Genomic DNA, 113,807 nt, shown 5'->3' with positions numbered 1-113,807 from the left:
CCGTGACTGTGGAGGGGTGCCATGACGGACGCCCCCGATGGGAGGCCGAGGCCTGCGGACCAGTGGCGGCACCGGGGCATTCGCGGGCTGACCATCGCCCGCGACGCGGGTGTCCACGGTTGGCGGTGGTGGGCGCGTACCTGGGATCGGCTGGTCGCCGCCCTACAGGACGAGGCGCCCGTCGGGCCCGGCGCCGCACCGTCGCCGTCCGGCCCCCTCGTCGAACAACGCGACGCGCCCCGGCTGATCGCGGTGCCCGCACGCGGTTACGTGTACTCGTTCTACATCCGCGCCACCTTCGCCTGGTCGTCACCGGCGACCCTGCGGGCCGAGGTGCTGAGCTGGTACGTGCACTACTTCCAGCCCAACGCGATACAGCGGCTGACGCGGATCGCCGCGGACGCCGCCCGAGACCTACCGCCGCACCGGGCCGGAGACCTGGAGGTGGCGTTGCAGCAGGCGCTCGCCGAGGACCCCGTGTGGCACTACGAGCGGGGTGACATCGCCATCACCTGCCGCCCCGACGCCGCCGTCCGCCTCGACGAGCGGATCTTGCCGGCGCTCCAGCCGCACGTGGACCGGCTTGTCGAGCTCGAATATCAGTTCGACGAGCAGCTTCGCAGAGCCCGGTACGCCGAGGAGCTGAGCCGCCAGTGGATGACGCTTCTCGGTGCCCATGCCGAAGACCAGGACGTCTCCGACGCCCGCGACGAGATGCTCACCGCGCACAAGGAAGCGACCCGCTGGATCACCGAACTCCTACGCCGCCACGCCGAACACCCGACCGACCCGGTAACCGCGCCGCCGATCCCGCCGCAGCCAACCCGCGAAACCCCAGCACCGCCGCAGTGAAACGTCAGCGGCGCAATGGAGAACGCAACTGTCAGCACCACCCGCCCCGACAAAAGCAGAGGTCGGCGGCTGTAGCGGCACGTTATGGTAGCAACGCCGCCAGTCTGAATAGCTCAGGCATGGAGCAGGTATTAGGCAGCCTTGTAGACAGTGTCGAGGTGCCATTCTAAGAATTCGGCGTGCGGCCGATCACTGCGTCGCTCGGGAAGGGCTATCTGCTCGCCTACCTTTGCATAGAACTGGTCGCCGTTGCCGAACTCGGTCCGAAGCCGCGGACTAACCAGAAGCCGATGCCTCGGGTCGACGCCCAGGTAACCCCGGTCGAAGAGTATGTGCACGTCGGACTTGAGTAGCAGGCCGTTGTCCAGCCGATGCTCCCCGCCCATCGGAAGCGGACGGATATGCGCAGCTTGCAGCACAGGCCGGACCTTGTTGCCGGTAATAGCGCAACGCCGGCCATAGGCCCCTAGGACCACCGCCTTGAATGACTGCTGCCCGAGCCGCTGCGGCACGAGTCGCGGATCACCATAGACGGGACCGGGGCGGTGCCACGGTCCGGTGAGGTCCACCTCCGCAGTGGTCCCGATCAATCGATGCATCAGTAGGTCGAAGTACGCAGCCGAATCAGCATCCGCCAGGTTGTAGGTCTTTCCCTGCACAACGTTCGACGCGAACGACGGCGGTGGGTCTGCAGTCGACTGCTCATGGAAGAAGGTGACGTCACGGACGAAGATGCAGCCGATGACGGGGTCTTCCCCGGGGCCGATCGCCTGCTTTCGATACCGCCCGACGCTCTGCCGCATCTCGTCGATGCTGGCAGCGCCATTGGCCTCCCCGAAGAGCTCCCACGCCTCCGAGATTCGGAGCTGCGTGAAACCGCTGAAGAAGCCGCCGCCAACCACCCGGTTGAGCGGAAAATGCGCCTTGAACAGAAATGGCTCTCCCGGGGTGAGAGCGCGGAAGGTACCGCCTGAAGGCCTCCAGAAGTTGACCTCACTCAGCTCGGGACGCTCCGCAAGGAAGCGATACCACCTCTCGTCCGTCACACCTACGAAGGCCTTCACACCGAACAGGGTGCGTGAAAGTTGATCTGCACGCCACTATCCGAACGGTCAACTGCACTCGCAACATGACACTGCTGCTCTCGATCTACGGGCCCGTCCAACGTCGCGGCGGACGGGCCGGCAGGGCCTGCCGCAGACTGCTCCACCCTCGACGCCGAGGCTCCCCCGGGCCACCCGGCAGAAGCCGCCGCACGCCTCATTGACCCGGCCAGCCTCGGTGATGGCCGGCGGCGCCTCCCAACCGATCGTGCACAAAGCGTCCGCCTCGGCCGGCCGGGCCAGCCCAGGCCAACACTGCGGTCGATCGCGTGGCTGTGCGACCCCGGCCGATGGTTTGGGTCGCCAGGCAGCTTCCTATGGCTCTCGCATCCAGGTCTTCGGGTCGGTCACGAAGACACCCTTGCCCTGCTGCCGTCGAATCACCCGCAGCGCTTCCAAGCGGGCGTATGCCATCTGCACCGTCCCGTGGCTGACGTCGTAGCGAGCACGCAGCTCAACGATCGAGGGCAGCTTGTCCCCGGGCTTCAACCTCTTCGACCTGACGTCGGCGATCACATCATCGGCGATGCGCCAGTAATCCGGCACTTCTCGCATGGCACTCCTCGCGTGGCAATCCGATTTGATCACACCGCGACGCGCCTAACAAGCAGCGTTGACTCATCTGACATGTCTAGCTATGTTGATTCCGGGCCGATCCTCGCGTGGCAACGAGTTCGGCTCATCCCCTGGTCGGGGCGGGTGAGTGTACCCGTCCCGACCCGCCGGACTGCTCTGCTGTCGTACCGCTGAATTGGGCTGCGCCGGCAGAGCGGGCGGGTCGTCCGCCGCCCCGAGCGGACGGATCGCCCTTCCAGACCCACCGCAAGGACCTTCCGCGCTCCCGCCTGCCCTCAGAGAGGATCGTCGTGGCTCAGGTGTATCGAGGTGGCCAGCCCTACCCCGCCGGCTACCCGGCCCGGTTGACGCCGCACGAGGTGCGGGCCCGCGAGTTCGCCACACGCCGGCGCGGCGTCGACCCCGATGAGGTACGCGAGTTTCAGGCCCGGGTGGCCGACGAGGTGGCCATGCTCAACGAGGCGGTACGGCTGCTCAGCCAGGAGAACGATCGGATCAAGCGGGCACTGCGCGACTGGCAGATCATGCACGCGCAGGAGTGCCGGCCGCCGCAGGAACACCATCGCAACTCCGGCCACTGGTGACCGCGCGCCCCTCCCCTGGCGACCTGCTCGTCATCGACGGCCGAGCCTCGGTGCAGTTCGCTGGTGACCGCGCCCTGACCTTCCGCCTCGTCTCAGTGTCCGACCAGCCGACATACCAAGGTTGGATCTGGCTGACCGGCTATGTCATCAACCGCCGAGGCGACGCGACCGCCAAAACGCGAGGTCTTCGTTCAACTCGCCGGCCTCCGACCCACAACCGCGCACGCCTCGCCGACCCGGCTCGGCCGAAGGCTTCGGCCCCGGGCCGCTCACCGAGCCATACGATCCCGACTGCTCGGCAGACGCCGCCGACTGGTGTCACAGGGCAGGTTCTGGGCCCGTGTGCTGCCACCACGCCGTGAAGAGGGTGACGAACACGGCCAGCATCCGGAGGACGCGCACGGTGTCGGCACCCATGAGGGGAAGTGAGCTTTCAGCAGCCGCGTCAGGGCCGCCCACACCTTGTCGACGACGATGTCGACGACAGCGTCCTTCACCACCCATCAACCGTCTCAGCCTCCTGGCCAGAACTCAGTCGTCGAATTCCTCGTCTTCCGGGACCATCAGCCACTCGCCAGGCAGCCGCTTCCGAACAGCTTGCACCGCTTCCGGGGTCCGGCCATGGACCCACAGCCACGTCTCACCGTCATTTCGCAGCAGCACATCAGGACCGGCGAACCAGCGGACTCCCGGCCCGCCCATCCCTGCCCAGAAGGGGAAAATCGGCAGCGGCAGGCGCTCGAACGCGGCAATCACCATCTCGACAAGCGCTACCGAGAGCCGATCCGAGTAGGGCGCCCAGCCGTCTCCGACGTTCACCACGACCGGCGGATCGTCCTGGCCGATCGCCCAGGCAGGAACGCCCCACGATGCGCAGCTCTGCGCCTCCACCCGAAACACCAGGACGCCATCAGGGTCGACGTCAAGACTCTGTGGCCATACCAAGTTGTCCTGAGTGGCGGTCAGGTCCCTTCGGCGACCGAACAATAGATAAGCCTCACGCAGTGCGGCCGGCAGCGCGAAGCCGATCCGGTCCTCGCCCACCTGCACCAGGGCCGGGTCGACACCATCGCCCTCGACGACTGGACGGCCAAACGCCACGGTTAGCGCTCGAACGAAGTCCTACCCTCGGTGGCGGCTGCCTGCGGCCAGTTCGTCGAGCCCCTCGAGCATGTCGATCACCATACAGACGCCCAGCTCACTCACCCAGAAGAGTCAATCTTCGGGGAGCGGGCAGGCCAATTCCACCTAACCTGCCCCTTCCAGCCATGCACCGAGCCACCACAGCCGGAGCATTTGCAGCCCGGCTTGTGGGCGTTGGCGCAGTTCAATCCAGCTCCTGCGGCGGCCGCCCTAGCAGCGAGGTGGATGCCGTGCAGGTGGCGCTCGGACAGCTCCACCCGCAGGCCGGGCTTGGACAGGAACACCGCCGCCTGCACGTGTGACATATTGCCCACGCCGAGAGGTCACCGGATCCGACTGCCGCTACCTACAGTCGGGCCATGAGCACTGACGAAGGCGTGCGGGTCTGGCTCCGCGATCATGGAGCTGAGCGGATCGCGCATCCCGGGGGCAACCTGTACGGCCACCTGTGTCGAGTCAGCGAACGGCTCGCCGTGCTCGGCTGCGGCAGTGAGGTGCAAGCCGCTGGCCTTACCCACGCCGTCTACGGCACCGACGGGTTCGACCTCGCCCTGCTTGATCGGGCCGATCGTGCTGTTCTGCGGGATCTCGTCGGTGCCGACGCCGAGGAGCTTGTCTATTTGTATGGCGCCTGCGACCGTGGACGCACCTGGCGGGAGCTGGCAGAGACCGGCCAGGTGTTCGACCGCTTCGAATGTCACGTGAGAACGCCAGATGCGGCTCAGCTTCGGTCGCTCATCGACCTGAGCATCGTCAACGAACTGGACGTCGTCGAGCACGATCCTGCGGTGGCTGGCCGGCACGGCGCGTACTTCCGGGAACTGTTCGCCTCCTGGGCCGCACTGGCCTCCGAGCAGGTCATCCGCGATGCGCGGCGGGTCCTGCGGCCGTGACACCCGCACCATCGGCAGGGCCACGTCCGACAGCACGCACCTCGGGTCGCGTACGCATGCGAGCCGTCTACCCCGGCAGCTTCGATCCCTTCACTCCCGGGCATTTCAATCTGGTGGAGCGGGCACGCGTCCTCTTCGACGAAGTGGTCGTGCTCGTCGCGGTCAACAGCGCCAAGCATCCGGGCACCGACGGAGAGGATCGAGCGGCCGCCGTTCGAGCCGTTCTGCCCGTCGAGTGGACCTCCGTCACCGTCGCGGCCTGGAGCGGTTTGACCTCCACCTACTGCCGTCGCCACGATGTGGCAGTGATCGTCCGCGGCCTGCGTAACACCACCGATCTTCAGGCCGAGTACCAACTCGCCGCGATGAACCAGTCGCTGGGTGTCCCCACGGTATTTCTGCCTGCGCAGCCCGAACTGGCCGCGGTGTCGTCGACCGCGGTGCGCACGCTGGCGCCGGAGCGCTGATGGCCGCTCTATCAGACCGCTGGGACACCGCCTGGGACCTGCGGGCAGAGGCGGACGGGGCCAGCCGGCGGACCGGCCCCGCCAGCGGCTTGCAGAGGTGGACATCCGCTCTACATATTCGGCGTCGCTCGAACACGCGGTGACTTTCGGCGGGGTTGTCCAGTGTGTCCGCGCACTGCGTCCGAGCGGCTGAGCAACGTGGAGCGGCAGCTTCGTCGCCCGCACCAGGGTCGCCTGACCAGGCCGACTCAAGCCGTCGTTGGTCAGATTCGGGGATGTGCGTCCTCGATGCGCTCCGCCCCCACATACGCGAGGAAGTGCGTCTGCTCGGTGCGATTCAGTGCCTCGAAAGCGGCGTAGGCCCTCGCCCGTGCCTGCGCGGTCTCGGCTGCCAATAGACCGATGATCGCCGCCCAGGCGAGGGAGACCAGGTGGAAGGCACGGTCTTCGCGCAAGGCCGGGAGCCGGCTCAGCTGATCAAGCTGACTGGCAGCGTCGTCGTCCGCTCGCGCCCGGTCGACCAACTCGAACACCGCCTTGCCTCGGTAGGGTCCTCCGCTGTTGGCCAGCTCTGCCAACTCCTGATTGGTCATCTGCCGCACGGGCGGGACCGGGAGGTTAGGCGGGGGCGGCGCGGTCATGGATCAACTCCGAAGATTCTCGAATATTCTTCGCGGATAGCCTGGTTCAGGCGCTCGACGGACTCGTGGTCACCAATCGACTTGGCGTAGTCAATCTCTTTCTGGTACGCCCGTACCTCGTTCTCGTACCGTACGACCGGGTCCTCGAACCAGCCTCTCATGCCCGCCCAGCCAGCAGCCTGGTCGTCGCGTAGGTGCTGCATCTCGTGCAACAGCGCCCCGTACGACGCCTCCGGGTCGAGGACGAGTTGACCCGGACGACCCGGCCCGGGAGCCGGGCCATAAGCCAGGGCATCCGAGCGGAAGGAGATGTCGACACCCAGGCCTTGTGCCTCCTGGATGGCTGCCTCCCACGCCTCGGGATGTGTCTGTCGCGCCGGACCCCACTTACGGAGCGGATCAGCGTCGGCGTGAAACAGATGAGTGCCGCGATCGAGCGCACTTGGCGATGCCGGCCCTCCGGGCGTGGTGCCGCGGACAAGAGCCTTCAGATCTCTGATGAGCTGTTCGAGGCGGCACAGGATGGGGGCCAGCCGGCGCAGGCTCTCAATCAGTCCGTGCATCAGGCGGGTGATCCGAGCTACCCACTTGCCAGCGAGAGCAGTTACCTGGGTGATCACCCATGGGGTCGCCAGGCCCAGTGTCACCCCTGCCTCGGCAAGCCACTCCCAGAGGCGCACCGCCAGCACCGACACGAACTCCGCGATGAGGTCACGGACCAGGCCACGAACCATCGCGACGAGCAGCCCAGCGCCAGTGGTGATCTCGGCCATGGCGTCGGCAGCCTTTGTGACTGCGTTCAGCGCGGCCACCTGTCGGTCGCTGTTCCGACGGTACGCATCGGCGGCTGCGCCGCTCCAACCTGCCACCTGCGTACCGACCATTCCACCGAAAGCGGTGCCTGCCTCGGCGGTGGCCTTGGCGACATTGCGCCAGGTCTGCGCGTACGCGGTGATCTGATCGGGATCGCCGGCCAACTCGTCCAGCGCATCGGACAAGGGCTTGACGTGCTCGATCAGCCAGCCCACTCCCCACGCGACCAGTTGACCGAGCGGGTCGGTAACGAAGGCGAGGGCGTCCATGGAGGCTGCGAAGCCGCCTATCGAGACATCGATCCAGCTACCGGAGGCGTAACCCGCCATCAGGGCGTCGATGTCCTCCGCGAGGAAGATGCCACTGAACGAGGTCGTGCTGTCCTGGCGGGTGGCAATCAAAGGGGACGGCTGGCTCACTGGGTGGCTCCATCGAACCGGGTCGCCACGTCCTGGTCACCCCGCTCGTACCGGTCAGAGACTGACCGCAACCCATCGGCCGCCTCCTGCAATGCGCGAGCCGTCTCACCGAAGCTGTCGACGGTGGCGTCTTGAAGCGAATGAAGGAGGTTGGGCATCAGCTGACACAACCGACCGTACGCATCACGACCCAGCGCGACCGAAGCCGCTGCGCGACGACACTCGTCGACCGTGTCGGCGGTGTCGTCGACGGCGCTAGCGTGGATTCGCAGCGTCTGGGGGTCCACCTCGAAGCCGCCGGTCACCAGCCGCCCTCCCCGCCACCCGTTGAATGCCCGGATCTGCCAACGTGCCGGCAGAGCGCCGCCCGTGGCCGTTGCGGCCAATCCAATGAGCGACGGCCTGGCGTGTCCGGGACGCACCGGACGCACCTGGGAAAGATGGTGTGCACGGCCAAGTCGACGCCGCAGGTCGTGCCCATGTCCGCCTTATTCGTCGAACAGCGGTGCAAGCTGTTTGAGCAGGAGCTTGGTGCTCACATTGCGCGGAAGATCGAGCTTGATATCGATGCCCGGTCCCTTGACCGTCAACAGGACAGATGGGCGCTGGTCGCGAAGTCGCCAGTTTCTGATCGCGGTAACCAAGGCACCTACCTGTGGTTGCAGCGTCGCCAGGGTGGCGAGATTCGCCATCACACCGATGCCTTCGATGGCGAGCGTGACGCTGGAGACATCTCGAACTCCCTCGTACGGCAAGGCCAGTTCGTCGAGCACATCCGCCGGAAGCAGCAACTTCACGCTTGTCATTTCTCGCCTCTCGTCGACGATGCGATCCGCTCCTGGACGGCTCGATCCAGGGGCCGCAAGGTTGTGGAGGCGACCGCGCCGCAGAAATAACCCTGCACGTGGTGGATGCCGAGATCATAGATCTGGCGCAAGCTCACCGGTGCCTCGTCGTCGTAGCCCTCAACGATGACCGCGCGTGGGTGCGGGGCGTGCCCCTGGTCGCTGGCATATCGCGCCACCCGCGCCACCAGTGCCAACTCGTCCACCGCCAGGGGATGGTGCAGCACGGCGCGATCCACCTTGATCTGGGTGAGCCGTAGCTCCGCCATGCGGGCCAGCGACGCGTGCCCTACCCCGAAGTCGTCCACCGCGAAGTTGATGCGCAGCTCTCGGGACAGCTCAGTCAGACGGCGGTGGAAGTACACCAAGGGCTCCTGCGGCCACAGTTCGCCCGGCCCAGGCGTGATCGGGTCTTGTTCGGAGATCTCCAACGTCAGTGTCCGTGGGTTGACCTCCGCGTCGACGAGCGCTTTGTGCACTTGGCTCAGGTATGCGTCGCTGAGCAGCGAACGGACGGCGACGTTGACCGATAACGGCTTGATGCCCTGCCACTCGGCCGCGGCATCGGCTTTGGCATACGAGTGGATCGCCTTGGACACGAGCAGCGCGTCACGTTCGATGATGAAACGGTCGCCCCAGTCGTACGCCATCCGCAGCGCCGCCAGCGGCGCGCGGGACTCCCGCTCGGTGCGGCGGGCCAGGGCCTCGAAGCTCTGGATACTCACCCCCGAGGCACGCAGGTCCAGTTCCACCACGGGTTGGAAGACCATGGTCATCGACTCGACGAGGTTCTGATAGACGCTGAAGGCGTACTCGTAAAGCTTCAACGGCAATCGTCCGAAAGCGATCCGCAGCGCGGTGAGCACGGCCATCTCCGCCTGGACCGGGTCATCGAACGGATCAGACTCCCAGACCGCCCGCAACATGACCGCCAACGGCTCCCCCATGTCGAGTTGAGCTAGGGCGGGGTCGACCACCGCGAGGGCGAGAGTCCGCTCGTCGGCGTACGAGAGGGGGACGCAGAGCATCCGGCGCCGGGCGCCGTGGGAAATCACATGCCCGGGCATGGACGTGCGGTGCTGCAGCGCCTCGACAGCGGCCGCTTCGAGCATCGGCCGGAGGGCCTCCTTGTCGAATCTGCTCGTCGGGCTCACCACGGCAAACTCCGTGCCGGCGAACTCCACGAGCGCGACGGAGTCCGCGTCGACGGCGTAGCGGACGAGATCGACCCGGTCGGCCTGGCCACCCTGCTGGCCGTGGTGCTGCGGCCGACTCTCCGCCCGGAAGATCCGGCCGAGCAACTGCGTGATCGAGTTGCTCTGATCCTCAAGCGGGTTCTTGCAGGGGCTGGTGGCGCCGGGGTTGGCCGGCGCGTTGAGCGCCTGTCGGTCGTGACGGGATGGCGGCGGCTGTGTCAGCACCGTACTGGGCCCGTACGTCCGCACCCACTGCACCGGTGGCGGATCGATGCCCTGGTTGGCCACGAACGCGGCCATCTGCGCGAACGACACCCGGCGGGCCTCGTCTGCCGCCTCACCCTGCAGCGCCCTGAGTACGTAATGGGTCAACACCCCGTGCCGGTGCTCGGCACTCTCTCGCGCCACGGCACCCCTGGGGCAGGCCAGCAGGGCGCTGTGCCGGTCGACCTGGGTGCGGTAGGTCTGCATCACTGCGGCATGCCGTCGGTCGGCGTCGGCGTAGATGCCCGCCTGGCAGCAGTCGAGCACCAGGAACGAGGTGCCCGCGAACGCCTCGAAGACGTCCCGCTGGAGGAACGACATCCGCAGCCCATTGTCGGGTTCTCGCGGGAGACGCTCGGGGTCGAGATCGGCGGTGACCAGGTAAGCATCGAGTTGTTCATTCCACTCGGGCACGACGGTGTGGCCGGCGAAGTAGACCAGCAGCACGTCCGAGGGCCCGGAGGTGAGGACGATGTCCCGCAGGAACGCCTTGATGGCGGCCGAGGTGGCGTCGGCACCGGGGAACACTTTGACGTCACCGTCGTCGAAGGTGCCGTAGTCAGGGTCGAGTAGCACGCCCCGGAGCGCCTGCACGTCGCTTTCTGCGTAGCGGAGGGCCGGCAGGTGCAGGTCGTAACCGCAATGGTTGACTCCGATGAGGACGGCCTGTCGCTTGCTCGGCGCCATCGCACCCCCCGAGTCGATCGGTCGCGCCGTCACTGCGCGAACCCACGTCAATGCATTAGGTGACATTACCGACTGACCGAGATCCGTCGATCTGAGCAGCGAGTCAGATATCCGTCACGCCGCCGCGTCTGGGACACGCCGCGCATGGCCCGGTCAGTCGGTCACGAAGACGCGCGATCCACTCGTTGTCGCCCACCCGCACCACCGCACCGTCCAGCTTGGGTAGCAGCGCTTGATCCTCCATGGGGCAGAGCAGCCACACGCCCCCACGCCACCACGGGCAGCGTCGACCAACTCGTCCTCGTACAGCGATTTCGGTGGCGACGACCGCCGCGCAGGGGTATCCGGTGGCCCGATCCCCCTGGCACATCAGCGTGGTCAGTGGTCCACGATGGATCCCAGCCCGAGCCTTCCCGTCCAGGCCCACATCTCCAGTGCGTTCCGGTCGACGAGCGTGATGTTGAGCTGCCGGGCTATCTGGATGCCATCGCCCGCGGTAAAGAAGCTGTTCGTCACGAGCATGCAGATATCGCCACCATGGATGTCCCGGCAGGTGCCGGCGAAGCGTTGGATCGCGGCACTGCCCACCCGGTTGCTGGAACTTTGCCGCTTGCACTGCACCACGACACGTCGGCCGTCGGGAGCGATCGCCGTGACGTCCGCTCCTCGGTCACCGGAGCCGCCGCACACCGTCACATTGCGAAACCCGGAGGCGACCAGGAGCCGCGCGAACCACTGCTCGAACTCGGGGCCGCTCATCGTGTCGGTCACCGCGATCAGCCTGTCCCGCTGGGCCTGGTCGGCCCGCTCGCGGGCACGCTGCCTCGACACCACAAGACCCACCGTGGTCGCACCCAGAACGACGAGGCTCACCAGGAAAGCGGTCCAGTATGGGTGCTGCTGCACGAAACCGATGACCAGGCGGAGGAGCACGAAACCGCCGACGGCACACAGCACCAGAGCCCAGCCGTTGGCCAGTCTGCCGCCACCGGACACGCGGCGAACCGTCGACCTCCGCCGAACACTGCCGGCGCGCCGCCTACGGTAATGCGCCCGAACCCGGGCTCCATTTTTCCTGGTGTGTGACCTGACATGCGGCACGAGGAACCTCCCGGATCGAGGAAGCCTCAGTCTCGCGGCCCGGTCCGACAAGCCGTACGCACAGACGCCTCCATTGTCAGGGAACCGTCACTTCTCGGCGTCAGCCGCCGTGCCACATCGGGGCGCTGCGGGTGACGGTCTGCGCAACGATGGCCGGCTCGGCGAGGACGGCGACCAACCGCCGGGACGCCGCCACCGCGAGCGGGCCCAACGTCTGGTGCTCGATCACCGCGTGGCACACCTGGAGTCCCACCTCGGCCAGCTCACGCCGGCCCAGCTCGATCCGCCGCGGGTGGTCTCGCCGCCCCGCAACCGCAACGCGGATACGACGGCGCAACTCGGCCCGTTCGTCGGTGTTCCGCCGCATCACCTCGACCGACCAGCGCCACGTCTCGGCGAGGAGCAACAGGTCGACCCGGTCGGGCGGTTGATCGGCAAGGAGCAACTCCTGATGGCACACGAGCAGAGCCTCAACCGGCTCACTGTCGTCCATGAGCAGCCCGGCGAGCAGGCCCGCGCCGATGGGTGCCGGCTCCCCGACGTCCTGCCTGGCAGCGCCGAGCAACCGGTCCAACCGGGTACGCGCCGCGATGGTGTCCGCACTGACCTGTTGCAGGACGGCCAGGAACTCCTCGACTCCGGGCGCGGCATGGCCTGCCGTGCTCGCGTCCGGACCCCGCCCCGCCAAACCCACGTCCGTCGCCGCACGGCTCAACTCTTCGGCGGCGGCGATGAGGTGTGTCACCGGCGCACCGTCTGCGATAAGCCGTGCGATCCGCTGCCGCTGCTCTGCCAACGGCGTCGGCTCTGTCGGAGGTGGGATGAGCGCCAGCAGGGTCGCCAGCCGGGTCCACTCCCCCGCAGCCGCCCCGGCCAGCAGCGCCCGGCGAAGCGCCGCCACGGTCAGATCGTCGGCGTGGCCGATGCTCGCAGCTCGCGCCTGCGTGACGTCGGCGAACACACCGAGTGCCTCAGGCCAGTAACCGGCCCGGGCGAGCTCGACACCGAACTCCTCGCGCAGCCGGCTGCCGCGCCGGGCGCTCACCGAACCTCCGGCTAGTCGGCTCTGCAGACGGCCGTGCCGGAACCGGTACGCGCCGGCGCCGTCGCGCAGCAGGCCGACAGTCTCGGCGTACGCCAGGAAGGCGAGCAGCCGATGCGGTGTGCGGCCGCGGAGGGCAAGGGCGGCACGGGTGAGGGCGAAGCGCATCCACGCCCCGCCGCCGCGCCTGTGCAGCCACCAGCCCAGCCCAAGCCCTACTCCGGCGTAGACCAGCGCCGGCAGCGGCGGTACGGCCGGCAACACCCCGATGAGTCGCAGCGCCGCGACGCCGACGAGCAGCCACAGGACGCCGCTAGCGGCGCTGGCCAGCGCTGAGGCCACGCTGGCTGCACGGTCGGCTTCGACTGTCTCGATCACGCTGGTCGCGCCGAGTTCGGCCGCGGGCGCGGCGACGTCCACCCCCAGTCCGGCCCGGGCCGCTCGGTACGCCCATGCCAGCACACCGACCACGACGGCGGCCCGGACCGAGTCGGGCCACGGCGGCAGCGCCGGGACACGGTTCAGCAGCGCCACCAGTTGCGGTGTGGGGGTGACCGCCGAGAAGACGGCGAGCGTGACCAGAGCCCAGAACGCACCGCTGATCAGCCCACTGAGCAACCCGAATCGAAAGGCCCGGACCCCGCCGACGAACGCCACCCGCCGGGGTTGCTCCCGACCGGCCCGGCCCGATCCGCGGACCAGCGCGACGACGGCGGCCAGCAGAAGGACCACCAGCGCCAGGGTGTCCGTCTCGCGGACCAGAACGTCGAGGAGATTCCGGGTCGGTGGGTGGGTCACCAGCTCGGCCGTCGCCGTGAGGGCGTCCGCGGAGAGCGTCAGTGTCAGCCACACCGCCGCGGCGGTACGCGCGCCAGCGACGAGCGCCCAGAACGGGCCGGGCTGCGCGGTCGGCAGCTGCCACCAGCGAAACTCCCGGACGTCAAGGGACTCCAGATGTGCGGCGAGGAAGGCGAGGTAGCGCCGGGCGGTCTCGGGTTCCCACCGCCGTAGGCCCTGGGTGCCACGACGGGACCTCAGCGCAGCGTCCACGGCCCTGGTCAGCAGATCGTCCTCGACGGAGCGCCGGCCCCTCTCGCGGGCCAGCGGCACGAGGTCCCGGGGATCGGTGCCCGGCTGGTCGAAGGCGCTGCGGGCCATCGCCACCATCAGTGGGGTGGAGAGCGCGGCGGTCAGTTGTGGGTCGTCCCCGAGCGTGGCGGCGACCGTGGACCAGTTGTCGACCTGATGCAGCGAGGCGGCGTCGACCAGGTAGTCGGCCACTTCACCGGGTGCCGGGGGTTCGAGCATCACCACGGCGGCGCCACGCAGCTTCTCCCCCTGCGTCAGGTATTGCTCGTAGACCGAGGTTCGGCAGGTGAGGACGAAACGTTGGGTGGGCAGTGCGTTGAGCTCGTCGAGGCAGGCGATCAGCCGATCTTCGGGCACCTCGTCCAGCCCGTCCAGGACGGGCACGACCAGGTTGGTCTCGACGAGGTCGCGCAGCACGGCGTCGCGGCGCGGGTGGCCGGCCGCGAGCTGCGGGTAGCGCCGACCGATCCGGTCGACCAGCCAGTCGTGGAAGGTCTCTCGGTCGGGATCCCAGGAGTCAGCCGGCACCAACGCTGGTACGGGTGCGTCCGGCTCGCGGTGCAGGGGCAGCTCCCGGGCCATCCGCAGCGCGATGATCGATTTGCCGGAGCCGGCCGGCCCCAACACCACCAGGCGCCCGGAAGGTATGTCGTGGTAACAGCTCCACAGTGTTCCGTTGCTGCCGGCGAGGTCCACCGGGACGGCGTCGCTTGATCGGCCGATCGCCCGCCATGAGGGGAGAAACCGGTCGGGAGCGGTGCGCCACCGCACCGGCAGCGGATACGGCTCGTCGACGGTGCGCAGCAGCGCTTCGTCGGTCGGGTCGCGCCGGATCAGCTCCAACAGCTCGTCGGCGGCGGCGCGCCGGTGGGCGGCGGCCTCGGCGAGACCGGTCGCCCCGGTGCGAAAGACCTGGTCCAGCAGCACGTAGACGGCGATGACCCCGGCGACGACGCCCCAGGTCCAGTTGACCTTCTCAAAGTCATAACGCAGCCACACCCACGCCGTGCCGCCCGCAGCCAGCACCGCCACGACGGCCAGCGCTCCCCACTTCCACCCCTGACGTCGCACCGCACGATTGTGATCGACCTGAGCCCTCCAGGACACCCCGCGTGGAGCCGCCGCTCGTCCCAGCGGACGCTCTGAATGCGTCGCCACCGGGAGCGGTCAGCCAGCGACGCCGCGGCTGCCAGCACCGGGCAAACCAACTCGGGGGTGCCCCGCCGAGGGCTATGTGCCGCGGATCAGCGCCATCAGGGCAGAGCAGTGCTGGTCGTACGCCTTCTGCCCGGCCTGAGTCATCCGGTAGGTCGTGCTGCCCCCGCGGCCACGGCCGGCTTTCGTCGAACTGACATAGCCGGCCGCCTCCAGCGCAGACATCTGCTTGGACAGATCCGACTCGCTGATCTGCAGATGGTCTTTCAGGAATCGAAACGAGACCGACGGGGCGTTGGCCATGACGGCCATGGCCGCCAGCCGCTTGGGCACATGGATGATCGGGTCTAATCCCTCGATCATCGAAGGCGCGCCCGAGTCGCGGCGGCAGCCGCGGCATACCGCCGCTCGTAGAAGACGAGGCCAACCGTCACCAGGACGAATGCCGTCCCGGCGGCAGCGGGGACGCCGACCAGCCACCAGACGAGCCCGACGATGAGAGCGACGACCGGCAGGACGGCCGCGTATCCGCGCCACATCCGGGCGATCTCGACGGGGGGTGTCCCCTTGCCGGGCATCGGAAGCGCGCCGTGCCGACGTCGCATCCACACGGCGAAGAGGATCTCGACGACGATCAGCGCGGCGAGCGACACCACGAACAGTCCGGCGTTCTCGCGCCACCAGGTGAACGTGCCGATCGTGGCGGCAGCCCAGGCGCCAACGGATGGCGCGTACCACCAGGGGGTGGGCGGATAGTCGAGGTACGGAGCAGCGGCCCCGCGCTCGGCCGCTGCGAGTTGTTCTGCCAGACCAATACTTTCCATGTCGGAAAGCATAGGAGAAAACTTTCCGGATGTGCAAGTTATCGGTCCATGCTGAGCTCGGCAGACGGCGGAGCAGGGTCGCAGCGTCAGGTTCGGCGGGTCGCCAGGATGGTCAGGGTTTCCCGGCGTACCGCGTCGACCTCGCAAATCAAGAAACCAAGGCTGCCACGCGGCGCCGGTCAGGCGGCCAGCGTCGCGTAGCGGCCGTTGCGGTGCAGCAGGCTGTCGTGGGTGCCGGCCTCGACGATCCGGCCGTGGTCGAGCACTGCGATCTGGTCGGCGTCGCGGACCGTGGAGAGCCGGTGCGCGATGGTGATCGTGGTCCGCCCCTCGGCGAGCACGTCGAACGCCCGTTGCACGGCCCGTTCAGTTTCGGTGTCGAGTGCGCTGGTGGCCTCGTCGAGGACGAGGATGCGCGGGTCGCGCAGCAGCGTACGGGCGATCGCGAGCCGCTGCTTCTCACCGCCGGAGAACCGGTGGCCGCGTGAGCCGACCATGGTGTCGTACCCGTCGGGCAGCGCGGCGATCAGGTCGTGGATCTGGGCCGCGCGGGCGGCGTCCTCGATCTCCGTGTCGGTGGCGCCCGGCCGCGCGTAGCGCAGGTTCTCCCGGACTGTGGTGTGCAGCAGGTACGTCTCCTGGCTGACCACGCCGACGATGGCGGCCAGGTCGGCCAGTCGCAGGTCACGCAGGTCGACGCCGTCGATGGTGACTCGACCGCCGTTCGGGTCGTGCAGTCGGCTGACCAGCCCGGCGAGGGTGCTCTTGCCGGAGCCGGTCTCACCGACCAGGGCGAGGCTGGTGCCGGCGGGCACGTCCAGGGTGATCCCGGCGAGTGCCGCGGTGTCGCTGCCCGGGTAGCCGAAGGTGACGTCCTCCAGGCGCAGGTGGCCACGGACCCGGGTGGGGTCGACGCGGACCGGGTCGGTGGGGTCGGCCACGTCGACCGGCAGGTCCAGGTATTCGAAGATCCGGGCGAACAGCGCCAGCGACGCGGTGAGCGAGACGCCCACGTTGAGCAGCCCCATCAGCGGCCGGAACAGGCCACCTTGCAGGGCGGTGAAGGCGACCAGGGTGCCGATGCTCAGCGTGCCGGCGGTGCCGGGCAGCCCTGCGGCGAGGTAGATGACCGCCGGCACGGCGGCGAAGATGATGCTCATCGAGGCCATGCGCCAGCGGCCGGCCAATTCGCTGCGCAACTCCAGGTCGACCAGGCGGGCCGACGAGGCGGTGAACCGGTCGATCAGCGCGGGCCCGGTGCCGAGGGTCTTGGCCAGCTGCACGCCGCTGATCGACAGCCCTTCCTCGACGGTGACGTTGAGGTCGGCGAGTTCACGCTGGCGCTGGTCGGTGATCTCGCGGCGCATTCGGGCGACCCGGCGGGTCAGCCAGATGGCCGGCGGCAGCACCACGACCGAGACCAGGGAGAGTTGCCAGGACAGCGCGACCATGGCGACCGCCGTGGCGACCACGGTGGTGAGGTTGGCTGCGACGGCGGTGGCGGTGGAGGTGACCACCGACTGCATGCCGCCGATGTCGTTGGTGATGCGGGACTGCACCTCGCCGGTGCGGGTGCGGGTGAAGAAGCCCAGCGACTGGCGCTGCAGGTGGCTGAAGACGTCGGTGCGCAGTCGGTGCATGACCTGCTGCCCGACCTGGGTGGAGATCCAGGTCTGGACGACGCCGAGGGCGGAGGTCACGGCGGCCACGGCGACCATGCCGAGGACCAACCAGACCAGCAGGGTCACGTCGCCCTGCGGCAGAGCCCGGTCGATCACGGTACGCAGCAGGAACGGGCTGGCCATCGCGATGATCGAGGAGATCACGATGATCGCGGTGACGGCGGCAAGCGCGGGCCGGTGGGGGCTGAACAGGCGGCCGATGCGGCGCAGCGACACCTGGCTGGCTTGCGCCTTCTCTTCGGCGCTGACGGTGCGGTGGCCGCGGTCGCGGCCCATGGGGGTGGGTTCCAAGAGGCACTACCTTTCACTCGGATATGCTGAGGTTACCTCAACATGAGGGAACAACCGCATCGGCTGCTACGGTATTCCGGTGACCGAGGGCACCCCCGAAACCGGCGACGACGAGAGCCTGGCCGAGACGTTCTGGGCAGTGGCGTCCCGTTTGCGCCGGCAGACACGGGAGTCGTTGGCACCCTGGGACATCACTCCCAGCCAGTCCCGGGCACTCGGAGTGCTGAGCCGGCACGGCGAAGTCCGCCCCGGCACGCTCGCCGAGCACCTGCGCATCGCGGCCCGTTCGGCAACCGAGGTCGTCGACGACCTCCAGACCCGTGGCCTCGTCGAACGCCGACCCGACCCGGTCGACCGGCGGGCGACCCTGGTCGCGCTCACCGAGGAGGGCAACCGGGTCAGCGCCGCCATCCGAACCGCCCGCCGGGCCGAGGCCGACCGTTTCTTCGGCCACCTCAACGACGCCGACCGAGCCGAGCTGGCCCGCATCCTGCGCACCCTGCGCGCATAACGACCGCACACCCGGGTAGCCAGCGGCCCCCGTTCGGTCGGCGGGACCGGCCAGCACGGGCCGGGGTGAGGCGACAGGAGGCCCGGCTGATGTGTGGGATCAGCGGGGAGGCGCGCTTCGACGGCCGGTCACCCGACGCGGCGGCGGTCACTCGAATGACCGAGGAGATGCGCTCGCGCGGCCCGGACGACGAGGGCCTGTTCGCCGACGACTGGGTGACCCTCGGGCACCGCCGGCTGACCATCATCGACCTGTCTGACGCGGGCGGCCAGCCGATGGTGCGCGACGACCTCGGCCTGGCCCTGGTCTTCAACGGCTGCATCTACAACTATCCGGAGCTGCGCGAGGAGCTGCGCCGCGCCGGGTACACCTTCCACTCCACCGGCGACACCGAGGTGATCCTGGTGGCGTACGCGCACTGGGGTGAGCGTTTCGTCGACCACCTGGTCGGCATGTTCGCGATCGGGCTGGTCGACCGGGTGCGACGGCGGCTGATCCTCGCCCGCGACCGACTCGGCATCAAACCGCTCTACCTCGCCGAGACACCTGGGCGGCTCCGGTTCGCCTCCACCCTGCCCGCGCTGTTGCGGGCCGGCGACGTCGACACCGGCATCGACCCGGTGGCGCTGCACCACTACCTGTCCTGGCACTCCATCGTGCCCGCGCCGCGCACCGTGCTTCGCGGTGTCCGCAAGCTGCCGCCCGCCACCCTGCGGGTGATCGAGGCGGACGGGCGCAGCCGCGAGGAGGTGTACTGGCGACCCGACTACGTGCGGGAGCCCGCCGACGGGGGGATGGACGCCGCCGACTGGCGGGCCGCCATCTCCGACGCGCTGCGCACGGCGGTACGCCGACGGCTGGTCGCCGACGTGCCGGTCGGCGTGCTGCTCTCCGGGGGACTGGACTCCAGCCTCATCGTGGCGCTTCTCGCCGAGGCCGGCCAGCAGCACCTGCGGACGTTCAGCATCGGCTTCGACAGCCGCGACGGCGAGTCCGGCGACGAGTTCCACTACTCCGACCTGGTGGCCCGCGCGTACGACACCGACCACCACCGGATCCGGCTGGCCGACGACGACCTGGTGCCCGCCGTACGGCGTGCCGTGCTGGCGATGACCGAGCCGATGGGCAGCCATGACGTGGTCGCCTTCCATCTACTCTCCGAGCAGGTGGCGCGGCATGTGAAGGTGGCACAGTCCGGGCAGGGCGCCGACGAGGTGTTCGCCGGCTACGGCTACCACCAGCCGTTGGTCGAGGCGCCCCGGCACAGCGCCGCCGAGACGTTCGCCGCCGCGTTCTTCGACCGCGACCACGACGAGCTGCGTGGCATCGTCGGCCCGGCGTACGCCCTGGAGCACGACGCCAGCCGGGACCTGCTCGCCGGGCACCTCGCCGCGCCCGGTGCCCAGACCGCGCTGGACGCCGTGCTGCGCCTGGACACCCACCTGATGCTCCCCGACGACCCGGTGAAGCGGGTGGACAGCATGAGCATGGCGTGGGGCCTGGAGGTGCGCACTCCCTTCCTCGACCAGGACCTGGTCACCCTGGCCGCGCACTGCCCGCCGGAGCACAAGGTCGCCCAGCGCGGCAAGGGCGTCCTCAAGGAGGTCGCCCGCGAGGTGCTGCCCGCCGAGGTGATCGACCGGCCCAAGGGCTACTTCCCGGTGCCGGCGCTGCGCAACGTGGACGGCCCGGTGCGCGAGCTGGTCGCCGAGGCGTTGCAGGCGCCGGCCGCGCGCGAGCGGGGGCTGTTCCGCCCGGAGTACGTGGCACGACTGCTCGCCGAGCCAGACCGGGCCGAGGCAGCAGCCGGTAGCAACAAACTGTGGCAGCTCGGGCTCCTGGAGCTGTGGCTGCAGACGCACGACATCCGCTGATCCCCCGGTCCGCCGCGACGGGGTGTCAGCCGGCGGCCGTGCGGGCGATCAGTTCGTCGAGGACCGCGCTCAGGTCACCGGTACGCTCCAGCACCCGCCGCTGCCGGGTGGCGCCGGTGCCGTCACGGCGCAGCCGGCCCAGTTGTGCCAGCACGTATCCGAGGTCGCCGTGGCGCAGCAGGGCGGGCGCGATCACCGCCATCAGGTCGTCGACGAGCGCCCAGGCGGGCCGGGTGCCACCGCCCCGCAGGTCGATCAGCTCGCCGTCGAGGCCGTCGTGAGCGGCCCGCCAGTGCGCCGCGGCGACCAGGCAGTCACGGACGTTCGGGGCGGTCACCCCGGCGCGTACGTCGTCGGCGAGGGTGGCGACGAGGGACCGGACCAGCGCGGCGACCAGCACCGCGTCGTCCACCTCGGTGCAGACGTCGCCGACCCGCACTTCCACCGTCGGGTAGGCCGAGGACGGGCGGGCGTACCAGTAGACCATCGCGGCGTCGAGCATGATGCCGGCGGCGATCAGCTCGTCGACAGTGCGGTCGTAGTCGGCGGCGGAGTCGAAGTACGGCGTCGGGCCGATGCTGGGCCAGCGTTCCAGCTGCATCGACCGCCAGCTGGCGTGGCCGGTGTCGTACCCGTCGTGCAGCGGCGAGTTGGTGGTGATCGCCTGTATCACCGGCAGCCACACCCGCAGGTGGTTGCAGACCTGCACGGCCAGCTCCCGGTCGGGCAGCCCGACGTGCACGTGACAGCCACACACGGCCGGGTCGTGCGCCACCGGCCCGTACCGACGGGACATGGCGTGGTAGCGCGGTTCGTCGGGAACCGTGCGGTGCGGCTCGGCCACCGGCGTGGCGCCGACCGCGACGAGCCGGGCCCCGGCTGCCGTGGCGGCGGCGGCTGCGGAGCGGCGCAGCGTCACCAGGTGCGCGCGCAGCTCGGTGAGGTCGGCGCAGACCGGGGTCACCATCTCCACCATGCTGTGCCGGAACTCCTGGCGGCTCTGGTCCCGGGCAGGGCCGCGCAGCGCGCCGAGCACCTGGTCGGCCACCGGCAGGTTCCGCCCGCTGTCCGGGTCGAGCAGCAGGAACTCCTCCTCCACGCCGAGCGTGAGGGTGGACAGGCCGGGCACGATGTCGGCGACGATCGGACGGTACGCCATCGTCCCTCCCCATCCATTGCTGCGGCCGGCGGGCTCGGTTTCCCGGCCGACGCCGGCGGCAAACGCGCACCCAGGAGGTCGGACGGGCGCCGTGCGGGAGGTGAGGAAGACCCATTCGGCGGCGTTGTCCGTCAAGGCGACGGGTGTCCGGTACGCCTCGACCGGCGGCGGCGGAGGCGCCGATCGCCGGCCGCCGGTCGCTGACCCACAAGGTCCGGAGCCTTTGCTCTGCTTCCACCCAGGCAACGAAAAGGGCGCTCAAGTGTTGCCTGGGTTGAAGCAGAGCAAAGGCGGCGCGACAGGTGGGCGCCGGCCGCTCCGCAGTTGCGCAGCCAGCCCTGGTCAGCGCGGGAGTCATGCACAGCGCGCTTTCGGGGTAGGCGGCGCCCATGACCGACGGCGTTCGGGTGGTCGTGGTCGGCGCCGGCTTCTCCGGCCTCGCCGCCGCGCTGGCGCTCACCCGTGCCGGAGCCCAGGTGCGGGTGCTGGAGGCCCGCGACCGGGTGGGCGGTCGTGTGCTGACCCGCTGGCTGCCCGAACTCACCCAACTCGACCTGGGCGCGCAGTGGATCGGCCCGACCCAGGACCGGATGTACGCGCTGGTCGCCGAGCACGGGCTGGCGACCTTCGCGTCGACGGCGGTCGGCGCGCCCACCCTGCTCTGGGCCGGCCAGCGCCGGGCCGAGACGCCCGCACAGGCCGGCCGGGTGCTCGCCCTGCTCGACGAGTACGCCGCACGACTGGACCCGGCCGCGCCCTGGCAGGCGCCGGAGGCCGAGCAGTGGGACCGGACGATCCTCGACGGCTGGCTGCGCGCGACGGCCGGGGACGGCGACACCGCCGACTACCTGGGGCGGCTGCTCGCCGGAGGGCTGCTGGCCACCGGCGCGGACGAGGTGTCTCTGTTGCACCTGCTGTTCTACCTGCGCAGCGCCGGCGGGACAGGGCCGTTGCTGGGGATGGCCGGGGGCGCACAGCAGGACCGGATCGTGGGCGGGCCGTCGGCGCTGGCCGAGCGGATGGCCCTGGCCCTTCCGCCGGGGACGCTGACGCTGGCCACACCGGTGCGGGCGATCGAGCAGACCATCGACGGGGTGACGGCGTGGACCGACACCGGTCGCGTCGACGGCGACGCGGTGGTGGTCGCGCTGGCGCCGGCCCTGGCCGGTCGGATCCGGTACGACCCGCCGCTGCCCCCGCTGCGCGACGGGCTGACCCAGCGGATGCCGATGGGTTCGGCGCTGAAGGTGCACGCCGTCTACCGGGAGCCGTTCTGGCGTGCCGACGGCCTGTCCGGGGTGTCCACCAGCAACGCCGGTCCGCTCACCGAGACGGTCGACAACTCCACCCCGACCTCGCCGCTCGGGGTGCTGACCGGGTTCAGCTACTCGGCGGATGCCGCCGCGCTGCGGGAAATGTCGCCCGAGCAGCGTCGGCGGTGCCTGCTGGACGCGTTCGCCACCGTTGTCGGGCCGGCAGCCACAGACCCGGTGGACCTGGTCGAGTACGACTGGTCGGCCGAGGAGTGGACGCGGGGCTGTTTCTGCGGCGCGCTCACCCCGGGGACCTGGCGCACCTACGGTCCCCGGCTGCGGGCGCCGGTGGGCCGGGTGCACTGGGCGGGCACCGAGACGGCGACCCGCTGGACCGGCTACCTGGAGGGCGCGGTGCGGGCAGGTGAGCGTGCGGCGGCCGAGGTGCTGGCGAGGTGAGACGGCACGACCAGGGCCGGCCCGGTCTCGGCGGGACCGGGCCGGCCTGGCCCACGGTGCGCCCCGACCAGCCCGGTCGGTCAGTCGACCGGGCCGGCGCGGGTGCCCCGGTCAGGGGTAGGTGGTCAGGTACACCGTCTGGGTGGCCGCGTTCGCGGTGCCGCCGGCGTTGTTGATCACCCGGTTGATGGTGCCGACGCCGCCGAGCGAAACGGTCACCATGTTGGTGAACCGCACGTTCGGGTTGTTGGGCACCTCGAAGGATCGCTCCTCGACCACCGCGGGGTTGACGTTGAAGTAGCTGTAGCTGCCCAGCCCGAACGCCTGGTGGCTGGTCACCGAATCGGCGACCTTGTACGCGGCGTAGCCCCGGGTCGACCCGTTCATCCAGGCCGCCTGGTTCGGCGGGTCGTACGGCAGCTCGTTCTGGTAGAAGTACGTCCGCCCGCCGTTGCCGTTCCAGATGGTCTGGTACTTCTGGTAGTGCTCGACGAAGAGGCCGTACATGGTGACGTTGTCGCCGTTGACCGTGAGCCCGGTGTCGGCGGTGTTCAGCGTCCACCCGGTGGGTACGCCGCTGGCGGCGTGGTCGGCCCGCCACAGCCACATGTGATCGCCGATCACGTTGTCGCTGTTGACGGTCAGCGTGTTGGTGGCCTTGCCGACGTGCGGCCCGCCGATGCGGAAGAACACGTCGTGCAGCGAGGTCGGGTTCGTGGCGTGGCTCGCGGACGAGCCGGACGGGCCGACCTCCATCAGCACCGGCGAATTGGTCGTGCCGGCCTCGAACATGATGCCGGCGACCTTCACGCCATCCACATCGGCCACCCGCATACCCACCGCGCCGTTGTCGGCCTGGATGGTGGCCAGGCCGAGACCGAGGACGACCGTGTCGGCCCGGTTGACCTGGATCGGCTCGGTGACGTGGTGCACGCCCGGGGTGAAGAGCAGGTGCTTGCCCTGAGCGAGGGCCGCGTTGATGGTGGCGGCGCTGGTGCCGGGCTGGACGACGAAGAACTGCGACAGTGAGATGGACGAGCCGGCCGGGGTCTTGTTGTACCAGCTGGTGCCGGTGGAGTTGGTGCGCAGCGCCGGCACGAAGACCCGGTACTCACCGCTGCCGTCGACGTAGAGGAACGGCTTCTCCCGGACCTGCGGGGTCTGGGCGATGACGGTGTGCGACGGGTTGGGGAAGCTCGGGGCGGGCGCGCCGACGACGCCTTGGAAGACCATGTTCCACACCGAGCCCGTCCAGCCGTTGCCGAACTCGCTGTTGCGGGAGTACCACTGCTGCTGGGAGCCGGAGACGACCAGCCCGTCGACGCGGGTGTCGGCCAGCAGGCCGCCACTGGACCAGCCGTCGCCGCCGTTCCAGAGCTGGATCTGGTTCTGCGCGCCGCGCAGGTGCATCCGTCGGTACGGCGCGGCCTGGGACACTGCCCAGCGCTCCACGGTCTGCCCGGCGGGCAGGGTGACCGAGAGGTTCTCCGCGGCCCGCCAGAAGTTCTGGGTGGCGTTGCCGCCCATCCAGAACGCCTCGGTACGGACGTGGCCGTTGAGGTTGACGTCGTCGGGGCTCATGCCGAGGCCGGCGACCTGGGTGAAGAAGCCGAGGTTGACGTCGGCGGTGTAGGTGCCGGGCTTGAACAGCACCGCGTAGCGCTGCGGGCCGAACTGGTTGGTCTCCTGCTGGGTGAAGAGGGTGTTGAGTCGACTCTGGATGGTGGCGGTGGGGGTGCTCGGGTCGAAGACGAACGTGTTCGAGCCGAGGTTCGGGTTGTACGGGTCGGTGGGCGTCACGGGGGGCTCGCTGGTGCCGCCGGTCGCGTTGACCGCCAGCTCCCACAGCGAGTAGCCGTAGGCGGTGCCCCGGGCGGTGCCGTACATCCGCAGGTAGCGGCCACTGCCGGCGACGTCGAGGGTCTGCGTGCCGCCGGTGCCGGTGGTGGTCGAGTAGATGGTGGTCCAGGTGGACCCGTCGGCCGAGGTCTGGAGCTGGAAGGCCCGGGCGTACGCGGCCTCCCAGGTGAGCACCACCCGGCAGATCGTGCGGGTGCTGCCGAGGTCGACGCGCAGCCACTGCGGGTCGCTGGCGGCGCTGGCCCACCGGGTGCCCGGGTTGCCGTCGACCGCGGCGGACGCCGCGAGACCGGCACTCTGAGTGGATGAAGCGGTCGCCGGGCTGCCCTGCGCGACGTTGCTGCCGCCGCACGTCGGCGTGCTGCCGCCGGTCTCGCCGTAGACCTGGAACTCCCAGAGCGAGTAGCCGTAGCCGGTGCCCCGGGCGGTGCCGTTCATCCGTACGTAGCGGCCGGCGCCGGTGACGGTGAGGTTCTGGGTGCCGCCGGTGCCGGTGGTGGTCGAGTAGATCGTGGTCCAGGTGGCGCCGTCGTCGGAGGTCTGGAGTTGGAAGGCCCGACCGTAGGCGCCTTCCCAGAGCAGGTTCACCTGGCTGATGGTGGCCCGGGCGCCCAGGTCGACCTGGAGCCACTGTGGGTCGCTGAACGCGCTGGCCCAGCGGGTGCCGGCGTTGCCGTCGACGGCGGCGGCGGCTGGGGTGCCGGCGTTCTCAGTGGACGAGGCGGTGGCGGGGCGGCCCTGGGAGAGCAGGGTGGGCGCGGCCTGCGCGGGTGTGGTGGCGCCGGTCGGTGTGAGCGCCGCGACCAGGGCCACGGTGAGCCCGACGAGCAGGTGCCGGACAGCCCGTCGGGGTCGCGGACGTACGGATGTTGCATGAGATGTCATGACATCGCCTGTCGATAGGGGGTTACGGATGCCGCGCGGGTGGGATCGGGATCGGGCTCGCCCCGTGGTGCCGTCGGTAGGTGCCGCCGGTGCGGCACCACGGTTCTGGATGCCGCCGATGCGGCACCGCGGACCGGAGAGCGCTCTCGTAGGAGTGTTGCGGCGAGATTGCGGCGACGTCAAGACATCGATCTATAAGACTGTTATTTATCCCGAGGATTCTTTTTGTGTAATTTCCCGTCGGCGATGCCGTCGTTCCCGCTCAGCGGCGGACGCCGCCTTCGGTGAGGAAGCGGGCTATCGGGAGGGTGGCAGCGCCGAGGGCCACCGCGTCCACCCCGAGTCGACACAGCTCGATCGACGCCTGCTCGAACGGCTGGCGCAGCGCCTGGCGTCCGGCCGCCTCCCGAACGGCCGGCAGCAGGTCGCCCAGCGCCATCGCCGCCCAGCCACCGAGCACCACCCGCTCCGGGTTGAACAGGTTGATCAGGTTGGCCACCCCGGCGCCGAGGTAACCGGCGGTGTCGTCCAGCACCCGCCGGGCGGTGGCCGAGGTCTCGGCGGCGGCGACCAGCGCGGCGATCTGGGACTCCTCGTCCTCGCCCGGCACCGGTCGACCTCGGCGCGCCTCCCGGTACCGGTCGATGATCGCCTCCGCGCCGACGTACGCCTCCAGACACCCGCGCGCGCCGCACCGGCAGGCCCGACCGCCATACACGAGGGTGGTGTGTCCCCACTCCCCCGCGCTGCTGGACGCGCCCCGGTAGGTGGCGCCGTTGGTCACCACCGAAGCGCCCACACCGGAGCCGACCAGCGCGAAGACGGCGTGTCGGGCGCCCCGGCCGGCACCGAACCACATCTCGGCCTGACCGAGGGTCTTCGCGCCGTTGTCGATGTGCAGCGGCAACTCGGTGCCCGCGCCGATCAGACGCTCCAGCGGCACCCGGTCCCAGCCGAGGGCCTGGGCGTGCACGACGGCTTCGGTGCCCTGCTCGACCACTCCCGAGACGCCGATGCCGACGCCGAGCACGTCGCCGGGGGCCACCCCGGCCTGACCGGTCACCGCGTCGATACCGGCCAGCACGTGCCCGGCCACCAGGTCGGGCTCCGTACGGGCCGGGTCGAGCGGGTATTCGATGCTGGCCAGCAGGGTCATCGCGAAGTCGAACAGCTCCACGCGGACCCGGGTCTCGCCGACGTCCACGCCGACCAGGAAGGCGAAGCGGGGCGCGATCCGCAGCAGCATGCTGGGCCGACCACCGTCGGACTCGGCGGCCCCGGCCTCGGCGACCAGCCCTTCGTCGATCAGGTCGGCGACCACGTTGCTGACCGCCGGCTGGCTCAACCCGGTGCTTCGCACCAGGTCCTGCCGGGTGAGCGGGCCGTCGAGGAAGAGCTTGGTCAGCAGGGCGGACCGGTTGCGCAGCCGCACGCTGCGGTTGGTGGCACGCGCCAGCTCCACTCGTCACCTCGTTCCTGTCGGGGAGTTCGAGGCGACTGTAACCGCCTCGTGCTTGACGACCCACCGGCCAGCCACTTTAATGACGACATAATTTAAGCCGTGATGTAACTCCCGGGAAACCGCCGACGGACCCCGACGGCGCACCCCCGAACCCTGTCCGCAGCCGGCCGCCCGTCGTCCCGACCCCTATCGGCGACGAAGGCCGGCGGACCCCCACCACGCACCGGAAGGGCTGACCGTGTCGAGACGACACCTCGGGATATTCACCGCCGCCGTACTGGCTGCCGCCTCGCTGACCGCCTGCGGCGGCTCCGGCGACGACTCCGCCGCAGCACCCAAGACGCTCACCTACTGGGCCAGCAACCAGGGCGCCAGCCTGGAGGCCGACAAGACGATCCTCCAGCCGGAGCTGGACAAGTTCGAGAAGCAGACCGGGATCAAGGTCACCGTCGAGGTGGTCCCCTGGTCGGACCTGCTCAACCGCCTGCTCGCCGCCGCTGCCTCCGGCAAGGGCCCGGACGTGGTCAACATCGGCAACACCTGGTCGGCGTCGTTGCAGGCCACCGGCGCGCTTGTCGAGTTCGACGACGCCACCCTGCAGGCCGTCGGCGGCAAGGACCGGATCGTGCCCGCCGCGCTCGCCGCCGCCGGCGCCCCCGGCAAGCCGCCGGCCGCCGTGCCGCTCTACAGCATGGCGTACAGCCTGTACTACAACAAGAAGGCGTTCGCCGACGCCGGCATCACCGCACCGCCGACCACCTGGGAGCAGCTCGCCGAGTACGGCAAGAAGCTGAGCACCGGCGGCAAGTGGGGCCTGGCGATCGAGGGGGCCAACCCGTCGGAGAACTCCCACCACGCCTTCACCTTCAGCCAGCAGTACGGCGGTGAGTGGTTCGACTCGGCCGGCAAGCCGACCTTCGACACCCCGCAGAACGTCTCGGCGATCAAGCGCTACATCGACTTCATGGCCGCCGACAAGATCACCAACCCGAGCAACGCCGAGTACGCGCAGAACCAGTCGGTCTCCGACTTCGCCAACGGCAAGGCCGCCATGTTGCTGTGGCAGTCCGCCGGCTCGAACCTCAAGACGCAGAACATGCCCGCCGACGCGTACGGGGTGGCCCCGGTGCCGTTCCTCGCCAGCCCGCCGGCCGGGGGCAAGAAGGTCAACAGCATGGTCGCCGGGATCAACATGGCGGTCTTCAAGCACACCAAGAACAAGGACGGCGCGCTGAGCTTCGTCAAGTTCATGACCAGCGACGAGGAGCAGACGCTCCTCAACAAGACGTACGGCTCGCTGCCTGCGGTGAAGACCGCGGGCTCCGACCCGGCGTTCAGCGCGACGGAGCAGAAGAACATCCAGGAGACCCTGGTCACCACCGCGGCCCCGCTGCCGCAGGTGCCCGAGGAGAGCACCTTCGAGACCCTGGTCGGCACCGCGATGAAGGAGCTGTTCGCGGATGCGGCAAGCGGCAAGCCGGTCACCGAGGCGTCGGTGAAGACGAAGCTGACCGACGCGCAGCAGAAGATGCGCTGACCCAGGCGTCACCGGTGGCCGTGGTCGGGCGCTGAGCCCGGCCACGGCCAACGCCTCCGAGAGGACCCCGATGGCAACCAGCACCACCGCGCCGGACGCCGACCGGCGCGAACCCCCGGCTGGGTCACCCGCCCGGAAGCCGGCCCGCCGGCCCCGCGGCCCCCGCCGCTCGTTCCTGCCGTATCTGCTGCTCGTACCGGCCATCGTGCTGGAACTCGCCATCCATGTGATCCCGATGGTGGTCGGGGTCTGGATGAGCCTGCTGGAGCTGACCCAGTTCCACATCCGTGACTGGTCCACCGCGCCATTCATCGGGTGGGAGAACTACCGGGCGACGCTGAACGTGAACAGCGCAGCCGGCAAGGAACTGCTGCACTCGTTCTGGGTCACCCTGGCCTACAGCGTGCTCTCGGTCGGGTTCGCCTGGCTGCTCGGCATCTCCGCGGCGGTCGTCCTGCAACGGCCGTTCCGAGGGCGAGCGATCCTGCGGGCGCTCTTCCTCACCCCGTACGCCCTGCCGGTCTACGCCGCGGTGATCACCTGGGGCTTCCTGCTGCAACGTGACACCGGCCTGGTCAACCACGTCCTCGTCGACCAGCTCGGGCTGCTGAACGAGCGGCCGTTCTGGCTGATCGGCGACAACAGCTTCTGGTCGTTGCTTGTGGTGTCGGTGTGGCGCAACTGGCCGTTCGCGTTCCTCTGCCTGATGGCCGGCCTGCAGAACGTGCCCGGCGAGCTGTACGAGGCCGCCGCGATCGACGGCGCCGGGTTCTGGCGCCGGCTGCACTCGGTGACCCTGCCGATGCTGCGGCCGGTGAACCTGGTGCTGCTGCTGGTGCTGTTCCTGTGGACCTTCAACGACTTCAACACCCCGTACGTGCTCTTCGGTGGCTCCGCGCCGGAACAGGCCGACCTCATCTCCATCCACATCTACCGCAGTTCCTTCAAGACCTGGGACTTCGGCTCCGGCTCGGCGATGTCGGTGGCGCTGCTGCTGTTCCTGCTGATCGTCTCTGCCGCGTACCTGCTGATCACCAACCGCCGGAGGGACGACCATGCGTGAGACCGCCGGTGAGCGCTGGGGTCGGCGCATCGTGCTGACCCTGCTCACACTCTTCGTCCTCATCCCGCTCTACGTGATGGTCACCTCCGCGGCGAAACCGTTGCAGGACGTGCAGAACGGCTTCACCTGGTGGCCCAGCCGGCCCACCCTGCAACCGTTCGTGGACATGTGGAGCACCGTGCCGCTGGCCCGGTATCTGGTGAACAGCCTGGTGGTGTCGAGCATCGCGGCGGTCTGCTCGGTGGCGGTGGCCATCTTCGCCGCCTTCGCGGTCAGCCGGTACCGATTCCGCGGTCGGGGCGTCTTCTCGGTGACGGTGCTGTCCACCCAGATGTTCCCCGGCATCCTGTTCCTGCTGCCGCTGTTCCTCATCTACGTCAACCTGGGCAACGCCACCGGCATCGAGCTGTACGCCAGCCGTACCGGCCTGGTGATCACGTACCTGACCTTCTCGCTGCCGTTCTCGATCTGGATGCTCGTCGGCTACTTCGACTCGATCCCCCGGGGGTTGGACGAGGCGGCACAGGTCGACGGGGCCGGGCCCCTGCGCATCCTGTTCCGGGTCATCCTGCCGGCCGCCGTGCCCGGCGTCGTCGCGGTCACCGTGTACGCGTTCATGACCGCCTGGGGTGAGGTGCTCTTCGCCTCGGTGATGACCGACGAGGGCAGTCGCACCCTGGCCGTCGGTCTGCAGGGTTACTCCACCCAGTTCAACGTCTACTGGAACCAGATCATGGCCGCTTCGCTGGTGGTCAGCATCCCGGTCGTCGTCGGGTTCCTGGCCCTGCAGCGGTATTTCGTCGCCGGCCTCACCGCTGGCGCGGTCAAGTGAGTCATTCAACCCCAGAGGAGAACCTTCCCGTGCCCGACCTGTCCAAGCTGCCACCGGACTTCCTCTGGGGCGTCGCCACGGCGGCGTACCAGATCGAGGGGGCCGTCGACGTCGACGGCCGGGCGCCGTCGATCTGGGACACCTTCTCGGCGACCCCCGGCAACGTCGACAACGGCGACACCGGCGCGGTGGCCTGCGACCACTACCACCGGTGGCCGGAGGACCTGGCGTTGCTGCGCCGGCTCGGCGTGGACGCGTACCGTTTCTCGGTGGCCTGGCCCCGGGTGATGCCCGACGGCGTCGGGCGGGTCAACCCCGCCGGGCTGGACTTCTACGACCGGCTCGTCGACACGCTGCTCGCCGACGGGATCCGGCCGTTCGTCACGCTCTACCACTGGGATCTGCCGCAGGCTCTGCAGGACTCCGGCGGCTGGCCGGAGCGCGCCACCGCCGAGGCGTTCGCCGAGTACGCAGCGGTGGTCGCCGCCCGCCTCGGTGACCGGGTGGCCGACTGGAGCACCGTCAACGAGCCACTCTGCGTGTCCTGGATCGGGCACCTGGAGGGGAAGATGGCCCCCGGCGAGCGGGACCTGACCCGGGCGGTGCACACCTCGCACCATGTGCTGCTCGGGCACGGCCTGGCCACTCAGGCGATCCGCGCCAACGCCGCCCGACCGGCCGCGGTGGGGCTGGTCCTCAACCTCAGCCCGATCGAGGCGGCGACCGACCGACCCGAGGACGTCGCCGCGGCGCGACGGGCGGACGGGCACGTCAACCGGTGGTGGCTGGACCCGATCCATGGGCGCGGCTACCCCGCCGACATGATCGCCACCTACGGGATCGAGCCGCCGGTACGCGGCGACGATCTGACGGTGATCGCCACACCCACCGATTACCTCGGGGTGAACTACTACTTCCGGCAGTTGGTGGTCGACGACCCGGCCGGGCCGCCGCCGTACGCCCGGCAGGTGCCGGTGCCCGGGTCGGTGGAGACCGCGATGGGTTGGGAGATGTACCCGGCCGGGCTGGAGCGCCTGCTGGTCGAGGTGAACCAGGAGTACCGGCCGGGCCGGATCATCGTCACCGAGAGCGGCTCGGCGTGGCCGGACGAGGTCACCGCGGACGGCACGGTGGAGGACAAGGAACGCACCGACCATCTGGAGCAGCACCTGGCCGCCTGCGCGTCGGCGGTCGCCCGGGGTGTGCCCCTGGACGGCTACTTCGTCTGGTCGCTGCTGGACAACTTCGAGTGGGCGTACGGCTACGACAAGCGCTTCGGGCTGGTCCACGTCGACTACGCCACCCAACGCCGGACGGTGAAGGCGAGCGGCCTGCGCTACGCCGACCTGATCCGCGCCCACCAGCGTCTCGCCGGGGCGACCGGCACCGCGACGCCGGTGGCGTGAACGGGGGCGGGTGAGCCCGAGGCACCCTGCGTGCTCGCAGGGCGCCTCGGTCTCACCCGGCGCTCAGTCCAGGACGCGGCGGGACAGCGACGCCGGCAGCCGGCCGGCGAGCAGCCAGCCTGCACCTGCGGCGAGCAACGGCAGCCCACCGGCGATCCCGACCAGGTGGACGACCGGCACGGCGCCGAGCGGGTCGAGGTCGCGGTGCAGGGCACCGGCCAGCGCCAGGTAGGCACCGGTCACGCCCAGCACGGCACCGAGCAGGGCGAGCGCTCCGGCGGTGGTGGCGGTGAGCGTCCGCCGTACTCGCCTCGGTGCCCCGGTCGCGGTCAGCGTGCGCAGGTCCGCTGCCGCCTCGCCCCGGATGAGTCCGACGGTCGTCGCCAGCACGCCGAGCGCAAGCAGCACACCGGCACCGGTCGCGCCGGTCCGCAGCGGGGTCAGCGAACTCTGCTCCCGACGGGACTCGATGGTGAGCCCGGCGGCGGCGGCCATTTCCTGGGCCGTCGCCAACTGCGCGTCGGTGAGCGCCTGGTCGGCTGCGAGGAACCAGCCGACCCGGGCCGGCTGCCAGCCGTGCCGGCCGAGCGCGGCGGAGGTGATCAGCGAGTCGGGTAGCCCGGTGTAGCCGGACCGGGGAAGGGTGCGCACGATCGGACGCACACCGCGGGCAGGGATGTTCATCAGCGCCAGCTCACCGGTGCGGGTGCTGAGCACATCGGTGTCGGGGTCGACAGTCATTCCGGCCACGCCGTTCAGTCGGAGCAGCCCGGGATTGACGACGTAGAGCGGATGGGACGTCGTGGATTCGCCGGCGGCACGCGGAATGCCGATCTCGACGGCCGGGTGGCCGTTCGGTCCCCCCTCCCGGCCCGGGTCGATGTGCGAGGCCACCACCGCCATGTCCAGCGGGATGACGGTGGCCGCACCCACGGTGGTCGCGATGGTGTCGGTCCTGGCCTGGAAAGCGGCGATCTCAGCAGCCGTGCGCTCCGGGACGACCGGATCCGGTTGGCCGATCCTGATCAGCAGTTGGCTGGCGGCAAGGTTGCCCAGCCCGGCCGCCTCCCGACTGCGGTACTCCGCTGCGGCGGAGCCCACCACGATCGCCGCCGACAGCCCCACCGCGAGGCTGATCGCGGCAAGCGCGGCCCCGGCCCGGACGCGGTAGCGAGCCAGATCCGCCAGAGCCAGCCGGACCGCCACCGGCAGGCGGCCCCGGGCCGCCGCCAACACCGGGATGGCCAGCGGACCGACGAACAGCACGCCGAGCGAGATGCCGACGGCGCCCACCCCGATGAGCAGCGGCTCCGACCCGTCGGAGAGCACCAGCGCTGTGAGACCGGCAGCGAGCAGCACGGCCGCGGCCACGGCGGTCCGCCGCGCTGGCGGCGGGACCGGCGGCCGGGCCGACAGCGCGCTCATGATCGGGGTACGGGCAACCGCGCGGGCCGGCCACCAGGCGGCAGCGGTCGCCGTCGCGACGGCCAGCAGCGTGCCTGCGCCGATGGTGAGCCAGGGCAGGTCGAATCGGCCGATGCGATGCCCGGCGGCGATTTCGACGAAGCCTGCGGCGGCCAGCCAGGCGACGACCCCGATGGCGGTGCCGCAGACCGCAGCGACTGACCCGACCGCAGCGCCGTTGACCAGCAGCACCAGCCGCAGCTGTCGACGGGTGGCGCCCATCGCCGCCAGCATGCCGAGCTGACGCATCCGGCGCTGCGCCAGCACCACGAACCCGGCGGCGGCCACCAGAGACACCAGCAACAGGCCGACGGCGGCCAGCGCCAGCACGGCGATGGTGAGCGTCGTGCGCTCGGCCACCGGCCGGAACTCGCGCACCAGCGGACCCTCGATGGTCCGGCGGAACTCCTCCATGCTGTCGCGGTCGCCGGCCACCAGGACGGTCACCGACTGCGGTCGGTCGGCGTACACCGGGTCGGTGAGGGCGAATTCGTCGTGCAGGTCCGCCGGGTTCTCCACCACACCGACGATCAGGCGATCGGAGTCACCGAGCCGGACCCGGGCGCCGAGCCCGCCACGCAGGTCTCGCTGCACCCCATCGGTCACGGCCACCTCGGCGGGCCCGGTCGGGTAGCGCCCCTGCCGCAGGGCGAGCATTGGGCCGCCGTACGCGCCGGCGGGGTCCTGGGCCCGGACGTCGACTGGGTCGAACAGCCCCGGCACGGGCACGTGTCGGTGACCGATCACGTCGATCGTGCCGAACCACGCACGAGCGGCGGTGACCTGGGCATCCAGCGCGGCCGGGTCGTCGCCGGGGATCCGCAGGAGCTGGTCGGCGCGACCGAACGTGGCGTCGCTCGACGCGGCCAGGTTCCAGGTGGCCGCCAACCCGAAGGTGGTGCCGGTGACCGCGACGGTGAGCAGCGCGATGGCGAGCAACTGCTGCCGCCACTCACGGCGGAACAGTCGTACCGCCCAGCGGATCACCGCGCGGCGGGCCGGGAGCCCGCCGCCGGCAGGCCGGGCGGTCATCGGGCTGTGGCCCGGATCGGCGGTCACGGCGTCGGGTCCGCGGCGAGCAGGGCGTTCGGGCCGGCCGACGGTGCGGTCTGGTCGACCACCCGGCCGTCCCGAATGAAGATCACTCGATCGGCCCAGGACGCGAGCTGGGCATCGTGGGTGACCATCACTCCGGCGATACCGCGCTTACAGGCCGAACGGAGCATCCGCAGGACGGCTTCGCCGTTGGCGGCGTCGAGGGCGCCGGTGGGCTCGTCGGCCAGCAGCAGCCGCCGGTCCCCCACCACAGCGCGGGCGATGGCGACCCGTTGGCGCTCGCCCCCGGAGAGGTCGTCGGGGAAGTGGCTGGCGCGGTCGGTCAGCCCCAACTCGTCGAGCACATGCAGGGCGGCGGCGCGCGCCGGACGTACGGCCATGCCGTCCAGCTCCAGTGGCAGCGCCACGTTCTCGACGGCGGAGAGGCCGGCGAGCAGGTTCAGGTCCTGAAAGACGAAGCCGAGCGCGCGGCGACGCAGCCGGGCGGTGGCGTCGGCGGAGAGCGTGGAGAGGTCGGACCCGCACACTGTCACCTGGCCGGCGGTCGGCTCCTCCAGAGTGCCCGCGATGGTCAGCAGGGTGCTCTTGCCCGAGCCACTCGGACCCATGATCGCTACCAGCTCACCGGTGGCCACGTCCAGGTCGACCCCCCGCAGGGCGTGCACAGCGGCGGCGCCACTTCCATACACCTTGGACACCTGCCGCAGGCTCAGCACGATGCTCATCGTCGGGCTCCTGCCGCGTCGTCCCGGGCTGACCGGGTCGGGCGACCCGCCTGGCCGGCGGCCAGTGACCTGTCCGTGGGTGGTGCACTGGCGGACAGCGTCGGGTGACTGCGCAGGCGCGCGTCCGCCGCGTCGAGCCAGCGAACGACCGCTTCCAGGCGGAAAAGCTCAGCGTCGACCACGAGGCCAAGGCCGATGTCCTCCGGAGCCGCGTCGGCCTTGAGGTGGGTGTAGCGCTGCATCTCCTCGACGATGCGCCGCCGGTGGGTCTGGAGGATCTCGGTGACGTCCACCTGGGTCAGGCGTATCGCCACCTGCACCTTCATCACGAGTTCGTCGCGGGGCGGCGGCCCGGCCTGGGGTGGCGTACGCAGCCAGCTGTGCAGCTCCCGTTCCCCGTCGACGGTGAGCCGGTAGCGCTTCTGTGCGCCGTCGCGGTCGGCGTCGTCTGTCTCGACGTGTCCCTCGCGCTCCAGGCGTTGCAGCGTGGTGTAGACCTGCCCGACGTTGAGCGGCCAGACCTCGCCGGTGCGCGCCTCGAACTCCTGCCGGAGCTGGAGACCGTACTTCGGTGCCTCGGTGAGCAGCGCCAGCAGGGCATGGCGGATGCTCACGAACCATCACCTACAGTTAGCATACTCGGTATAATACACAGTATTATCGCGCCGACACCCCCCCGATCGCAGTCGATCCACGGTCGTCGTCCCGATCGGACAAACCACAGTCAACGAAACCCGTCGACGGTTAGCCTTCCCCAATGGCCGAAGCGCCCGACGAGGTCGAGCAGCCCGACGCGCGCCCACGGGTTTCCGGCACCGAACGGATGACGTCGTTCAGCGACGGCGTGTTCGCCATCGTGATCACCCTGCTGGTGCTCGACCTGCGGGTTCCGGAATACCACAGGGGTGAGTTGCTGGCCGACCTCCTCGACGAAGGAGCCTCCTACCTGGCCTTCGTCGTGTCGTTCATCTACATCGGGGTGCTCTGGCTCAACCACCACGCGCTGCTCAGGCTGGTCCGCGCGACAACCCTCGCCCTGAGCTGGATCAACCTCGCCATCCTCTTCGGCGCGGTGATCATCCCGTTCCCCACCGCGGTGCTGGCGTCCGCGTTCACCCACGGCGACACCGACGACCAGCGCGCGGGCGTCGCCCTGTACGCGTTGGCGGCGGCGCTGATGTCGGCACCTTGGCTGGTGTTCTTCGGCTACCTACGCCGCCACCCCGAACTCCTCGGTCGTGGGGTCAGCCCCGAGCACGTTCGCACACAACGGCTGCGACCGGTCACCGGCCTGGTCCTGTACGGGCTGAGCGGCCTGCTCGGCTGGTTCGTCAACCCCGTGCTGGGCCTGATCGGCATCATCGTCATGATCGCCTATCACGCGGTGACGAGCGAAGGGTTGCGGCGGCGGGTCGGGCGGCGCTGACCACTCGGGGCAGGTCAGGCACCCGGGGTCACCTCCTGCGTTATTCGCCCCTATTTGTACCAGTAAAGCTAGTCTGGGCCGGTGCAGGGCGGACCAGAGAACGCGACGACGACCGACGAGCGGCACTCGTCCCGGGTGGCGTTCGAGGTCAACGGCGAGGCACGCGAGGTACGGCTGGACAACCGCACCACGCTGCTCGACACACTGCGCGAGCACCTCGGCCTGATCGGGGCGAAGAAGGGCTGCGACCACGGCCAGTGTGGCTCCTGCACCGTGCTGCTGGACGGCCGCCGCGTGAAGAGCTGCCTGGTCTTCGCGGTCACGCTGGACGGCCGGGCGGTGGTGACCGTCGAAGGGCTGGCCGGGCCGGACGAGCTGTCCCCGTTGCAGGCCGCGTTCATCGCGCACGACGCGTTCCAGTGCGGCTACTGCACCCCCGGCCAACTCTGCTCCGCCCGCGGCATGCTCGACGAGGTCGCCCGGGGCTGGCCCAGCGCGGTCACCGACGACCTGAGCGGGCCGGCCGAGCTGACCGACGCGGAGATCCGCGAGCGGATGGCCGGCAACCTGTGCCGCTGTGCCGCGTACCCGCACATCGTGGCGGCCGTGCGCGAGACGGCGGCGACGCGATGAGGGCGTTCCGCTACCACCGGCCGGCCGATGTGGCCGACGCGGTCGCCGTGCTGAGCGCGGAACCGCAGGCGGCCTACCTGGGCGGCGGGACCAACCTGGTGGACCTGATGAAACTCGGGGTGCAGCGCCCCGACGTGCTGGTGGACGTGACCGGGCTCCCGCTGGACACCGTCGAGGAGCTGCCCGAGGGCGGGCTGCGGATCGGCGCGACCGTACGCAACAGCGACCTCGCCGCCCACCCGGTGGTCCGCCGGGACTACCCGGTGCTGGCCCGCGCCCTGCTCGCCGCCGCCTCCGGGCAGCTGCGCAACATGGCCACCACCGGCGGCAACCTGTTGCAGCGCACCCGCTGCGTCTACTTCCAGGACACCGGCAAGGCGTGCAACAAGCGTGCCCCGGGCAGCGGCTGCGCCGCACTGCACGGCCAGAACCGCGACCTGGCGGTGCTCGACTGGTCCGAGCAGTGCGTGGCGACGCACCCGTCCGACCTGGCCGTCGCGTTGACCGCGCTCGACGCGGTGGTCGAGGTGCACGAGGTCGACGGCACCCGTGACATTCCGATCGCCACCCTGTACCGCTCCCCCGGGACACACCCCGAGCGAGAAACCACTCTGGCCCGGGGCGCGCTGATCACCGCCGTCCGGGTGCCGCCGCTGCCGGCCGCGCGCCGCTCGACGTACCTCAAGGTGCGCGACCGGGCCTCGTTCGCCTTCGCCGTCGGCTCGGTGGCCGCGGTGCTGGACCTCGACGGCGACGTGGTCCGCGACGTTCGGCTGGCCTACGGGGCGGTGGCGCACCGGCCGTGGCGGGCCTACCGGGCCGAGGCGGAGCTGCGGGGTCGGACGTTCAGCCCGGAGCTGGCAGGGCGGGCAGCCGACGCGGAGCTGGCCGAGGCGCGCCCGTTGCGGCACAACGGCTTCAAGGTGCCGCTGACCCGGGCCATCACCGTACGAGCGCTCAGCCAACTGGCGTCGTCGTGAGCGCCGGCGCGGTCGGCCGGGCGTACCCCCGGCTGGAGGGCCGGGAGAAGGTCACCGGCACGGCCCGGTACGCGGTGGAGTACCCGGTGGACGGTGTCACCTACGGCTGGGCGGTGCCGTCGGCGGTGGTGCGGGGCCGAATCACCCGGGTCGACACGGCGGAGGCGCTCGCGTACCCCGGTGTCCTGGCCGTCGTGCACCACGGCAACGCGCCCCGCCTCGCGCCCGGCCCGCAGCCGGAGGTGTGGCTGTTGCAGGAGCCGGCGGTGCACTACCGGGGGCAGTTCGTGGCGGTGGTGGTGGCCACCAGCCTGGAGGCGGCCCGCGAGGGCGCCCGGCTGGTCCGGATCGACTACGACGCCGGGCCGCACAGCACCGTGCTCACCGCCGATCACCCCGGGCTGTACCGGCCGGACAAGGTCAACCCCAGCTATCCGACCGACACCGCCGAGGGCGATTTCGACGCCGGGTACGCGGCCGCCCCGGTGCGGGTGGACGCCACGTATCGAACGCCGGCCTACCACAACAACCCGATGGAGCCGCACGCCACGACGGCGCAATGGCGCGACGGGCGGCTACTGGTGCACGACTCCACCCAGGGTGCCTCGCTGGTGCGGGCCACGCTGGCCGAGATGTTCGAGGTGCCCCCGGAGGCGATCCGGGTCGTCGCCGAGCACGTTGGTGGCGGCTTCGGCAGCAAGGGGTACGCCAAGGCCTCGGTGGTGCTGGCCGCCCTCGCGGCCCGACACACGGACCGACCGGTCAGGCTGGCGCTGACCCGTCAGCAACTGTTCGGGCCCGTCGGTTACCGCACCCCGACCATCCAGCGGATCCGGCTCGCCGCCGACGCCGACGGGCGACTCACCGCGATCTGCCACGACGCGATCAGCCAGACCTCGACCGTCCGGGAATTCGCCGAGCAGACCGCCGTCTACACCCGCAGCATGTACGCCGCACCCCACCGACGCACCACGCACCGGCTGGTCCGCCTCGACGTGCCCACCCCGTTCTGGATGCGCGCTCCCGGCGAGTGCCCCGGCGCGTACGCCCTGGAGTCGGCGATGGACGAGCTGGCCACCGCCGTCGGCATCGACCCGGTCCAGTTGCGGATCCGCAACGACGCAGAGGTCGACCCCGACCAGGGGCGGCCGTTCACCAGCCGCAATCTGGTGGCCTGCCTGCGCGAGGGTGCTCAGCGATTCGGCTGGGCGGACCGGGATCCGACGCCCCGCGTCCGACGCGACGGGCGCTGGCTGATCGGCACCGGGGTGGCCGGGTCGAGCTACCCGGCCCGGGCCAGGCCGTCGTCGGCCACGGCCACCGCTCGTCCCGACGGCAGCTTCCTGATCCGGATCAACGCCACCGACATCGGCACCGGCGCCCGAACGGCGATCTGGCAGGTGGCCGCCGACGCGCTCGGGGTGCCGCCGGAGCGCGTGGAGATCCGCATCGGTGACAGCGACCTGCCGACCGCGGCGGTGGCTGGGGGCTCGATGGGCACGGCCAGTTGGAGCTGGGCGGTGATCCGGGCCGGTCAGGCGCTGGGCGAGAAGCTTCGGGACCTTCCCGGCGGCGTGCCGCCGAGCGAGGTGACCGTCGAGGTGAGCACCGACGAAGAGGTGGGCGGGCAGCCCACCCTGCCCCGGTACGCGTACGGGGCACAGTTCGCCGAGGTGCGGGTGGACGCGGACACCGGTGAGGTGCGACTGAACCGGATGCTCGGGGTGTTCGCGGCAGGGCGGATCGTGAACCCGACGACGGCGCGCAGCCAACTCATCGGCGGCATGACGATGGGGTTGTCGATGGCGCTGCACGAGGAGGGCCTTCTCGACGAGCGGTACGGCGACTGGGTCAACCACGACCTGGGCACGTATCACATCACCGGATGCGCGGACGTGGAGTCCATTGAGGCGTACTGGCTGGACGAACAGGACGACGAGCTGAACCCGGCCGGGGTGAAGGGCATCGGCGAGATCGGCATCGTCGGCGCCGCGGCGGCCGTCGCCAACGCGGTGCACCACGCCACCGGCGTACGGATTCGGGACCTGCCGATCCGGCTGGACAAGCTCGTCGGTCTATCATCACTCGCTTAAATAAGGCAGCAGTGATATAAAGGCGTCATGCACGCCTTCGACGTGCTGGGCGATCCGGTCCGGCGCCGCATCCTGGAACTGCTCGCCAGCGGCGAGCGGACTGCCGGCGCGGTCAGCGCGGTCATCCGCGACGAGTTCGACATCTCCCAGCCAGCCGTGTCCCAGCACCTCAAGGTGTTACGCGACAACGGCTTCGCCACCGTGCGGCCGGAGGGCACCCGGCGGCTGTATGCGGTCGACCCACGCCCACTGCGCGAGGTCGACGGCTGGCTGGAGCACTTCCGCCGGTTCTGGACCCCGCCCCTGGCAGCACTCGCCACCGAGCTGGCCCGGGGCCGACGCGAGCGTCGGCTGCACGGGCCCGCCGACCCACCCGACGAGAGGAACACCTGATGATCGACGCGATCGAGCAGATCAACGCCGTCCAGCGGCAGGTCGGCAGCCGCACCCTGGAGGCCGGCGAGGCCCGCGTGACCACGATCAGCCAGACCTACCAGGCGACGCTCGACGACCTGTGGGACGCCTGCACCAACGCCGAGCGCATCCCGCGCTGGTTCCTGCCGATCACCGGTGACCTGCGGCTGCACGGCAAATACCAACTCCAGGGCAATGCCGGCGGCACCATCGAAAGCTGCGACCCGCCGCACAGCTTCACCGCCACCTGGGAGATGGGCGGCGAGGTGAGCTGGATCGAGGTGCGACTCACCCCGGTCGACGCCGAGCGGACCCGCTTCGCGTTGGACCACATCGCGCACGTCGACCAGGACCGGTGGGCCCAGTTCGGGCCGGGTGCCGTCGGTGTCGGCTGGGACCTGGGGCTGCTCGGTCTCGCCTCCCACCTGGCCGGCGACGGCAGCGGGGTCAGCCCGGAGCAGAGCGCCGAGTGGAGCGCGTCCGACGAGGGACGGCGGACCATGGAGTTGAGCAGCCAACTGTGGGGTGAGGCGAGCATCGCCGCCGGCACCGACCCCGACGAGGCAAAAGCCGCCGCCGAACGCACCACCGCCTTCTACACCGGCACCCCGGAAGCCTGACCCCCTCACCCTCGCCCTCGCCCTCCCCTCGTCGATCTAGGGAGTATCGCCGCTAGTTGATCTACGATCACGACGATTCTCCCTAGATCGGCGGGGTAACGTGCTGCGGCATGACAGGTACGCCGTACTCGCACTGCTCTTTTTGCGGCGCCGTTTACCCGGCGGGCGCCGGTTGGCCGCGGGTCTGCGCGGTCTGCGGCGAAACCGTCTGGCGCAACCCCCTGCCCGTGGCGGTCGCGGTGCTGCCGGTCCGCACGGCCGAGGGCCTGGGCGTGGTGGTGGTCCGCCGGGACATCGAGCCGGCCCGCGGACTGCTCGCGCTGCCCGGCGGCTTCATCGAGTACGGCGAGGAGTGGTCCGAAGCCCTCGTCCGTGAGTTGCGGGAGGAGACCGGGCTGATCGCGGCTGCCGAGGATGCCCGGCTCTTCGCAGTGCACGGCGCGCCGGCAGGCGGCACGATGATGATCTTCGGAGTGCTGCCCGAGCGATCGGCCGAGGACCTGCCACCGTCGGCGCCGACCGCGGAGGCGACCGAATGGCTGGTGCTCACCGACCCGGTCGAGCTGGCGTTCTCCACCCACACCCAGGTGCTAGCCGACTTCTTAACCCTCAACCGCCCCGCCTGACTCCCCCAACCGCCCCGCCTGACTCCCCGCGGCCGCCTCGAACACGCACCCGCCCCGACTACCTCCGTTGCCCTGCCGCCGAACACCCCCACCCCCGCCGCCGAACACCCCTAACCACGCAAGATCGTGCTCGATCCTGCTTGTAGTGCCATCAAAAGCCGGCGAGGCCACTACTTAAGGACAACACCGTTGCGCTATGGGTAGGGCGAGATGGCAACCCCTGCGGAGCAAGGGGGCCGCGCCGATCTTGCAGTTTCGGTTGTCAAAATGGGTGGGATAACCGTTGTGTCGGGACAGAAAGCGCAAGATCGCGGAGCAGGGACAGCCCAGCCTCGGCGATCAAGGAGTTGTGGTGCCTGATTTGGCATCTCGCAGGCACTTCGGCTCCGGGTGAGCGTGCCTCAGCGGGGTAGGGCGTCGTCGGCGCCCGTCAGGTAGCCGCTGGCCTGAAGGTCGAACAGCTCGCGGTAGAGGCCGTTGGCAGCCATCAGCTCGTCGTGGCTGCCCTGCTGGACGAGTCGACCCCGTTCCATCACGAAGATCTGGTCGGCGTGGCGGACGTTGGCCAGCCGGTGGGTGATCAGGACTACCGCCCGGTCGGGGCGACGGCGCAGGTGCTGGAAAAGGGCATGTTCGGCGCGTGCGTCCAGGGCTGCCGAGGGTTCGTCACAGATCAGCAGGGCGGCATCCCGGTAGAGGCCGCGAGCCGCGACGAGCCGCTGCCATTGCCCGCCGGACAGCTCGTGGCCGTCCTTGAACTCCCGGTCGAGCAGGGTGTCGTAGCCGTGCGGCAGGCCGACGATCATGTCGTGCGCGGCGGCTGCGGCAGCCGCCTCCTGCACGCTGGGGCCGGATCGCTCCGGCGGACGGTCGTGCCGCCCGACGCGGATGTTCTGCCCGGCGGTGAACGGGAACTTCCACCATTCCTGGGTCATCACGGCCACCTGGGCGCCGAGGGTACGCGGGTCCAGCTCGGCGGCATCGATGCCGTCCCAGCGGATCACCCCACCGGTCGGCTGGTAGAGCCCTGCGATCAGTTTGGCCAGGGTGGTCTTGCCGGAGCCGTTCTCGCCGACCAGTGCGATCACTTCGCCCCGGCGGACGCTCAGGCTGACCCGGTCCACTGCCGGGGTGTCGGTGTCCGGGTAGCTCAGGCTCACGTCGTTCAGCTCGATCACGTCGACACCGTCGGCGGGCCGGTCGCCGCCGATCGGCACCCGGGCGTGGGCGCGGGCCAGGAAGTCCTGGTAGTCCTGGTAGTAGAGGGCGTCCTCGTACAGCGAGTTGGTGGCGACGACCGCCACGCCCAGGCTGGTCCGCGCGGACTGCAGCGCGAGCAGGGCGGTGGCCGCGGCAGCGAGGGCGACCATCCCGTTGAGCAACAGGCCGCCGAGGACCGCGTACACCCCGAAGGTGGCCAGCCCCGCCACCGTCGCGCCGGCCACCCGCGTGCCGGTCTGCGAGCGGACCAGCCGCAGGTGGGCCCGGGTCTCGACGGCCATCACCCCGCGGTACTCGGCGAGCAGGAAGTCGCGCATCTGGTACGCACGCACCTCGGCGGCGGTGTGCCGGTTGGCCATCAGGTGGGCCAGCATCCACATCCGGCGTCGCCGGGTGATCCGAGCCAGCATCGCCAGATACTCCCGGCGAGCCATCCGCACCGCCGTGATCGCCTGGGGCACCGCGGCGAGCAGCAGGCAGGGCAGCAGCAGCGGTTGGATGACGGTCACCGCCACGGCGGTGGCGAGCATCCCGACCACGCCGGTGACCAGGTTGACGGTGTGGTCGACGATCCACGCGGCCTCGCCCATCCCACGGTCACGCGCCCGGTCCATCTCCTCGGCGAAACCGGCGTCGTCGAACGCGGCCAGGTCCACCGCCGTGGTTGCCTCGAACAACCGCAGCTCCACCTGATAGTTGATCTGTGGAGTCAGCCGGGCCTGGGCCCAGCCGGCCGCGATGGCCAGGCCGCCGCGCGCCGACACCGCCGCCGCGGCCACGATCAGCGCCGGCAGAGCCGAGCGGACCCGGTCCGGGGTGGGACCGGCGGCGAACAACTCGCGCAACACGCTGGTCGTGGCGAGCAGGCCGAACGTGGTCATCACCCCGGCGGCGATGTTCAGGCCGATCGAGGCGACCGTGTCCCGGCGGTTGGTGGCCCAGGCCAGCCCGACCGCCTCCCGGACCAGCCGGGGCAGCCGACGGGCCACCGCCCAGAAGCTGGTGTGCGCGAACTCCTGCGCGTGGTGCAACCAGTCGCGGTCCTCCAACTCCGGCAGCATCGTGCCGGCCGGCGGGTCGCCCGGCTGGTCGTCGTCCTCGGCGGCGGCGCGCTGACGGGCCATCGACTCCACGGGCCCTCCTCGGGGGCGGGGGGATCACAGACGCCGCCCGAGACTACTGCCCGCAATTACTCGATGTCTCTAGGTAGTCGGCGCGTCGCTCGGCATGTCCGGTGCGCCCTCCGTGATCGGCAACAGCACCCGGAACGTGGTCCGCCCGGGCTCGGTCTCCACCCGGATGTCCCCGTGGTGCTTGTGCACCACGATCCGATACGAGATGTCCAGCCCCAGGCCGGTGCCCGTGCCGACCGGCTTCGTGGTGAAGAAGGGCTCGAAGATGCGCGGACGCACCTCCGGCGGGATACCGGGGCCGGTGTCGGTGACCTCCACCGCCAGGAGCTCACCGACGCGTCCGGTGCGGACGGTCAACACCCCCTCCTCCCCCATCGCGCCCAACGCGTTGTCGATCAGGTTGGTCCACACCTGGTTCAGCTCGGCCGCGTACGCCGGGATTGGTGGGAGGCTGCGGTCGTACTCGCGGACCAGCTTGACCTCGGCGGGCGTCTTCCCCTTGAACATCACCAGCGTGGCGTCGAGCAGGTCGTGCACGTCCACCACCCGGTGCGGTGCCCGGTCCAGCTGCGAATACTGCTTCGCCGCGTCGACGAGGCCGGAAATTCGGGTGACCGCGTCACCGATCTCACGCATCAGCAGCTCGGTGTCGACCGTGTAGGTGAGCCAGCGAACCGCCGCTTCCAGGTCCGCGGCACCCACCGCCGCCTTCACCTGCGCCAACCAGGCTGCGTCCAGCCCACCACCCACCAGGATCGGCGCCAGGTCCCACGCGCCGCCGACCCCGTGCTCCTCAAGCCAGTCGGTGAGCGTGTCCTCGGCGTCGGCGGTGGCCATCGGGGTCAACTTCGGCGCGGTGGCGACCCGGGCCACCGCTTCCTCCTGCAACGCGACAAGGCCGTGCAGGGCCGTGCCGTCGAGCCGACCATCGGCGATCATGGCAAGTTTGTGTCGCATCCCGGCAACCCGGTCACGCAGCACCGACGTGGCCCGCACCGCCGCCGCGGCCGGGTTGTTCAGCTCATGGGTCAGACCCGCCGACAGCGAGCCGAGAGCCAACAGCCGCTCCCGTTCGCCGACGACGGTCTGCGAATTGCGCATACCGAAGAACAGCCCCTCCAACAGGTGCATGGGCATCGGGAACCAGGACCGCAGGGCGTGCGCGAAATCCTCCGCCGGCAACACGAAGAAGTCCGCGTCGGTCACCGCCCGCAAACTGTTGCGGTAGATCTGGTCGACCTGATCTCCCAGGTACGCCTGGACGGCCCCTCCGTACACCCCACGCTGATCGGTCCGGCTGACCTCGATGTCGTCGCCGCGCACCTGCCGGCTCAACGCCACCGCGCCGCGCATCAACACGAAGAAGCAGGTGGCAGGCTCACCCTCGGCGTACACCAAGGTGCCGCCCGCACGCTGCTCGACGCGTCCGCGCTCGGCCAGCCAGGCGAGCTGCCCGTCGTCGAGGGCCTCGAACAGGAAGAGGGTGCGTAGCTCCGCCGGCGTCAACCGGTCAGACTCGACGCTCACAGGTCCTCCTTCGTTCGCGACTGCGGGGCTCGCAACCCCGGCTCACTCCTCACCCTCACTGGGCCTCCTTCGTTCGCGACTGCGGGGCTCGCAAACCCGGCTCACTCCTCACGCTCACTGGGCCTCCAGGTAGCGGTGGACGAGGGAGACGGCCATCGCGCCTTCGCCGACGGCCGAGGCGACCCGCTTGACCGACTCGGCCCGCACGTCCCCGGCGGCGAACACCCCCGGCACGCTGGTCTCCAGGTGGTACGGGTCGCGCGACAGCGACCAGCCGGCCGGCCGTCGCCCCCCAGCGAGCAGATCCGGGCCGGTGACGATGAAGCCGCGCCCGTCGCGGACCAGCACCCCGTCCAACCAGTCGGTCCGAGGCTCCGCGCCGATGAAGATGAACAGCCAGGAGGTGTCGACCGAGCGTGCCTCCCCGGTGCGGGTGTCGCAGAGGGTGAGCCGTTGCAGATGGTCCCCGCCCGCCGCTTGGACCACGGCCGTGTGCGGGTGCACGGTGATCCGGTCGATCCGTTCCAACTGGTCGATCAGGTAACGCGACATCGAGGCGGTCAGGTCCGCGCCCCGGATCAGCAGGTGCACCTTCGACGCGTACCGGGAGAAGTGCACCGCGGCCTGGCCGGCGGAGTTGGCCCCGCCGACGATGTAAACGTCCTGCTCGACGCAGCTCGGCGCTTCGGTTGCGGCAGCGCCGTAGAACACCCCCCGCCCGGTGAAGTCGGCCAGCCCGGGGGCGTCGAGCACCCGGTACGACACCCCGGTTGCCAGCACCACGGTGTGCGCCGCGATCTCGCTTCCGTCGCCGAAGCGCAGCAGCCGGGCACCGCCGGCCTCACTGAGCCCCACCACCTCCCGAGCGCTGAGCAGTTCGGCACCGAACTTGACCGCCTGCCGCCGGGCCCGATCGGTCAACTGCGCGCCGGAGACGCCATCCGGGAAGCCCAGGTAGTTCTCGATCCGGCTGCTCTGCCCGGCCTGCCCGCCGGTCGCCCGTCGCTCGACGAGCACAGTGCGCAGCCCTTCCGACGCGCCGTACACCGCCGAGCCGAGGCCGGCCGGGCCACCGCCGATCACCACCAGGTCGTAGAAGTCGGACGCGGGCACCACAGTCAACCCGGCCAGTGCGGCCAACTCGGTCTCGCTGGGGGCGATCAACGCCTTACCCTCGGCTGTCACCACCAGCGGCACGTCCGCCTCGGTGGCCCCGGCCGCGTCGAGCAGACGGACGCCCTCCGGGTCGTCGGACAGCATCCAGCGGTACGGCACCAGATTGCGGGCCAGGAAGTCGCGGACCTTGAACGACGGTGCCGACCAGCGGTGCCCGACGACCCGGATCTCGGCGCTCGCCGCGTCCGGGGTGACCGCCCACGCCTCCAGCAGCCCGTCGACCACCGGATACAGCTTCTCCTCGGGCGGATGCCAGGGCTTGAGCAGGTAGTGGTCCAGGTCGACCACGTTGATGGCCTCGATCGCGGCGTCGGTGTCCGCGTACGCGGTGAGCAGCACCCGACGGGCGGCCGGAAAGATGTCCATGGCCGCCTCGAGGAACTCGACACCTGTCATCTCCGGCATCCGGTGGTCGGCCAGCAGCAGCGCCACCTGCTCGCCGCGCAGCTTGACCTCCCGCAGCGCGTCCAGCGCCTCGGGCCCGGAGGAGGCCCGCAGGACCCGGTAGCGGTCGCCGTAGCGGCGCCGAACGTCGCGGGCCACCGCCCGGGACACCACGGGGTCGTCGTCGACGGTCAGGATCACCGGGTTCGCCATGGCGCCATGAAATCACCTGTTACGGGTGGGCCGCACCATCGTCTGTGCTCCGATGCACGGTTGACCGGGTTGGGGATGGGTAAGCCGGGGAGCCGCACGGGTGGCCGCACATCGCCGTCCGGCCGGCTGCCGCGCACACCTCGGGGGGCCCATGGCGCACGTGTCTCCGACCGGACCGACGACGTCGGGCGGAATCGTGGAGCTGCGGGTGCACGGCGTCTCCGGGGCGGGAGCCAACCAGGTGTTGAACCGGCCGAACGTGCATCAGGTCGCCGGGGACCGCAGCGGAGGGTTCTACCGACCGCGTCCCGGTTACCCGGATTCGACCGGGACCGGCGGGGTGACGCTGGAGGCGTACCGCTGGAGCGACCTGCCGTCCGGCACGGCCGTGCGGACGCTGTCGCTGGTGTTCCTGCTGCCGTTCATGCTCTGCAATGTGGCGCTCTGGATGCACCCGGCGACCGGCGCCTGGAAGAACGTCATCCTCGCGGTATGCCGGGTGCTCGCGCTCACCCTCACCATGCTCTACGTGCTGTCCATCGTCGGGATGGCGGTGGACCTGATCGCCTGGCGCTGCATGGACACACCGTCGTGTCTGGCCGGCCGGAGCTGGCTGTCCTGGCTCGGTGGCCGCCCGACCGGGCTGCGCCTGGGTGTGTTGGCGCTGGTGCCGGTCGCCGCGATCGGGCTCGTCTGGTGGCTGAGCACCCGCCTCAGTCACTCGTTCGACGCGTTTCGCACCCGCGATCCGGCGACCTCGAAACACGAGCTGAGCGCGGTCGGCCAGTGGGACGGTGCGCCGCTTGTCGGTCGCCTGCGCTCGGTGCACGTCGCGGCCGCCTTCGCCACGCTGGACGGCAGCCTGCTGGCGGCGCGGTCCAGCCAGCACCGCTCGGGGACGATGGTGGTGCTGCTGGCGGCCACCGGGGCGGTGCTGCTCACCTGCCTGGTCCTGCTCTGCGTGCCGTGGATCGACCGGACCGACCCGACGCCTGGCATGGACGCCTTCTTTCGGGGGCTACGCACGATCGCCTGCGGCCTGACGATTCTGGTGATCGTGCACATCGTCATCAGCCCGGCACCGTGGTCGCAGAGCCGCTCGTTGCCCGGGTACGGCGCGATCGTGGCCTGGCTGTTCGTCAGCCAGACCGTGCTGGTGCTGATCCTCGCGGCTGTGGTGATCTGGCGGCGGGGCGGCAGGCGTCCCGCCGACGGAGGGCGTCCCGCGCCGCTGCGCGCCTTGGGCTCGCCGGTCTTCGTCACGATCGCCGCCGGACTCGCGGTGGCCTTCTCGGCCGAGTTGGTATACCGGACCGCGGATGTGTTGGACCGCGAGCAAACGACAGCGGACAGCCTCTTGACCAGCCCGCCACTCGCGTACAAATGGGCGATTTTCAGTTTTTTCCTGGCGGTGCTGGGCGCGTTGCTGACGGCCGGCGCGGTCACGGTGCTGAGTCGGCGCAGTCGGTGGCGGGCCGCGCGAGCGATCGTGGTCGCAGATTTCCCGCACGCACCGCCGGAGGCGGCCAACCGGCTGCGCCAGGTCGAGCAGGCGGTAGCACGGGCACGGTTCACCGAACGACTGGAGCCACTCACCGTGGTCTACGCCGGGCTGGCCGCGCTCGGGCTGGCCACCAGCGTGCTCGGGCTGTTCCAGATCTTTCCCGGTGACGTGTTACAGGAGTACGTCGGCCTGCCCGACAGCTTCGTCAACTTCTTCATCGGAACGGGCAGCTACGTGATTGCCGCGATCGTGCTCGGGCTGGTGATCGGCGGCGTCTTCGCGTACCGAACGGCAGGATTCCGACGGTACGTGGGCATTCTGTGGGATCTGGGCACCTTCTGGCCCCGCGCGGCACACCCCTTCGCCCCGCCCTGCTACGCCGAGCGGGCCGTGCCGGAGCTGGCGAAGCGGATCTCCTACCTGGTGGAGCAGGGTCAAGGGGTGCTGCTGACCGGGCACAGCCACGGCTCGGTGCTGCTCGCCGCCACGGTGCTGCAACTGCCGACCCGAATCACCGACCGGGTCGCCCTGCTGACCTACGGTTCGCCGCTGCGCCGGTTGTACTCGCGACTGTTTCCCGGATACGTCAACGTGTCGACGCTCCAAGAGATCGGCGATCGGGTCGGCTGGCGCTGGGTGAACCTGTGGCGCGACACCGACCCGATCGGCGGTTGGATCTTCGCCCCGCACCGGGCCGGGGACGCCGAAACGATGACCGGACCGGCAGCGGCGGTGGACCGGCGGCTGACCGACCCGCTGGATGTGGTGCCGCCACCCAGCGACAGCGTTCCCCCGCCGATCCTGGCGCACTGGCCGTGCGAGGCACAGGAGGCGTTCGCGGAGGCGGTGCGGGACCTGACCGCGCGGCTTGATCCCGAACGCCCAGGGACGCGTTGATCCGGCGGCCGGATATCGTCGGCGGGTGAGCCCGTCCAAGCAGCCCGAACGCCGGTTGATCGCATCGAACAAGAAGGCCCGGCACGAGTACACCGTGCTGCGCACCTATGAGGCGGGCATCGTGCTGGTCGGCACCGAGGTGAAGTCGCTGCGCGAGGGGCGGGCCTCGCTGGTCGACGCGTTCGCGCACGAGCGCGACGGGGAGATCGTGCTCTACGGCCTGCACATTTCCGAGTACGCCTACGGCACGTGGACCAACCACGCACCTCGCCGCAACCGCAAGCTCCTGCTGCACCGGGCCGAGATCGACCGGATCCTGGACAAGGTCCGCGAGGGCGGGGTGACCCTGGTCCCGCTGTCGATGTACTTCGAGAACGGCTACGCCAAGGTCGAGCTGGCCCTGGCGAAGGGCAAGCGCTCCTTTGACAAGCGGCAGACGCTGGCCGAGCGGGACGCCAACCGGGAGATCGCCCGCGAGCTGGGCCGGCACCTCAAGGGCCACCCTCGCCGACCCTGAGCTGCCCTCTTTCGCGCGTCTTTCACCGCGGCTCCCGGCGCGGCACGCCGGAAGTCGTTGACGTCATCCACCCAGCGTCATCGCCTGCGTCCGCGACTCACTCCCCGTACGCCTGGGCCACCGTCAGCCGGGTGGTGGCCACGCACGCTGGTCCAAGATCTGCGCAACTACAGGGAAAGTGCTGGGTCAACGCGCTTTCAGACAGCAACTTCCCTGAAGCTGCGCAGATCTTGACGCGATGGTGTTTGGCGCAGATGCCATGCTACTGGCCAGCGCTGGTGGCAGAAGCGGCCGTTCCAGGCCTTTCGCCCTGGCAGATGCGGGCGCTAGGGTGTGCGGGTGACGAGGTTTCGGATCGGGGAGGCGGCCGACCTGCTCGGCGTCAGCGCCGACACGGTTCGCCGCTGGGTGGACGCCGGGCGTCTGACGGCCCAACGCGACGAACACGGCCACCGGGTCATCGACGGCGTCGACCTGGCTGCGTTCGCCCGCGCCCAGGCCGCCGACCCGGACGCGGGCGCTGAGTACTCCTCGGCCCGCAACCGGCTACGCGGCATCGTCGTCGACGTTCGCAAGGACACGGTGATGGCCCAGGTCGACATCCAGGCCGGCCCGTTCCGGGTCGTGTCGCTGATGAGCCGCGAAGCGGTCGACGAGCTCGACCTGCGGGTCGGGTCGGTGGCCGTTGCGGTGATCAAATCGACCACGGTGGTGGTGGAGCGGGCCGCTCCCCCGGCAGCGAAGGGAAGGTCCACCGGATGAGCACGCGGACGATGCGTACGGCGGTGGCCGTGCTGGTGGCGCTGGCGGTCACCGGCTGCGGCGCGGGCGACGACCGGGCATCCGGCGGTGCGGCGGACGGCCGGGTCACCGGCGTGGTGACGGTGTTCGCGGCCGCCTCGCTGACCGAGTCGTTCACCCGCATCGGCAAGGACTTCGAGGCCGCCAACCCGGGCAGCACCGTGACCCTCAACTTCGCCGGCAGCTCCGCGCTGGCCAACCAGATCAACCAGGGTGCGCCGGCGGACGTGTTCGCCTCGGCCGCCCCGGCGAACATGACCACCGTCACCGAGGCCGGCAGTGCCGACGGCGCACCGAGCATCTTCGCCCGCAATCAGCTGGTGATCGCGGTGCCCCGGGGCAACCCGCGTCAGGTGACCGGGCTGACCGACCTGAGCAGATCCGGCGTGAAGGTGGCGCTCTGCGCCACCCAGGTGCCCTGCGGCGCGGCGGCGCGCACCGCCCTGGACGCGGCCGGCGTCGCGCTGACACCTGTCACGCTGGAGCAGGACGTCAAGGGCGCGCTCGCCAAGGTGAAGCTCGGCGAGGTCGACGCGGCCCTGGTCTACCGCACGGACGCGCGGGTCGCGAACGCCGACGTGACCGGCGTGGAGTTTCCCGAGTCGGCGCGGGCGATCAACGACTACCCGATCGTCGCGCTGAAGGACGCGCCGAATCCTGCCGGCGCGCGGGCCTTCGTCGCGTACGTCCGCTCGACGCCAGCGCAGGCGCTCCTCGCCGAGGCCGGCTTCCAGGTTTCATGACTCAGGTCCTCGACCAGGCCACGCCCCGTCGGCGGGGGCGGGTGCCGGCCGCGCTGCTGATCCCCGCCGGGTTGGGGCTGCTCTTCCTCGTCCTGCCGCTGGCCGGGCTGGTGATCCGGGCACCATGGACGACCCTGCCGCAGCGGCTCACCGAGCCGGGCGCGCTGACCGCGCTGCGGTTGTCGGTGCAGACCGCGACCCTGGCCACCGTGCTCTGTCTGCTGCTCGGGGTGCCGCTCGCCTGGGTGCTGGCCCGGGTGGAGTTCCCCGGCCGCCGACTGGTACGCGCGCTGGTCACCGTCCCACTGGTGCTGCCGCCGGTGGTCGGTGGGGTGGCGCTGTTGCTGGTCTTCGGCCGGCGAGGGCTGCTCGGCGGTTGGCTCGACGCCACGTTTGGCATCACCCTGCCCTTCACCACCGCCGGTGTCGTGTTGGCCGAGTCGTTCGTCGCCATGCCGTTCCTGGTCATCGCCGTGGAGGGTGCGCTACGTGCCGCCGACCACCGCTTCGAGGAGGCCGCCGCGACGCTGGGCGCCAGCCGTTGGACCACCTTCACTCATGTCACGCTGCCGCTGGTGGCACCCGGGCTGGCCGCCGGGGCGGTGCTCTGCTGGGCGCGGGCGCTCGGCGAGTTCGGTGCCACCATCACCTTCGCTGGCAACTATCCCGGCCGGACGCAGACCATGCCGCTCGCGGTCTACCTGGCGTTGGAGACCGACCTGGAGTCCGCGATCGTGCTCAGCCTGGTGCTGCTCGTCGTGTCGGTGGGCATTCTGGTGGCGTTGCGGGACCGTTGGATGACAAGCGCATGAGCGGTCCGCTGCTCGACGCCCGGCTCGTCGTCGACCGGGGCGCTTTCCGACTCGACGTGCCGCTGCGGGTCGCGCCCGGCGAGGTGGTCGCGCTGCTCGGCCCGAACGGCGCCGGCAAGACCACCGCGTTACGCGCGCTGGCCGGGCTGCATCCACTCACCGACGGGCATGTCACCCTCGATGGCATCGACCTGGACCGCCCAGCGTCGCGGGCCTGGGTGCCGACCGAGCGCCGGTCGATCGGCGTGGTCTTCCAGGACTATCTGCTCTTTCCGCACCTCAGCGCATTGGACAATGTGGCCTTCGGGCCACGCCGGCACGGCGTCGACCGGCGGGCCGCCCGTGCCACGGCCCGGGACTGGCTCGGCCGGGTGGGGCTTGACGCGCAGGCGCACCGCCGTCCCCGGCAGCTCTCCGGCGGTCAGGCGCAGCGGGTGGCGCTGGCCCGCGCGCTGGCCGTCGCACCGGCGTTGCTGCTGCTGGACGAGCCGCTCGCCGCGCTGGATGCCCGCACCCGGCTGGACACTCGCGCGGAGCTGCACCGCCACCTGTCCGCTCACCCGGGCGCGACGGTGCTGGTCACTCACGATCCGCTGGACGCGCTGGCGCTGGCCGACCGGCTGGTCATCGTCGAGGGCGGCCGGGTGGTGCAGGAGGGCGACGGGCCGAGCGTTACCGCTCGCCCCCGCACCGACTACGTCGCCCGGTTGGTCGGGCTGAATCTCTACCGTGGGCGGGCCGAAGGGCATGGGGTGCGGGTCGCGCCGGAGCTGACCCTCACGGTCGCCGACCGAATGGACGGCGAAGCCTTCGTGGCGTTCCGTCCGGCCGCGGTGGCCCTGCACCCGACCCGACCGGAGGGCAGCCCGCGCAACACCTGGGCGGGCACCGTGGCAGGTGTCCAGCGGCACGGCGACAACGTACGGGTGCAACTCGACGGGCCGATCGGGGTCGCGGCCGACGTCACGCCGGCCGCCGCGGCCCAGCTGCGGCTGACGCCGGGCCAACGGGTCTGGGTGGCGGTGAAGGCGACCGAGACGCACGCCTACCCGGCCACCGGTTGAGGCAAGCTGTGCGGGTCGGCGCTCCGGACCCGATCGTCACGGCGAACCTGCGGCGGCTAGCCGGCCGCCGTTGCATCCCGGGGATGGCGGCGACGACTCCGCGAGAACGGGACGGGGGCAGGACATGGAGCAAGGCACGCGCGACGAGGTGCTCGGCCGGCTCGCCGAGGCCGTCGGGTGCGTCACAGTCGCACACCCGACGCGGGTGGCCATCGACGGACCACCCGCCGCCGGCAAGACCACCCTCGCCGACGAACTGGCCATCGCCTTGCGCGAACAGGGCCGCGACGTCATCCGGGCGACGATCGACGATTTCCTCTTCCCCCGGGCACAACGCTATCCACGCGGCGAGTACTCGGCCGAAGGCTGCTACTTCGACACCCACGACCACGGCGCGCTGAACCGGGTTCTGCTGGATCCGCTCGGCCCGGGCGGAGATCGACGTTTCCAACCCACGGTTTACGACCGCACCACGGACACTGTGCTGTCGCCGCCGGTCACGACTGCCCCAGCCGATGCCGTGCTGGTCTTCGACGGCGTCTTCCTCATGCGCCCGGAACTGATTGATCGGTGGGACCTGCGCGTCTTCGTGTCGACCGCGCTCGAATCGACAGTGGAACGTGCCGTGATCCGGGAGCGTCGGGTGTCATCCCAAGCCGACGTCGAACGGCGCTGGCGCGAGCGTTACATCCCCGCCCAGCAGCTCTACTTCGCCACGGTCCGCCCAACCGATCACGTCGACATCATCGTGCACAACGACGAGCCCCAGCGGCCGGTCTGGGAGACCCGGACACACTGACTCTGCTCCGTCCGGATGCCCGCGGAGGCGGAACTGCCCGCCGCCAACTGGGCGGCGCGGAGGCGGTCAGCCGGCGAGCAGGTCGTTGTGCGCGGCGCGCAGCCGGGCCAACGACGGGTCGCTGCCCGGGACGACCCGGCGATCCAGCTCGGCCCACACCTCGGCCAGTGCCGCGCGGATCGCACCCAGCTCGGCGGCGTGCCGCTGAGTGCTGCGTCGGTGCTGCTCGTCGAGGCGCCGCGCCCAGCCGGCGGTGACCGTGGCGAGCCGGTCGGCGTCGGCGCGGGCCTGCGCGCCGCTGCGGGCGGCTGCGGCAGGGACGATCGCGGCGACCGGGCGGGGGTCGCCGTCGCGGGTGACGACGGTGACCGCGTCGGTCAGCTCAGCCAGCGCGACGAGCTGGCTGAACCGGGTGCGCGCCTCACGCAGCGGCACGGAGCGCGGCGGGTCGGGGTGCGGGGTGAGCGCGGGGACGGCCATGAATGCATGGTGCCGCGCGGGTATGACAACTATTCGCTGTCGTCAGTGGACAATGAGCGGTGCGGCCAACCACTCGTCGGCCAGCACCGACCAGATTGCGAGGTCGATGCTGTCTGCCGGCGGGGTGAGGCAGCATCTTCCCCGAAAGTGTGCGCGATCATGGGGCACGAGTGCGGCCCGATCAGATGATCATGTGGGTCCAGTAGCTGAGCCAGAGCACGAACAGCGCGCCCTGCACCACGGCGAGTATCGCGGTCAGCCACACGTCGACGCTTGCGTGGCGCGCCCAACGGGCCAGCACCAGGGCCACCGGGAACGCGGCAAGCAAGTAGCGCAGCAGGCTCCGGTACACCGCCGGGCCCATCGACAGGGGCACCAGCACCATGAGTACGCCGTACACGAGGTAGGCCAGCTCCCGGCGGCGGAACCCGGCGACCAGCACGCCCAACACGGCCACGGCGAAGAGAACCCGGGCGGCGTCGCGCGGCTCCCCGGCCAGCGGGCCGAACAGCACCGGCACCGGGTTCTGCACCTCGATGCCCCAGCCGGTCTGCTGGGCGTGCTGGTAGGCGAACCAGCCTCCGCCACGCCACTGGCAGAACGCCATGAAGGTGAACCACCCGGCGGGCAACAGCAGCAGCGGCCAGCCGATCCGCAGATAGCCGAGCAGGGCGCGCGGGCCGAGCCGCCAGTCGTGCTGACGGAGCAGGACCAGGGCCAGCGGCAGCGCGACGAGCAGGCCAACAGAGCGGCTCATCGCCAGGAAGTAGCCGAACACGCCGACCAGCAGCCACTGGCGTCGCTCGGCGTGATAGAACGCTGCCAATGCGAGACAGACGAAGAGCGACTCGGTAAGCGCCGCCTGGAACAGGAACGCGGTCGGCAGCAGTACCAGGTACCGGGTGAATCGGCGGGCCGCCTGCGCGTCGCCGAGCAGCAACTCGGCCAGTCGGTAGCCGTACCAGAGCGCCAGTAGGAACGCGACGTTGCTGATCAACAGCAGGGCCAGCGCGTTGTCGCCGCCGAGCAGCGCGCCGACCGGCCGGGCCAGGAACGGGTAGAGCAGCGGAAAGCCGAAATCGTTCCACGGCTCGGTCAGGGGCAGCTCGCTCAACCGCAGGTAGAGCAGCGCGTCCCAGGCGAACCAGAAGGAGATCCACCGCTGCCCGGAGATGTCCCGCTGCTGCGCCCACATCAACGCCTCGTCCGGCGGCGGCGCACCGGGGATGTCGTCCCAGGCGTGCAGGACCAACAGCCCGAGCAGGGTCAGCAGCAGCTTCGCGCCGAGGAACAGGCCAATCACGTACGGCCAGGGCTCCGGCACCCGGCGGGCCACCTGCGCTCCGGAGCGGCCTACCGCAACCACTCGGACAGCGAGCGTCGCCACGCCGCTCCGCCACCGGTGCATCCGCCCGCTCCCCCGGTCCGCCGGCCCACCCGTCGCACTGGAGTGTCGTCCAACCCCTTGTACGCCGCCACACGCCACTCCGGAGCGGAAACGATCGTTGACCAGGAGTGACATTCGATGCGGAACGGGTACGCGCGGCACCTCAACCACGGCGGGTGAGCAGGGAGCACAGCAGTATGAGCGAGCAGCACGGCACGGTGGTCATCGGTGCGGGACCGGCGGGGCTCACCGCGGCGTACGAGCTGCTCCGACACGGCCGGACGGTCCGGGTCTTCGAGGCCGACGAGGTGGTCGGCGGGATCAGCCGGACCGTGGAACGCGACGGGTGGCGGTTCGACATCGGCGGGCACCGGTTCTTCACAAAGGTGCCCCGGGTGGAGGCGTTCTGGCACGAGATCCTGCCGGACGAGGACTTCCTGACCCGGCCCCGGATGAGCCGGATCTTCTACCGAGGCGCACTGTTCAACTACCCGCTCAGCGCCATGAACGCCTTGCGCAACCTGGGCATCCCGGAGGCGGCCCGCTGCCTCGGCTCGTACGCCCGCGCTCGACTACGCCCACCACGGGACCAGTCGCACTTCGAGGGCTGGGTGTCAGCCCGGTTCGGCTGGCGGCTGTATTCGATCTTCTTCAAGACGTACACCGAGAAGGTCTGGGGGATGCCGGCGGACCGACTTCAGGCGGACTGGGCCGCGCAGCGGATCAAGAACCTGTCGCTGGCCAAGGCGATCGGCAACGCGCTGCTGCCCGGGCGTCGACGCACGGACGTGACCAGCCTGATCGAGCAGTTCCAGTACCCGAAGTTCGGGCCGGGAATGATGTGGGAGCGCTGCGCCGAGGCGGTGTGCCACCAGGGCGGGCGGGTGTCGACCGGCACCTGGGTCACCGCGGTGCACCGCGACCCGGCCCGACGGCGCGCGATCAGCGTGACGGTCAACGGCGCGGGCGGGCAGCGTACCGAGCCGGCCGACCATGTTGTCTCGTCGATGCCGATCTCGGAGTTGGTGGCCGCGCTCCGCCCGGCGGCGCCACCGGAGATCCTGGCCTGCGCCGCCGACCTGCGCTACCGCGACTTCCTGACGGTCGCGCTGGTGGTGCCGGCGGAGTTCTCATTCCCCGACAACTGGATCTACGTGCACGACCCGGGGGTACGGGTGGGCCGGATCCAGAACTTCGGCTCCTGGTCGCCGTACCTGGTCAAGGACGGGCGCACCTGCCTCGGTCTGGAATACTTCGTCTTCGAAGACGACGAGATGTGGCGTACCCCGGATGCCGACCTCGTGGCGTTGGCCACCGCGGAGCTGGAGCGGTTGGGGTTGGTTCGGCCCGGTGTGGTGGAGGCCGGCTACGTCGTGCGAATGCCCAAGGCCTACCCGGTGTACGACGAGCACTACCAGCACAACGTGAATGTGATCCGGGCCTGGTTGGCCGACGCGGTGCCGAACGTGCACCCGGTGGGCCGCAACGGCATGCACCGCTACAACAACCAGGACCACTCGATGCTGACCGCGATGCTCACGGCGGAGAACATCGCCACCGGCAGTACGCACGACGTGTGGTCGGTCAACGTTGAACAGGACTACCACGAGGAATCCGCTGGCGGTCAGGGCCGACAAAGCACCGGACGGGACGCGCCGGTGCTGCCCAGGCGGATCGTCGCGGCGACGATCAGCGCGCCTGAGGGCGTCGGCGCCGCCGGGAGTGGTGATCGGCCGACGCAGGTGCCGCTGCGCTGACCCCCGCCCGACGGATCATGGGCAGCGCGGTGAGGCAATCTGGTGAGGTGAACGCCGAATTGCCCGCCGCACTGGCTGAATCCGTGACTGAAACCACCGTCGAGCAGGCGATCGTCCGTGTCCACAACGAGGAGTGGGCGCGGGTGGTCGCCGGCCTCGCGCGCCGTTTCGGCGACCTCGACGTCGCCGAGGAAGCGACCGCCGAGGCGTTCGTCGCGGCTGCGGAGTGGTGGCCGCGCGAGGGCGTACCCCCCAATCCCGGCGGTTGGCTCGCCACCACCGCGACCCGCAAGGCGATCGATCGGCTCCGTCGCGAGTCGCAGCGCGACGCCAAGCACCGAGCGGCCCGGCTCGTGTACGACGACACCCCCGCTGAGCCGACCGGCCCGGTCGAGGACGACCGGCTCAGGCTTGTCTTCACCTGCTGCCACCCTGCGCTCGCGTTGGAGGCGCGGGTGGCGCTCACCCTGCGCCTGCTCGGCGGTCTCACCGTCCCCGAGATCGCCCGCGCCTTTCTGGTGCAGGAGACCACGATGGCGCGACGGATCACCCGCGCCAAGGCGAAGATCAAGGCGGCGCAGGTTCCCTACCGGGTGCCCCGGGCCGCCGACATCCGCGAGCGGCTGGCCGGCGTGCTCGCGGTCGTCTACCTCGTCTTCAACGAGGGCTATCTCGCCAGCGAGGGGGACGACCCGGTGCGCGTCGACCTCACCGACGAGGCGATCCGCCTCGGCCGTCTGCTCCGAGCTCTCCTCCCCGACGACGGCGAGGTGGCCGGCCTGCTTGCCCTGATGCTCCTCACTGACGCCCGGCGGCCGGCGCGCGTTTCCCGCACCGGGGAGCTGGTGACCCTCGACGAGCAGGACCGCAGCGCATGGGACCGCACCCTCATCGCCGAGGGCAACGCCCTGGTTCAGGAGCGGATCGAGGCGGTGGCGGCCAGCGGTGACCCGCCCGGGCGCTACCAACTCCAGGCCGCGATAAACGTGATCCACACGAATGCCCCATCCGCCCGAGACACCGACTGGTCCACGATCGTCGCCCTCTACAGCCGCATGGTGCTGCTCGACCCCTCGCCGATCGTGCGGCTCAACCGGGCGGTCGCGGTCGCCGAGGTCGACGGCCCCGGGGCCGGGCTCGCCGAGATCGACCGGCTCGCCGACGTCCTTGACGGCTACCACGCCTTCCACGCCGTGCGCGCCGACCTGCTGCGGCGACTTGGGCGTGGCGGCGCGTCGCGGGCCGCGTACGACCGGGCCATCGGTCTCGCCGGCAACCCCGCGGAACGGGCCTACCTCACCCGCCGACGCGACCAGCTGACCGACCCGTGAGGTCAGCCCACTCCACCACCGTTCACGGCATGATCGGGTACGCCGTCCAGATGCGAGCCTCTTCTACCGTGATGACATGCAGTGGTTTCTCTTGGTCGCTGGCGTCGGGCTGGCGACGGGCAGCACAGTCCTGATCTTCAGGCGCAGACGTCGTCGGCCACAGACCGTCGAGGAGAAAGCGGCTGCCGCGCGGGTCGCCATGCGATCCATACGCCGTAGCTCGCCGCGCGCTAGTCGCGACATCTTTCAGCGGGGCCGAGGCGTTCCCGACCGGCACTCCGCCGCGATCGCGGAGAACACCGCCTATGGGGACGCTGCGACCTTCGATTCTGGCGGCGGCGGAGGGGGAACGGACTGATCAGAGGCCGAACGAGGCTCTGCAGGCGTCCATGCCGTCGACCGTGACGGCCAGCCGCTTGTGCTGGCGCCACCGTTGCAGAGTCAGGCGCAGGCGGTCGGAGACAACAGCCTCGCCGTCGCGGGCGTCAACTGAGATGCCATCACGCTCGTAGCCGAGTTTGCGCGACACGCCTTGCGAGGAGTGGTTGTCCTGGAACACCTCGGTCAGTGCGGCGGTGGCGCCGAGATGATCGAAAGCAAGTGTCAGTAGTCCAGCCCTGGCCTCCGTGCCGTAGCCCCTGCCCTGATGCTCCAAGCCGAGCCAGGCCGAGGTCGTCACCTGTCGCACCACGGTGAAGTCTTGTGCGCGGAGCGTGACCACCCCGATCGGCTGATCCGCCCGGAAGACCCCCATCCCGAGCCGCCACGCTGCCACGTCCCACGAGGCAAGCTGGTGCCAGTGACCCTGCAGGACGGATCGAGCCCGGTCCGTGTAGGTGCCATCCGTCCAGGGCGTCAGGAACGGCCGTTCGTCGGGACGATGTACGCCCCGGCCCGCGAGATCGGCCAGCTCGGCGAGTTCCTCCTCGTGTGGCAGACGCAGCTGCAGGCGCGGTGTGACGATGGTGAGACCGTACTGGGGCCACAGGTCAGCGAGCATGTGCCGCATCCTCCCGACCAAGGTCCACTTGCGCAAACGAGATCCGTGCGTCCTCGACGCTCAGTGGCGGTACACAAAACCGATACCTGCCGCTGTCTATTCGTTGCTGGCGCTCAGGCCGTCCCGGATGATCGCGAGCATTCGGTCTCGGGCCGTCGGGGCCGTGCCGTCGCGCTCGCGGACCGCGCAGCCGACCAGGAACGCCTTCAGGTCGGCGGCGTCGACGTCGGGACGGACCACTCCTGCGCGCTGAGCAGCGGTGAGCAGGTCGGCCAGGACGGAATGGAGGTCGTGGTCGCCCTTGGCTGCCGCGGCGGCGATGTCGAACCCGGTGCCGGCGAGCGCGTCGGCCAGTGCCCGGTTGTTCGCGCCCTCTTCCGCCATGCTGGCGAGGAAATCGAACAACGCCGCACCCGGGTCGCGGGTGGCCCGCAGTGCCTCCGCGCGGACGATCAGCCGCTTGGCCACACTCTGCACGATCGCCTCGTAGAGCGATTCTTTGGTCGGGAAGTGTCGGCTGACGGTGCCGGTGCCGACACCGGCGCGCCGGGCGATCTCGTGGATCGGCACCGACAGTCCGTCCGTGGCAAACGCGTCGATCGCAGCTTGCAGGACCTTTGCCCGGTTGCGCACGCCATCGGCGCGCGGCTTGCGTCGCTCAACGATCTCGGACTCCTAAACGGGATAGACATCCCGTATCGTTAAGCGGGATGGCAGTTCCGATTATAGGCGGTGGGCGGGATGTCCGAGCGTCTGCAGGCACGACGAGACCTGCGCCGGTGGCTGATCGCGCTGTACGTGGCGTTCGCCGCCGAGCACGCCTATGGCGCAGCCAGGTACGGCACCCCGATCCGGCTCGTCGGCATTCTGCCGCTGGGGCTGTTGCTGGCACTGGCGCTGGGGCTGCTCGCGCGGCATGCCCGGACCGGCAGCCGCCCGGCACTCTCCGCTGGCGCGATCGTGGTTGCCGTGGCGTTCGTCGGCCTCGCTGGCCTTCTCGAGGGTGGGTTCAACCACGCCCTCAAGGTCGCGTTTCACGTCACCGGCACCCCTGACGACAGGCTGCGGCAACTGTTCGGTGGGTTGAACTTCGCGGTACCGGACGACGTGGTGTTCGAGGGAATTGGCACCGCAACGCTGGGCCTGGCCGTGCCGGTGGCCTGGCATCTGGCGCGACTGCTGCGCTCCGCCCGCTTACCGGACTCGAACGCGACGGCGCGGCGCGCCGGTTTGACCGTCCTGGTCGCGGCAGGGGCGCTGTTCGGCGCGTACGCCATCGAGCCGCTCGGCCACGCCGGCCTCGTCACCCTCGCGATCCTCGGGGCCGCCCTCGGGTTCGCGCTGGCGGCGGTATCGAAGGTCGTTGGACATCCGGGATGGACGTCCCGTATCGTTCGCCTCAACCGGGACGTCCGTCCCGGTTATAGCGAAGGGGAAGCAACGTGAGACTGTCGCTCGTTCTGAAGGCTGTCGCGGTGCTCGACATCGTCGTCTTGGGTGCCGTGTGGCTCATCGCGCCGGCGACCGGCCTCGGAGACGATCCGGACAGCCGGTCACTGCTGGTGGCACGGGCGCTCGGCACCGATCTGGTGGTTATCGGGATCATGAATTGGATCATCAGTCGGCGCGACACCGCGTCCATGCGGCCATTCCTGCTGCCGAACATCGTGATGCACGTTGTGCCGGCGGCGATCATCGTCACTCTGATCCTCGACGGCACCTTCGGTGCCGCGGACTGGCTCGGCGCCGGCCTGCACATCGCACCGGCCCTGGTGCTGACCTGGTACCTGACATCGCCGACGAAACGCCGCGCAGCCCGCTCCGAAGCGCACGCGTGACCGTCGCGCCGGTCACCGCAAGGAGGCGTCCGGCACGACATCGATGTGTGCGAACGACGCCGGTCTAGGCCGACTCTGTGCTCGGCAGGTGCGTGCAGTGGGCCACCGTGGCGTCGTCCGGGGCCGGAGCGCCAGGGCCGCTGCCGGCCTGGGCTTCGGCCTGCCGGACGCGACGGATGACACCCGATGGGCCGGCGGCGGCGAGCAGGTCCAGTAAGCCGGCCCAGTCGGTCAGGCCGTACGGGGTGACGATGCGACTCGCACCATTACTGAGCAGCGCGACGCCGGCCAGGTCAGCGAGGAGTCGGCTGCCGGTGACCGCCTCCCACGCGGCGCCCGGATCGTCCTTGGCGAGCCAGTAACCGCCCGGCTGGTTGCGACGGGCACGCAGCGCGGTGACGCAAGCGGCTCGCGCGCGGTCGTACTCCGGCGTGCCCGCTGGGACGCCCTCAAGGGGCGCTGAGCACTCGCGCCTGGCGATCACCTCACGCTCGTCGGTGATGACCTGCGGTCCACCATCGACCTGGTCGAGGACGAGGAAGGAGTCCGCGAGCAGGAGGTAGTCGAGGCGGCCACGGTGGGCGCGGGCCAGTAGGACGGTGGCCTGCGGGCTGCTGGGGTCCGCGAGGTCGCAGATGTCGACGTGGTCGGCGGCTGTGTCGCCGATGGCGGTGGCGAGGATGGCCGCGAGGTCTTGTCCGTCAGAGCGCGCCAGTTGCCCGAGCAGCGCTCCGCCGAGGCGGCGTGTGTACCAGGCGACACCGTGGGAGCAGAGCTTGTCGGCGCCCGGGATGCCGGCACCGTCCAGCAGGACGACAGCGCCGGGCACCGCACCGACGAAGTCCTCGTTGGGCCGATCGGCCCTACCGGCGCTGGTCACCATGCGGACCTGCACGTGTGCGCTCCCGTCTGGGCCAGGCTCGCACCCACGGCTCGTGGAGACTCTCGACGCTGTTGGTGCAGTGCACGGCGCACCTGACTGCCGGCGATCCGGTGATCAACGGCACGGGTAGCATCCCCCAGTTGTTTGTCGATATAGGTCCATTCTTGCAATCGCCCCGAGGTGACTCCGGGGCGGGAAAGGATGCAGAGTTGTCACAGCCTCCCTATCCGTACGGTCAACCCCAGACGCCATCGGCACCGCCGATGTCGTGGGCGAATCATCCGACCCCTCCCGGCTACCCGGCATCGCCCGCGCCGGCCGCGACCCTCACCCCGCCCCCGCCTTACCAACCACCGGCAATGCAGACGACACCGGCACCGCAGCCCGCAACGCCCAACGCGGAGGGTGGGCGTAGCGGCCGCAAGCGCCGGATCCTCGGCACGCTGGCGATGGTGTTCGGCGTGCTTCCGCTGCTGGCCGCCGGCGGCCTGGTCTTCGCCGCGGTGAAGAACCACCGGATCCAGACCGGAAACGACGCCTTCATCCCAGCCGCCTGGCACAACCTGCGTACCGACGAGATCTTCCCGGACCTGCTGCGCGAGCCGTCAACCGGCGGGCAGCAGGCACCTGGTTGGGTTCGCCAGGGCATCGCCAAGGACAGCGACTGCAAGAAGGCGCTGATGCCGCGACTCGCCAGCGTCGCGGTCGAGAATGGCTGCACGACCGTGCTGCGGGCGACCTATGTGGATGCCGGAGGCGAGGCGGCGGCCACAGTCGCACTCTGCGTACTCGGATCGAACGACCAGGCCCTCGCGATCGAACGGTCCGGCCTCGCCGTGGTGGCGGATCACCCGGGACCGATGGTCGTCCCGGTCGCAGTGCCGAAGACGGCCGCCGCGGGCTGGCGGACCAGCCTCGGTTACGGCGGTGGCACCATGAGCCCCACCCTCTTCGGCCCCTACCTGGCGGCGATCACCGTCGGTCCGACCGACCCCGACCGCCGGTACGGCAACCTGCCCGGCGAGTGGAAGTCCACCGGGCAGCTGGAGAGCCGGGTCTACCAGAGCCTCTCCACCGACCTGCTGTTCGCGTTCTCGCACTCCTTCGACAAAGCGGTGGACGGACGATGAGCCGGTGGTATCGGGTGACGGCGCGGACCGTCGCCAGCGTGAGTGTCGGTGCCGTTTTGCTGGCGTCCGGAGCGCCCGCGCAGGCCGCCGGACGAGGCTGGGAACTCGACGCGATGTCGGTCTCGTCCGCCCACGCCATCAGCCGTGGCGAGGGAGTCACCGTCGCCGTGATCGACAGCGGGATCCGTACCAATCATCAGGTGCTGGACGGGCGAGCCACCGAGGGGCCGGACTTCCTCGGCGAGACCGATCAGAAGGAACCCTGGTACGGCCGACACGGCACGATGATGGCCTCCAACGTGCTGGACGTCGCGCCCGGCGCGAAGGTACTCGGGTTGCGCGCGATCCGGGACAACGAAGATCCGGACTACAGGACCTGGGAACAGGGGCTCCACGAACCACCGAGCAAGAATGATGCGGGCGCCATCGCCAACGCCATCCGCCACGCTACCGACAACGGGGCGCGGGTCATCTCGCTGTCGTTGGGCTCGGACACCCCGTTCAGCGCGTACGACCCCGGCGAGATGGACGCTGTCCAATACGCGCTCGCCAAGGGAGTTGTGGTGATCGCCTCGGCCGGCAACGAGGGGAACAAGGGGAACCAGGTCAGCTACCCGGTCAGCTACCCCGGAGTGATCGGCGTGGCCGCGAGCATCCCGGGCGGTGGCCGTGCCCCGTTCTCCAGCGTGCACTCGTACGTCGACGTGGCCGCGCCCGGTGTGCAGATCTGGGGCGCCAAGTTCAACGGGACCGGCCGGGTCTCGGGGCAGGGCACCTCGCAGGCGGGCGCGCTGACCGCGGGGGTCGCCGCGCTCATCGTGGCCAAGTACCCGAAGCTCGCGCCGCGTCAGGTAGCCGAGTTGCTGCAGGCCACCGCCTCGCACCCCAACCGGCACGACCCGAGCACCGGGTACGGCGTGATCAACGCGGCCAAGGCCCTCCGTGCCGCCGAGAAGGTCGCGCCACAACCACTGACCCTGGTGGGCGCGGAGAACGCCGGCGGGCACTTCGGCCCGGGCAACGACGGCACGCCGCGTCTGGTCGGCCAGCCGCTGGCCGTGTCCTACCTGGTCGCGGCCGGTGTCCTCGCACTGGTCGCGCTGGCAATGACGTTGGGCGGGTTCCTGATGGCGCTCAGTGGTCGTCGGGCCCGACGCCGGACGCAGTCGTCAGTGCCCGCCACGATCTGACGCGCCCCGGGCCAACCGGCACCACCGTGCGCGTGGTGCCCGGGTCGGCGCCGCCGGAACCGCCCACGCGGTCCCGGCGGCGCCGCGGGGCCTGGGGGGAATCATGCGACCCGGACGTCCTCGGCCGACGCGGCCGGCTCAGGCGCGCGAAAATGCGTTGACCCGGGCAGCAGGAGTGGGGTGGCGAGCAGGAGTACGCCGGAAGTGGTGATCGCGGCGAGCGGGCTGGTGAGTGTGGCGAGAACGCCCCATAGCACCATCAGGATGGCCTGGAGGAGTTTGCCGGTGGCACTCCAGGTGCTGAGGATCCGGGCGGTGTGGTCCGCGGGAGTCCGTTGCAGGCGTTCGGTCGCGTAGATCGGATTGAAGATGCCCATGCACGTGATCAGCAGGCCCTCGACGACGATCACGGTGATGAGTCCGGGGATGCCGGGTTGAACGAGCGCGAGACCGAGTGGAAAGAGCGACCGCAGCCAACCGAAGACAATCATGATCCGGTGTCTGCCGTAGCGGCTCACGAGCCGCGCGGACAGCCGCGCGCCCACGAAACCGCCGAGTGCTGGGATGCCGAAAGCCAGACCGTACTGCCAGGCCGGAAAGTGAAACTGGCCTAGCAGGAGGACGGCCAGGAGCGGGGCGGTGGCCATGATGAGGCCGCCGACCAGGACCGAGTTGAGGAACAGGCCCTTGAGTACGCGGTCGCGCAGGATGAACCGCAAGCCGTCGAGCAGGTCTGCTCCGCGCATCCTGGAGGCACTCTCTCGGGGCGCTGCGACGTCTCCGCCCCGGACGCGGACGACCCCGAGCGCGGACAGCAAATAGCTGAAGGCGTCGGCCATGATCGTGACGACCGGGCCGAGCAACCCGATGAGGGCACCGCCGAGGGGTGGGCCCGCCGCGGTCGCCACCCAGTTCGTGCCCTCGAATCTCCCGTTCGCCACGAGCAGGTGATCACGACGGACGAGATACTTCAGGTACGCGCCAGATGCGGCGGCGAAGGCGATGCTCGCGGTTCCGCAGAGGACCGAAACGACCAGCAGTTGGGCGTACGACAGCAAGCCGAGGACGTACGCGATCGGCACACTTGCCATCGCGACGAACCGGATCAGGTCCATGGCGATCATTACCGGACGCTTGGCCTGGTGCTCGACCCACGGGCCGAGTGAGAAGGCGACGATTGCCGCGACGGCAAGACCGGCTGCCTCCAGGAGCGAGACGGCGAACGCCGACGAGTGCAGCACCTGAACCGCGAGCAGCGGGAACGCGCCGAAGGCGATCCACGTGCCGTACGTGCTGACCGCGTACGCCGACCACAGCCACCCGAAATCGGGCCCCAACCGTACGCGCATACGCCCCCCTCGCGACAACCGATGTTTGGGTCTCTGCATCTCACTCGACGAGTCCGCGCAGGCGCAAACAACCAACGTCCGGGCGAGCCACAACCATCAGTTGTGCGCATGCATAATGAGCCAGTGGATACCGAGGCGGTGCGATCGTTCGTCCGCGCGGCCGAGCTCGGGCAGTTGCAACACGCCGCCGACGAGCTCGGCGTCACGCAACAGGCCGTGTCGAAGCGGATCGCCACGCTCGAACGCGACCTCGACGTCCGGTTGTTCACCCGTACCGCCCGAGGGGTCGAGCTGACGCTCGACGGCCAAGCCTTCCTCCCACACGCCCGGACCATCGTCGCGGGTGTCGATCGCGCCGTCGCCGCGATCAGACCAGGCTCACGGGCGCTTCGGATCGACGTTCTCGGCCTGCGAACCGCGCAGGCCGTCGTGCTGCACGACTACTGGCGGTCGCACCCCGAAACCGACCTCGACGTGGTGACCCTCAGAGTCAACGATCCTCGCGTGGCCGTCGCCGCCGTCCAGGCCGGCGATATCGACGCTTCGTTCCGCTCGGTCACCGACCCGGCCGCACTGCCGCGCGACGTGCAGATGATCCACGCGTTCGACTCCCCGACGGAGCTGCTCGTCGGCCCGCGGCACCCGCTCGCCTCCGCCCGAACACTGACACCAGCACAGCTGCGCCGGCACCGGATCTGGGTGCCGGGCATCGCGCCGCGAAGCGAATGGGCGGATTTCTACGATCAGCTCGCTGCCGACTTCGACCTCCGCATCGACGCGGCGGGCCCGAATTTCGGGGACGAGGTCCTCCTCGACATCCTCGCGGAATCCGCCGACGTGGCAACCCTCGTCGGCTCGCGCGACCGGTACATCTGGCCGACGAACCACGACCTACGCCGCATCCCGATCGTCAATCCGACGCTGGCCTACCCACTCTCGCTCATCCTCCCCCGAGCGAATCCACACCCAGGGCTCCGGGCGGTCGTCGAGCACTTCGCAAGCCTGGCGCCGCTGCCCACGGCAACCTGGCGCCCCTCTTGGGCACCACCCCACGCCGGCGTCACTCCGTGAGTCGTCATTGCGGTCGGATGGCGGTGCGACAGCACGATCGCTACGACCCGTAGCCGGTCGCCGATTTCGCCGGCTGTGATCGCGGGGGTTTCGCCGGCCGCCGCTTCCGGGTAGCGGATGGCTCATGAACCGCAACCTCGTGAAGGGTCTCCAGGTTGCCTGGGAGCTGCCGGAGTTTCGCAGCGGGCTGCGCCACCTCATCGATCTCGACGAGGTGGCGGTGCTGCTGGCCGCGCTGTCCGTCCCGGATCACGACCGCGAGGTTGAGCACAGCCTGTTGAGCCTGCTGCGGTCCGGCCTGGACACGATCGAGGTTCGAGAGGCCTTGTTGCTGCTGCTGGAGCAGGACGAGGTACGCCGCCCGCTCGTGGCTGCGGCGGTGGAGCCGCTTGCGGACCGGCCTGGTCAGGCTGCCGCCATTGCCTCGGCGGCCGAGGACCCTGCGGTGCGGCGCGAGGTGCGGGCGGTGCTGGACAGCGCCAAGGTGCGCGAGCTGATCTGGCAGGCTGTCGCGAACCAGGTGGACGACAACCGATTCGGCCTGATCCGCCGGGCAGCGGTGTTGTTCGTGCGACACCCGAGCGTCCGGCGCCTCGCGTGGGCCCTGCGCCGGCACGGCGTGCTACGCGAACTACGCCGCAAGCCGAAATCCACCTCGGTCGATGCTGGTGACGGCGAACGAGCGCAAGCTTAGGGCGCGGCGGATCTGGCCCGTACCAGCCTTCGAGGTACTCGAGCAGCCAGCACCGGTCGTGACGTCAGTCGGGCTTCGGCTGGGATCGCAGGCGACGCGTCCCATCGACCTCTCGGTCAGGGCTTGCGGGCCACCGCACCGTAGATGGAGGCGTCAGCCAGAGACGGCCGCTGCTCCGGTGGCACCTGTGGCCGCCACTCGGTGACCGGCACGATGCCCGGCTCGGCCAACTCCAGGCCGGTGAAGAAGCGGGCGAACTCGGTGCGGTCACGGGGTACGGCGTCCTGCTTCATCCGGCCGGCGGCGAACTCGGCCTCCATCCGCTCGACGATCTCGATGGGAATGTGGTCGGTGGTGAAGTGGGTCAGCGCCAGCCAACTCCCCGACGGCAGTGCGTCCAGCAGCCGGGCAACCTGCTCGTGTGGGCGGTCGTCGTCGGTGAGGAAGTGCGTCACGGCGACCAGCACCAGGGCAACCGGCCGGGACAGGTCCAGGGTGGCGTGCAACTGCGGGTCGGCGAGGATCTGCTCCGGGTCGCGCAGATCGGCGTCGAGGTAGGCGGTGGCGCCGGCCGGGTCGCTGGTGAGCAGCGCGCGGGCGTGGACCAGCACCATCGGGTCGTTGTCGACGTAGACCACCCGGGACTCGGGGGCGACGGACTGGGCGACCTCGTGGGTGTTGTCGGCGCTTGGGATGCCGGTGCCGATGTCGAGGAACTGCCGCACGCCGGCCTCCTCGGCGAGAAACCGAACCGCCCGGCCGAGGAAGGCCCGGTTCTCCCGTGCGAGGGTGCGCACCCCTGGATAGACGGCGGCGATCTGGTCCCCGGACTCTCGGTCGACGGCGAAATTGTCCTTGCCGCCGAGCCAGTAGTTGTAGCGGCGGGCCGGGTGCACGGTCGAGGTGTCGATCCGGTCGGCTCCTCGACTCTCGGGCAGATCCGATGTGGATGGCACCGTCACGAGACCTCCCCAGGTCGCCCGGCTCCGTCGCCGCGTGGCACGACGGATGTTCGGACCATGGTAGGTGCTGTGCGTGGGGGCGCGGGGCCCGTCGGGACCGGTGACTACGCGCGGACGCCACCGGTGATGCTGGCGAGTGCTTCCAGCAGAGGCAGCGGGTTGATGTAGTCGCGGTACGACAGGATCTGGCCATCCCGGACACGGAATACGGCGATGACCATCTGCTCGAACGCTGCGCCAGTCGCGACAAGGGTGCCGTGCGCTTCGTACTCCACGATGACCACCTCCGGATCAGTCGTCTCGTGCACCACCACGTCGCGGTGTTCGACGATCCTGATGAACCCATCGGCGGTCTCGGTCAGATGCCTGCGGATCTCTGCGCGGCCCCGCACCTGGGCGGGCACGCCCGGCGGCCGGTACGGCCACTCGATGTATCCGTCGGGCGCCATCAACCCGACGAACCTCTCGATATCGACTTCACGGCCCGCCCGCAACACCTGTTCGACGATTTCGCGCGACGTGACGATCATCCGCTTCTCCTTTTCTGCCGCCCGCTTCCTGGCCGACCGTAGTACCTGCACTTGCCAGGAAACCGCTTAGCAGCATGCTATTGACGGTCATCACTGGCTGTCAGTACCGCGATGCGGGATGCTGTCGCTGGCCGCCAACCCGACCGGCGGCACCGCGCCACTGACCACCACGCTCACCGCCACCGCGACAGCGCCGTCCGGGCAGAGCATCACCGACTACGCGTGGGACTTCGGCGACAACAGTGCCATCTCGCATGGGGCAACCCCGCGGTCGGCATCCCACAGCTACCCCCGCAAGGGAACCTTCACCGCCCGGGTGACGGTCACCTACACCAGCGGAGAGACCCGCTCGCTAAACCTGACCATCCCGGCAACCTAACCCGCCCCGCGCCCGCCCGCCCGCCCGCGCCCGCCCGCCCGCCCGCCCGCGCCGATCTTGCAGTTTCGGTCGTCGATATACGTGGAATGCCCCTTATATCGAGACAGTAATCGCAAGATCGCGCAGGAACCTTCACCTGGCATGGCTCATCCACCGGGCGTCGGGCGGCGTACGACCACGGTCGCCTGAGCGGTGGTACGACAGTGGGGCGGTGCCATCGGCACCGCCCCACCGCCAATACTGGTTATTCCCAGGCGCTCTGCTCTGTGTAGACGAGGTTGCCAGGAATGACCGTGCCGTTGGTGCTCAGCTCGGTGTAGGCCCAGAAGTCACCCTCCGGCAGCGGCTTCTTCGGCTTCAGCGTGAATCCTTGAGTCGCACCGCGCTCCGCCTTTGCTGGGAGCGTCAGCGTGGCATCGGCATACTTGGCGTTTCGGCCGATGATGGCGTGGCTCAGCTGGAAGTCGACGACCGGGCCGCCGGGGAACTGTGCGAACACGTACGCGGTGTAACGCCCCGGCTCGGGCAGGAACTTGTACGCCTGCTCCGCGCTGGTCCAGTACCTGTCACTGCTGAAGATGAGCTTGTCACCCTTGTACAGGTAGAGGTCGAGATTCGTGTTCGGGTCGTCGGTGCTGGTTTCGACAATGATGCCGGCGGTGTTCGCTGGCACCGTGAAGTCGACCTTCTTCACTCCCGCGGCGCTCGGGTCGAACGCGCCGCCGTAGACGCCAGCCGGCATGGAGTACGACTTCCGCTGCACAGGCGTGTAGCCGGTGCTGCGACCGGTGAGCGGTCCGGTGAAGCCAGGCTGGATCGAGCCGGACGCACCATTGGCCATCCGAGCGTATTCCTCCCCGTCGTCACCGTACGGTCGGGGCGCGATCCCCCACGGACGGGCGGCGACCGGGATCCGGGCGCTGTGAGCCTTGCCGCGCCAGCCGATCGACCCGGTCACGTACCGGTCCCAGGGCGCGTTGCCCCGGCGCAGGGTGATGGTCACCTTCGCGGACTTGCCAGGCTCCAGCGTCACCGATTCCGGTGCCACGGTGACCTTCATGCCGGCCAGGCCGGACACCGACGAGCGGTAGGTCTCCCGCGCCTTGCCCACGTTGGTCAGGGTGCGGGTGAGCGTCACCGGGCGGGTGCCGTCGTACTCCCGCAGCGAGATGGCCGGCAGGTTGAGCTCCTTGCCGTCCGGTTCAGCCGTCTCGCTGAAGGCGATCAGGTCCGCGGCGGTCGGCTCGATGACCAGACCCGGGTCGGTGGCCCCGGCCAGGTTGATGAAGCCACTGCCCTGGTCCAGAGGGCTGCTGGTGCCGACCGTGTCGGTGGCAGTGGTCCGCAGCGCCGAGGCGACCGCGCCCGGCGACCAGTTCGGGTGCGTGGCACGCAGAACCGCCGCCGCGCCGGCCACGTACGGCGAGGCCATCGAGGTGCCCGAGTACGCGTCGTACTCCCGCCCGAAGTTGCCCGCTGGTGAGACCGCGGCGATGATGTCCGAGCCCGGTGCGACCAGGTCCGGCTTGAAGACGCCGAGGGTCACCTTGTCCGGTCCGGTGGAGGAGAAGTCCGCGACACTGGGTACGCCGGGGACGCTGGAGCCGTCACCGCCGGTGCGCAGAGACACCTTCGCGTCGGTGGGGTGGCGCATCAGGTAGTTGAACAGCGTGCCGGCCTGCTTCTCGGTCGGCAGGTAGACGACCGGGAAGTTGAAGATCGAGTTGATCCGGTAGTTGCCGACGGGGGCGAACACCACCATCGCCGCCCCGCCCTTGGCCTTGACCTCGGCGGCAGAGTTGAACATGTTGTCCAGCGCGCAGGCGACCACCTTGCCCTTGATCATGGCCGGGTCGAGGCTGCCTGGTGCGCAGTACACGGCGCCCAGATCCGGCGAACCGGCCTGCTCGCCGAAGACCATCGGCCGCGAGTCGCCACCGGGCAGCGCGTCCAGCGAACCGCCGACGAGCTTCGTGCCGTCGCCCAGCTTGACGGTCGCCTCGTCGAGGTTCGTCACCGCCGCGCCGACCGTGGTCACCCAGGGCGCCGCGTTGCTGATCGCCCCGCTCACGATGCCGGTGTTGCCCGCCGACGCCGCCACGAAGACTCCCGCCAGCGTGGCGTTGAGGAAGGCGATGCCGGTGGGGGTGTTGGCTTCCCAGTCGCCGAGATCGCTGCCGATCGAGTAGTTCAGGACCTGCACGCCGTCGGCGACAGCCGCGTCGATGCCGGCGATGATGTCGGCGTCGGAGCCCCCGCCGCCCCAGAGCACCTTGTAGACGGCGATCTGAGCGTCCGGCGCCACGCCGGAGATGGGGCCGAAGCCGCGACCGTCGATCGTGACGTTCGACAACGGCAGACCCGCCGCCGTGGACGCGGTGTGGGTGCCGTGCCCGACCATGTCGCGGGCGGAGAGGACCTCACCCTCGGGCAGCGAGCCGCCGCCCGCGAGCAGCGAATCCGCGAAGTACCGGGCGCCAACGATCTTGCCGTTGCAGTGCTCGGCCACGAAGGCCACGCCGGTCTGGCAGGTGCCGTGCCAGGTCGCGGGAGCGGGCATCTTCTTGGCGAACGACGCACTCTCCGGCCAGATGCCGGTGTCCAGAACGCCGATCACCGTGCCCGCGCCCGTGTTGGGGCCAGGCTTGACCGGCTTGGCTGGCTTGGCCGGCTTGGCAGGCTTCGCCGGCTCGACAGGCTTCGCCGGGTCGGCAGGCTTGGCCGGCTCGGCAGGCTTGGCCGGTTTGGCAGGCTTGGCCGGTTTGGCGGCGAGGCCCGTCGCGGCCGACTGATCGGCCGCGGTCGAGGGTGCCTGCGGGTCGTTCGGGGTGGTCGCGAGGGGCGACGCCGACCGGTTGCCGAGCATCCGCGAGGCGGTGACGGCGCGGACGCGCTTGTCCGCCTTCAAGGTGGTCACCTGCTGGGCGGTCAGCTGTGCCGAGAACCCGTTGAAGGCGGTCGTGTACGACGTGATGATCTTCACGCCGACGGCGGCAGCAACGGCGTTCCGCTGTGCGTCGAGGTGTCCGCGGTAAGCCCGGGACGGTGCCGACGTCGCGTCCAGGCGGTTGCCCGACTCCGGACGGGTTCGCGCCAGCCCGGACACACCGCCGGCATACGAGGTCAGAGGGTCCTCGGCCAGTTCGACGATGTACTGGCCAGAGCCGCTCCCGTCGGTCGTGGCCCGTTGGCTGGCCGAGTCCTTGCCGGCGGGTCGACGGTCGGCCCCGTCGGTCAGGGTGACCTTCTTTTCGTTCCCGGGGGTGAAGTAGCCGGCCGCACCGCTGCCGTTGCCCGACGGCCCGACGGGGGCCGCCGACGCCGCTCCCGCGACACCGGTGGTGCCGGTGACCAGGGCGAAGACCAGCGTCGGTACCGCCAGTCTTCGCAGCCTGTTTCCGCTCGTGCTAGTAGCCACGAGGCTCCTTTCAAGTGCTCCCTTGTGGAGCTGTTCTTCGATCACGACCCGCTGATGGGAGCGCAGCCCCACCTAAGCCGCCGACGGTTAATCGGAGGTTCGCGCACTGTTACGGATCGCTGGTGCGTATAAGATCATGTTCTGCCAGCCGCGACTAGATCATGTTGCTCAGGCGCTGCCCAGGCAGGGTGCGCGGGTACGGATACCCGCAGGTGCGGTCAGTTGCGGGGCCAGACCTGGACCGGCACCCGGGGAAAGGCCGCTGTCAAGAACTGCTCGGTATGACGGTTGCCCAGGAGGCAGTCTGGCCAGGTGTGCAACACCTCGGGCAGGGTGCGGTGACCGAGGGCCAACTGGAGCAGGGCGCCCGGTGGGATGGCGGCGTGGGTTCCAGGTTCGGTGGACGGGCTGACGGCGCCACGCATGCCGATCACGTCAGTCAGTCTGCCGTCGGTGAACTCGAGCCGGGCGGCGCGGCCGTACATGTCGATGGTCATCGTCGGCTCGTGCCAGCGCAGGTCGGCTGCCTGCCAGCGTGCCCGCAGCAGCGGTCGCAGCCGGGCAAGCAGGTCGGCCGGATCACCGGTGCGGACGTACCAGCCTCTGGGCCGCCTCGGTACGCCAGCCGGGCTGAGCCGAACCAGTGGGTGCTCCGGGCCGAGGATGGGCCGCACCGCCGCGAACGGCCCTTCCGCCGCCGCCTCGTACCGCCGGCCGACGTGAGTGAGGTGCGTGTGCATGGCGGCGGCGGCCTGCGGCCAGTCGGCCGGCTGGTCGACTGCGGCGGCGAACACGTTCAGCTCACCGGCGGCGGAGAGCCGGGAACCGTGCACCAGATAACCACGCACGTCGCCGCCCTGGACCAGCACGGTGACCACGCGCCGGGCGAGATCCACCGGACGGCGACCGGCGATCTCGTACCGCCACACCCCGGCGTCTCTCGGGCAGAGCAGGGCATCGCCGTCGGCGAGCCGTCGGTCGATGCCGGCGAGCGCGTCCGCGTCGGCGACGGTGGCCGGGCGGACCGTCAGGCTGGCGGAGCGATCGTGCTCGATGGCCAGCAGCGCGGCGGCGGGCACCGTCGGAGCACCGTCGTTGGCCAGGGCGTACTCGTAGCCGAGCCGCCGATAGAAGTACGGGATCCCCTCGATCACCTGCACCGGCACGCCATCTGCCGCGTACCGCTGGTGCAGTGCGGCGAACAACCGTTCGGTGAGCCGGTTTCCGCGGTGCTCCGGTGCCGTACCGACCAGCTCGACCTGGGCAACCGGCAGCCGCACCCCGGCAAGGCTCCAGTGCTGCCGCAACCCCACCAGACTTGCCACCGGGCGGCCGGTGGCCGAGTCCTCGGCAACCAGGAAGTCGTCGGGCACGACGGAGGGATGACCGTCCAGCAGGTCTTCCACCCAGGCAGCGATGCCGGGGTGCGGCTGGCCGCCAGTCAACGCCTGAAGCTGGACCGACGCGTGCAGCCGGGCTAGTTCGGCGGCGTCGCTGGCTCGGCCGGGCCGGACCACGTAACGGTCGCTTGCCGTTGTCATGTCTTGTCCTCCGCAGGAATCCGGATGTGAGCCCATCCTCCGCGATGGAGGAAGGCAACGCGCCTGTCACCAACCTGGTCAACCGGGGCTGGGTGCACCGAGGGACAGCCCAGGGTGACGGGCGTGCTGTTCTACTTCTGCTGACTGCCGCTGGCACCACCTCCGCCGCCCGGCAGGCCGACGTCGCCGAGCGAGGCGCGTCGGTCATGCCGTTCGACCGCATCCACGGCACAGCGTGCAGGCCACCGCCAGCAGCGCCGGCGGCACCCCACACCGGGCCGCCACGGTACGAAGTACGACTGCGCCGACGGGCGGCGGCCTCCACCTGGGCGTCACCGGGCTGAGCGTTAATGGGCGACGTGGCCCAGGCTCACGCCTGACGAGCGTGCTCTCGCGTGCCATCGCCCGGCAGTGCGTTCGACCTCGATGGGGTGCCTGAAGGCACGCGAGATCGCATCGGAGGTGATGGCGGCTTCGGCTCGACCGCTGGCAACGGCGAGCCCCTCGGAGATGAGCAGCGCGTGCGTGGTCGTCGCAGGCAGCTCCTCCAGATGATGGGTGACGATCACGGACGCGAGGTCGGGAGTTGCGCTGACCACCTGCGCGATCGTCTCCAGAAGTTGCTCCCGGGCGGCGACGTCGAGACCCGTGGTCGGCTCGTCGAGCAGGAGCAGCCGCGGGTCACCGGCCAGGGCGCGGGCGATGAGGACGCGACCTCGTTCCCCTTGAGACAGGACGGGCCATGCCGCTGTGCGGCGGTGCGCCAGGCCGACCGAGGCAATGAGCGAGTCGACCTTCTCGACCTGTTCCGCGGCGGGTGTCCACCGCATCGGCGTCTCGATCGTGCCGGTGATGCCGGTCAGGACGACCTCGCGCACCGAGAGCGGCGACCGGAGCGGGTGGCGGGGATCGACGTGGCCGATGTCGCGCCGCAGCGCCTGCAGCTCCACGCGCCCGAGTCGCTGCCCGAGCACGCTGACGACCCCGGAGGTTGGATGGACCCACGCTCCGCAGAAATTGAGGAGCGTGCTCTTGCCAGCGCCGTTCGGGCCCAGGAGCGCCCAGTGCTCGCCTCGGTGGACCGTGAGGCTGAGGCCGCGGATGATGAGGTTGTCGCCGCGCCGGAAGGTGACGTCTTCCAACTTCAGGACGGTGTCCGTCACGGGAGGTCCTCCTGAAGTGAGAGGAGCGAGGCGGGCCTCGGCGACTGCGCTGACGTCTGCCCGACGCAGGACCAGGTCCCAGACCACGGCCATGATCATACTCCCCTGCTTTTCCGAGGAGTGGTATCAACTGGTCCCGTTGCGTGCGCCCGTGAGCCGGTTGCGATGATCAGTAAATGGAGTTCGTGCTCGATCCACCGCGCGGGGTGGGTCCGCTTTCGCTCGGCATGACGATCGACGAGGCCCGCGGGGCGCTCGAAACGCTCGGCCGGCTGACGCCGACCGTCCATGGCGAACTGGTCCTGCATCTGCCGAGCGGGCTGGGGTTCAGCGTGGGGTTCGGGGTCGGGCCGACGCGGGGCCGGGTCAACGCGATCGAGATGTGGCGTCCGCACGAGCAGGACGTGGTGCGCTACCGCGACGTCGATGTCTTCGGGCTGCCGGCGCTGGAGGTCGTGGAACGCCTACGTCGCCATATCGACATCGTGCCGAACGAGGACGACGACGGGTTCACCGCGCGAAAGCTGCACCTCGCGCTGTGGCGGCCGTTCAGCGAGGAAGACGACCCGGACGACGAGCAGGGCCGCTTCTTCCAATCGGTGCTCCTGGCTCGGCCCGGCTACGACGACACGCCCGCCGAGGCCGCGGCCCGGCTGGCCGCGGGCGACGAACCGGGCTACTGATTCATCTCATCGATGTGAATGACGGGGGTCTTCCCCTCGATGGATCTTGGCCTAGGCTGCGTTGTCATGAACGAGCCGCGCGGGTCAGGAGTCCTCCGTCATCAGCCGTTGCATGACGGGTTCGTACCGGCGCAAGGGCCGCAGCGGGGCTTCGCCGAGGCCGTCGACCGGCACAGCGAGGAACACTTCGGGCCTGTCGAGTTCGTCTACCACGAGATTGCGTCGCACCTGGTCGGCGTGCATGTCTTTGTCGTGGCACCCACCGAGGAACGCCCCTACCGGACGCTGATCACGTCGGGGATGAGTGAGCGGCCGATGACGGTCCCCGAGGGCCATGGCATCAGCCCGTACGCCGAACTGATGCTGTGCCTGCCGGCGGACTGGCCGCTGACTCGGCTGACCGGGCTGGACGATGACCCGGCCGGCTGGCCGCTGCGAGTCCTCAAACAGGTGGCCCGGCTGCCGCACGAGTATGGGAGCTGGATCGGCGAATGGCATTCCGTGCCGAACGGCGATCCCGCGCAGCCGTACGCTACGGACACCCCGTTCGCCGGAGTCGTTGTCACGCCGATGCTGCGTGTGCCGCCCGAGGCTCGCACGATCGCGGTGCCCGGCGGCATACAGATCGCGTTGCTCGCGCTGATCCCTCTGCACCCGGAGGAGATAGCGGTCAAGGTCGAACGTGGCACAGACGCACTGATCGAAGTGCTCGACCGTGGCGACGTGACCGAATTGCTGGAGCCGCGCCGGCCCTCGTACGCCTGACGGCTCGACCCTGCACGTACCGACCCAAAGGTCACCGAGCGGGGCTTCTGCCGCGATCGGCGGCGATGCCGCCCCAATGGCGGGTGACGCCTTCCTGGCCACCTTTGAACCCCGCGTCGACCGCCGGGAACCTCAGCACCCGCAACAAAGCGGAAAAGTAGACCGCCTGCCTGTCCAGTCCCACCTGCTGTCTCGCGTTGCCGTCTCACTGATCCTGGACAGGGCGCCAGCGCACACATCGCCGATGCGCGACAGCGACCTCACGTGTGCCGCACATGAGGCAGCAAGTTCACCGAAGTTGCTGCCTCACGTGCGGCAGAGGCAGCACCATCCCTGAAGTTGCGCAGATCTTGAGCAAGGGGCCCAGGCCGACAGATGCGTCAACGCGGCCAGGGAGGCCCCGCCGAGCCCGACATTGAACCCGTTCCAGGCCGACCATCGACACGGTCAGCACCGCCGCCAGCAGCAGCCGCGAGGTGTCCCCCAGGTACGCGGGCAGCACCGCCGTCAGCGTCTGACCGTCGCCGAGGGGCCGGCGCAGACCGATCCGGCCCTGCCCCCAGAGCAGCGCCGCCATCAGTGCCGCGCCGACCAGCAGCCCGGCCACCGGCACCGCGCCGCCGTGCCGGGCAGCCATCGCCGCACCCAGCACCAGGGTGGCCGGCGCGGTGCCGATGCCCAGCCAGGCCCCAACCGCCGCCGGCCAACACCGTTCGAGAACCTCAGACAACGTGGTCCAGGTAGCCGGCGATCGCCGCGTCCAGCACCTCCGCGCCCGGACGCGCCCACACCTCGGCGGAGAAGACCTCCACCTCGATCGGGCCGACATACCCGGCCGCGTCCACCGCCTCGCGCAGCCGGCGCAGCTCGATGCAGCCCTCGCCGGGCAGCGCCCGGCCGAGCAGCACCCCCTCCGGCAGCGGCGTCACCCAGTCGCAGACCTGGAACGCGGCGATTCGTGGGCCGGCCCGCTCGATCTGCGCGTACACGGTGTCGTCCCACCACACGTGGTACGCGTCGACCACCACACCGACGACCGTTGGGTCGAACCGTTCGGCGATGTCCAGCGCCTGCCCGAGGGTGGCGATCACGCAGCGGTCGGCGGCGAACATCGGGTGCAGTGGCTCGATGGCCAGCCGTACCCCGGCCGCCGCGGCGTGCGGGGCCAACTCGCCGATCGCGTCGGCGACCTGACGGCGGGCGCCGTCGATGTTCCGGCTGCCGGGCGGCAGCCCGCCGGAGACCAGCACCAGCTCCGGTGCGCCCAGCGTGGCCGCTTCCTCGATGGCCCGCAGGTTCTCCGCCCGCCAGTCGTCGGCGGAGAAGAAGCCTCCCCGACACAGCGAGGTGACGGCGAGGCCGGCGTCGCGGACCAGCTTCGCGGAACGGGCCAGCCCGTGCTCCGCGACGGGCTCCCGCCACAATCCGATGCCCGGTACGCCGGCAGCCACACACCCGGCCACCACGTCCGGCAGGGGCCAATGCTGAGCGGTGGCCTGGTTGAACGAGAACCGCTCCAGCCCGCTCATTGCCGGACACCCGCCACCGTAAACAGCGCCCGGGCGCGGGCGGCGGCCAGATCGGCGTCCGGCAGCAACCCGGCGGCGTCGGCCAGGGTGAGCAGGGTCGCCAGGTGCGCCGGGGACCGGCCGGACTGCGCGCCGCCGACCATCGTGAAATGGTCCTGGTGCCCGGCCAGCCAGGCCAGGAAGACGATCCCCGTCTTGTAGTGCCAGGTCGGGGCCGCGAACAGGTGCCGGGCCAGCGGCACGGTCGGGGCGAAGATCTCGTCGTACGCGGCCAGGTCCCCCCGGTCGAGGGCAGCCAGCGCGGCGGCGGCGGCCGGTGCGATGGCCGCGAACACCCCGAGCAGCGCGTCGGAATGACCGACGTCGTCACCCCGGATCAGCTCCGGGTAGTGGAAGTCGTCGCCGGTGTAGAGGCGTACCCCGGCCGGTAGCCGTCGGCGCAGCTCGACCTCTCGGCCCGCGTCCAACAGCGACACCTTGATGCCGTCCACCTTGGACTGGTGCGTCTTGATCAGCTCGGTGACCGTGTCGGCGGCCAGGTCCAGGTCGGCCGCACCCCAGTAGCCGGTCAACGCCGGGTCGAACATCGGGCCCAGCCAGTGCAGCACCACCGGCTGCTCGGCGGCGGTCAGCAGCTCGTCGTACACCCGAAGGTAGTCTTCCGGGCCCCGGGCGGCGGCGGCCAGGTGCCGGCTGCACATCAGCACCGGCTGGGCGCCGGCGGCGCGCACGTCTTCGAGCTGCTCGGTGTACGCGGCCCGGATCGCCGCCAGGGTGGCCGGGCCGGGCGGCAGCTGATCGGTGTTGACGCCGGCGACGATCCGCGCACCCACCGCGCGGGCCTCGGCGGCGCTGCGACGGATCAACTCCCGGGTGGCCAGGTAGTCCAGCCCCATCCCCCGCTGGGCGGTGTCCATCGCCTCGGCGACCCCCAGCCCGTACGACCAGAGGTGCCGCCGAAAGGCGAGCGTGGTGTCCCAGTCCACCGCCGCAGGGGCACCCGGCACGTTCTCCGCCCTCGGGTCGGCGACCACGTGCGCGGCGGCGTACGCGATCCGGCTGGTCGCGGGTGCGGCCGGGCGGGCGAACCCACTTCCCCCGGCCAGCCGGTGCCGCCGCCCGCCGGGCAACACGACCTCCGCCGTCACGAGTGCAGCTCCGGCACCTCGACGCGACCGCCCTCGCGGGCCGACCGCAACCCCAGCTCGGCGAGCTGCACGCCGCGCGCGCCGGCCAGGAAGTCCCACCGAAACGGCTCACCGGCCACGACGTGCCGCAGGAACGCCTCCCACTGCGCCTTGAAGCCGTTGTCGAACTCCTCGTTGTCGGGCACCTCGGCCCACTGGGCGCGGAAGTCCTCGGTGACGGGCAGGTCCGGGTTCCACACCGGCTTCGGGGTGACCGCCCGATGCTGCACCCGACAGTTGCGCAGCCCGGCGATCGCGCTGCCCTCGGTGCCGTCGACCTGGAACTCCACCAGTTCGTCGCGGTACACCCGCACGGTCCAGGAGGAGTTGATCTGCGCGATCACGCCGCCGTCGAGTTCGAAGATCGCGTACGCCGCGTCGTCGGCGGTGGCCGCGTACGCCTGACCGGCCTCGTCGACCCGCTCGGGCATGTGGGTGGCGGTCACGCAGGAGACGGCGTTGACCCGACCGAACAGCTCCTCCAGCACGTAGTGCCAGTGCGGGAACATGTCCACCACGATGCCGCCGCCATCCTCGGCCCGATAGTTCCACGACGGCCGCTGCGCGGGCTGCCAGTCGCCCTCGAACACCCAGTAGCCGAACTCGCCGCGCACCGAGATGATCCGGCCGAAGAAGCCGCCGTCGATGAGACGCTTGAGCTTGCGCAGACCGGGCAGGAAGAGCTTGTCCTGCACGACGCCGGTGCGTACGCCGGCCGCGTCCGCCGCCCGGGCCAGGTCGAGCGCGGTGGCGGTGTCCTCAGCGAGTGGCTTCTCCGTGTAGATGTGCTTGCCCGCCTCGATGGCCCGCCTGATCGCCTTCTCCCGCTGCTGGGTGACCTGGGCGTCGAAGTAGATCTCGACGTCGTCGCGGGCCAGCGCCGAGGTCAGGTCGGTCGTCCAGTCGGTCAACCCGTGCCGTTCGGCGAGTTCCCGGAGCTTCGTCTCGTTGCGCCCGACCAGGACCGGTTCCGGCCAGATGGTCGTGCCGTCGGCCAACGTCACGCCGCCGGATTCGCGGATGGCCAGCAGCGAGCGGACGAGGTGCTGCCGGTAACCCATCCTTCCGGTCACTCCGTTGACGATGATGCCGATCGACCTGCGGGTCATGATGTTCCTTCCGTCGTGCTGGTCGTGCCGATCCGCGCTCAGTGGTTGGCGGCCGCGCTGCCGAGCAACCCACGCAGGTCGGTGGCGAGCCGGTCGAAGCGGGAGTCCGACATCACCTGCGCGTAGTCGCGGTGCGCCGGCAGCTCGACCGGGAAGGTGCCGATGATCCGGCCGGGCCGGGCGCTCATCACGACGACCCGGGTGCCGAGGAAGATCGCCTCGGCGATGGAGTGGGTGACCAGCACCACCGTGGTGCCGGTTTCCCGCCAGATCCGGTGCAGTTCGGCGTTCATCTGCTCCCGGGTCAGCGCGTCCAGGGCGCCGAACGGTTCGTCCATGAGCAGCACCGGCGGGGAGTGCAGCAGCGCGCGGCAGAGCGCCACCCGCTGCTGCATGCCGCCGGACAACTCGTGGGGCAACGCCTTTTCGAAGCCGGTCAGCTCAGTCATCTCGATCAGCTCGTCGGCGCGGCGGGCCGCCTGCGCCCGGTCCATGCCCCGCATCTCGGCCTGAAGCAGGATGTTGGCCCGCGCACCGCGCCATTCCAGCAGCGCGGCCTTCTGGAAGACGAAGCCGATCTCCTTCTGCGGGCCGCGCACCGGGCGTTCCAGCAGCGACACCGCCCCGCTGGTCGGCTTGACCAACCCCGCGACGATCTTCAGCAGGGTGGACTTGCCGCAGCCGGACGGGCCGACGATGGTGACGAACTCGCCCGGCTCGATGTCCAGTGACACGTCGTCCAGCGCGGTGGTCTGCGACCGTCGGGAGGTGAACCGGACAGTCACTCCGGACAAACCGATGGCGGTGCCGGTGGCGGCCGGCGCGGCGGTCACCGGGTCACCCCTGGGCCGCGTACGAGGAGTCCCAGTACGCCTTGGGCTCGCCCGGGTCCTTCAGTTCCGCGTAGCGGGACATCAGGTCGATGGTCTCGGCCCACTGGGCGTCGGTGTTCACCCCGGGTGGCCCGTCGGCGCCGAGCAGCGGCAGGTTGAGGGCGAGCTGCTCGGTGAGCACCTCGGGCGCGGGCTCGTTCTCGGCGAGCGCGGTCATGGCGCTCACCGCACCGGCCGGGTCCCGGGCGGCGTCGGCCCAGGACTTCTGGGTGGCCCGGACGAACTTGCGGGCCAACTCCGGGTCCTTCTGCAGGGTCTGGGTGTTGACGATCAGGCCGGTGCCGAGCAGGTTCATCCCGTAGTCGGCGAAGAGCAGCACGTCGACCTTCTTGCCGGTCTTGCTCTCGATGGTCGGTGCCTGATCGTGGAAGAAGCCCATGATGGCGTCGACCTTGCCCTCGGCCAGCGCGGCGATCTTGCCGGCGGCGTCGACGTTGACCACCTTGACGTCGTCCTTCTTGAGGCCGTTCTTCTCCAGCCAGGCCGGGAAGGTCGCGTAGAGGGCGTCACCGGGGGTGCCTCCGACGGTCTTGCCCTTGAGGTCCGCCGGGGTCTTGATGTTCTCCTCGGTGAAGAACTCCACCGAGGAGGGGCCCTTCTCCAGGTACGCGCCGAGGCTGCGCACCGGCATCCCGCTGGCCACCGACTTGAGCAGCACCGGGCTGTCCGCCCACCCGAAGTCGGTCTGCTTCTGGGCGACCTGCTTGACCGTGTTGCCCGAGCCGTTGCCCGGCAGGATCTTCAGGTCGATGCCCTCGGCGGAGTAGTAGCCCTTCTGCAGGCCGTAGTAGAACGGTGCGTGCTCGCCGTAGGGCACCCAGTTGAGGGTGAGGGTGACCTGCTTGCTGCCGTCGGCGCCGGTCTTGCCGGCGGAGTCGTCCCCGCCGCAGCCGGTGGCGGCGAGGAGCAGGGCGGCGGTGGCCAGGATCGTGGTGGCGGTGCGTTTCATCGGTGCCTCCGTGATGGGGTCGGTCAGGAGGTGGTGAGTGACACGCCGGCCCGACGGCTGGCGTGCCAGGGGATGAGCAGTGCCTCGGCGATCTCGACCAGGACGAACAGGACGATGCCGATGGCGGACATCAGGATCAGGTCGGCGAACAGCAGCGGGGCGTCGAGGTTGCCGTTTGCCAGCAACAGGACGTAGCCGAGCCCTTCGCTGGCGCCGACGAACTCCCCGACCACGGCACCGACCACCGCGAGGGTGACGGCCACCTTCAGGCCGGCCATCAGGTGCGGCAACGCGTTCGGGAATCGGATCTTGCGGAAGGTGCGCCACGGCCCGGCGCCCATGGTGGCGGCGAGATCGAGCAGCTCCGGGTCGGTGGAGCGCAGCCCCGCCACGCCGGAGATGACCACCGGGAAGAACGCGATGAGCACCGCCAGGATGATCTTCGGAGTGAGGCCGAGGCCGAACCAGACCACCAGCAGTGGCGCGATGGCGATCTTCGGAATGACCTGTGCGAAGAGGACGATCGGGTAGAGCGCCTTGTCCAGGGTGCGCGAGTAGGCGATGGCGACCGCGGTGGCCAGACCCAACGCGGCGGCCAGCACGAAGCCGAGCACTGTCTCGTAGAGGGTGACCAGGGTGTGTCGGGCCAACTCGGACCACTGCCCGGTCATCGTCTCCCAGACCTGGCCGGGCGTGGGCACCAGGTAGTTCGGGACGTACTCGCGGGCGGCCACGAACCACCAGGCGGCGACGAAGGCCGCGAGCACCAGCGCCGGGCGCCAGAGCGAGTCGGCGAACGTCACAGCCCGGCGACCGAGCGTCGGCCGAGGTGGGCGGCCACCGGTGCCGGGTGGTGGCCCGGCCACGGTGGATGGCCTGTCGCCGCCGGTGGCCGTGTCCGCAGCCCTCCGGCCCGCCGTGTCCAGAACGTTCTCGGTCACGCGGAACCTCCTCGGGGCCCGGCCCGACGTACACGGGAGGGGCCGGTCGGCGGATCAGGCAAACGCTTTCCAGGAGCGTAGGCGGCCCATCAATGCCAGGCAAGGCCTTTCCTCGATCTATTTCCGCCGATGTCCGACCGACTCAACAACCGTCGTGCGTGGACGATTACACCGCCGCCGGATAGGTGTCGAGCAGGCCACACATGCCCAACCGACCACGCTCGATCGGCTCGTCCACCGCGTACACCCCCGCCTCGCCCAGATGACCGGGATCCCCCCGTTCGAGGGCGTCGAGCTGCGCGTCGGTGCCGGCGGCGGCGCGGCCAGCGCCGGCTTCCCACCGCTGCCGCCACCGCGCCAACAGCGGCTGACGCAGCGCGATCGCGGCGGCATGGAACGCGGCAAGCGCCGCCGGACCACCAGACCGCAGTGCCTGGAAGCCGGTCACCGCAAGATCCCTCCGGTGGTACGCGGAGCGCACGTCGGCACCCGGCGCTCCCCCGCTGGGCAGCGCCACCGCGGCGGCGTACGCGGCCGGATCGGCCAGCACGTCGGGCGGGAACGTCAGCACCGCGTCGCCGGCCTCGGGCAGACCGCTGTTCTGCATGAGCACCACAATGGTCAGACCGCCCCCGTTGATCAGGCGGTGCACGGTGCCCGGCTCGAACCAGACCACCGCGCCCGGCCGCAGCGGAGTCTCCCGAAAACCAGAGCTGGTCAGGGTCTGCACCGCGCCTTCGCCGTCGGTCACCACGTACCCCTCGGTGCAGCACAGGTGCACGTGCGGAGTGCCGCCCACCGAGCCGTCTGGGGCGACGGTGTCGTAGACGCGCAGCCGGGAGACCCCGATGCCGCCGGGCAGCGGGGCGGCGATGCGATCGGACACGGCCGGCCTCCCTGCGGGAAAGGGCTTTCTCTGCGGTACCGTGACGCTAGCCGGCACGACGAAACGCCGTCAACAGATCGAGGGGGCGGGCCATGGCGACCCTGTCCGATGTGGCGCGTCGCGCGGGCGTCTCACCTGCCACCGCTTCCCGTGTGATCAACGGCAGCAGCAAGCCGGTCACCGACGAGCTGCGCGAGCGGGTGCTCGCCGCCGTCGCCGAGCTGCAGTACGTGCCGAACGCACACGCCCAACTGCTGGCCCGCTCGCACCGCAGCGCGGTCGGCGTGATCGTGCACGACGTCTCCGACCCGTACTTCGCCGAGATCACCCGAGGCCTGCAACGCGTCGCCAGCGACCAGGGCCGGCTGCTGATGATCTGCAACAGCTACCGGGACCCAGATCGTGAGCTGGAGTACGTGGAGCTGCTGCGCGGCCACCAGGTCGCGGCGCTGATCCTGGCCGGCTCCGGCTATCACGACGAGGCGTTCACCCGGCAGCTCAACGAGAAGCTCGCCGCGTACGAGGCGACCGGAGGCCGGGTCGCGGTGATCGGCCGGCACGAACACTCCGGCGACGCGGTGATGCCGGACAATCGGGCCGGCGGTTACCTCGCCGGGCGGGAACTGTGCGGGCTGGGGCACCGGGCGATCGGCGTGGTCGCCGGCCCGCGCATCCTCACGACCACGACCGACCGGCTGGCCGGCTTCCGGCAGGCCCTCACCGAGCAGGGCCGCGACCTGCCGGAACGGCGCATCCGGTACGCCGAGTTCGACCGCGACGGCGGCGCCGAGGCGACCGCCCGCCTGCTCGACGCCGACCCGGGGCTGACCGCGATCGTGGCGCTCAACGACTCGATGGCCATCGGCGCGCTCGCCACCCTGCGGGCCCGCTCGCTGGCCGTGCCGCAGCAGGTCTCCGTGGTGGGCTTCGACGACATGCCGATCGCCCGGGACGTGACTCCGGCGCTGACCACCGTGCGACTGCCGCTTGTCGACATGGGCGTGCGGGCGATGTCCCTGGTGCTCGGCAGCGGGGCACCGACGCCCCGGGTCGAGGTGCTCCCCGCCGAGTTGGTCCGCCGTGACACCGCTGGTCCCGTCCCGCATTCCGCTCGCGCCTCGGCAGGTTCGGCGCCGCGCGCGCGGCGGGGTGACACCGCATTGTGACCGGGGTTAGCCCGACGCAGCGTCAGATCACGAGCGACGACGTGGCGTACCTGGTTCGTGTGTCCTTCGGGTCGCACACCCGGGTTCGCGACGCCGGTCCGCTGGTCGGCGGCGGGTACGCGACGGTCTGGTGGGCGCTGCTCGACGACGACCGCCGGGTGGTGCTGAAGCTGGCCCCACCGGTCGGGACGCCACTGCTGCGCTACGAACGAGGGCTCTGCGCCGCCGAAGCACGCTACTTCCGACTCGTCGCCGAACACGCGCCGCAGGTACCCGTACCCCTGGTGTGGGATCACGGCACCGACCCGGCGTACGGCGAATGGTTGGTCACCGCGCTGCTGCCCGGCCGGTCGTTGCACGAGCTGGCTGTGGCCGGCGTCGCGGTCGACGACGGCCCGGCGCGGTACGACCTCGGGGTGGCCCTCGCCGCGCTGCATCGGGTCACCGGCGACCGGTTCGGGTACGACGGCGGCCGGGCTGGCGGGTCGACCTGGCGGATCGCGTTCACGGCGATGCTCGACGCGCTGCTGGCCGACGCGACCGAGTGGAACGTCCGGCTGCCGGTGACCCCGGAGCGACTGCACGCGCTGGTGGGGCGGCACGCCGACGTGTTGGACGAGGTGCGCCGCCCAGCGCTGCTGCACTTCGACTGCTGGGACGGCAACGTGCTGGCGGCGCCTGATTCGGACGGCCGGCTGCGGCTGTGCGGGCTGGTGGACGGCGAACGGTTCCTCTACGGCGACCCGCTGCTGGACCTGGTCTCGCCAGTGCTGTTGCGACGCATCGAGGACGACCCGGGGCATCCCCTGCTGCGCGGTTATCAGGCCACCGCCGCCGAGCCGTTGGTGCTGGACGTTTCGGCGCGCCGGCGGCTCGGTCTCTACCGGTTGCACCTGTACCTGCTGATGACAGTCGAGATGCCCAGCCGCAGCATGACCCCGCAGAGCCACCCGGAGCGACACGCCCGGCTCGCGGCGCTCCTGGATTCGGAGCTGGCCGCACTCGCCGACGACTGAACGCTGTGCCGCGACGCGCTGACCTGGGCGCGTTTCGTCACCTCACCCTCGGCCGGGTCGGCCTGCACGTCATGTACCAGGAGTTCCGACCGGGCGCGCCAGCGGGCGGCGGACCACGGCTGGCGGGTGGGGTGTACCGGTGAGTGCCTGTAGAGCTGCCCCAGCAGTGGGGCAGACCGCTCCGGTCGGCGATCACACCGGTCGCTCACCGGAGGCCGGCGGCGCAGATCAGGCAGACCCGCGACGCACATCAGGCCGGCAGGCAGGCAGGCAGGCAGGCAGGCAGGCAGGCAGGCAGGCAGGCAGGCCACGATCCTGCCTGCCCCACGTCTGGGGCAGCTCGACAGGCAGCGCGGGACATGTCGGCGGGAGCCCAGCTCACTCGTGTCTTAGTGGTCGGCTCCGGAAGTCCTTCGGGGGTTACTCATGCCACGAGAGCGGCGGAGGATTCTTCCTGTCGGTCGATGATTGTGTGTCGGTCGAGTCTGGTCAGCAGATCGTCCAGGTCGGTGGTGGTGAACTTCCACTGGAACGGCTGTGCCGTGACGTTGTAGCGGTCTTCGAATGCGCGGAGCCGTTTTCGGACCTCGTCGAGGTCGGTGAAGTCGTTGGGTGAGACGACCTTGCGCTGCACGATGGAGAAGAAGATCTCTACTTGGTTCAGCCAGGAGGCGTGGACGGGCGTGTGGACCATGACGGCGTTCGGAAACCTGGAGGTCAGGCGGTCGATGGCCGACTTGCCGCGATGCGAGGAGCCGTTGTCGACGATCCAGAACACGCGTTTCGCGCTGGCGTAGGGCTCGGTGGTCATGACCTGCTCGACCAGTTTCATGAACGGCACGATGCCAGTGGTCTGTTCGCAGCGGCCGAAGACTTCGGCCCGGTGGATGTCGTAGGCGGCCAGGTAGGCCAGGGCTCCGCCTCGCCCGTAGGTGTGGTTGACGCGCATCGCGCGGGCCTGGCCCGGGGCGAGGGTGGGATGGCAGCGACAGCGGGCCTGGATGGAGGTCTTCTCATCCGCGGAGATGACGTACTCGTCTTCGCCGAGCGGGACGCCGTCGAAGACGCGGGCATACAGGTCCAGGACACGTTGGGCGGTGGCGCGGAAGTTCGGGTCGCGGATGAAGATCCAGGAGCGGTGTTGCCAGGGCTTGAGCGCGTCGTTCTTGAGCCAGCGGCGCACAGTGGAGGCGGAGATCGTGTCGGTGATGGCCCGGGTGACGGCCTCGCGCGCGAGTTCGGGGCAGGACCAGCGCGAGAGCGGGGTTTCGGACTCGGTGGGCAACTGGCAGGCGAGTGCTTTGACTTCGGCGATCTGTAGCGCGGTGAAGGTCGGGGGCCGCCCCGACCGCTTGCGGTCGGCCAGGGCGGGCATCCGGCCGGCCGCGAACCGGCCGCGCCAGCGGCGCACGGTGTCCACGTGCAGGCGGGTTTCGGCGGCGATCCGGGCGTTGCTGCGGCCTCGTGCTGCCAGGAGCACGATCGTCGCCCGCTGCCGTGCCTGGTGCGGAGTCTTGTGGCCATAGGCCATCTTCTTGAGCCGGTGGCGTTCGGAGGCGGTCAGTTCCACGGGCACGGCGGAGCGCACGGGCATGGACGGAGGGCGGCCCATCTTCCGGGGCGGTGTACAGGATTCCGGCAGGTCACGCTCGGGAGCACCTGTGCGTTACCGCCATGACACGCAATTGATCACCTGTCGGTGGTCGCGCCACGGACGGACGGGTCCCTCGGCTGCTGGCAGTAGGGGCTTCAGCGCCTCCCATGCCGCGTCCGTCAGCTCGCTGCGTCCTGTCCCGTGATCGGCCACGAAGCGGGCCTCATGCAGCCGTGGCCGGTTGCGTCTTGGCCTCGCGGACCGCTCGCAGGGCGCCGGACCAGGCGATCACCTGGTCGAGCATGCTGCCCATGGCGGTGTCGAGGCCCTCCTGGGGGACGAAGGTGCCGGTGTGGAACGAGGGGTGTGTCGAGATGGTGGGCTGGGCGCGGACCGTGGCCACCTGGAGTTCGGCGAGGACGAGCCGCAGCGCCTCGGCGGCTCGGGCTCCGGCGACCCAGCCGCCGTAGCTGATGATCCCGGCGGCCTTGTCGTTCCACTCCCGGTAGACGTAGTCCAGGGCGTTCTTCAGGGCTCCGGGGTAGGAGTGGTTGTACTCGGGGACGACGAATACGTAGCCGTCGAAGCTGTCGATGAGCGCGCCCCAGGTGCGGGTGTGCTCATGGCTGTACTGCTGGAGGGTCGGGTTGCCGGGCTCGTCGAGGTTGCCGAGCTCGTAGTCGGCGAGGTCGATGAGTTCGTAGTCGGCTCCACCGTGGGCACGGGCGGCCTTGAGCGCCCAGGCGGCGATCTGGTCGCCCCGGCGTCCGGGGCGGGTGCTTCCGAGGATGACTGCGATGCGGAGTGTCATGGGATTCCTTCCAGCAGAGTTGTCACATCAACTCTAGATCGGAAAGAGTTGAAGTGACAACTCCGCTGGTCGCGGTATCCTCGGCGATATGGAGACTCGACCGCTGGAACCCGAGGAGTGGGATTTCTGGGATGCCTGGATGCGCGCGCAGCGCCTGCTCACCAGGGAGCTGGAGCGTGGTCTGCAGCGTGACTGCGACATCTCGAAGGCCGAGTTCAGCGTCCTGGTCACCCTGTCACAGGCCGCCGGCCGCGAGATGCGCGTCGGCGAGCTCTCCGAGTCGCTCGGCTGGGACAAGAGCCGTGTCTCGCATCAGCTGACGCGCATGGAAAAGCGCGGCTTCGTCAAACGCTCCCAGTACGGGGCCGATGGTCGCCGCGCCGGGATCGGGCTGACCACTGAGGGCCGACGCGCCGCCCAGAATGCCATCCTCGTGCACGGCGGCAACATCCGCCGCCACGTCCTCAACTCACTGACCCCCGAGCAGGCATCAGTCATCCGGGCATGGAGCGAGCAAGCAATCGACCGCCTGGAGCCGCACCGCAGCGAGACTGCCAGCGACGGCGCGTCCTAGACCACGCCCCACACCGCCCTCATAGACGCCTCACTACACCGGTCGCCGCACGCACGGGCACCGGTCGCACGTCCGGTCCGCTACCGACCCGCAGACACTCCACAAGACCAGTGTTCCGGTCAACCCCCGAAGGACTTCCGGAGCCGACCACTTAGCTCATGCTGTCGACGAATGCTCCACCGGAGGCTGACCCGCCTGATCCGCCAGGACGGCGGCAGGTGGACCCTCCGGCAGCACGCCGGCGCGGCGGATCGGGGTGAAGAGGCCACCGACCGCGACCAGCAGGCACCCCGCCCCCGCCACGAGCGTGACCGCCTGAACGCCGTACCGGCCGGCGGCCCAGGTCAGCGTGGCGGCGCCGATCGGGCCGAGGGCGTAGTGCGTGCTCCAGAACGCCGACGTGACCCGGCCGAGCAGGTGGTCGGGGGTGATCTCCTGGCGCAGCGACATCGAACAGATCCCGCCGACGCTGAGGCAGCACAGATACACCGCGGTCAGCGCGGTGACCGCCGGCACGGTCGCCGCGATGCCGACGCCAGCCACCGCGAAGCCGCAGATCGTGTGTGCGCCGATCCAGGTCGGGCCGAAACCGCGACGACGGCGCAGCGGGGCTACCAGCAGCGCGCCGGCGACCGTGCCCAGCGCCGCCAGGCCGAGCACGATGCCGACGGTGCCTTCGGAGCCGCCGAGGTCGTGTGTGACGTGGTAGATCAGCACGTCGGTGAAGCCATAGGTCAGGAAGATGAAGACCGACAGCAGGACGGTCAGCGCGCGGAGCACGGGCTGTCGCCACAGGAACCGCGCCCCGGCGAGAAACTCGGCCAGCGCCCTCTCCCGGGTTGCCGGTGCGGCATCGTCGGCTCGCGCGGGTCGTAGTCGGATCAGCCACAGACCGGTCGCGGAGAGCGCGAAGCTCGCCGCGTTGACGGCGATGGCGATCGCCGGGTCGAAGCGGGCCGACACCACGCCGGCGAGCAGTGGCCCGAGGACGGCCGTCGCGGCGTACGTCGCCTGCAGCCGCCCGTTGGCCTCGGTGATCCGGTCGGAGTCGACAAGGTTGCGGACCGCGGTAACCGCGGCGACCTGGAACACCATGCCGGCCGCCTCGCAGATCGGCAGCACGACGAAGAGCAGCCAGACCTGTGGGCCGACGAGCCAGACCAGTGGCACCAGGCCGTAGAGCAGCAACCGGACCAGGTCCGCCACGATCATCAGGGTGCGGCGGTCGTACCGGTCGACCAGCACCCCGCCGAAGATCCCGGCGGCGACGGACGCCGCCCCCGCCACGGCGGTGAGCAGACCCATCTGCGCCACCGACCCGGTCGCCTGGAGGACCAGGAGCGGCACCGCAAGGTAGGCGAACGAGTCGCCGGCTGCGGAGAGGGACTGTGCCACCCAGTAGGTGCCGAAGGTGCGGTCCCGCCACAGTGGAGCCCGGCCAGCGGCGACAGGTCGACTCATCGCGATGAGGATAGTTGGTGCGGTCGTCAGCCGGTCGTGGTGAGATCGGTCGTTGCCGCGAGTTCCGTGACCACATCCAGGAGCCGGCGCAGGGCGGGTGAGGTGTTGCCCGGCAGCCACACCATCTCGGTCTGCGCGTAGGCGCCGGTCAGCGGGACGAACACCACGCCGGTGCGGCGCAGGCTGGCTGCCGAGCTGGCGAGCCGGGTGACGCCGAGCCCGGCGGCGACCAGGCCGAGGAGGCTCTGCACGCTGGCTTCCTCCTGGACGATGTTCGGTACGAAGCCGGCTTCCCGGAACTGGTCCTCGAAGGCGTGGTGCCAGGGTTCCCAGGAACTGCGCGGCGTCGTCACCCACGGTTCGTCCGCCAGGTCGGCGAGCTTCAGCTCACCGCGGCCGGCGAGCGGGTGGCCCTCGGGCAGCACAGCGCACACCGGTTCGGTCGCCAGCTGTCTGGATTGCAGGCCGGGAACGAGCGTGGTCCGGGTGAAGGCGGCGTCGTAGTGGCCGCTGAGGACGCCCTGGACCAGGGACGCGATGCTGGTGGACTCGGTAGCCAGGTGAAGATCGGGAAGTTGGTCGCGCACGGCCCGGACCACCGGGGGCAGGAGGTGGTTGGCGACGGTGGTCAGGAAGGCGAGCCGGAGGGTGCCGACCTCGCCCCGCAGGGCCCGTCCCACGACGGCGACGGCTTCGTCGGCGCGGTCCAGCACGGCTCTCGCCTCGGGCACGAACAGGGCGCCGATGTCGGTCAGGGTGGTGCCGCGGGAGTCACGGTCGAACAGCTTCACTCCGAGGGTGCGTTCCAGGGCGGTGATCTGCTGGGACAGGGATTGCTGGGCGATCATCAGGCGGCCGGAGGCCCGCGTGAAGCTCAGCTCCTCCGCGAGGACCAGGAAGTATCGCAGTTGCCGCAGCTCAGGGGTGGCCACAAGGACAGACTTTAGCCAGGTCCAGGACGGCCGCGGGAGGAATCCCGCGGCCGTCTCCGGTAGTGCACGAAACGATCAGGCCTGGCGCAGAGCGACAGCGCGACCTGCGCACGCACATCGGCCATCTGAAGCTCACCGGAGATCAGACGCAGGTGCTCCACGGCGCGCGCGCCGCCCACCGAGCCGTAGCTGACAAAGCCGACGGCCTTGTTGTTCCACTCGGCGTACAGGAAGTCGATCGCGTTCTTCAGGGCACCCGAGGTGGAGTGGTTGTTCGGCGGATGCGGATGAACGAGCTCGCCTCGGCCTGCTACCTCTCGCTCAGCGGCATGACCCGCACCATCATCCGGCTGGAGACGCAGGGCCTGGTCAAGCGGGAACGCTGCGAGGAGGACGCCCGGGGCTGGAACGCCGTTCTCACCGACGCGGGCTTCGCCCGACTGGAGGAGTCCTGGCCCAGTCACCTGGCCGCCATCCGCCGACGGTTCCTCCAGCACTTCGAGAGCTTCGACCTCGCCCGGTTGGCCCACGCGTTCCGCGGGGCGGGAACGGCCGAGACGACCGACTGAGCGCGGCCCGGCCGCGGCAAATGTCACCGGGCCGGGGCGTGGGCGGCCAGCGGGTTGGTGAGGGTCCCGACGAACTGGAGCGCGGCCGACGGGTCGGCCAGGTCGATCATCTGCTGGTTGTCGCGCAACTGGAGTCGATTGAGGCAGGACAGCGTGAACTCCGGTGCGAACAGGTCGTAGTGGCGTACCCTCTCGGCCAGGTGCGGAACCCGGTCGAAGTAGTCGGTGGCACAGGCCGCGACCGTACGCCAGAAGTCGTCCTCGGGGAGCACACCGACCTCGACGAGCACCGCGTTCAGGTGCCGCAGGAAGCAGTCCACCACGTCGGTGAAGATGGTCAGCAGCTTGGTGTCGTCGGGCACGTCGACGCGGATCCGCTCCACCTCGGCGGGCAACTCGACCTCGGTGTTCAGCACCGCGATCTCCTCGGCGATGTCCTTGAAGATCACCCGCTCGACGATGTCCTGTTCGTCGAGGACCAGGATGACGTTCTCGCCGTGCGGCATGAAGGCCAGATCGTGGGCGTAGAAGCTGTGTAGCAGCGGGGTCAGGTAGGCGTCCAGGTAGCGGCGCAGCCACACCTCGGGCGTCAGCCCGGACCGGTCGATCAGCGCCGCCGCCAGCGAGCCACCCTCGCTGTCCACGTGCAGAAGGGCGGCCATCGTGGACAGTCGCCGCCCCGGCGCCAGCGCGGGCACCGGGCTCTCCCGCCACAGAGCGGCCAACATCTTCCGGTACGGGGAGGTGCGTTCGGTCGCCGCCTCGTACTGCCGATGCCGGTAACCCACCGCGGCCCGCTCCCGGATGACGGTCAGACCGGTGCCGGTGAGCACCTCGTCATTGGCGATCAGGTCGGCCAGCCAGTCGTTGATCGCCGGGGTGGCCGCCATGTACGCGGCCGACAACCCGCGCATGAAACCCATGTTGAGCACCGACAGTGCGGTCTTCACGTAGTGCCGGCTCGGCGCGGTCACGTTGAAGAAGGTCCGGATGGACTGCTGGGCGAGGTACACGTCCGGGCCGGGGCCGAGGTGCACCAGCCGGCGCGCGGCCAACTCCCCGGCGAAGGTGACGGCCAGCTTGTTCCACCACTGCCACGGGTGCGCCGGGATCAGGTGGTAGTCGGCGAGGTCCAGGCCGAGGTCGGCCATCGTGGCCGTGAACCGGGCCCGGGTTCCCGCGTCCAGCTCGCCGTCGATCAGCGTGTCGTAGTCGAGGTCGGCGGCACTGCTGAACGTCGAGTGGTCGCGGTGCGCGGCGAGCCACTCCAGCCGGACCGGGGCTGCGGCCTCCGGCGCGTACCGATGATATTCGTCGACGCCGAAGCCGAGCCGGCCGTTGTTGGCAACGAAGCAGGGGTGCCCCTCGGTCATCGACGTCTCGATGGTCTGGAAGTCCGCGTCGGCCAGCTCGGCGGCGGTCGGCGCGGCCTGGGCCAGCTTGTACGCGGTGCCGGCCAACGTCGAGGTGATCTCCTCCAGATAGACCGGGAGCACCCGCGCGGAGAGCCCCAGGGCGTCACGCAGCTCGACGATGAGGTCCACCGCGTCCGGCGGCAGCGGCGTGCCGTCGCGGTGCCGGGTGATGCTGTCCGCGTCGATCTGCCAGTGCGCCAGGGCGAGCACCCGCGCCGCGAACCGGTACGTGACCGCGCCGTCGTCGCTGCGGACCTCGTACCACTGCCGATCGTCGGGGCCGGACACGGGCTCCGGGGTGAGCAGCCGTTCGTGGGTGAACTCGGCAAGTGCCTTGCGGACCAGCAGCCGATTGGCCCGGGCCCAGCGCTGCGGGGTGAGATGCCCGACCGGGTCGCCGGAGGCGCTGTGCGCGGTGGCGACGGGCGGGTGGGTGGGGACGGCGGTGGTGGTCACGCCGGGGCTCCTTCGGTTCGGGTGGCGGCAGCGCGATCGGCGGCAGCGCGGTCGGCGGCGGCGTTCTGGAACTGCGCCCGGGTGCAGACGCTGAGCAGCGCGTCCTTCTCGGGCTTGGCGATCGGGCCGACGACCTCGAAGCCGACGGCGGCGTTCAACGCGTGCACCGCGGTGTTGCGGACGTCCGGCTCGACAACCACCCGCCTGGTCGCCGGGTCGGCGAAGAGCCAGGTCATGACCGTGCCGAGCACCGCCCGGGTGAAGCCGTGCACCGGAGTGCCGACGGGTGCGCAGAGGAAGTGCATGCCCACGTCGCCGGGCTGGTGGTCGTAGAGGCCGACCAGCTCGACGTGGGACGGGTCGTAGCGTTCGGCGAGGAACGCGGGACTCCCCCGCCACAGCCCGAGGTACGCGTCGTGGTGCGGGTGGTCGGCGATCCGCTGGTACTCCTGGGACACCTGGGCCTCATCGGCGTCCTGCATCAGCCAGAACGCCGCCTTCGGGTGGGTCACCCAGGTGTGCAACAGCGCGGCGTCGGCGTTCGGGTCGAGCGTACGCAGCGCGAACTCACCGAGCCGATCGTCGGCGCGGGTGAAGACGACGCTCACGACGACACCCCGAACTCCTGGAAGGTGATGCTCTTCTCGATCGGGTAGTGCTCCCGGCCGAGCAGCTCGCGGATGATCCAGGAGTTGCGGTAGGCGCCCATGCCCAGGTCCGGTGAGGTGATGCTGTGCGTGTGGGTGCCGGCGTTCTGCAGGAAGATGCCCCGCCCGCTGTGGTCGATGCTGTAGTTGCGGGCCACGTCGAAACGGCCGTGCGCGTCCCAGCGGATCTGATCGCGCACCGGCGCGAGGAACTCCGGCACCCGGTAGTGGTAACCGGTGGCCAGCACCAACCCTTCGGTACGCAGCGCGTAGTCCCGCTCCTGCTCGACCTGACGCAACCCCAGGGTGTACGCCCCGTCCTGGTAACCGGCGCTGACCAGCTCGGTGTTGGTGAGCAGGCGGGTGTTCACCGGTCCGTCGACGCTGTGCGCGTACAGCAGGTCGAAGATGTCGTTGATCAGGTCGGCGTTGATCCCCTTGAACAGGCCCTTCTGCTCCGACTCCAGCCGGTAGCGGGTCGCCTCGGGCAGCGCGTGGAAGTAGTCCACGTAGTCCGGTGAGGTCATCTCCAGCGTCAGCTTCGTGTATTCGAGCGGGAAGAACCGCGGCGAACGCGTCACCCAGTTGAGCTGGTAGCCGTACCTGTCGATGTCGCCGAGCAGGTCGTGGTAGATCTCGGCGGCACTCTGCCCGCTGCCCACCACGGTGATGCTGCGTTTGGTGCGCAGCGCCGTCCGGTGCTCCAGATAGCGGGAGTTGTGCACGGCGTCACCGGGCAGGTCGGCGACCGCGTCGGGCAGGTGCGGTGGGGTGCCGGTGCCGAGCACCAGGTGCGGGGCCCGATACTCGACGGTCTCCCCCGTGCCGGTGCTGGCCCGCACCACGTACCGCTCGTCGACGGAGTCGTACTCCACGGTGGTCACGGTCTGACCGAAGCGCAGGTTTGGCAGCTTCGCCGCCGCCCACCGGCAGTACGCGTCGTACTCGCTGCGCAGCGGGTAGAAGCTCTCCCGGATGTAGAACGGGTAGAGCCGGCCGATCTCCTTGAGGTAGTTGAGGAAGGAGTACGGCGAAGTCGGGTCGGCGAGGCTGACCAGGTCGGCGATGAACGGGGTCTGCAGTCGGGCCGATTCCAGCAGCATGCCGGGATGCCAGGCGAGGCTCGGTCGAGCCTCCAGGAACACCCCGTCCAGCTCGTCGATCGGCGCGGTGAGGCAGGCCAGACCCAGGTTGTACGGGCCGAGCCCGATAGCGATGAAGTCGTGGGTGGACATCCGGCCCTCCAGGCCCAGGTGCAGGTTCATCGGCGTCAGCCGACGGGACACGTCAGGTCGGCGGCGACGTGGTCGTGCACGTACCGGCCGGCGTGACTGGCGATCAGGTCGAGCACGTGGCCGACGTCGTCGACGGTGGTGGCCGGGTTGAGCAGGGTGAACTTGAGGAAGTGCCGGCCGTCGACCCGGGTCCCCGCGACCACGGCAAGGCCGGACGCCGCGAGGGCCTCCCGGGCGTGCAGGTTGGCGGCGTCGGCCAGCTCCCGACCCGGGCCGGTGGGCAGGTAGCGGAAGACCACCGTGCTCAGCTCGGAGCGGGTCACCACCTCGAAGCGGGGGTCCTCGCTGACCAGTTGCCAGGCGTCGGCGGCCCGGTCGACCACCTCGTCGAAGAGCGCGCCGAGCGCGTCCGGGCCCATCACCCGCAGGGTCAGCCAGAGCTTCAGCGCGTCGAAACGTCGGGTGGTCTGCAGGCTCTTGTCGACCTGGTTGGGGATTCGCTGCTCCACCATCCGGGCCGGGTTGAGGTAGTCGGCGTGGTAGGTGGCGTGCCGCAGCGCCCGCCGGTCGCGGACCAGCAGGGCGCTGGAACTGACCGGCTGAAAGAACGCCTTGTGGAAGTCGACGGTCACCGAGTCGGCCCGCTCGATGCCGTCGAGCAGGTGCCGCCGCGTCGGTGAGACGAGCAGACCGCAGCCGTACGCGGCATCGACGTGCAGCCAGACGTCGGCCGCCGCGCAGATCCCGGCCAGGTCGGTGAGCGGGTCGATGGAGCCGAAGTCGGTGGTGCCGGCGGTGGCCACGACGGCCATCACCACCAGCCCGTCCTGCCGGCACCGTGCGATCTCCTCGCGCACGGCGGCCGGGCGGATCCGCCGCCGGGCGTCGGTGGGTACCGCGATCACCGCGTCCGGGGCGAGGCCGAGCAGCTTGGCCGACTTCTGCACGCTGAAGTGACCGGCCGCGGAGGTGAGGACGCGCAGCCTGGGCAGCAGCTCGGCGCGCGCCGCCGGGCCGATCGCCTCGCGGCACGCCTCCTCCCGCCCCAGCAGCAGCGCCTGAAGGTTGGACTGGCTGCCGCCGCTGGTGAAGATGCCGTCCGCGCCGGGACCGAGGCCGATCCGCTCGGCGGTCCAGTCGATCAGCCGTCGCTCGATGAGGGTGGCCCCGGCGCTCTGGTCCCAGGTGTCCAGTGACGAGTTCACGGCGGTGAGCACCGCCTCGCCGAGCAGCGCCGGGATCGCCACCGGGCAGTTGAGGTGGGCGAGGTAGCGGGGGTGGTGGAACCAGACGGCGTCGCGCAGGTAGACGTCCTCCAACTCGTCAAGCGCGGCGCGGGCGTCGCCCAGCGGCCGGTCCAGGTCCACCCGGTCGACCAGGGGGGCCAGCTCGGCCGGGGTGATTCCGGTGCCGGGGCGATCCACGGTGGCCACCCGGCGGGCAACCCGGTCGACGCCGTCGGCGATCGTGCGCCGGTATTGCTCGACGGAGCCGCCATGCAGCAGTTGGGCCCGCGCGGCGGTTGACGCCGGGGGCGGCGCGGTGGTCTCGACGGGGTACGTCGGCACAGTCATGGCGTCAGCTGACCTTCTTCGCGGCGCGGATGGCGGTGGCGAGGTTCTCCAGTAACGGCGCGGAGCCGGCGTACGAGAAGCGGGGCACCGCATCCCACGGGGTCACCTGGTTGGCCTTGACCGCCGGCAGTTGCTGCCAGGTCGGCTTGGCGGTGAGGTCCTTGGGTTGGAGTGCGGTGCTGCGGTTATCCAGCAGGATCAGGTCGGCCGGGAACTTACCGGTGCTCTCCCAGCTCAGCGCCTCGAAGTAGTCGCCGGCTTCGAGCTTGGTGGGGATCACGATGTCGACGCCCAACTCCGCGAAGTACATCAGGTCGGTGCTGACCTTCGGATTGGAGACGTAGAAGAGATCGGGGCTGCCGGAGCAGGCCATCACCGTGATCCCGGGGTTGGCCTTGACCGCCTGCCGAACCGCGTCGGAGGCGGCGTCGAAGCGGGCCTTCGCGTCGGTGACCTTCTTCGCGGACAGGTCCGCGCCGAGCGACTCGGCCAGCGCGGCGTACCGCTCGATGGGCTTGGTCATCGGCACGCGGGCGGTGGTGATCGCCACGCTGGGCGCGAGCGGGAGAATCTTGTCCTTGCTCTCGTCCGGCACGTACCAGAGGGCGTCCGGGTCGTACATGTGGGTGACCAGCAGCTCGGGACGCAGCGCCGCGTACTTCTCCAGGCTGAACTCGCCCCACACGTTGCCGAGGATCTCGACGGCCTCGATGTTCAGCTCGCCGGCCTGCGGGTCGGCCGTGCCGTCGGCACGCTTGGTTTCACCGAACACGCCGACGAGCTGCTTGTCGAGACCGAAATCGATCAGTGCTGCCGCCACGCCGGTGAAGGCCACCACACGAGCCGGACGGGTCGCCAGTTCGATCTTCCTGGTGCGGTCGTCGGTGAACGACCAGGGGCCACTTCCGCTGTTGGCGGCGGGCTTTGCGGTGTCGTCCTTGCCGCAACCGGCGAGCAGGGCGGCCAGCGTGGCGACGCCACCGGCGGCCAGAAGGCCACGGCGGGAGAGGCGGCGAGCGGACAGGGCATCGGGCATGGTGTTGTCTTTCGATCAGAGTTTGTCGGGGTCGACCGGGGCAGCGGGGTTAGGTTAGCCTAACCTCGGTCATTGTCAACAGCGGTTCGTCGCCACGCCACAACTCCGGAGCCCACACTGGACGCCACACCCACCGTCACGATTCCGGCACCGCCTGTGCCGCGCAGGGACACGCCCGCGCCCCCGGCGCGGCGCGGCCGTCAGGCGGCCCGCGCCGTCGGCCTGGTCGCCGCCGTGGCACTGCTCGGCCTGATCGTGGTGCTCAGCATCGCGGTCGGGGCGAAGGCCATGCCGCTCGCCGATGCCTGGTCCGGGTTGCTGCACCACGACGCCACCGAGTACGCCGTGGTGCACCGGATGCGCCTGCCGCGTACGCTGCTCGGGCTGCTTGCCGGCGCCGCGCTCGGCGTGGCCGGAGCGGTCATGCAGGCCCTCACCCGCAACCCCCTCGCTGACCCAGGACTGCTCGGCATCAACGCCGGCGCGTCCGCAGCCGTCGCCACCGCCGCCGCCTTCCTCGGCGTCACCGCTGTCGGCGGGTACGTGTGGTTCGCGATGTTCGGCGCGGCGGTGGTGACCGCGCTCGTCTACGTCGTCGGCGGTGGGCGTGGCGCAACCCCGTCCCGCCTCGCACTGGCCGGCGCCGCGCTCAACGCCACCCTCTACTCGTACGTCAGTGCGGTGATGCTGTTGGACACCGCCTCGCTGGAACGACTGCGGTTCTGGACGGTCGGCTCGCTGGCCAGCGCGGACTCCGCGACCGTGACCCGGGTGCTGCCGTTCATCCTGGTCGGCCTGCTGGTGGCGCTCGCCGCCGCCCGCCCGCTGAACGCCCTCGCACTCGGCGACGACGCGGCCAGAGCGCTGGGCGCTCGACCCGCGCTGATCCGCGCCGCCGTGATCGTCGCGGTCACCCTGCTCTGCGGCGCGACGACCGCCGCGTGTGGCCCGATCGTCTTCGTCGGGCTGCTCGTGCCGCACCTGGTTCGCGCGCTGACCGGCCCGGACCTGCGCTGGCTACTGCCGTACAGCGCGGTGCTCGCGCCGGTGCTGCTGCTCGGCGCCGACGTGCTCGGCCGGGTGCTGGGCCGCCCGGGCGAACTTCAGGTCGGCATGGTGACCGCAGTGCTGGGCGGCCCGCTGTTCCTCTGGCTGGTCGCCCGCGGACGGGTGGCCCACCCGTGAGCGAGCGTCGCGAGCGAACCAGCAGGCTCAGCACCGTGACGCGTCGCGCCATCGCGGAGCGAAGCGGAGCGATCGCGTGAGCGAGCATAGCGAGCGAACCAGCAGGCTCAGCACCGTGACGCGTCGCGCCATCGCGGAGCGAAGCGGAGCGATCGCGTGACCGTTCTTCGCACCCGCGGCGGGCTGTCGCTGCGGTTCCGCCCTCGCGCCCTGGCCGTCGGGGCCGGTGCCGCGCTGCTCGCCGCCGGGCTCAGCCTGGTCGCGCTCGGCAGTGGTGACTACCCGATGGGCCCGGCCGACGTGCTGCGCACGCTCAGCGGCGGCGGCACCCCGGCGGAGCAGTTCATCGTGCACGAGCTACGACTGCCCCGGCTGGTCACCGCCCTGCTGGTCGGTGCCGCGCTGGCCCTCGCTGGCACGGTGTTCCAGTCGCTGGTCCGCAACCCGCTGGGCAGCCCGGACATCCTCGGCTTCACCCAGGGCGCGTCGACCGGCGCGCTGGTGGTGGTCGTCCTCGGCGGCAGCAGCCTTGCGCTGGCGGGCGCTGCGGTCGTCGGTGGGCTCGGCACCGGCCTGGTGATCTACGCGCTCGCCTGGCGACGCGGAGTGCACGGCTACCGGCTCATCCTGGTCGGCATCGGTGTCGCCGCGATCCTCACCGGCGTCAACGGCTACCTGCTGACCCGGGCGCCGCTGATGGACGCCGCCCGGGCGGTGCTCTGGCTCACCGGCAGCCTGGACGGGCGGGGCTGGGCCAACGCTGGGCCGCTGCTCGCCGTCCTGGCCGTGCTGGCACCCCTGGTGCTCGTCGGCCGCGCCCCGGCGCTACGGATGATGGAGTTGGGCGACGACACGGCCAGTGCCCTGGGCGTGCCGGTGCGGCGGCTACGCCTGGTGCTGCTCGCCGCGGCGGTGCTGCTGGTCTCGTTCGCGGCGGCCGCCGCCGGGCCGGTGTCCTTCGTGGCGCTCGTCGCACCACACGTGGCGAAACGGCTGACCCGGGCGCCCGGCCCGAACCTACTGCCGTCGATGGCCGTCGGCGCGGCACTGCTGGTCGGCGCCGACCTGCTGGCCCAACGCGCCTTTCCCGGGCACCAACTTCCGGTCGGTGTGGTGACCGGAGTGATCGGCGGCGGCTACCTCGTCTGGCTGCTGGCCTTGGAACGCCGGGCGGGCCGACTGTGAACACCCGCGACGCCCTCGAAGGAGCACCTGTGCACCCCCCCGATTCCCGGCTCGGTGGCACCGCGCTGACCCTCGCCTACGACCAGCGCACCATCGCCAAGGATCTCACCGTGGCGGTGCCCGACAACTCGTTCACGGTGATCATCGGCCCGAACGCCTGTGGCAAGTCGACGCTGCTGCGCGCTCTGTCCCGGATGCTGCGGCCGAGCGCCGGCGCAGTGCTGCTGGACGGGCGGGACATTCACGACCTGCCGGCCCGGAAGGTGGCCCGTACGCTCGGTCTGCTGCCGCAGTCGTCGATCGCACCCGACGGCATCAGCGTCGCCGAGTTGGTCGCCCGTGGCCGCTACCCGCACCAGGGGCTGCTGCGGCAGTGGTCGCGCGAGGACGAACGGGTCGTCGAGGAGTCGATGGCCGCGACCGGCGTCGACGACCTCGCCGACCGGCCGGTGGACGAGCTGTCCGGCGGGCAGCGGCAGCGGGTCTGGATCGCCATGGCGCTGGCCCAACAGACGCCGCTGCTGCTGCTCGACGAGCCGACCACGTACCTCGACATCGCCCACCAGATCGAAATCCTGGACCTCTGCGCCCGGCTGCACGAGGAGCAGGGGCGCACCCTGGTCGCCGTGCTGCACGACCTGAACCACGCGGCCCGCTACGCCACCCACCTGATCGCCATGCGCGACGGACGCGTGGTGGCCGCCGGAGAGCCGACGTCGGTGGTCACCGCCGACCTGGTGGCGGAGGTGTTCGGGCTGCCCTGCCGGGTCATCGACGACCCGGAGACCGGCACCCCGCTGGTCGTCCCCGCCGCCCGGCGCCGGACCACCGCCCTCGCCCCGGAGCCGTCATGACCGCCGGACGCTTGCGCGACCCGTGGGGCGTCCCGCATCTGCGGGCCGACGACCCGCTCGCGCTGGCGGCGGCACAGGGTCGGGTGACCGCGTACGACCGGGCCTGGCAGATCGAGGTGGAACGGCACCGCGCCCAGGGCACCAGTGCGGCGTTCCTCGGCATCGACGCGCTCAGCTGGGACCGTTTCGTCCGGCAGGTCCGGCTCGACGACACCGCACGCCGCTGCCACGCGGCGCTCGATGAGGCGACCGCCGAGTGGGTGGGCGCCTACGTGGCCGGGGTCAACGCGGGTCTCGCCGCTGGTGCGGCCCGAGCGCCGGAGTTCGCCGCCACCGGGCTGTCCCCGGGCCGGTGGGAGCCGTGGACACCACTGGCGGTCTGGCTGGGCCACCACATCCTGTTCGCGGGGTTCCCCGGCAAGCTCTGGCGCGAACACGTGGCGCAGCGGCTCGGCCCGGACGCCGTCGACGCGTTCGCCACCGACGGGCCAGCCGTCGCCGGCAGCAACGGGTGGCTGCTCGCCGCCGAGCGCACCGGCACCGGTGCCGCACTGCTCGCCGGCGACCCGCACCGGTTCATCGAGGATCCCGGCGTCTACCAGCAGATCCGCCTGGCCTGCCCGGAGTACGACGTGGTCGGGTTGGCTGTGCCGGGCGTGCCGGGCATCGCGCACTTCGGGCACACCGGCCAGGTGGCCTGGGCGATCACCAATGCGATGGCCGACTACCAGGACCTGTACGCGGAGCGGCTGCGCCGGCACGACGAGCAGGTGCAGGCCCTCGGCCCGGACGGTTGGCGGTCCGTGCACTCGCACGTCGAGACGATCGAGGTGGCCGGGGCCGACCCGGTCGAGGTCGAGGTGGTGGAGACCGAACGGGGTCCGGTGATCGTCGGTGGGCCGGACGACGAGACGGCCATCAGCCTGCGCTACCCGCCCCGGGTCCGCGCCGAGCTCGGCTTCGCGACTCTGCCGGAGTTGCTGCGCGCCCGCAACGTGGCCGAGGTGGACCACGCGCTGCGGCACTGGGTGGAGCCGGTCAACGTGGTGCAGGCGGCGGACACCGCCGGTGGGCTGCTGCACCGGGTCGCCGGGGCGGTGCCGTTACGGCATCCGGACAACGGTCGGCGGGTGGTCCCCGCGTGGGAGGCCGCGCACGGCTGGCAGGGCTGGTACGCGCCGATGCCCCGAGCCGAGGTGGTCGGCCGGGCGGTGATGGCCAACGAGCGAGGGCTGGCGGCGCCACTCGGGGTCGAGTTCGCCCCGCCGCACCGGGCACACCGCATCGCCGAGCTGCTCGACAACGGTCCGGCGTGGACGGTCGACGGGATGGCCGCGGTGCACACCGACACGTACCTGGGCTCGGCCGGAGGACTGTTGGCGGTGCTTGCCGAGTCGACCGGGCTCGGCCCCGCCGCCGCCGCGCTGCGTGAACGGCTGCTGCACTGGGACCGGCGGATGGCCGCCGACAGCACCGACGCGGCGGACTTCGCCACCCTGCGGGCGGCAGTCGTACGCCGGATCGCCGCCCACCCGGCGCTGGCCGAGCTGGCCGAGCCGCCCGCGTACCCGGAGGTGTTCGCGCCCTGGCTGGCGTTGACGCCGCGGGTCGGTTACGCGCTGGAGCACCTGCTCAGCGCGACCCCGCTGCCCGGCGTGGACGTGGCCGCGTTGGTCCGAGCGGCGGCCGAAGAGGTCGCCGACGCGGCGGCCGGGCAGGTGCGCTGGGGGGACCTGCACCGGCTCGTCCCGTGGCGGGCGCTGCCCGACCCGGACGGCGCAGCCGGGCCCGGACTCGACGGTGACCACGACTGCGTGCTGGCCACCTCCAGCGTGCCCGGGGTCACCCACTGGTGCTTCCGGGGCCCGGCCGCGCGGTTCGTGTGGGACCTGGCCCGGCGTGCGGACAGCCGCTGGGTGGTGCCGCTGGGTGCCTGCGGGGTGCCCGGCGACCCGCACCACGACGACCAGAGCGCCGCGTGGCTGGCCGGGAAGCTACTCCCGGTGACCACCGACTGGGACCAGCTCACCGAGGAGCGCGACTAACGCCACCGAAAACGAACCAGCCATCACCCCACCCCACCCCACCCCACCCCACCCCACCCCACCCCACCCCCACCCCCACCCCCCGCGCCGATCTTGCACTTTCGGTTGTCAATGCGCCCCGGTTCGCGGCTTTCGTCGGGACAGCAAGTGCAAGATCGGCGCGGGGTCAGCGGGGAGGGCGCGGGGTCAGCGGGGAGGGCTGACTCAGGTCGCGGGCTTGGTCAGCTCGGCCAGGCGGTCTAGCTGGTTTGGGTCGGACAGGGCTGAGCCGACCGCCACCACCCGTACGCCGGCTTGCAGGAACGCGGCGGCGTTGCCCGCGTCCAGGCCGCCGGTCGCGACGAAGCGCAACTGCGGCAGCGGGCCGGCCACGGCCTTGAACCAGGCCGGTCCGAGGGAGATCGCGGGGAATGCCTTGAGCCAGGTGAGGCCGTGCCGCAGCGCCTGCTGGGCCTCGGTAGGAGTGGCCACACCGGGCAGGTGCGGCAGGCCTCGCGCGGCGGCCGCGTCGGCGACGGCGAGGTCCAGGCCGGGCGCAACGGTGAACGCGGCACCCGCGTCGGCGGCCGCGACGACCTGGTCGACGTCGAGCACGGTGCCCGCGCCGACGATCCGGCCGCGCTCGGTGCCCGCTTCGACAGCGGCGCGCAGGGCCGGCACCGCCTCGGCGGTGGCCACCGGAACCTCCACCACGTCGATGCCGAGATCCCAGGCACGCTCGGCGAGCCGAACGGTCTCGTCGACCGGCAGGCCGCGCAGGATCGCCATCACCCGGGCGCCGCCGAAGATGTGGTCGAAATCCGCTGTGGTCATGGTGCACTCCATCCGGGGTAGCGGTGAATCTGTTGCCTGGTGGTCCGATCGGACCCCGACGACACGACTCAGGTCGTCGCCTGCGCGCCGGTCAGGTCGAGCGGCGACCAGGCGTCGGCGGGCGCGGCGAGCAGCTTCTCGAACCAGGCCCATGATGGGACCGGAGCGTTGTCGCCGCTGCTGACCAACGCCTGCGCCGCGACGAGGTGACCTAGGCGCAACCGCCGAACGGGGTCGAGGCCACGCAGCAGGCCGGCCAGGTAGCCGGCCGCGAACGCGTCTCCGGCGCCGACCGGCTCCACCACCGTCACCCGGGGCGCCGGGACGAAGATCGGCTCGGCGTCGCGGCACAGCGCGGTGGCACCGACCGCGCCGTCCTTCACCACCACCGTCTCCGGGCCGGGCAACAGCTGGCGTACGGCCAACGGGTCGGCGGTGCCCCACAGCGTCTCGGCCTCGTCCTGGCCGACGAAGACCAGGTCGCAGCGGTTGGCGAGGTCGCGCAGCACCGGCGCTGCCTGCTCGGCGGGCCACAGCCGGGCCCGGTGGTTGACGTCGAAACTGACAAGCGCCCCGACCAGCGGCCGATCGGTCACCGCGTGCTCGACCAGCGCCCGGCAGGAGGCGGAGAGCACCGGGGTGATCCCGGACAGGTGCAGCACACGGGCACCGGCCAGCCCGGGGGCGGCCAGCGTGCCAGGGTCCATACGGGAGGCCGCCGACCCCGCCCGGTAGTAGTGCACGGCGGTCCCGTCCGGGCCCGGGTCCTTGACGTACAGGCCGGTGGGGGCGGCCGGGTCCACGCTGACCTGGTCGACGCGGACGCCCGCGGCGGCGACGTGCCGGACGACGGCCCGGCCGAAGGGGTCGTCGCCCACCCTGCTCACCCAGGCCGCGCGGTGCCCCAGCCGGGCCAGGTAGCCCGCCACGTTGGACTCCGCGCCGCCGACCGAGACAGCGACCCGTTCGGCGTGCTCCAGCGGCTCACCCGGCGCGGGGCAGAGCACCACCATCGTCTCCCCCACCGTGGCCACCTCGACCGGCGGCGAACCCGCCGGCACGGTCGTCCGGTCGGGTCGGGGGTCGGTCAGCATCGGGGCACACGTCCTCGCGGCGGGGGGTCCTGGGCGTCGCCGAGCCTAGGTGCCCCACACGAGACGAGCAACCCGCTGCACGGTGGCCTGCGGCAACCGCAAACCGTCCACTTTCCCGGTGCCCACCCTGCAGGTCAGCCGCGGCGAGTTCGGCGGGCTCCGGGTCGCCACGTTGTTCTGCGCGTTCGCGGTCATGCTGCTGCTCTGGCAGGTCTACGTGTTCCGGGCCGGCGAACTGCTGGAGGCCGGGGCCAGGGCGGGACGGCCGGCGCGGGTGGCTCCGTACACCCATCTGGTGATGCTGGCCGGGGTGGTCTGCACGGCGGCCTCGTTCGACCTGGTCGTCAGCCGGCCGACCGGCACCACGCCGGTGGGATGGCTGTTGCTGATCATGGGCGACCCGGCGCTGTTCGTGATCGGCCGCGTCCTGTTCACCCTGCTGATATCCGTGCTCGTGCCGTGGCGGCGAATGCTCTGCCTCCCCCTGCCGCTGCTGACGCTGCCGTGGGCCGGCCGCTGGCCGCCGCTGCTGGTGACCACGATCGTGGCGCTCGGGCTGACCAGTCACATCCTGATTCCCGGAGCGACCCGGGAAACCACGCCGGGCCTGCGGATGCGGCAACCCGACGGCTGACCCTGCTCAGTCAGGCGAAGTGTCGAGCGGCCCACCCGGCGAGGTCGCGGGCGCAGGCGTCGACCGACTCCCGCCAGGTCCGGGCCGCACCCTCCCCCGCCTCGTCGCTGACCTGCTTGACCAGCCGGCACGGCACACCGGCCTGCGCGGCGGCCCACGCCACCGCGTACCCCTCCATGTCGACCAGGTCGGCACGCTGCGCCAACCGGTCCCGTGCCGCGTCGTCGGCCACGAACGTGTCGCCGGTGGCCAGCACCGCACCCTCGGAGGCCAGCGACAGTGGCGGTCCGTAGGTTTCGCCGGTGAGGGTACGCAGCAGGTCGGTGTCCAGGTCGTGCTGGAGCACCGTGGCGACCTCGTGGATGCCGGCCCACCCGGGGCGCAACGCGCCGGCCGTACCCAGATTGAGCAGCAGGGAGGGGCGCGGCCCGGCGGCCAGCACCGCGGCCACCGCACTGGCGGCGTTCACCTTGCCCATGCCGGTGAGCAGCACCGGCAGCTCGGGAGGCAGATAACGGGCCTCTTCCCCCACGGCGAGCACCACCAGCGGACGATCGGTCCGGACCGTACCCCGAAGATTCACCGGAGCATCGTACGAGCCGGCCCGACGGCGATATTCGACCGGTTCAGCGAGATCGGCGGTGGTCAGCCTCCGGCGGTGACCGTGGTGGCGGTGACCGTGCCGTCGGCCCCCGGGCCGCCCGGGACGGTGACGCTCTGCGTTGCTGCACCTGCACCCCGCCCAGGAAACCGGCCAGCACCAGCACCAGTACGCCGAGCACCGGAGTGGCGCGGTTCCACAAGCGCCGCGGCGCGCGCGCCAGTCAGGTCGCGATCCGGCGCCTCCGCCGATGGGGGCGTCTGCGGGTGATCGTCGACCTGGTCGAAGTTGACGGTGTCGCTGCTGTCCATGTCGTGTCCTCGCATGTCGGCCCTACTCGTAGCGCAAAGCATCGATGGGGCGCAGCCGGGCCGCCCGGGCCGCGGGCAGGCCACCGAGGAGGCAGCATGGTCGCCTCCACCAGAAACTGGGTCAGCACAGTACGCCGGCTGGCGCCGAATGCCTTGCGGATGCCGGCGCACCGGGTCCACGCCTGCGAACAGTTCGCACCTGCCTGAGCAACCGCGGGCCGGATCCGGACCGGCTCGACAACAGCGACGCGAAGACCCACGAGGCGGTGACCTCCTGCGCGGTGCTCAGCCCGCCCCCGACGTCCTGATCGCCACGGCCACGCTCTCACCCTCGATCAAATGATGAAAAGTAGGTCCCCGGAGCCGCGCTAACCTACTTTTCATCATTTGATCACCGCACACGCCCGGAGACGGGCGACCTTCTCGGGTGCTCGGGCGTCCAGCCAACATCCAGCGTGGTCGCATCGCGCGTTCAGCCAGGTGGGGCAGGCTGAGCCGGCGAGCCACCGGAGGTGTCCGGTGTGCCGACGGAAGAGGTGACCAGGATGTACGACGGGCAGGACTTCCTCCGCGACAACCGGTGGTGCCTGAGCCGACGCGGGTTGCTGACCGGGGTGGGCGCCCTGGGCGCCGCCGGACTGCTCAGCGCCTGCGGTGCCGGTGACAGCCCGACCGACAGTCAGGTGGTCGCTACGCCCGGCACCGTGCTGGCCCACACCGGAGACGTCCCGATCGGCGGCGGCACGGTCACCGCCGGTGTGCTGGTCGTCCAGCCCGAGGCTGGCACCTTCAAGGCGTACGACGCGACCTGCCCGCACCAAGGCGTACGGGTCGGCGCACCCCGCGACGGGGTCATCACCTGCCCCGCGCACAACTCCACCTTCTCGCCCAGCGACGGCTCTCGCCTAGACGGCCCCGCCCCAAAAGGCCTGACAGAAATCCCGGTCCGGGTCGACGGCGAAAACGTCACCCACGCCTAACCCCGCCCCGCCCCGCCCCACCCCACCCCGCCTCGCCCCGCCCCGCGATCTTGCAGTTTCGGTTGTACTTTCGTTCAGATTTGCCGTATTCGTACGCGCAGAAAGTGCAAGATCGCGCGGGGGTGGGGGGCGGAGGCACCGCGGGGGTTAGTCGTTGGCGAAGCGGTACAGCACGAAGTCCTTCTCCGCGCCGCAGGCGATCACATGGGTGTTCCACGAGCAGGACTCGCTGCGCACGTCCTTCAGCTCACCCAACTCGTCTACCTCACCAGACTCGGCCCACACACCGGCCAGCACACGGTTGTCCACGACGATGCTGGGCGCCTTGGCGAAGACCAGCAGGTTGCCCTCGTCCAGTCGCACCGCGACACCGGCCCGGTCCCGCAGCACCGGATTGCCGGCGGCGTCGAAGAGGGTGACCTTCGGGTCTGGACTCTCCCGTTGGGCGAGCACCTGCTCACCCAACGGGACCAGGTCGGTCACACCCGGTGCCGGCCAGGCGATCGCGCGTTCGCCCTCGGTGGCCGCCACCACCTCGGTGCGCTTGACGTCGTTGTTCGGCACCTGCAACAGGCAGGCCCGCCGCTCGCCGCAGGCCACCAACTCCATCGGGCGGTACTCGTCGTTCCCGGAGCGGTGGAGCACCACCGGCTCCGCGTCGGACCCCAGGTCGTACGCCAGCAACTGGTATCCGCCCTCGTTGGCGGCCACGTACAGGCGGTCCTCGTGTGCGACCACCAGGTCGTCCAGGTCGGCGACACTGCCCCACCGGCGCAGCACTTTGCCGGTCTCCATGTCGAGCAGCCGCACCGACCGGTCCGCACCCACCTGGATGAGCCGCCGCCCCTTGCCCGTCCACGGGTCGCGGGGATTGCCGTCGAGGAAGGCCGGCCCGCTCGCCGCCGCATCGCTGCCCACCGGCCGGACCACAGTGCGGCTGCCGCCGTACTCGTCGCGAGGATTCGGCTCCCTCCATTTCGCCGAGCCGTCGGTCAGGCGCAGGCCGACCAACTGGGCTTCGGCCCGGTCCACCAGCACCGCCGTGTCATCGGCGAAGTAGACGCTGTCGTCACCACGGACCGCGCGCTGCCAGCGCTGCTTGCCTGAACGACCGTCGAGGACGGCCAGCGGGCGAAGGGTGGTGTCGCCCGGTGCGTCGGCAAGGACCGCGACCGCCCCCGGAACGGCGATGATCGACTCCCAGTCGTCGGCCCGCACGTCGGTCGCTTCTCGCCACAGTTCGTCGCCGGTGCCGGCGTCGACCGCCACCACCTCCAGACGGTCGTCTGGCAGGGGGTACCCGAGGTAGGCCCGGTCGCCGAGCACCGCCGTCCACATCTCGGCCGGACGCTCGCCGCCAGCCGACGGCCGGGACAGCTCCTGCAGCGACCGGAACTCCAGATCCGGGTAGCGGTCGCGGGTGAAGTAGAGCGTCGCCGCGGTAGCCACCCCGACCAGGGCCAGCACCGCCCCGAGCACCACCCAGCGTGCCCGCCGCCAGCGCCCCGCGCCCGCCACCGAGGGCGGGGTCACGTGGGCCCATCCTGGCCCGGGCGGGCCTGCCGGCGGCGCCGATCCCGGCCAGGGCTGCTCCGGCATGGTCGGCGTGGCCGACCCCGGCCGGGGCTGTGACGGTACGGTCGGCGCGGCCCCCGCCGGCACAGTCGGCGCAGTCGGCGCGGGCAGCGCGGCCCCCACCGGCACAGTCGGCGCGGCCCCCGCCGGCGCGGGCGGCGCGGGCAGCGCGGGCGGGCTCACCGGGGCCGGTGCGGGTGGCGCGATGTGCGGCCCGGCGTACGCCGGTGCGGGCAGCGGTCGGCGCAGCGGCAGGTCCGTCAGCGCGCCCTCGGCCACCGGCAACTCCGGCTGGTCCAGCACCGTCGGCGCGACCCCCAACTCGGCGTGCAGCATCCGGGCGACCAGCGGAATCCTTGAGGAGCCGCCGACGAGGAACAGGCCGGCGAGTTGGTCAGGGCTGAGCCCGGCGGCGGCGATCACCTCCCGGGCCCGATCCACCGCGCGGCGCAACAGCGGCGTGGCCACCCGCTCGACGTCCGCCCGGGTCAGCTGGACAGCTTCGGCCACCCCCGGCACCGCGACCGGCGCCACGGTGGACCGGGACAGCGTCTCCTTCGCACCGCGTACCTCGTCCCAGAGCCGCACCTGGTCGCGGCGCTGCGCCGGATCAGCCGGCCGGATCAGCCGGGCCCACTGCGCGGCGTGCCGGTCACCGACCAGCTCGCCAACCCGCTGCACCAGTGCGGCGTCGAGGTCGAGGCCGCCCAGGTCGGGCAGGCCACCGTCGGCGACCACGCTGAAGCCGGAGTCACCCCAGGGGTCCGCGCCCTCGTTGCGCAGCACCGCGACGTCGAGCGTTCCGCCGCCGAAGTCGAACACCGCGATCGCGCCGCCGACCGGCACCGGGCGGTGTAGCACCTGCGCGTAGTAGCGGGCGGCGGCCACCGGCTCCCGCAGCAGCCGGGTGCCCGGCGGCGTCGGCCCGGCGAGGGTGTGCTCGGCTGCCTGCGGCCAGCCCGCCTGCAGCAGCGCGTCGGCGAGCACCTGCCGCCTTGTGGCGTCCCAGGCGGCCGGGCAGGTCAGCACGGCCGGGGGCAGGAAGCCCACGGTGCCGACCGCAGCCCGGGCGACCGTCGTCAGCACTGCGGCGAGCAGGTCCGACGGTGGGTACGAACGGTCACCGAGCAGCACAGTCGGCTCGTCCACCCGACGCTTCGGGTTCGCCTCGAACCGCGCCGGGTCCGACTGTGCCAACCGTCGGGCGTCCCAGCCGGTGTGCAGGGTGCCGTCCGGGTCGGCGTACACGGCGGACGGGCTGACCGGCTGGCCGTCCATCAGCAACGGGCGGGTCCGCCCGTCCGGCCAGCGCAACACCGCGACGGTGTTGGACGTACCGAGGTCGACGCCGAGGGCGAAACCCTCGTGCTGGCCTGCCATCTGCCCGATACCTCCGCCGTGACGAGGGAACTCAGCCCCGCATCGTACGCAGGCCGCACCGCCCTGCTGATCACTCGGTCAGGTGCCACACTCCGACGACCTGGCCTCCACTGGTCTCCCCGGTCGGGCGAAACCCGAGTTTCAGGTAGAACTGCTCCGGCCCGTCCGCCCCCGGTTCCCACGTCGTGTACACGCGGTCGTGCCCACGTCGGCGAGCCTCGTCGCAGACGGCCTGCACCGCGAAGCGGCCGTACCCTCGGCCCTGATGCTCGGCGGCGATGTTCAGCCGCCACAGGCCCGAGCGCAGGTCATCGGGTCGGTCCGGGTGCCACACGATGTCGAAGAAGCCCATCAGGAAGCCGACGTTGTCGTCACCCTCGACGATCAGACGTGGCCACGCGATCTCGGGCTGCGCGTACGCCTCCGCGAGGGACCAGGCGACCGGGGACGAGAACTTCTCCTGGTCCGGCCGCACGGTCACCCGGCACGCGGCCTCGACGTTGTCTGGAGTGATCTTCACCAAGCGTGGCATGCCGGCCACGTTATCGAGCGGGGTCCAGCGCTGGTGAACGCTGCCACGACACGGTCGACCATGGCGAGTACGGCCTATCCCGTCGGTGGCCGGTCGGTGGCGAGGACGGCCAGCAGCCAGGGGTGGCGGCGGTACATCGTCCACCCGTCCCAGGTCAGCCGTTCAAGCTGTTGGCGCGGATCCGGTGGCAGTGGCGCGTTGATCGACTCCATATCGCCGACATCGCGGCATCCGAGCGGCTGGACACCGCAATATCGGCGATATGGAGTGGATCTTGCACGGACCGCGCCG

Annotated in this window: 104 protein-coding genes and 3 pseudogenes; 48 read left to right on the top strand and 59 right to left on the bottom strand. The window is 70.6% G+C overall.

What is annotated here, in order from left to right; genetic code table 11:
- Positions 1–21 precede the first annotated feature (21 nt).
- Positions 22–852 (top strand): hypothetical protein, encoded by an 831-nt coding sequence (locus tag ACLQ28_RS10790; protein WP_425686077.1) that lies wholly within the window; start codon positions 22–24, stop codon positions 850–852.
- Positions 853–983: 131 nt separating this feature from the next.
- Here the strand turns inward: ACLQ28_RS10790 and ACLQ28_RS10785 are convergent, their stop codons facing one another.
- Both ACLQ28_RS10785 and ACLQ28_RS10780 read right to left on the bottom strand, forming a co-directional pair.
- Entirely contained in the window at positions 984–1,916 is a 933-nt protein-coding gene (locus tag ACLQ28_RS10785; protein ID WP_425686076.1) for an HNH endonuclease, read from the bottom strand.
- 354 nt (positions 1,917–2,270) lie between these two features.
- On the bottom strand, positions 2,271–2,510 hold the full coding sequence (locus tag ACLQ28_RS10780; protein ID WP_425686075.1) for a winged helix-turn-helix domain-containing protein: 240 nt from the start codon (positions 2,508–2,510) through the stop codon (positions 2,271–2,273).
- 311 nt (positions 2,511–2,821) lie between these two features.
- Here ACLQ28_RS10780 and ACLQ28_RS10775 point away from each other — a divergent pair, with 311 nt between their 5' ends.
- Positions 2,822–3,115 carry a DivIVA domain-containing protein gene (locus tag ACLQ28_RS10775; RefSeq protein WP_425686074.1) on the top strand — a complete coding sequence of 98 codons (294 nt, stop codon included), beginning with the start codon at positions 2,822–2,824 and terminating at the stop codon, positions 3,113–3,115.
- 531 nt (positions 3,116–3,646) lie between these two features.
- Here the strand turns inward: ACLQ28_RS10775 and ACLQ28_RS10770 are convergent.
- Positions 3,647–4,216 carry a hypothetical protein gene (locus ACLQ28_RS10770; protein ID WP_425686073.1) on the bottom strand — a complete coding sequence of 190 codons (570 nt, stop codon included), beginning with the start codon at positions 4,214–4,216 and terminating at the stop codon, positions 3,647–3,649.
- Positions 4,217–4,617: 401 nt separating this feature from the next.
- Between ACLQ28_RS10770 and ACLQ28_RS10765 the strand changes: the two genes are divergently transcribed.
- Both ACLQ28_RS10765 and coaD read left to right on the top strand, forming a co-directional pair.
- Complete coding sequence (locus tag ACLQ28_RS10765) at positions 4,618–5,151, top strand: DUF6817 domain-containing protein (protein WP_425686072.1); 534 nt, start codon at positions 4,618–4,620, stop codon at positions 5,149–5,151.
- A gap of 56 nt (positions 5,152–5,207) precedes the next feature.
- Positions 5,208–5,618, top strand: coding sequence for a pantetheine-phosphate adenylyltransferase (gene coaD / locus ACLQ28_RS10760; RefSeq protein ID WP_425686071.1), 411 nt, complete (start codon positions 5,208–5,210; stop codon positions 5,616–5,618).
- Between the two features lie 263 nt (positions 5,619–5,881).
- Here coaD and ACLQ28_RS10755 read toward each other — a convergent pair whose 3' ends face one another.
- The 10 genes from ACLQ28_RS10755 to ACLQ28_RS10710 form a co-directional block, all read right to left on the bottom strand.
- Entirely contained in the window at positions 5,882–6,211 is a 330-nt protein-coding gene (locus tag ACLQ28_RS10755) for a hypothetical protein (RefSeq protein WP_425686070.1), read from the bottom strand.
- 44 nt (positions 6,212–6,255) lie between these two features.
- A complete protein-coding gene (locus ACLQ28_RS10750; RefSeq protein WP_425686069.1) occupies positions 6,256–7,491 on the bottom strand; it encodes a WXG100 family type VII secretion target in 1,236 nt (411 codons plus the stop codon).
- The gene (locus tag ACLQ28_RS10745) at positions 7,488–7,796 is read right to left on the bottom strand and encodes a type VII secretion target (protein WP_425686068.1); all 309 of its coding nucleotides are present in this window, start codon (positions 7,794–7,796) and stop codon (positions 7,488–7,490) included. Before ACLQ28_RS10745 ends, ACLQ28_RS10750 begins: the two co-directional genes overlap by 4 nt.
- Before the next feature lie 183 nt (positions 7,797–7,979).
- Entirely contained in the window at positions 7,980–8,297 is a 318-nt protein-coding gene (locus ACLQ28_RS10740; protein ID WP_425686067.1) for a hypothetical protein, read from the bottom strand.
- Entirely contained in the window at positions 8,294–10,483 is a 2,190-nt protein-coding gene (locus ACLQ28_RS10735) for an EAL domain-containing protein (RefSeq protein WP_425686066.1), read from the bottom strand. Before ACLQ28_RS10735 ends, ACLQ28_RS10740 begins: the two co-directional genes overlap by 4 nt.
- Positions 10,484–10,861: 378 nt before the next feature.
- Positions 10,862–11,254, bottom strand: a complete 393-nt coding sequence (locus ACLQ28_RS10730) for a restriction endonuclease (protein ID WP_425686065.1) — start codon at positions 11,252–11,254, stop codon at positions 10,862–10,864.
- Between the two features lie 430 nt (positions 11,255–11,684).
- A complete protein-coding gene (locus ACLQ28_RS10725) occupies positions 11,685–14,786 on the bottom strand; it encodes an NACHT domain-containing protein (RefSeq protein ID WP_425686064.1) in 3,102 nt (1,033 codons plus the stop codon).
- A gap of 159 nt (positions 14,787–14,945) precedes the next feature.
- Complete coding sequence (locus tag ACLQ28_RS10720) at positions 14,946–15,233, bottom strand: transcriptional regulator (protein WP_425686063.1); 288 nt, start codon at positions 15,231–15,233, stop codon at positions 14,946–14,948.
- A complete protein-coding gene (locus ACLQ28_RS10715) occupies positions 15,230–15,694 on the bottom strand; it encodes a hypothetical protein (protein WP_425686062.1) in 465 nt (154 codons plus the stop codon). Before ACLQ28_RS10715 ends, ACLQ28_RS10720 begins: the two co-directional genes overlap by 4 nt.
- A 179-nt stretch (positions 15,695–15,873) precedes the next feature.
- Positions 15,874–17,652 carry an ABC transporter ATP-binding protein gene (locus tag ACLQ28_RS10710; RefSeq protein ID WP_425686258.1) on the bottom strand — a complete coding sequence of 593 codons (1,779 nt, stop codon included), beginning with the start codon at positions 17,650–17,652 and terminating at the stop codon, positions 15,874–15,876.
- Between the two features lie 94 nt (positions 17,653–17,746).
- On the opposite strand from ACLQ28_RS10710, the gene ACLQ28_RS10705 reads away from it, so the two are divergent.
- Together ACLQ28_RS10705 and ACLQ28_RS10700 are read left to right on the top strand one after the other, a co-directional pair.
- Positions 17,747–18,178: a MarR family winged helix-turn-helix transcriptional regulator gene (locus ACLQ28_RS10705; RefSeq protein ID WP_425686061.1), complete on the top strand. Its 432-nt coding sequence runs from the start codon at positions 17,747–17,749 to the stop codon at positions 18,176–18,178.
- Between the two features lie 89 nt (positions 18,179–18,267).
- Complete coding sequence (locus tag ACLQ28_RS10700; protein ID WP_425686060.1) at positions 18,268–20,052, top strand: N-acetylglutaminylglutamine amidotransferase; 1,785 nt, start codon at positions 18,268–18,270, stop codon at positions 20,050–20,052.
- Between the two features lie 25 nt (positions 20,053–20,077).
- Here ACLQ28_RS10700 and ACLQ28_RS10695 read toward each other — a convergent pair whose 3' ends face one another.
- Positions 20,078–21,211 (bottom strand): carboxylate-amine ligase, encoded by a 1,134-nt coding sequence (locus ACLQ28_RS10695; RefSeq protein WP_425686059.1) that lies wholly within the window; start codon positions 21,209–21,211, stop codon positions 20,078–20,080.
- Between the two features lie 389 nt (positions 21,212–21,600).
- Here ACLQ28_RS10695 and ACLQ28_RS10690 point away from each other — a divergent pair, with 389 nt between their 5' ends.
- Entirely contained in the window at positions 21,601–22,923 is a 1,323-nt protein-coding gene (locus tag ACLQ28_RS10690) for a flavin monoamine oxidase family protein (protein ID WP_425686058.1), read from the top strand.
- Between the two features lie 111 nt (positions 22,924–23,034).
- Here ACLQ28_RS10690 and ACLQ28_RS10685 read toward each other — a convergent pair whose 3' ends face one another.
- Both ACLQ28_RS10685 and ACLQ28_RS10680 read right to left on the bottom strand, forming a co-directional pair.
- Positions 23,035–25,668 (bottom strand): discoidin domain-containing protein, encoded by a 2,634-nt coding sequence (locus ACLQ28_RS10685; RefSeq protein WP_425686057.1) that lies wholly within the window; start codon positions 25,666–25,668, stop codon positions 23,035–23,037.
- A gap of 262 nt (positions 25,669–25,930) precedes the next feature.
- Positions 25,931–27,130 (bottom strand): ROK family protein, encoded by a 1,200-nt coding sequence (locus tag ACLQ28_RS10680; protein WP_425686056.1) that lies wholly within the window; start codon positions 27,128–27,130, stop codon positions 25,931–25,933.
- 238 nt (positions 27,131–27,368) lie between these two features.
- On the opposite strand from ACLQ28_RS10680, the gene ACLQ28_RS10675 reads away from it, so the two are divergent.
- From ACLQ28_RS10675 to ACLQ28_RS10660, 4 genes are all read left to right on the top strand, one after another.
- Complete coding sequence (locus ACLQ28_RS10675) at positions 27,369–28,667, top strand: ABC transporter substrate-binding protein (protein ID WP_425686055.1); 1,299 nt, start codon at positions 27,369–27,371, stop codon at positions 28,665–28,667.
- 70 nt (positions 28,668–28,737) lie between these two features.
- On the top strand, positions 28,738–29,730 hold the full coding sequence (locus tag ACLQ28_RS10670) for a carbohydrate ABC transporter permease (protein ID WP_425686054.1): 993 nt from the start codon (positions 28,738–28,740) through the stop codon (positions 29,728–29,730).
- The gene (locus tag ACLQ28_RS10665) at positions 29,723–30,562 is read left to right on the top strand and encodes a carbohydrate ABC transporter permease (RefSeq protein ID WP_425686053.1); all 840 of its coding nucleotides are present in this window, start codon (positions 29,723–29,725) and stop codon (positions 30,560–30,562) included. The genes ACLQ28_RS10670 and ACLQ28_RS10665 overlap by 8 nt, the downstream gene beginning before the upstream one ends.
- Before the next feature lie 29 nt (positions 30,563–30,591).
- Entirely contained in the window at positions 30,592–31,968 is a 1,377-nt protein-coding gene (locus ACLQ28_RS10660; RefSeq protein ID WP_425686052.1) for a GH1 family beta-glucosidase, read from the top strand.
- A 63-nt stretch (positions 31,969–32,031) separates the two neighbouring features.
- Here the strand turns inward: ACLQ28_RS10660 and ACLQ28_RS10655 are convergent, their stop codons facing one another.
- Genes ACLQ28_RS10655 through ACLQ28_RS10645 form a run of 3 tightly spaced genes read right to left on the bottom strand, consistent with a single transcriptional unit; the run spans position 32,032 to position 35,827 of the window.
- The gene (locus tag ACLQ28_RS10655) at positions 32,032–34,491 is read right to left on the bottom strand and encodes an FtsX-like permease family protein (protein WP_425686051.1); all 2,460 of its coding nucleotides are present in this window, start codon (positions 34,489–34,491) and stop codon (positions 32,032–32,034) included.
- A complete protein-coding gene (locus tag ACLQ28_RS10650; RefSeq protein WP_425686050.1) occupies positions 34,488–35,213 on the bottom strand; it encodes an ABC transporter ATP-binding protein in 726 nt (241 codons plus the stop codon). The genes ACLQ28_RS10655 and ACLQ28_RS10650 overlap by 4 nt, the downstream gene beginning before the upstream one ends.
- Entirely contained in the window at positions 35,210–35,827 is a 618-nt protein-coding gene (locus ACLQ28_RS10645) for a helix-turn-helix transcriptional regulator (protein WP_425686049.1), read from the bottom strand. Before ACLQ28_RS10645 ends, ACLQ28_RS10650 begins: the two co-directional genes overlap by 4 nt.
- Before the next feature lie 143 nt (positions 35,828–35,970).
- Between ACLQ28_RS10645 and ACLQ28_RS10640 the strand changes: the two genes are divergently transcribed.
- The 7 genes from ACLQ28_RS10640 (at position 35,971) to ACLQ28_RS10610 (ending at position 42,005) form a co-directional block, all read left to right on the top strand.
- Positions 35,971–36,639, top strand: coding sequence for a TMEM175 family protein (locus tag ACLQ28_RS10640; protein ID WP_425686048.1), 669 nt, complete (start codon positions 35,971–35,973; stop codon positions 36,637–36,639).
- Positions 36,640–36,774: 135 nt separating this feature from the next.
- Positions 36,775–37,272 (top strand): 2Fe-2S iron-sulfur cluster-binding protein, encoded by a 498-nt coding sequence (locus tag ACLQ28_RS10635; RefSeq protein ID WP_425686257.1) that lies wholly within the window; start codon positions 36,775–36,777, stop codon positions 37,270–37,272.
- Positions 37,269–38,252, top strand: a complete 984-nt coding sequence (locus ACLQ28_RS10630) for an FAD binding domain-containing protein (RefSeq protein ID WP_425686047.1) — start codon at positions 37,269–37,271, stop codon at positions 38,250–38,252. Before ACLQ28_RS10635 ends, ACLQ28_RS10630 begins: the two co-directional genes overlap by 4 nt.
- Positions 38,249–40,345, top strand: coding sequence for a xanthine dehydrogenase family protein molybdopterin-binding subunit (locus ACLQ28_RS10625; RefSeq protein ID WP_425686046.1), 2,097 nt, complete (start codon positions 38,249–38,251; stop codon positions 40,343–40,345). Before ACLQ28_RS10630 ends, ACLQ28_RS10625 begins: the two co-directional genes overlap by 4 nt.
- A gap of 27 nt (positions 40,346–40,372) precedes the next feature.
- The gene (locus ACLQ28_RS10620; protein WP_425686045.1) at positions 40,373–40,738 is read left to right on the top strand and encodes an ArsR/SmtB family transcription factor; all 366 of its coding nucleotides are present in this window, start codon (positions 40,373–40,375) and stop codon (positions 40,736–40,738) included.
- A complete protein-coding gene (locus tag ACLQ28_RS10615) occupies positions 40,738–41,379 on the top strand; it encodes an SRPBCC family protein (RefSeq protein WP_425686044.1) in 642 nt (213 codons plus the stop codon). Before ACLQ28_RS10620 ends, ACLQ28_RS10615 begins: the two co-directional genes overlap by 1 nt.
- 110 nt (positions 41,380–41,489) lie before the next feature.
- Entirely contained in the window at positions 41,490–42,005 is a 516-nt protein-coding gene (locus ACLQ28_RS10610; protein WP_425686043.1) for an NUDIX domain-containing protein, read from the top strand.
- A gap of 401 nt (positions 42,006–42,406) precedes the next feature.
- Here ACLQ28_RS10610 and ACLQ28_RS10605 read toward each other — a convergent pair whose 3' ends face one another.
- From ACLQ28_RS10605 to ACLQ28_RS10595, 3 genes are all read right to left on the bottom strand, one after another.
- A complete protein-coding gene (locus ACLQ28_RS10605; RefSeq protein ID WP_425686256.1) occupies positions 42,407–44,350 on the bottom strand; it encodes an ABC transporter ATP-binding protein in 1,944 nt (647 codons plus the stop codon).
- A 78-nt stretch (positions 44,351–44,428) separates the two neighbouring features.
- Entirely contained in the window at positions 44,429–45,886 is a 1,458-nt protein-coding gene (locus ACLQ28_RS10600; protein ID WP_425686042.1) for an ATP-binding protein, read from the bottom strand.
- Positions 45,887–46,000: 114 nt separating this feature from the next.
- Positions 46,001–47,659 (bottom strand): FAD-dependent oxidoreductase, encoded by a 1,659-nt coding sequence (locus ACLQ28_RS10595; protein ID WP_425686041.1) that lies wholly within the window; start codon positions 47,657–47,659, stop codon positions 46,001–46,003.
- 151 nt (positions 47,660–47,810) lie between these two features.
- Between ACLQ28_RS10595 and ACLQ28_RS10590 the strand changes: the two genes are divergently transcribed.
- From ACLQ28_RS10590 to ACLQ28_RS10560, 7 genes are all read left to right on the top strand, one after another.
- Positions 47,811–50,060, top strand: coding sequence for a hypothetical protein (locus ACLQ28_RS10590; protein WP_425686040.1), 2,250 nt, complete (start codon positions 47,811–47,813; stop codon positions 50,058–50,060).
- A gap of 25 nt (positions 50,061–50,085) precedes the next feature.
- A complete protein-coding gene (smpB, locus tag ACLQ28_RS10585; RefSeq protein WP_425686039.1) occupies positions 50,086–50,577 on the top strand; it encodes an SsrA-binding protein SmpB in 492 nt (163 codons plus the stop codon).
- A gap of 339 nt (positions 50,578–50,916) precedes the next feature.
- On the top strand, positions 50,917–51,339 hold the full coding sequence (locus ACLQ28_RS10580) for a TOBE domain-containing protein (RefSeq protein WP_425686038.1): 423 nt from the start codon (positions 50,917–50,919) through the stop codon (positions 51,337–51,339).
- On the top strand, positions 51,336–52,121 hold the full coding sequence (modA, locus tag ACLQ28_RS10575) for a molybdate ABC transporter substrate-binding protein (protein WP_425686037.1): 786 nt from the start codon (positions 51,336–51,338) through the stop codon (positions 52,119–52,121). The genes ACLQ28_RS10580 and modA overlap by 4 nt, the downstream gene beginning before the upstream one ends.
- On the top strand, positions 52,118–52,933 hold the full coding sequence (locus ACLQ28_RS10570; protein ID WP_425686036.1) for an ABC transporter permease: 816 nt from the start codon (positions 52,118–52,120) through the stop codon (positions 52,931–52,933). The genes modA and ACLQ28_RS10570 overlap by 4 nt, the downstream gene beginning before the upstream one ends.
- On the top strand, positions 52,930–53,997 hold the full coding sequence (locus ACLQ28_RS10565) for an ABC transporter ATP-binding protein (protein ID WP_425686035.1): 1,068 nt from the start codon (positions 52,930–52,932) through the stop codon (positions 53,995–53,997). The genes ACLQ28_RS10570 and ACLQ28_RS10565 overlap by 4 nt, the downstream gene beginning before the upstream one ends.
- Positions 53,998–54,121: 124 nt before the next feature.
- On the top strand, positions 54,122–54,796 hold the full coding sequence (locus tag ACLQ28_RS10560) for a uridylate kinase (RefSeq protein WP_425686034.1): 675 nt from the start codon (positions 54,122–54,124) through the stop codon (positions 54,794–54,796).
- 66 nt (positions 54,797–54,862) lie between these two features.
- On the opposite strand, the gene ACLQ28_RS10555 is transcribed toward ACLQ28_RS10560, so the two are convergent.
- Together ACLQ28_RS10555 and ACLQ28_RS10550 are read right to left on the bottom strand one after the other, a co-directional pair.
- Positions 54,863–55,276 carry a type II toxin-antitoxin system Phd/YefM family antitoxin gene (locus tag ACLQ28_RS10555; RefSeq protein WP_425686033.1) on the bottom strand — a complete coding sequence of 138 codons (414 nt, stop codon included), beginning with the start codon at positions 55,274–55,276 and terminating at the stop codon, positions 54,863–54,865.
- 181 nt (positions 55,277–55,457) lie between these two features.
- Positions 55,458–56,684 carry a hypothetical protein gene (locus ACLQ28_RS10550; protein ID WP_425686032.1) on the bottom strand — a complete coding sequence of 409 codons (1,227 nt, stop codon included), beginning with the start codon at positions 56,682–56,684 and terminating at the stop codon, positions 55,458–55,460.
- A 176-nt stretch (positions 56,685–56,860) separates the two neighbouring features.
- On the opposite strand from ACLQ28_RS10550, the gene ACLQ28_RS10545 reads away from it, so the two are divergent.
- Both ACLQ28_RS10545 and ACLQ28_RS10540 read left to right on the top strand, forming a co-directional pair.
- Positions 56,861–58,420: an NAD(P)/FAD-dependent oxidoreductase gene (locus ACLQ28_RS10545; RefSeq protein WP_425686031.1), complete on the top strand. Its 1,560-nt coding sequence runs from the start codon at positions 56,861–56,863 to the stop codon at positions 58,418–58,420.
- Positions 58,421–58,503: 83 nt separating this feature from the next.
- Positions 58,504–59,751, top strand: coding sequence for an RNA polymerase sigma factor (locus ACLQ28_RS10540; RefSeq protein ID WP_425686030.1), 1,248 nt, complete (start codon positions 58,504–58,506; stop codon positions 59,749–59,751).
- A gap of 358 nt (positions 59,752–60,109) precedes the next feature.
- Here ACLQ28_RS10540 and ACLQ28_RS10535 read toward each other — a convergent pair whose 3' ends face one another.
- Both ACLQ28_RS10535 and ACLQ28_RS10530 read right to left on the bottom strand, forming a co-directional pair.
- Positions 60,110–60,751, bottom strand: a complete 642-nt coding sequence (locus ACLQ28_RS10535) for a GNAT family N-acetyltransferase (RefSeq protein ID WP_425686029.1) — start codon at positions 60,749–60,751, stop codon at positions 60,110–60,112.
- A 96-nt stretch (positions 60,752–60,847) separates the two neighbouring features.
- A complete protein-coding gene (locus tag ACLQ28_RS10530) occupies positions 60,848–61,384 on the bottom strand; it encodes a TetR/AcrR family transcriptional regulator (protein ID WP_425686028.1) in 537 nt (178 codons plus the stop codon).
- 99 nt (positions 61,385–61,483) lie between these two features.
- On the opposite strand from ACLQ28_RS10530, the gene ACLQ28_RS10525 reads away from it, so the two are divergent.
- Both ACLQ28_RS10525 and ACLQ28_RS10520 read left to right on the top strand, forming a co-directional pair.
- Positions 61,484–62,197 (top strand): hypothetical protein, encoded by a 714-nt coding sequence (locus ACLQ28_RS10525; protein WP_425686027.1) that lies wholly within the window; start codon positions 61,484–61,486, stop codon positions 62,195–62,197.
- 29 nt (positions 62,198–62,226) lie between these two features.
- A complete protein-coding gene (locus tag ACLQ28_RS10520; RefSeq protein WP_425686026.1) occupies positions 62,227–62,589 on the top strand; it encodes a hypothetical protein in 363 nt (120 codons plus the stop codon).
- A gap of 64 nt (positions 62,590–62,653) precedes the next feature.
- On the opposite strand, the gene ACLQ28_RS10515 is transcribed toward ACLQ28_RS10520, so the two are convergent.
- Positions 62,654–63,484 (bottom strand): hypothetical protein, encoded by an 831-nt coding sequence (locus tag ACLQ28_RS10515; RefSeq protein ID WP_425686025.1) that lies wholly within the window; start codon positions 63,482–63,484, stop codon positions 62,654–62,656.
- A 347-nt stretch (positions 63,485–63,831) separates the two neighbouring features.
- Here ACLQ28_RS10515 and ACLQ28_RS10510 point away from each other — a divergent pair, with 347 nt between their 5' ends.
- Positions 63,832–64,602: a hypothetical protein gene (locus tag ACLQ28_RS10510; RefSeq protein WP_425686024.1), complete on the top strand. Its 771-nt coding sequence runs from the start codon at positions 63,832–63,834 to the stop codon at positions 64,600–64,602.
- Positions 64,599–65,792 carry a S8 family serine peptidase gene (locus ACLQ28_RS10505; RefSeq protein ID WP_425686023.1) on the top strand — a complete coding sequence of 398 codons (1,194 nt, stop codon included), beginning with the start codon at positions 64,599–64,601 and terminating at the stop codon, positions 65,790–65,792. The genes ACLQ28_RS10510 and ACLQ28_RS10505 overlap by 4 nt, the downstream gene beginning before the upstream one ends.
- A 101-nt stretch (positions 65,793–65,893) precedes the next feature.
- On the opposite strand, the gene ACLQ28_RS10500 is transcribed toward ACLQ28_RS10505, so the two are convergent.
- On the bottom strand, positions 65,894–67,141 hold the full coding sequence (locus ACLQ28_RS10500) for an MFS transporter (protein WP_425686022.1): 1,248 nt from the start codon (positions 67,139–67,141) through the stop codon (positions 65,894–65,896).
- Positions 67,142–67,264: 123 nt separating this feature from the next.
- On the opposite strand from ACLQ28_RS10500, the gene ACLQ28_RS10495 reads away from it, so the two are divergent.
- A complete protein-coding gene (locus ACLQ28_RS10495; RefSeq protein WP_425686021.1) occupies positions 67,265–68,212 on the top strand; it encodes a LysR family transcriptional regulator in 948 nt (315 codons plus the stop codon).
- Between the two features lie 124 nt (positions 68,213–68,336).
- Positions 68,337–68,906 carry a hypothetical protein gene (locus ACLQ28_RS10490; RefSeq protein ID WP_425686020.1) on the top strand — a complete coding sequence of 190 codons (570 nt, stop codon included), beginning with the start codon at positions 68,337–68,339 and terminating at the stop codon, positions 68,904–68,906.
- 116 nt (positions 68,907–69,022) lie between these two features.
- Here the strand turns inward: ACLQ28_RS10490 and ACLQ28_RS10485 are convergent, their stop codons facing one another.
- Together ACLQ28_RS10485 and ACLQ28_RS10480 are read right to left on the bottom strand one after the other, a co-directional pair.
- Positions 69,023–69,868, bottom strand: coding sequence for an SAM-dependent methyltransferase (locus ACLQ28_RS10485; RefSeq protein WP_425686019.1), 846 nt, complete (start codon positions 69,866–69,868; stop codon positions 69,023–69,025).
- Between the two features lie 104 nt (positions 69,869–69,972).
- Entirely contained in the window at positions 69,973–70,449 is a 477-nt protein-coding gene (locus tag ACLQ28_RS10480; RefSeq protein WP_425686018.1) for a nuclear transport factor 2 family protein, read from the bottom strand.
- A gap of 67 nt (positions 70,450–70,516) precedes the next feature.
- On the opposite strand from ACLQ28_RS10480, the gene ACLQ28_RS10475 reads away from it, so the two are divergent.
- Complete coding sequence (locus tag ACLQ28_RS10475) at positions 70,517–70,777, top strand: PKD domain-containing protein (RefSeq protein WP_425686017.1); 261 nt, start codon at positions 70,517–70,519, stop codon at positions 70,775–70,777.
- Between the two features lie 244 nt (positions 70,778–71,021).
- On the opposite strand, the gene ACLQ28_RS10470 is transcribed toward ACLQ28_RS10475, so the two are convergent.
- Positions 71,022–74,195, bottom strand: coding sequence for a S8 family serine peptidase (locus ACLQ28_RS10470; RefSeq protein ID WP_425686016.1), 3,174 nt, complete (start codon positions 74,193–74,195; stop codon positions 71,022–71,024).
- Between the two features lie 218 nt (positions 74,196–74,413).
- A complete protein-coding gene (locus ACLQ28_RS10465) occupies positions 74,414–75,736 on the bottom strand; it encodes a GNAT family N-acetyltransferase (protein ID WP_425686015.1) in 1,323 nt (440 codons plus the stop codon).
- Positions 75,737–75,762: 26 nt separating this feature from the next.
- Here ACLQ28_RS10465 and ACLQ28_RS10460 point away from each other — a divergent pair, with 26 nt between their 5' ends.
- A complete protein-coding gene (locus ACLQ28_RS10460; RefSeq protein ID WP_425686014.1) occupies positions 75,763–76,080 on the top strand; it encodes a hypothetical protein in 318 nt (105 codons plus the stop codon).
- Positions 76,081–76,083: 3 nt separating this feature from the next.
- On the opposite strand, the gene ACLQ28_RS10455 is transcribed toward ACLQ28_RS10460, so the two are convergent.
- A complete protein-coding gene (locus ACLQ28_RS10455) occupies positions 76,084–76,899 on the bottom strand; it encodes an ABC transporter ATP-binding protein (RefSeq protein ID WP_425686013.1) in 816 nt (271 codons plus the stop codon).
- A gap of 176 nt (positions 76,900–77,075) precedes the next feature.
- Here ACLQ28_RS10455 and ACLQ28_RS10450 point away from each other — a divergent pair, with 176 nt between their 5' ends.
- The gene (locus tag ACLQ28_RS10450; RefSeq protein WP_425686012.1) at positions 77,076–77,582 is read left to right on the top strand and encodes a hypothetical protein; all 507 of its coding nucleotides are present in this window, start codon (positions 77,076–77,078) and stop codon (positions 77,580–77,582) included.
- A gap of 66 nt (positions 77,583–77,648) precedes the next feature.
- Positions 77,649–78,347, top strand: coding sequence for a suppressor of fused domain protein (locus ACLQ28_RS10445; protein ID WP_425686011.1), 699 nt, complete (start codon positions 77,649–77,651; stop codon positions 78,345–78,347).
- A 289-nt stretch (positions 78,348–78,636) separates the two neighbouring features.
- Here the strand turns inward: ACLQ28_RS10445 and ACLQ28_RS10440 are convergent, their stop codons facing one another.
- The 8 genes from ACLQ28_RS10440 to ACLQ28_RS10405 form a co-directional block, all read right to left on the bottom strand.
- Positions 78,637–79,077, bottom strand: coding sequence for a hypothetical protein (locus ACLQ28_RS10440; protein ID WP_425686010.1), 441 nt, complete (start codon positions 79,075–79,077; stop codon positions 78,637–78,639).
- Positions 79,070–79,876 (bottom strand): sugar phosphate isomerase/epimerase family protein, encoded by an 807-nt coding sequence (locus ACLQ28_RS10435; protein ID WP_425686009.1) that lies wholly within the window; start codon positions 79,874–79,876, stop codon positions 79,070–79,072. Before ACLQ28_RS10435 ends, ACLQ28_RS10440 begins: the two co-directional genes overlap by 8 nt.
- Positions 79,873–81,024 (bottom strand): dihydrodipicolinate synthase family protein, encoded by a 1,152-nt coding sequence (locus tag ACLQ28_RS10430; protein ID WP_425686008.1) that lies wholly within the window; start codon positions 81,022–81,024, stop codon positions 79,873–79,875. The genes ACLQ28_RS10435 and ACLQ28_RS10430 overlap by 4 nt, the downstream gene beginning before the upstream one ends.
- A complete protein-coding gene (locus tag ACLQ28_RS10425) occupies positions 81,021–82,172 on the bottom strand; it encodes a Gfo/Idh/MocA family protein (protein ID WP_425686007.1) in 1,152 nt (383 codons plus the stop codon). The genes ACLQ28_RS10430 and ACLQ28_RS10425 overlap by 4 nt, the downstream gene beginning before the upstream one ends.
- A 38-nt stretch (positions 82,173–82,210) precedes the next feature.
- Positions 82,211–83,005, bottom strand: a complete 795-nt coding sequence (locus tag ACLQ28_RS10420; protein ID WP_425686006.1) for an ABC transporter ATP-binding protein — start codon at positions 83,003–83,005, stop codon at positions 82,211–82,213.
- Positions 83,006–83,009: 4 nt separating this feature from the next.
- Positions 83,010–84,014, bottom strand: coding sequence for an ABC transporter substrate-binding protein (locus tag ACLQ28_RS10415; protein WP_425686005.1), 1,005 nt, complete (start codon positions 84,012–84,014; stop codon positions 83,010–83,012).
- Positions 84,015–84,037: 23 nt separating this feature from the next.
- A complete protein-coding gene (locus tag ACLQ28_RS10410) occupies positions 84,038–84,955 on the bottom strand; it encodes an ABC transporter permease (protein ID WP_425686004.1) in 918 nt (305 codons plus the stop codon).
- A 166-nt stretch (positions 84,956–85,121) separates the two neighbouring features.
- Positions 85,122–85,841 (bottom strand): cupin domain-containing protein, encoded by a 720-nt coding sequence (locus ACLQ28_RS10405; protein WP_425686003.1) that lies wholly within the window; start codon positions 85,839–85,841, stop codon positions 85,122–85,124.
- Between the two features lie 92 nt (positions 85,842–85,933).
- Here ACLQ28_RS10405 and ACLQ28_RS10400 point away from each other — a divergent pair, with 92 nt between their 5' ends.
- The 3 genes from ACLQ28_RS10400 to ACLQ28_RS10390 are packed head-to-tail and all read left to right on the top strand — an operon-like array spanning position 85,934 to position 88,166.
- A complete protein-coding gene (locus ACLQ28_RS10400; protein ID WP_425686002.1) occupies positions 85,934–87,007 on the top strand; it encodes a LacI family DNA-binding transcriptional regulator in 1,074 nt (357 codons plus the stop codon).
- Positions 87,004–88,023 (top strand): phosphotransferase family protein, encoded by a 1,020-nt coding sequence (locus tag ACLQ28_RS10395; protein ID WP_425686001.1) that lies wholly within the window; start codon positions 87,004–87,006, stop codon positions 88,021–88,023. The genes ACLQ28_RS10400 and ACLQ28_RS10395 overlap by 4 nt, the downstream gene beginning before the upstream one ends.
- A 5-nt stretch (positions 88,024–88,028) precedes the next feature.
- Positions 88,029–88,166, top strand: coding sequence for a hypothetical protein (locus tag ACLQ28_RS10390; protein WP_425686000.1), 138 nt, complete (start codon positions 88,029–88,031; stop codon positions 88,164–88,166).
- Positions 88,167–88,447: 281 nt separating this feature from the next.
- Here ACLQ28_RS10390 and ACLQ28_RS10385 read toward each other — a convergent pair whose 3' ends face one another.
- The 3 genes and pseudogenes from ACLQ28_RS10385 to ACLQ28_RS10375 all read right to left on the bottom strand — a co-directional run bounded on the left by ACLQ28_RS10385 (position 88,448) and on the right by ACLQ28_RS10375 (position 90,428).
- The gene (locus ACLQ28_RS10385; protein ID WP_425685999.1) at positions 88,448–89,617 is read right to left on the bottom strand and encodes an IS630 family transposase; all 1,170 of its coding nucleotides are present in this window, start codon (positions 89,615–89,617) and stop codon (positions 88,448–88,450) included.
- A gap of 75 nt (positions 89,618–89,692) precedes the next feature.
- Positions 89,693–89,830, bottom strand: a pseudogene (locus ACLQ28_RS10380) (transposase); the annotation flags it as partial.
- 10 nt (positions 89,831–89,840) lie between these two features.
- A complete protein-coding gene (locus ACLQ28_RS10375) occupies positions 89,841–90,428 on the bottom strand; it encodes an NADPH-dependent FMN reductase (RefSeq protein WP_030512600.1) in 588 nt (195 codons plus the stop codon).
- A gap of 88 nt (positions 90,429–90,516) precedes the next feature.
- On the opposite strand from ACLQ28_RS10375, the gene ACLQ28_RS10370 reads away from it, so the two are divergent.
- Positions 90,517–91,002: a MarR family winged helix-turn-helix transcriptional regulator gene (locus tag ACLQ28_RS10370; protein WP_030512601.1), complete on the top strand. Its 486-nt coding sequence runs from the start codon at positions 90,517–90,519 to the stop codon at positions 91,000–91,002.
- 156 nt (positions 91,003–91,158) lie between these two features.
- On the opposite strand, the gene ACLQ28_RS10365 is transcribed toward ACLQ28_RS10370, so the two are convergent.
- The 3 genes and pseudogenes from ACLQ28_RS10365 to ACLQ28_RS10355 all read right to left on the bottom strand — a co-directional run.
- A complete protein-coding gene (locus tag ACLQ28_RS10365) occupies positions 91,159–92,463 on the bottom strand; it encodes an MFS transporter (RefSeq protein ID WP_425685998.1) in 1,305 nt (434 codons plus the stop codon).
- A 26-nt stretch (positions 92,464–92,489) separates the two neighbouring features.
- Positions 92,490–93,395 carry a LysR family transcriptional regulator gene (locus tag ACLQ28_RS10360; protein ID WP_425685997.1) on the bottom strand — a complete coding sequence of 302 codons (906 nt, stop codon included), beginning with the start codon at positions 93,393–93,395 and terminating at the stop codon, positions 92,490–92,492.
- Positions 93,396–93,487: 92 nt separating this feature from the next.
- Positions 93,488–93,676: pseudogene (locus ACLQ28_RS10355) on the bottom strand (NADPH-dependent FMN reductase); the annotation flags it as partial.
- Between ACLQ28_RS10355 and ACLQ28_RS10350 the strand changes: the two are divergent.
- Positions 93,677–93,964, top strand: coding sequence for a MarR family winged helix-turn-helix transcriptional regulator (locus ACLQ28_RS10350; RefSeq protein WP_425685996.1), 288 nt, complete (start codon positions 93,677–93,679; stop codon positions 93,962–93,964).
- A 23-nt stretch (positions 93,965–93,987) separates the two neighbouring features.
- On the opposite strand, the gene ACLQ28_RS10345 is transcribed toward ACLQ28_RS10350, so the two are convergent.
- The 5 genes from ACLQ28_RS10345 to ACLQ28_RS10325 are packed head-to-tail and all read right to left on the bottom strand — an operon-like array spanning position 93,988 to position 100,327.
- The gene (locus ACLQ28_RS10345) at positions 93,988–95,835 is read right to left on the bottom strand and encodes an IucA/IucC family protein (protein WP_425685995.1); all 1,848 of its coding nucleotides are present in this window, start codon (positions 95,833–95,835) and stop codon (positions 93,988–93,990) included.
- Complete coding sequence (locus ACLQ28_RS10340; protein ID WP_425685994.1) at positions 95,832–96,443, bottom strand: GNAT family N-acetyltransferase; 612 nt, start codon at positions 96,441–96,443, stop codon at positions 95,832–95,834. Before ACLQ28_RS10340 ends, ACLQ28_RS10345 begins: the two co-directional genes overlap by 4 nt.
- Entirely contained in the window at positions 96,440–97,717 is a 1,278-nt protein-coding gene (locus tag ACLQ28_RS10335; protein ID WP_425686255.1) for a lysine N(6)-hydroxylase/L-ornithine N(5)-oxygenase family protein, read from the bottom strand. The genes ACLQ28_RS10340 and ACLQ28_RS10335 overlap by 4 nt, the downstream gene beginning before the upstream one ends.
- Positions 97,718–97,752: 35 nt before the next feature.
- A complete protein-coding gene (locus tag ACLQ28_RS10330) occupies positions 97,753–99,291 on the bottom strand; it encodes a pyridoxal phosphate-dependent decarboxylase family protein (protein ID WP_425685993.1) in 1,539 nt (512 codons plus the stop codon).
- A 4-nt stretch (positions 99,292–99,295) separates the two neighbouring features.
- Positions 99,296–100,327: an ABC transporter substrate-binding protein gene (locus tag ACLQ28_RS10325; RefSeq protein ID WP_425685992.1), complete on the bottom strand. Its 1,032-nt coding sequence runs from the start codon at positions 100,325–100,327 to the stop codon at positions 99,296–99,298.
- A 72-nt stretch (positions 100,328–100,399) separates the two neighbouring features.
- Between ACLQ28_RS10325 and ACLQ28_RS10320 the strand changes: the two genes are divergently transcribed.
- The 4 genes from ACLQ28_RS10320 to ACLQ28_RS10305 all read left to right on the top strand — a co-directional run bounded on the left by ACLQ28_RS10320 (position 100,400) and on the right by ACLQ28_RS10305 (position 105,596).
- On the top strand, positions 100,400–101,512 hold the full coding sequence (locus ACLQ28_RS10320; protein WP_425685991.1) for a FecCD family ABC transporter permease: 1,113 nt from the start codon (positions 100,400–100,402) through the stop codon (positions 101,510–101,512).
- Between the two features lie 156 nt (positions 101,513–101,668).
- On the top strand, positions 101,669–102,697 hold the full coding sequence (locus ACLQ28_RS10315) for a FecCD family ABC transporter permease (protein ID WP_425685990.1): 1,029 nt from the start codon (positions 101,669–101,671) through the stop codon (positions 102,695–102,697).
- A gap of 65 nt (positions 102,698–102,762) precedes the next feature.
- Complete coding sequence (locus ACLQ28_RS10310; RefSeq protein WP_425686254.1) at positions 102,763–103,551, top strand: ABC transporter ATP-binding protein; 789 nt, start codon at positions 102,763–102,765, stop codon at positions 103,549–103,551.
- Positions 103,548–105,596: a penicillin acylase family protein gene (locus ACLQ28_RS10305; protein WP_425685989.1), complete on the top strand. Its 2,049-nt coding sequence runs from the start codon at positions 103,548–103,550 to the stop codon at positions 105,594–105,596. The genes ACLQ28_RS10310 and ACLQ28_RS10305 overlap by 4 nt, the downstream gene beginning before the upstream one ends.
- Positions 105,597–105,800: 204 nt before the next feature.
- Here ACLQ28_RS10305 and ACLQ28_RS10300 read toward each other — a convergent pair whose 3' ends face one another.
- A complete protein-coding gene (locus ACLQ28_RS10300) occupies positions 105,801–106,409 on the bottom strand; it encodes a bifunctional 4-hydroxy-2-oxoglutarate aldolase/2-dehydro-3-deoxy-phosphogluconate aldolase (RefSeq protein ID WP_425685988.1) in 609 nt (202 codons plus the stop codon).
- A gap of 68 nt (positions 106,410–106,477) precedes the next feature.
- Positions 106,478–107,503, bottom strand: a complete 1,026-nt coding sequence (locus ACLQ28_RS10295; RefSeq protein WP_425685987.1) for a sugar kinase — start codon at positions 107,501–107,503, stop codon at positions 106,478–106,480.
- Positions 107,504–107,621: 118 nt separating this feature from the next.
- On the opposite strand from ACLQ28_RS10295, the gene ACLQ28_RS10290 reads away from it, so the two are divergent.
- Positions 107,622–108,137, top strand: coding sequence for a low temperature requirement protein A (locus tag ACLQ28_RS10290; RefSeq protein WP_425685986.1), 516 nt, complete (start codon positions 107,622–107,624; stop codon positions 108,135–108,137).
- A 10-nt stretch (positions 108,138–108,147) separates the two neighbouring features.
- Here ACLQ28_RS10290 and ACLQ28_RS10285 read toward each other — a convergent pair whose 3' ends face one another.
- From ACLQ28_RS10285 to ACLQ28_RS10275, 3 genes and pseudogenes are all read right to left on the bottom strand, one after another.
- Positions 108,148–108,720 (bottom strand): nucleosidase, encoded by a 573-nt coding sequence (locus tag ACLQ28_RS10285; RefSeq protein ID WP_425685985.1) that lies wholly within the window; start codon positions 108,718–108,720, stop codon positions 108,148–108,150.
- Positions 108,721–108,782: 62 nt separating this feature from the next.
- A complete protein-coding gene (locus ACLQ28_RS10280) occupies positions 108,783–109,049 on the bottom strand; it encodes a hypothetical protein (RefSeq protein ID WP_425685984.1) in 267 nt (88 codons plus the stop codon).
- 22 nt (positions 109,050–109,071) lie between these two features.
- Positions 109,072–109,225, bottom strand: a pseudogene (locus ACLQ28_RS10275) (ABC transporter permease); the annotation flags it as partial.
- Between the two features lie 345 nt (positions 109,226–109,570).
- Here ACLQ28_RS10275 and ACLQ28_RS10270 point away from each other — a divergent pair.
- The gene (locus ACLQ28_RS10270; protein WP_425685983.1) at positions 109,571–110,029 is read left to right on the top strand and encodes a Rieske (2Fe-2S) protein; all 459 of its coding nucleotides are present in this window, start codon (positions 109,571–109,573) and stop codon (positions 110,027–110,029) included.
- A 147-nt stretch (positions 110,030–110,176) separates the two neighbouring features.
- Here the strand turns inward: ACLQ28_RS10270 and ACLQ28_RS10265 are convergent, their stop codons facing one another.
- A complete protein-coding gene (locus ACLQ28_RS10265; protein ID WP_425685982.1) occupies positions 110,177–112,984 on the bottom strand; it encodes an Hsp70 family protein in 2,808 nt (935 codons plus the stop codon).
- A 70-nt stretch (positions 112,985–113,054) separates the two neighbouring features.
- Entirely contained in the window at positions 113,055–113,516 is a 462-nt protein-coding gene (locus ACLQ28_RS10260; protein WP_425685981.1) for a GNAT family N-acetyltransferase, read from the bottom strand.
- Between the last annotated feature and the right edge of the window lie 291 nt (positions 113,517–113,807).

This window comes from Micromonospora sp. DT201, from assembly GCF_049841575.1.
Taxonomy (GTDB): Bacteria; Actinomycetota; Actinomycetes; order Mycobacteriales; family Micromonosporaceae; genus Micromonospora.
Note: the sequence above shows the minus strand (reverse complement) of the source record. Positions and strands in the feature narration are given on the sequence as shown.

Bases quoted from the DNA above. Each gene is read 5' to 3' on its own strand.
- ACLQ28_RS10425 (WP_425686007.1), bottom strand. From the start codon at position 82,172: ATGACCCGCAGGTCGATCGGCATCATCGTCAACGGAGTGACCGGAAGG.
- ACLQ28_RS10565 (WP_425686035.1), top strand. From the start codon at position 52,930: ATGAGCGGTCCGCTGCTCGACGCCCGGCTCGTCGTCGACCGGGGCGCT.
- ACLQ28_RS10475 (WP_425686017.1), top strand. From the start codon at position 70,517: ATGCTGTCGCTGGCCGCCAACCCGACCGGCGGCACCGCGCCACTGACC.
- ACLQ28_RS10615 (WP_425686044.1), top strand. From the start codon at position 40,738: ATGATCGACGCGATCGAGCAGATCAACGCCGTCCAGCGGCAGGTCGGC.
- ACLQ28_RS10295 (WP_425685987.1), bottom strand. From the start codon at position 107,503: ATGCTGACCGACCCCCGACCCGACCGGACGACCGTGCCGGCGGGTTCG.
- ACLQ28_RS10370 (WP_030512601.1), top strand. From the start codon at position 90,517: ATGGAGACTCGACCGCTGGAACCCGAGGAGTGGGATTTCTGGGATGCC.
- ACLQ28_RS10260 (WP_425685981.1), bottom strand. From the start codon at position 113,516: ATGCCACGCTTGGTGAAGATCACTCCAGACAACGTCGAGGCCGCGTGC.
- ACLQ28_RS10650 (WP_425686050.1), bottom strand. From the start codon at position 35,213: ATGAGCATCGTGCTGAGCCTGCGGCAGGTGTCCAAGGTGTATGGAAGT.
- ACLQ28_RS10335 (WP_425686255.1), bottom strand. From the start codon at position 97,717: ATGTCCACCCACGACTTCATCGCTATCGGGCTCGGCCCGTACAACCTG.
- ACLQ28_RS10590 (WP_425686040.1), top strand. From the start codon at position 47,811: ATGGCGCACGTGTCTCCGACCGGACCGACGACGTCGGGCGGAATCGTG.
- ACLQ28_RS10365 (WP_425685998.1), bottom strand. From the start codon at position 92,463: ATGAGTCGACCTGTCGCCGCTGGCCGGGCTCCACTGTGGCGGGACCGC.
- ACLQ28_RS10670 (WP_425686054.1), top strand. From the start codon at position 28,738: ATGGCAACCAGCACCACCGCGCCGGACGCCGACCGGCGCGAACCCCCG.
- ACLQ28_RS10400 (WP_425686002.1), top strand. From the start codon at position 85,934: ATGGCGACCCTGTCCGATGTGGCGCGTCGCGCGGGCGTCTCACCTGCC.
- ACLQ28_RS10640 (WP_425686048.1), top strand. From the start codon at position 35,971: ATGGCCGAAGCGCCCGACGAGGTCGAGCAGCCCGACGCGCGCCCACGG.
- ACLQ28_RS10375 (WP_030512600.1), bottom strand. From the start codon at position 90,428: ATGACACTCCGCATCGCAGTCATCCTCGGAAGCACCCGCCCCGGACGC.
- ACLQ28_RS10505 (WP_425686023.1), top strand. From the start codon at position 64,599: ATGAGCCGGTGGTATCGGGTGACGGCGCGGACCGTCGCCAGCGTGAGT.
- ACLQ28_RS10265 (WP_425685982.1), bottom strand. From the start codon at position 112,984: ATGGCAGGCCAGCACGAGGGTTTCGCCCTCGGCGTCGACCTCGGTACG.
- ACLQ28_RS10665 (WP_425686053.1), top strand. From the start codon at position 29,723: ATGCGTGAGACCGCCGGTGAGCGCTGGGGTCGGCGCATCGTGCTGACC.
- ACLQ28_RS10630 (WP_425686047.1), top strand. From the start codon at position 37,269: ATGAGGGCGTTCCGCTACCACCGGCCGGCCGATGTGGCCGACGCGGTC.
- ACLQ28_RS10535 (WP_425686029.1), bottom strand. From the start codon at position 60,751: ATGCTCGCTGACCTGTGGCCCCAGTACGGTCTCACCATCGTCACACCG.
- ACLQ28_RS10595 (WP_425686041.1), bottom strand. From the start codon at position 47,659: ATGGCGAACCCGGTGATCCTGACCGTCGACGACGACCCCGTGGTGTCC.
- ACLQ28_RS10685 (WP_425686057.1), bottom strand. From the start codon at position 25,668: ATGACATCTCATGCAACATCCGTACGTCCGCGACCCCGACGGGCTGTC.
- ACLQ28_RS10450 (WP_425686012.1), top strand. From the start codon at position 77,076: ATGGAGTTCGTGCTCGATCCACCGCGCGGGGTGGGTCCGCTTTCGCTC.
- ACLQ28_RS10780 (WP_425686075.1), bottom strand. From the start codon at position 2,510: ATGCGAGAAGTGCCGGATTACTGGCGCATCGCCGATGATGTGATCGCC.
- ACLQ28_RS10605 (WP_425686256.1), bottom strand. From the start codon at position 44,350: ATGGCCCGTCAGCGCGCCGCCGCCGAGGACGACGACCAGCCGGGCGAC.
- ACLQ28_RS10350 (WP_425685996.1), top strand. From the start codon at position 93,677: ATGCGGATGAACGAGCTCGCCTCGGCCTGCTACCTCTCGCTCAGCGGC.
- ACLQ28_RS10280 (WP_425685984.1), bottom strand. From the start codon at position 109,049: ATGGACAGCAGCGACACCGTCAACTTCGACCAGGTCGACGATCACCCG.
- ACLQ28_RS10545 (WP_425686031.1), top strand. From the start codon at position 56,861: ATGAGCGAGCAGCACGGCACGGTGGTCATCGGTGCGGGACCGGCGGGG.
- ACLQ28_RS10710 (WP_425686258.1), bottom strand. From the start codon at position 17,652: ATGGGCCGCGACCGCGGCCACCGCACCGTCAGCGCCGAAGAGAAGGCG.
- ACLQ28_RS10560 (WP_425686034.1), top strand. From the start codon at position 54,122: ATGGAGCAAGGCACGCGCGACGAGGTGCTCGGCCGGCTCGCCGAGGCC.
- modA (WP_425686037.1), top strand. From the start codon at position 51,336: ATGAGCACGCGGACGATGCGTACGGCGGTGGCCGTGCTGGTGGCGCTG.
- ACLQ28_RS10300 (WP_425685988.1), bottom strand. From the start codon at position 106,409: ATGACCACAGCGGATTTCGACCACATCTTCGGCGGCGCCCGGGTGATG.
- ACLQ28_RS10765 (WP_425686072.1), top strand. From the start codon at position 4,618: ATGAGCACTGACGAAGGCGTGCGGGTCTGGCTCCGCGATCATGGAGCT.
- ACLQ28_RS10500 (WP_425686022.1), bottom strand. From the start codon at position 67,141: ATGCGCGTACGGTTGGGGCCCGATTTCGGGTGGCTGTGGTCGGCGTAC.
- ACLQ28_RS10330 (WP_425685993.1), bottom strand. From the start codon at position 99,291: ATGACTGTGCCGACGTACCCCGTCGAGACCACCGCGCCGCCCCCGGCG.
- coaD (WP_425686071.1), top strand. From the start codon at position 5,208: ATGCGAGCCGTCTACCCCGGCAGCTTCGATCCCTTCACTCCCGGGCAT.
- ACLQ28_RS10445 (WP_425686011.1), top strand. From the start codon at position 77,649: ATGAACGAGCCGCGCGGGTCAGGAGTCCTCCGTCATCAGCCGTTGCAT.
- ACLQ28_RS10385 (WP_425685999.1), bottom strand. From the start codon at position 89,617: ATGCCCGTGCGCTCCGCCGTGCCCGTGGAACTGACCGCCTCCGAACGC.
- ACLQ28_RS10740 (WP_425686067.1), bottom strand. From the start codon at position 8,297: ATGACAAGCGTGAAGTTGCTGCTTCCGGCGGATGTGCTCGACGAACTG.
- ACLQ28_RS10555 (WP_425686033.1), bottom strand. From the start codon at position 55,276: ATGGCCGTCCCCGCGCTCACCCCGCACCCCGACCCGCCGCGCTCCGTG.
- ACLQ28_RS10715 (WP_425686062.1), bottom strand. From the start codon at position 15,694: ATGGAAAGTATTGGTCTGGCAGAACAACTCGCAGCGGCCGAGCGCGGG.
- ACLQ28_RS10415 (WP_425686005.1), bottom strand. From the start codon at position 84,014: ATGAAACGCACCGCCACCACGATCCTGGCCACCGCCGCCCTGCTCCTC.
- ACLQ28_RS10325 (WP_425685992.1), bottom strand. From the start codon at position 100,327: ATGCCCGATGCCCTGTCCGCTCGCCGCCTCTCCCGCCGTGGCCTTCTG.
- ACLQ28_RS10790 (WP_425686077.1), top strand. From the start codon at position 22: ATGACGGACGCCCCCGATGGGAGGCCGAGGCCTGCGGACCAGTGGCGG.
- ACLQ28_RS10305 (WP_425685989.1), top strand. From the start codon at position 103,548: ATGACCGCCGGACGCTTGCGCGACCCGTGGGGCGTCCCGCATCTGCGG.
- ACLQ28_RS10550 (WP_425686032.1), bottom strand. From the start codon at position 56,684: ATGCACCGGTGGCGGAGCGGCGTGGCGACGCTCGCTGTCCGAGTGGTT.
- ACLQ28_RS10700 (WP_425686060.1), top strand. From the start codon at position 18,268: ATGTGTGGGATCAGCGGGGAGGCGCGCTTCGACGGCCGGTCACCCGAC.
- ACLQ28_RS10755 (WP_425686070.1), bottom strand. From the start codon at position 6,211: ATGACCAATCAGGAGTTGGCAGAGCTGGCCAACAGCGGAGGACCCTAC.
- ACLQ28_RS10490 (WP_425686020.1), top strand. From the start codon at position 68,337: ATGAACCGCAACCTCGTGAAGGGTCTCCAGGTTGCCTGGGAGCTGCCG.
- ACLQ28_RS10570 (WP_425686036.1), top strand. From the start codon at position 52,118: ATGACTCAGGTCCTCGACCAGGCCACGCCCCGTCGGCGGGGGCGGGTG.
- ACLQ28_RS10465 (WP_425686015.1), bottom strand. From the start codon at position 75,736: ATGACAACGGCAAGCGACCGTTACGTGGTCCGGCCCGGCCGAGCCAGC.
- ACLQ28_RS10610 (WP_425686043.1), top strand. From the start codon at position 41,490: ATGACAGGTACGCCGTACTCGCACTGCTCTTTTTGCGGCGCCGTTTAC.
- ACLQ28_RS10620 (WP_425686045.1), top strand. From the start codon at position 40,373: ATGCACGCCTTCGACGTGCTGGGCGATCCGGTCCGGCGCCGCATCCTG.
- ACLQ28_RS10735 (WP_425686066.1), bottom strand. From the start codon at position 10,483: ATGGCGCCGAGCAAGCGACAGGCCGTCCTCATCGGAGTCAACCATTGC.
- ACLQ28_RS10435 (WP_425686009.1), bottom strand. From the start codon at position 79,876: ATGAGCGGGCTGGAGCGGTTCTCGTTCAACCAGGCCACCGCTCAGCAT.
- ACLQ28_RS10720 (WP_425686063.1), bottom strand. From the start codon at position 15,233: ATGATCGAGGGATTAGACCCGATCATCCATGTGCCCAAGCGGCTGGCG.
- ACLQ28_RS10695 (WP_425686059.1), bottom strand. From the start codon at position 21,211: ATGGCGTACCGTCCGATCGTCGCCGACATCGTGCCCGGCCTGTCCACC.
- ACLQ28_RS10510 (WP_425686024.1), top strand. From the start codon at position 63,832: ATGCAGACGACACCGGCACCGCAGCCCGCAACGCCCAACGCGGAGGGT.
- ACLQ28_RS10690 (WP_425686058.1), top strand. From the start codon at position 21,601: ATGACCGACGGCGTTCGGGTGGTCGTGGTCGGCGCCGGCTTCTCCGGC.